Source organism: Lactococcus taiwanensis, assembly GCF_014905395.1.
In the GTDB taxonomy this organism is placed as follows: Bacteria; Bacillota; Bacilli; order Lactobacillales; family Streptococcaceae; genus Lactococcus; species Lactococcus taiwanensis.
In genome coordinates this window covers 173,015-288,357 of sequence record NZ_BNDT01000002.1, presented here as the reverse complement: position 1 = coordinate 288,357, position 115,343 = coordinate 173,015, and the positions used below count along the sequence as shown (strand labels likewise).

General features: G+C 38.8%; 104 protein-coding genes, 3 tRNA genes and 1 riboswitch (2 of these 108 running past the window's edge). Of the genes, 26 read left to right on the top strand and 81 right to left on the bottom strand.

Going from position 1 to position 115,343, the window contains the following annotated elements:
* Positions 1 to 667 carry the 5' end (the start) of a transglycosylase domain-containing protein gene (locus JKP71_RS03680; protein ID WP_200407069.1) on the bottom strand. 1,769 nt of this gene lie to the left of the window's left edge, so the window shows 667 of its 2,436 coding nt (coding positions 1–667); the start codon lies at positions 665 to 667; the stop codon falls past the left edge of the window.
* A 141-nt stretch (positions 668 to 808) separates the two neighbouring features.
* On the opposite strand from JKP71_RS03680, the gene tyrS reads away from it, so the two are divergent.
* The 3 genes from tyrS to JKP71_RS03665 all read left to right on the top strand — a co-directional run bounded on the left by tyrS (position 809) and on the right by JKP71_RS03665 (position 4,834).
* Entirely contained in the window at positions 809 to 2,068 is a 1,260-nt protein-coding gene (gene tyrS, locus JKP71_RS03675; protein WP_200407068.1) for a tyrosine--tRNA ligase, read from the top strand.
* A 146-nt stretch (positions 2,069 to 2,214) separates the two neighbouring features.
* A complete protein-coding gene (locus JKP71_RS03670; protein ID WP_075524805.1) occupies positions 2,215 to 2,682 on the top strand; it encodes a hypothetical protein in 468 nt (155 codons plus the stop codon).
* 100 nt (positions 2,683 to 2,782) lie between these two features.
* Positions 2,783 to 4,834, top strand: coding sequence for a cation:proton antiporter (locus JKP71_RS03665; RefSeq protein WP_075524806.1), 2,052 nt, complete (start codon positions 2,783 to 2,785; stop codon positions 4,832 to 4,834).
* 124 nt (positions 4,835 to 4,958) lie between these two features.
* Here the strand turns inward: JKP71_RS03665 and JKP71_RS03660 are convergent, their stop codons facing one another.
* The 4 genes from JKP71_RS03660 to JKP71_RS03645 form a co-directional block, all read right to left on the bottom strand.
* Positions 4,959 to 5,564 carry an FMN-dependent NADH-azoreductase gene (locus tag JKP71_RS03660; RefSeq protein WP_200407067.1) on the bottom strand — a complete coding sequence of 202 codons (606 nt, stop codon included), beginning with the start codon at positions 5,562 to 5,564 and terminating at the stop codon, positions 4,959 to 4,961.
* Between the two features lie 149 nt (positions 5,565 to 5,713).
* Positions 5,714 to 7,123 (bottom strand): MFS transporter, encoded by a 1,410-nt coding sequence (locus tag JKP71_RS03655; protein WP_200407066.1) that lies wholly within the window; start codon positions 7,121 to 7,123, stop codon positions 5,714 to 5,716.
* A gap of 267 nt (positions 7,124 to 7,390) precedes the next feature.
* A complete protein-coding gene (gene thiI / locus JKP71_RS03650) occupies positions 7,391 to 8,617 on the bottom strand; it encodes a tRNA uracil 4-sulfurtransferase ThiI (protein ID WP_200407065.1) in 1,227 nt (408 codons plus the stop codon).
* Positions 8,618 to 8,738: 121 nt separating this feature from the next.
* Positions 8,739 to 9,710 carry a YeiH family protein gene (locus tag JKP71_RS03645; protein WP_373298599.1) on the bottom strand — a complete coding sequence of 324 codons (972 nt, stop codon included), beginning with the start codon at positions 9,708 to 9,710 and terminating at the stop codon, positions 8,739 to 8,741.
* Positions 9,711 to 10,017: 307 nt separating this feature from the next.
* On the opposite strand from JKP71_RS03645, the gene lysS reads away from it, so the two are divergent.
* Entirely contained in the window at positions 10,018 to 11,502 is a 1,485-nt protein-coding gene (gene lysS, locus JKP71_RS03640) for a lysine--tRNA ligase (RefSeq protein WP_267905514.1), read from the top strand.
* Between the two features lie 38 nt (positions 11,503 to 11,540).
* On the opposite strand, the gene JKP71_RS03635 is transcribed toward lysS, so the two are convergent.
* The 7 genes from JKP71_RS03635 to JKP71_RS03605 all read right to left on the bottom strand — a co-directional run bounded on the left by JKP71_RS03635 (position 11,541) and on the right by JKP71_RS03605 (position 17,986).
* Positions 11,541 to 12,518 (bottom strand): FAD:protein FMN transferase, encoded by a 978-nt coding sequence (locus JKP71_RS03635; protein ID WP_200407063.1) that lies wholly within the window; start codon positions 12,516 to 12,518, stop codon positions 11,541 to 11,543.
* Positions 12,519 to 12,569: 51 nt separating this feature from the next.
* The gene (locus tag JKP71_RS03630; protein WP_075524811.1) at positions 12,570 to 13,361 is read right to left on the bottom strand and encodes an NADPH-dependent FMN reductase; all 792 of its coding nucleotides are present in this window, start codon (positions 13,359 to 13,361) and stop codon (positions 12,570 to 12,572) included.
* A 173-nt stretch (positions 13,362 to 13,534) separates the two neighbouring features.
* Complete coding sequence (locus JKP71_RS03625) at positions 13,535 to 14,968, bottom strand: amino acid permease (RefSeq protein WP_200407062.1); 1,434 nt, start codon at positions 14,966 to 14,968, stop codon at positions 13,535 to 13,537.
* Between the two features lie 80 nt (positions 14,969 to 15,048).
* A complete protein-coding gene (locus tag JKP71_RS03620) occupies positions 15,049 to 15,795 on the bottom strand; it encodes a histidine racemase CntK family protein (protein WP_200407061.1) in 747 nt (248 codons plus the stop codon).
* A gap of 1 nt (position 15,796) precedes the next feature.
* Entirely contained in the window at positions 15,797 to 16,624 is an 828-nt protein-coding gene (locus JKP71_RS03615) for an amino acid ABC transporter substrate-binding protein (RefSeq protein WP_200407122.1), read from the bottom strand.
* 71 nt (positions 16,625 to 16,695) lie between these two features.
* The gene (locus tag JKP71_RS03610; protein WP_200407060.1) at positions 16,696 to 17,340 is read right to left on the bottom strand and encodes an amino acid ABC transporter ATP-binding protein; all 645 of its coding nucleotides are present in this window, start codon (positions 17,338 to 17,340) and stop codon (positions 16,696 to 16,698) included.
* Between the two features lie 7 nt (positions 17,341 to 17,347).
* Entirely contained in the window at positions 17,348 to 17,986 is a 639-nt protein-coding gene (locus JKP71_RS03605; protein WP_200407059.1) for an amino acid ABC transporter permease, read from the bottom strand.
* Between the two features lie 381 nt (positions 17,987 to 18,367).
* Between JKP71_RS03605 and JKP71_RS03600 the strand changes: the two genes are divergently transcribed.
* The gene (locus JKP71_RS03600) at positions 18,368 to 19,180 is read left to right on the top strand and encodes a peptidylprolyl isomerase (protein ID WP_200407058.1); all 813 of its coding nucleotides are present in this window, start codon (positions 18,368 to 18,370) and stop codon (positions 19,178 to 19,180) included.
* Between the two features lie 37 nt (positions 19,181 to 19,217).
* Here JKP71_RS03600 and JKP71_RS03595 read toward each other — a convergent pair whose 3' ends face one another.
* The 3 genes from JKP71_RS03595 to JKP71_RS03585 are packed head-to-tail and all read right to left on the bottom strand — an operon-like array spanning position 19,218 to position 21,561.
* Positions 19,218 to 20,102 (bottom strand): RluA family pseudouridine synthase, encoded by an 885-nt coding sequence (locus JKP71_RS03595; RefSeq protein ID WP_200407057.1) that lies wholly within the window; start codon positions 20,100 to 20,102, stop codon positions 19,218 to 19,220.
* Positions 20,103 to 20,915 (bottom strand): NAD kinase, encoded by an 813-nt coding sequence (locus JKP71_RS03590; RefSeq protein ID WP_075524818.1) that lies wholly within the window; start codon positions 20,913 to 20,915, stop codon positions 20,103 to 20,105. It lies immediately after the preceding gene.
* Entirely contained in the window at positions 20,902 to 21,561 is a 660-nt protein-coding gene (locus tag JKP71_RS03585; RefSeq protein ID WP_075524819.1) for a GTP pyrophosphokinase, read from the bottom strand. The genes JKP71_RS03590 and JKP71_RS03585 overlap by 14 nt, the downstream gene beginning before the upstream one ends.
* A 288-nt stretch (positions 21,562 to 21,849) precedes the next feature.
* Between JKP71_RS03585 and JKP71_RS03580 the strand changes: the two genes are divergently transcribed.
* Positions 21,850 to 22,443 carry a CYTH domain-containing protein gene (locus JKP71_RS03580; RefSeq protein ID WP_075524820.1) on the top strand — a complete coding sequence of 198 codons (594 nt, stop codon included), beginning with the start codon at positions 21,850 to 21,852 and terminating at the stop codon, positions 22,441 to 22,443.
* 61 nt (positions 22,444 to 22,504) lie between these two features.
* On the opposite strand, the gene JKP71_RS03575 is transcribed toward JKP71_RS03580, so the two are convergent.
* The 3 genes from JKP71_RS03575 to JKP71_RS03565 all read right to left on the bottom strand — a co-directional run bounded on the left by JKP71_RS03575 (position 22,505) and on the right by JKP71_RS03565 (position 23,904).
* Positions 22,505 to 23,023, bottom strand: coding sequence for a dithiol-disulfide isomerase (locus JKP71_RS03575; protein WP_200407056.1), 519 nt, complete (start codon positions 23,021 to 23,023; stop codon positions 22,505 to 22,507).
* A 199-nt stretch (positions 23,024 to 23,222) separates the two neighbouring features.
* Positions 23,223 to 23,537: a DUF2129 domain-containing protein gene (locus tag JKP71_RS03570; RefSeq protein WP_196756710.1), complete on the bottom strand. Its 315-nt coding sequence runs from the start codon at positions 23,535 to 23,537 to the stop codon at positions 23,223 to 23,225.
* Positions 23,521 to 23,904, bottom strand: coding sequence for a YlbF/YmcA family competence regulator (locus JKP71_RS03565; protein WP_200407055.1), 384 nt, complete (start codon positions 23,902 to 23,904; stop codon positions 23,521 to 23,523). Before JKP71_RS03565 ends, JKP71_RS03570 begins: the two co-directional genes overlap by 17 nt.
* Before the next feature lie 148 nt (positions 23,905 to 24,052).
* On the opposite strand from JKP71_RS03565, the gene JKP71_RS03560 reads away from it, so the two are divergent.
* On the top strand, positions 24,053 to 25,423 hold the full coding sequence (locus JKP71_RS03560; RefSeq protein ID WP_075524823.1) for an amino acid permease: 1,371 nt from the start codon (positions 24,053 to 24,055) through the stop codon (positions 25,421 to 25,423).
* 82 nt (positions 25,424 to 25,505) lie between these two features.
* The gene (locus JKP71_RS03555) at positions 25,506 to 26,870 is read left to right on the top strand and encodes an amino acid permease (RefSeq protein WP_075524824.1); all 1,365 of its coding nucleotides are present in this window, start codon (positions 25,506 to 25,508) and stop codon (positions 26,868 to 26,870) included.
* Between the two features lie 11 nt (positions 26,871 to 26,881).
* Here the strand turns inward: JKP71_RS03555 and recA are convergent, their stop codons facing one another.
* The 31 genes from recA to JKP71_RS03400 form a co-directional block, all read right to left on the bottom strand.
* Positions 26,882 to 28,045, bottom strand: a complete 1,164-nt coding sequence (gene recA / locus JKP71_RS03550) for a recombinase RecA (protein ID WP_200407054.1) — start codon at positions 28,043 to 28,045, stop codon at positions 26,882 to 26,884.
* 178 nt (positions 28,046 to 28,223) lie between these two features.
* Complete coding sequence (gene mutM / locus JKP71_RS03545) at positions 28,224 to 29,048, bottom strand: DNA-formamidopyrimidine glycosylase (protein WP_200407053.1); 825 nt, start codon at positions 29,046 to 29,048, stop codon at positions 28,224 to 28,226.
* Between the two features lie 211 nt (positions 29,049 to 29,259).
* Complete coding sequence (gene asnB, locus JKP71_RS03540) at positions 29,260 to 30,852, bottom strand: asparagine synthase B (protein ID WP_200407052.1); 1,593 nt, start codon at positions 30,850 to 30,852, stop codon at positions 29,260 to 29,262.
* 95 nt (positions 30,853 to 30,947) lie between these two features.
* The gene (gene era, locus JKP71_RS03535; RefSeq protein WP_003131632.1) at positions 30,948 to 31,859 is read right to left on the bottom strand and encodes a GTPase Era; all 912 of its coding nucleotides are present in this window, start codon (positions 31,857 to 31,859) and stop codon (positions 30,948 to 30,950) included.
* A gap of 137 nt (positions 31,860 to 31,996) precedes the next feature.
* The gene (cshA, locus tag JKP71_RS03530; RefSeq protein WP_075524829.1) at positions 31,997 to 33,640 is read right to left on the bottom strand and encodes a degradosome RNA helicase CshA; all 1,644 of its coding nucleotides are present in this window, start codon (positions 33,638 to 33,640) and stop codon (positions 31,997 to 31,999) included.
* Between the two features lie 253 nt (positions 33,641 to 33,893).
* Positions 33,894 to 35,465, bottom strand: coding sequence for a peptide chain release factor 3 (locus JKP71_RS03525; RefSeq protein WP_200407051.1), 1,572 nt, complete (start codon positions 35,463 to 35,465; stop codon positions 33,894 to 33,896).
* Positions 35,466 to 35,694: 229 nt separating this feature from the next.
* Positions 35,695 to 36,636, bottom strand: a complete 942-nt coding sequence (locus JKP71_RS03520) for an ABC transporter ATP-binding protein (RefSeq protein WP_308430921.1) — start codon at positions 36,634 to 36,636, stop codon at positions 35,695 to 35,697.
* On the bottom strand, positions 36,626 to 37,681 hold the full coding sequence (locus tag JKP71_RS03515; protein WP_075524832.1) for an ABC transporter ATP-binding protein: 1,056 nt from the start codon (positions 37,679 to 37,681) through the stop codon (positions 36,626 to 36,628). Before JKP71_RS03515 ends, JKP71_RS03520 begins: the two co-directional genes overlap by 11 nt.
* Positions 37,682 to 37,683: 2 nt before the next feature.
* Positions 37,684 to 38,715: an ABC transporter permease gene (locus tag JKP71_RS03510; protein ID WP_075524833.1), complete on the bottom strand. Its 1,032-nt coding sequence runs from the start codon at positions 38,713 to 38,715 to the stop codon at positions 37,684 to 37,686.
* Between the two features lie 16 nt (positions 38,716 to 38,731).
* Positions 38,732 to 39,643, bottom strand: a complete 912-nt coding sequence (locus JKP71_RS03505; protein ID WP_075524834.1) for an ABC transporter permease — start codon at positions 39,641 to 39,643, stop codon at positions 38,732 to 38,734.
* A 79-nt stretch (positions 39,644 to 39,722) separates the two neighbouring features.
* Positions 39,723 to 41,360, bottom strand: a complete 1,638-nt coding sequence (locus JKP71_RS03500; protein WP_075524923.1) for a peptide ABC transporter substrate-binding protein — start codon at positions 41,358 to 41,360, stop codon at positions 39,723 to 39,725.
* 322 nt (positions 41,361 to 41,682) lie between these two features.
* Entirely contained in the window at positions 41,683 to 43,338 is a 1,656-nt protein-coding gene (locus tag JKP71_RS03495; protein ID WP_200407049.1) for a peptide ABC transporter substrate-binding protein, read from the bottom strand.
* Positions 43,339 to 43,504: 166 nt separating this feature from the next.
* Entirely contained in the window at positions 43,505 to 44,830 is a 1,326-nt protein-coding gene (locus JKP71_RS03490) for a UDP-N-acetylmuramoyl-tripeptide--D-alanyl-D-alanine ligase (protein ID WP_200407048.1), read from the bottom strand.
* Between the two features lie 110 nt (positions 44,831 to 44,940).
* Positions 44,941 to 45,990 carry a D-alanine--D-alanine ligase gene (locus tag JKP71_RS03485; RefSeq protein ID WP_200407047.1) on the bottom strand — a complete coding sequence of 350 codons (1,050 nt, stop codon included), beginning with the start codon at positions 45,988 to 45,990 and terminating at the stop codon, positions 44,941 to 44,943.
* Positions 45,991 to 46,126: 136 nt separating this feature from the next.
* On the bottom strand, positions 46,127 to 46,723 hold the full coding sequence (recR, locus tag JKP71_RS03480) for a recombination mediator RecR (protein WP_075524838.1): 597 nt from the start codon (positions 46,721 to 46,723) through the stop codon (positions 46,127 to 46,129).
* Between the two features lie 122 nt (positions 46,724 to 46,845).
* A complete protein-coding gene (locus JKP71_RS03475) occupies positions 46,846 to 49,002 on the bottom strand; it encodes a penicillin-binding transpeptidase domain-containing protein (protein ID WP_200407046.1) in 2,157 nt (718 codons plus the stop codon).
* A gap of 205 nt (positions 49,003 to 49,207) precedes the next feature.
* On the bottom strand, positions 49,208 to 49,909 hold the full coding sequence (locus JKP71_RS03470; RefSeq protein ID WP_075524840.1) for a phosphoglycerate mutase: 702 nt from the start codon (positions 49,907 to 49,909) through the stop codon (positions 49,208 to 49,210).
* A 176-nt stretch (positions 49,910 to 50,085) separates the two neighbouring features.
* A complete protein-coding gene (locus JKP71_RS03465; protein ID WP_075524841.1) occupies positions 50,086 to 50,991 on the bottom strand; it encodes a LysR family transcriptional regulator in 906 nt (301 codons plus the stop codon).
* Positions 50,992 to 51,050: 59 nt separating this feature from the next.
* Positions 51,051 to 51,992: an iron-hydroxamate ABC transporter substrate-binding protein gene (locus tag JKP71_RS03460; RefSeq protein ID WP_075524842.1), complete on the bottom strand. Its 942-nt coding sequence runs from the start codon at positions 51,990 to 51,992 to the stop codon at positions 51,051 to 51,053.
* An 82-nt stretch (positions 51,993 to 52,074) separates the two neighbouring features.
* Positions 52,075 to 53,013: a FecCD family ABC transporter permease gene (locus JKP71_RS03455; RefSeq protein ID WP_200407045.1), complete on the bottom strand. Its 939-nt coding sequence runs from the start codon at positions 53,011 to 53,013 to the stop codon at positions 52,075 to 52,077.
* Positions 53,010 to 53,960 carry an iron ABC transporter permease gene (locus tag JKP71_RS03450; RefSeq protein WP_075524844.1) on the bottom strand — a complete coding sequence of 317 codons (951 nt, stop codon included), beginning with the start codon at positions 53,958 to 53,960 and terminating at the stop codon, positions 53,010 to 53,012. Before JKP71_RS03450 ends, JKP71_RS03455 begins: the two co-directional genes overlap by 4 nt.
* Positions 53,953 to 54,732 carry an ABC transporter ATP-binding protein gene (locus JKP71_RS03445; RefSeq protein WP_075524845.1) on the bottom strand — a complete coding sequence of 260 codons (780 nt, stop codon included), beginning with the start codon at positions 54,730 to 54,732 and terminating at the stop codon, positions 53,953 to 53,955. Before JKP71_RS03445 ends, JKP71_RS03450 begins: the two co-directional genes overlap by 8 nt.
* Entirely contained in the window at positions 54,656 to 54,949 is a 294-nt protein-coding gene (locus tag JKP71_RS03440; RefSeq protein ID WP_075524846.1) for a helix-turn-helix transcriptional regulator, read from the bottom strand. Before JKP71_RS03440 ends, JKP71_RS03445 begins: the two co-directional genes overlap by 77 nt.
* Before the next feature lie 167 nt (positions 54,950 to 55,116).
* Entirely contained in the window at positions 55,117 to 55,938 is an 822-nt protein-coding gene (locus tag JKP71_RS03435) for an energy-coupling factor transporter transmembrane component T family protein (RefSeq protein WP_200407044.1), read from the bottom strand.
* Positions 55,931 to 57,628, bottom strand: coding sequence for an ABC transporter ATP-binding protein (locus tag JKP71_RS03430; protein WP_200407043.1), 1,698 nt, complete (start codon positions 57,626 to 57,628; stop codon positions 55,931 to 55,933). The genes JKP71_RS03435 and JKP71_RS03430 overlap by 8 nt, the downstream gene beginning before the upstream one ends.
* 93 nt (positions 57,629 to 57,721) lie before the next feature.
* The gene (locus JKP71_RS03425; RefSeq protein ID WP_015425793.1) at positions 57,722 to 58,270 is read right to left on the bottom strand and encodes an ECF-type riboflavin transporter substrate-binding protein; all 549 of its coding nucleotides are present in this window, start codon (positions 58,268 to 58,270) and stop codon (positions 57,722 to 57,724) included.
* A 46-nt stretch (positions 58,271 to 58,316) separates the two neighbouring features.
* Positions 58,317 to 59,012 carry a methionine ABC transporter permease gene (locus tag JKP71_RS03420; protein WP_075524849.1) on the bottom strand — a complete coding sequence of 232 codons (696 nt, stop codon included), beginning with the start codon at positions 59,010 to 59,012 and terminating at the stop codon, positions 58,317 to 58,319.
* Positions 59,012 to 60,118, bottom strand: a complete 1,107-nt coding sequence (locus JKP71_RS03415; RefSeq protein ID WP_200407042.1) for a methionine ABC transporter ATP-binding protein — start codon at positions 60,116 to 60,118, stop codon at positions 59,012 to 59,014. Before JKP71_RS03415 ends, JKP71_RS03420 begins: the two co-directional genes overlap by 1 nt.
* A 107-nt stretch (positions 60,119 to 60,225) precedes the next feature.
* Positions 60,226 to 61,089, bottom strand: coding sequence for a MetQ/NlpA family ABC transporter substrate-binding protein (locus tag JKP71_RS03410; protein ID WP_200407041.1), 864 nt, complete (start codon positions 61,087 to 61,089; stop codon positions 60,226 to 60,228).
* Positions 61,090 to 61,128: 39 nt separating this feature from the next.
* Positions 61,129 to 61,989 (bottom strand): MetQ/NlpA family ABC transporter substrate-binding protein, encoded by an 861-nt coding sequence (locus JKP71_RS03405; protein WP_200407040.1) that lies wholly within the window; start codon positions 61,987 to 61,989, stop codon positions 61,129 to 61,131.
* Positions 61,990 to 62,119: 130 nt separating this feature from the next.
* Positions 62,120 to 62,980, bottom strand: coding sequence for a MetQ/NlpA family ABC transporter substrate-binding protein (locus JKP71_RS03400; protein ID WP_075524853.1), 861 nt, complete (start codon positions 62,978 to 62,980; stop codon positions 62,120 to 62,122).
* A gap of 548 nt (positions 62,981 to 63,528) precedes the next feature.
* Positions 63,529 to 63,628: riboswitch (TPP riboswitch) on the top strand.
* Between the two features lie 47 nt (positions 63,629 to 63,675).
* Here JKP71_RS03400 and thiT point away from each other — a divergent pair.
* From thiT to JKP71_RS03380, 4 genes are all read left to right on the top strand, one after another.
* Positions 63,676 to 64,218 carry an energy-coupled thiamine transporter ThiT gene (thiT, locus tag JKP71_RS03395; protein WP_075524854.1) on the top strand — a complete coding sequence of 181 codons (543 nt, stop codon included), beginning with the start codon at positions 63,676 to 63,678 and terminating at the stop codon, positions 64,216 to 64,218.
* 100 nt (positions 64,219 to 64,318) lie between these two features.
* Entirely contained in the window at positions 64,319 to 64,795 is a 477-nt protein-coding gene (locus JKP71_RS03390; RefSeq protein ID WP_200407039.1) for an aminoacyl-tRNA deacylase, read from the top strand.
* 101 nt (positions 64,796 to 64,896) lie between these two features.
* On the top strand, positions 64,897 to 65,445 hold the full coding sequence (locus JKP71_RS03385; RefSeq protein ID WP_075524855.1) for a biotin transporter BioY: 549 nt from the start codon (positions 64,897 to 64,899) through the stop codon (positions 65,443 to 65,445).
* Positions 65,446 to 65,468: 23 nt separating this feature from the next.
* Complete coding sequence (locus JKP71_RS03380) at positions 65,469 to 65,825, top strand: DUF3397 domain-containing protein (protein WP_200407038.1); 357 nt, start codon at positions 65,469 to 65,471, stop codon at positions 65,823 to 65,825.
* A 37-nt stretch (positions 65,826 to 65,862) separates the two neighbouring features.
* On the opposite strand, the gene JKP71_RS03375 is transcribed toward JKP71_RS03380, so the two are convergent.
* From JKP71_RS03375 to JKP71_RS03355, 5 genes are all read right to left on the bottom strand, one after another.
* Positions 65,863 to 66,081, bottom strand: coding sequence for a YdbC family protein (locus tag JKP71_RS03375; protein WP_003131683.1), 219 nt, complete (start codon positions 66,079 to 66,081; stop codon positions 65,863 to 65,865).
* Positions 66,082 to 66,126: 45 nt separating this feature from the next.
* Positions 66,127 to 67,392, bottom strand: coding sequence for a UDP-N-acetylglucosamine 1-carboxyvinyltransferase (gene murA / locus JKP71_RS03370; RefSeq protein ID WP_200407037.1), 1,266 nt, complete (start codon positions 67,390 to 67,392; stop codon positions 66,127 to 66,129).
* 174 nt (positions 67,393 to 67,566) lie between these two features.
* On the bottom strand, positions 67,567 to 69,561 hold the full coding sequence (lmrD, locus tag JKP71_RS03365; protein WP_200407036.1) for a multidrug efflux ABC transporter LmrCD subunit D: 1,995 nt from the start codon (positions 69,559 to 69,561) through the stop codon (positions 67,567 to 67,569).
* Between the two features lie 3 nt (positions 69,562 to 69,564).
* Complete coding sequence (locus JKP71_RS03360; RefSeq protein WP_155724348.1) at positions 69,565 to 71,286, bottom strand: ABC transporter ATP-binding protein; 1,722 nt, start codon at positions 71,284 to 71,286, stop codon at positions 69,565 to 69,567.
* 295 nt (positions 71,287 to 71,581) lie between these two features.
* Positions 71,582 to 71,923: a PadR family transcriptional regulator gene (locus JKP71_RS03355; protein ID WP_075524863.1), complete on the bottom strand. Its 342-nt coding sequence runs from the start codon at positions 71,921 to 71,923 to the stop codon at positions 71,582 to 71,584.
* Between the two features lie 156 nt (positions 71,924 to 72,079).
* On the opposite strand from JKP71_RS03355, the gene JKP71_RS03350 reads away from it, so the two are divergent.
* The 3 genes from JKP71_RS03350 to JKP71_RS03340 all read left to right on the top strand — a co-directional run bounded on the left by JKP71_RS03350 (position 72,080) and on the right by JKP71_RS03340 (position 75,462).
* Positions 72,080 to 73,363, top strand: a complete 1,284-nt coding sequence (locus JKP71_RS03350; RefSeq protein WP_200407035.1) for a cation diffusion facilitator family transporter — start codon at positions 72,080 to 72,082, stop codon at positions 73,361 to 73,363.
* Positions 73,356 to 73,817, top strand: a complete 462-nt coding sequence (locus tag JKP71_RS03345; RefSeq protein WP_200407034.1) for a MarR family transcriptional regulator — start codon at positions 73,356 to 73,358, stop codon at positions 73,815 to 73,817. The genes JKP71_RS03350 and JKP71_RS03345 overlap by 8 nt, the downstream gene beginning before the upstream one ends.
* 451 nt (positions 73,818 to 74,268) lie before the next feature.
* A complete protein-coding gene (locus tag JKP71_RS03340; protein ID WP_200407033.1) occupies positions 74,269 to 75,462 on the top strand; it encodes an MFS transporter in 1,194 nt (397 codons plus the stop codon).
* Between the two features lie 38 nt (positions 75,463 to 75,500).
* On the opposite strand, the gene JKP71_RS03335 is transcribed toward JKP71_RS03340, so the two are convergent.
* Together JKP71_RS03335 and JKP71_RS03330 are read right to left on the bottom strand one after the other, a co-directional pair.
* Positions 75,501 to 78,041, bottom strand: a complete 2,541-nt coding sequence (locus JKP71_RS03335) for a M1 family metallopeptidase (protein ID WP_200407032.1) — start codon at positions 78,039 to 78,041, stop codon at positions 75,501 to 75,503.
* 216 nt (positions 78,042 to 78,257) lie between these two features.
* On the bottom strand, positions 78,258 to 78,740 hold the full coding sequence (locus JKP71_RS03330) for a thiol peroxidase (protein ID WP_200407031.1): 483 nt from the start codon (positions 78,738 to 78,740) through the stop codon (positions 78,258 to 78,260).
* A gap of 345 nt (positions 78,741 to 79,085) precedes the next feature.
* Between JKP71_RS03330 and JKP71_RS03325 the strand changes: the two genes are divergently transcribed.
* Both JKP71_RS03325 and JKP71_RS03320 read left to right on the top strand, forming a co-directional pair.
* Complete coding sequence (locus tag JKP71_RS03325) at positions 79,086 to 79,874, top strand: hypothetical protein (protein WP_200407030.1); 789 nt, start codon at positions 79,086 to 79,088, stop codon at positions 79,872 to 79,874.
* 100 nt (positions 79,875 to 79,974) lie between these two features.
* Positions 79,975 to 80,265 (top strand): hypothetical protein, encoded by a 291-nt coding sequence (locus JKP71_RS03320; RefSeq protein WP_234446103.1) that lies wholly within the window; start codon positions 79,975 to 79,977, stop codon positions 80,263 to 80,265.
* 40 nt (positions 80,266 to 80,305) lie between these two features.
* On the opposite strand, the gene JKP71_RS03315 is transcribed toward JKP71_RS03320, so the two are convergent.
* The 5 genes from JKP71_RS03315 to tsaB are packed head-to-tail and all read right to left on the bottom strand — an operon-like array spanning position 80,306 to position 83,236.
* Positions 80,306 to 80,506, bottom strand: coding sequence for a DUF4649 family protein (locus JKP71_RS03315; protein ID WP_003131704.1), 201 nt, complete (start codon positions 80,504 to 80,506; stop codon positions 80,306 to 80,308).
* Positions 80,506 to 81,546, bottom strand: coding sequence for a tRNA (adenosine(37)-N6)-threonylcarbamoyltransferase complex transferase subunit TsaD (gene tsaD / locus JKP71_RS03310; RefSeq protein ID WP_200407029.1), 1,041 nt, complete (start codon positions 81,544 to 81,546; stop codon positions 80,506 to 80,508). Before tsaD ends, JKP71_RS03315 begins: the two co-directional genes overlap by 1 nt.
* 2 nt (positions 81,547 to 81,548) lie before the next feature.
* Entirely contained in the window at positions 81,549 to 81,992 is a 444-nt protein-coding gene (gene rimI, locus JKP71_RS03305) for a ribosomal protein S18-alanine N-acetyltransferase (RefSeq protein WP_075524872.1), read from the bottom strand.
* Positions 81,982 to 82,557, bottom strand: a complete 576-nt coding sequence (rimI, locus tag JKP71_RS03300) for a ribosomal protein S18-alanine N-acetyltransferase (RefSeq protein WP_075524873.1) — start codon at positions 82,555 to 82,557, stop codon at positions 81,982 to 81,984. The genes rimI (JKP71_RS03305) and rimI (JKP71_RS03300) overlap by 11 nt, the downstream gene beginning before the upstream one ends.
* Positions 82,511 to 83,236: a tRNA (adenosine(37)-N6)-threonylcarbamoyltransferase complex dimerization subunit type 1 TsaB gene (gene tsaB, locus JKP71_RS03295; protein WP_200407028.1), complete on the bottom strand. Its 726-nt coding sequence runs from the start codon at positions 83,234 to 83,236 to the stop codon at positions 82,511 to 82,513. The genes rimI (JKP71_RS03300) and tsaB overlap by 47 nt, the downstream gene beginning before the upstream one ends.
* 208 nt (positions 83,237 to 83,444) lie before the next feature.
* On the opposite strand from tsaB, the gene JKP71_RS03290 reads away from it, so the two are divergent.
* From JKP71_RS03290 to JKP71_RS03275, 4 genes are all read left to right on the top strand, one after another.
* Positions 83,445 to 83,675 carry an RNA polymerase epsilon subunit gene (locus JKP71_RS03290; RefSeq protein WP_075524875.1) on the top strand — a complete coding sequence of 77 codons (231 nt, stop codon included), beginning with the start codon at positions 83,445 to 83,447 and terminating at the stop codon, positions 83,673 to 83,675.
* A 207-nt stretch (positions 83,676 to 83,882) separates the two neighbouring features.
* Positions 83,883 to 85,568 carry a ribonuclease J1 gene (rnjA, locus tag JKP71_RS03285; protein WP_075524876.1) on the top strand — a complete coding sequence of 562 codons (1,686 nt, stop codon included), beginning with the start codon at positions 83,883 to 83,885 and terminating at the stop codon, positions 85,566 to 85,568.
* A 341-nt stretch (positions 85,569 to 85,909) separates the two neighbouring features.
* On the top strand, positions 85,910 to 86,995 hold the full coding sequence (locus JKP71_RS03280; protein ID WP_200407027.1) for an NlpC/P60 family protein: 1,086 nt from the start codon (positions 85,910 to 85,912) through the stop codon (positions 86,993 to 86,995).
* Between the two features lie 11 nt (positions 86,996 to 87,006).
* A complete protein-coding gene (locus JKP71_RS03275; RefSeq protein ID WP_200407026.1) occupies positions 87,007 to 87,570 on the top strand; it encodes a hypothetical protein in 564 nt (187 codons plus the stop codon).
* Between the two features lie 39 nt (positions 87,571 to 87,609).
* On the opposite strand, the gene add is transcribed toward JKP71_RS03275, so the two are convergent.
* The 6 genes from add to JKP71_RS03245 all read right to left on the bottom strand — a co-directional run bounded on the left by add (position 87,610) and on the right by JKP71_RS03245 (position 95,383).
* On the bottom strand, positions 87,610 to 88,644 hold the full coding sequence (add, locus tag JKP71_RS03270; RefSeq protein WP_200407025.1) for an adenosine deaminase: 1,035 nt from the start codon (positions 88,642 to 88,644) through the stop codon (positions 87,610 to 87,612).
* 294 nt (positions 88,645 to 88,938) lie between these two features.
* On the bottom strand, positions 88,939 to 89,382 hold the full coding sequence (locus tag JKP71_RS03265) for a SprT family protein (protein WP_200407024.1): 444 nt from the start codon (positions 89,380 to 89,382) through the stop codon (positions 88,939 to 88,941).
* A 43-nt stretch (positions 89,383 to 89,425) separates the two neighbouring features.
* Complete coding sequence (locus tag JKP71_RS03260) at positions 89,426 to 91,564, bottom strand: Tex family protein (RefSeq protein ID WP_200407023.1); 2,139 nt, start codon at positions 91,562 to 91,564, stop codon at positions 89,426 to 89,428.
* Positions 91,565 to 91,636: 72 nt separating this feature from the next.
* On the bottom strand, positions 91,637 to 93,247 hold the full coding sequence (gene treC / locus JKP71_RS03255) for an alpha,alpha-phosphotrehalase (RefSeq protein WP_200407022.1): 1,611 nt from the start codon (positions 93,245 to 93,247) through the stop codon (positions 91,637 to 91,639).
* A 55-nt stretch (positions 93,248 to 93,302) separates the two neighbouring features.
* Entirely contained in the window at positions 93,303 to 94,856 is a 1,554-nt protein-coding gene (locus tag JKP71_RS03250; RefSeq protein WP_075524883.1) for a PTS transporter subunit EIIC, read from the bottom strand.
* Between the two features lie 41 nt (positions 94,857 to 94,897).
* On the bottom strand, positions 94,898 to 95,383 hold the full coding sequence (locus JKP71_RS03245) for a PTS sugar transporter subunit IIA (protein WP_200407021.1): 486 nt from the start codon (positions 95,381 to 95,383) through the stop codon (positions 94,898 to 94,900).
* Between the two features lie 147 nt (positions 95,384 to 95,530).
* On the opposite strand from JKP71_RS03245, the gene treR reads away from it, so the two are divergent.
* Positions 95,531 to 96,247 (top strand): trehalose operon repressor, encoded by a 717-nt coding sequence (gene treR / locus JKP71_RS03240; protein WP_200407020.1) that lies wholly within the window; start codon positions 95,531 to 95,533, stop codon positions 96,245 to 96,247.
* A 50-nt stretch (positions 96,248 to 96,297) separates the two neighbouring features.
* Here treR and rpsD read toward each other — a convergent pair whose 3' ends face one another.
* From rpsD to JKP71_RS03190, 10 genes are all read right to left on the bottom strand, one after another.
* Positions 96,298 to 96,909, bottom strand: coding sequence for a 30S ribosomal protein S4 (gene rpsD, locus JKP71_RS03235; protein WP_075524886.1), 612 nt, complete (start codon positions 96,907 to 96,909; stop codon positions 96,298 to 96,300).
* Between the two features lie 576 nt (positions 96,910 to 97,485).
* A tRNA-Pro gene (locus JKP71_RS03230) sits at positions 97,486 to 97,559 on the bottom strand.
* 58 nt (positions 97,560 to 97,617) lie between these two features.
* A tRNA-Arg gene (locus JKP71_RS03225) sits at positions 97,618 to 97,691 on the bottom strand.
* Between the two features lie 132 nt (positions 97,692 to 97,823).
* Positions 97,824 to 98,915, bottom strand: coding sequence for a polysaccharide deacetylase family protein (locus JKP71_RS03220; RefSeq protein ID WP_200407019.1), 1,092 nt, complete (start codon positions 98,913 to 98,915; stop codon positions 97,824 to 97,826).
* Positions 98,916 to 99,097: 182 nt separating this feature from the next.
* Positions 99,098 to 100,234, bottom strand: a complete 1,137-nt coding sequence (locus tag JKP71_RS03215; protein WP_200407018.1) for an N-acetyldiaminopimelate deacetylase — start codon at positions 100,232 to 100,234, stop codon at positions 99,098 to 99,100.
* A 37-nt stretch (positions 100,235 to 100,271) separates the two neighbouring features.
* On the bottom strand, positions 100,272 to 100,967 hold the full coding sequence (gene dapD, locus JKP71_RS03210) for a 2,3,4,5-tetrahydropyridine-2,6-dicarboxylate N-acetyltransferase (protein ID WP_200407017.1): 696 nt from the start codon (positions 100,965 to 100,967) through the stop codon (positions 100,272 to 100,274).
* A gap of 71 nt (positions 100,968 to 101,038) precedes the next feature.
* The gene (locus tag JKP71_RS03205) at positions 101,039 to 101,311 is read right to left on the bottom strand and encodes a hypothetical protein (RefSeq protein WP_200407016.1); all 273 of its coding nucleotides are present in this window, start codon (positions 101,309 to 101,311) and stop codon (positions 101,039 to 101,041) included.
* 35 nt (positions 101,312 to 101,346) lie between these two features.
* Positions 101,347 to 102,147: an energy-coupling factor transporter transmembrane component T family protein gene (locus JKP71_RS03200; RefSeq protein WP_075524890.1), complete on the bottom strand. Its 801-nt coding sequence runs from the start codon at positions 102,145 to 102,147 to the stop codon at positions 101,347 to 101,349.
* The gene (locus JKP71_RS03195) at positions 102,147 to 103,034 is read right to left on the bottom strand and encodes an energy-coupling factor ABC transporter ATP-binding protein (protein ID WP_200407015.1); all 888 of its coding nucleotides are present in this window, start codon (positions 103,032 to 103,034) and stop codon (positions 102,147 to 102,149) included. Before JKP71_RS03195 ends, JKP71_RS03200 begins: the two co-directional genes overlap by 1 nt.
* Before the next feature lie 80 nt (positions 103,035 to 103,114).
* Entirely contained in the window at positions 103,115 to 103,951 is an 837-nt protein-coding gene (locus JKP71_RS03190) for an energy-coupling factor ABC transporter ATP-binding protein (protein WP_075524892.1), read from the bottom strand.
* A 140-nt stretch (positions 103,952 to 104,091) separates the two neighbouring features.
* Between JKP71_RS03190 and JKP71_RS03185 the strand changes: the two genes are divergently transcribed.
* Positions 104,092 to 104,179: transfer RNA gene (locus tag JKP71_RS03185), tRNA-Ser, on the top strand.
* Between the two features lie 58 nt (positions 104,180 to 104,237).
* On the opposite strand, the gene JKP71_RS03180 is transcribed toward JKP71_RS03185, so the two are convergent.
* The 4 genes from JKP71_RS03180 to JKP71_RS03165 form a co-directional block, all read right to left on the bottom strand.
* The gene (locus JKP71_RS03180) at positions 104,238 to 106,055 is read right to left on the bottom strand and encodes an LTA synthase family protein (protein WP_200407014.1); all 1,818 of its coding nucleotides are present in this window, start codon (positions 106,053 to 106,055) and stop codon (positions 104,238 to 104,240) included.
* A 19-nt stretch (positions 106,056 to 106,074) separates the two neighbouring features.
* On the bottom strand, positions 106,075 to 107,235 hold the full coding sequence (gene wecB, locus JKP71_RS03175) for a non-hydrolyzing UDP-N-acetylglucosamine 2-epimerase (protein WP_308430920.1): 1,161 nt from the start codon (positions 107,233 to 107,235) through the stop codon (positions 106,075 to 106,077).
* 172 nt (positions 107,236 to 107,407) lie between these two features.
* Positions 107,408 to 108,706: a glycosyltransferase family 2 protein gene (locus JKP71_RS03170; RefSeq protein ID WP_200407013.1), complete on the bottom strand. Its 1,299-nt coding sequence runs from the start codon at positions 108,704 to 108,706 to the stop codon at positions 107,408 to 107,410.
* 73 nt (positions 108,707 to 108,779) lie between these two features.
* A complete protein-coding gene (locus JKP71_RS03165; RefSeq protein ID WP_200407012.1) occupies positions 108,780 to 112,673 on the bottom strand; it encodes a hypothetical protein in 3,894 nt (1,297 codons plus the stop codon).
* A gap of 703 nt (positions 112,674 to 113,376) precedes the next feature.
* On the opposite strand from JKP71_RS03165, the gene JKP71_RS03160 reads away from it, so the two are divergent.
* From JKP71_RS03160 to JKP71_RS03150, 3 genes are all read left to right on the top strand, one after another.
* Complete coding sequence (locus JKP71_RS03160) at positions 113,377 to 114,177, top strand: HAD family hydrolase (RefSeq protein WP_200407011.1); 801 nt, start codon at positions 113,377 to 113,379, stop codon at positions 114,175 to 114,177.
* An 8-nt stretch (positions 114,178 to 114,185) separates the two neighbouring features.
* On the top strand, positions 114,186 to 115,109 hold the full coding sequence (locus tag JKP71_RS03155; protein WP_200407010.1) for a LacI family DNA-binding transcriptional regulator: 924 nt from the start codon (positions 114,186 to 114,188) through the stop codon (positions 115,107 to 115,109).
* Positions 115,110 to 115,307: 198 nt separating this feature from the next.
* A protein-coding gene (locus JKP71_RS03150) for an AI-2E family transporter (protein ID WP_075524899.1) crosses the window boundary here: on the top strand, positions 115,308 to 115,343 show its start. Its footprint extends 996 nt past the window's final position; only the first 36 of its 1,032 coding nucleotides appear in the window; it begins with the start codon at positions 115,308 to 115,310; the stop codon falls past the right edge of the window.

Here is a 115,343-nt window from a genome sequence, read left to right as displayed (position 1 = left end):
CCTTGCTCAAATAATTATTTAGATTAAGGGCATAGACAATTTCACTGGCTTTACGTTGGAAAGTCACACTATCTCCCAAAACTTGTTGCTTAATAAGCTGTTGGGTAAGCGTGGAACCACCGGAGCTTGTGCCCCCCCCCACAGAACCAAGTATCCCACGGACAACCGCCTTTGGAACAACCCCTTTGTTTGTCCTAAAACTATCGTCTTCTGTTGCGATTAGAGCGTTTTTGACATTCTCAGAAATCTGGTCGCTTGATACAGTGACACGCACGAGATCGCTTGAAATATCAGAAATAGACTGACCATTACTGTAATTGATAACTGATACACCGTGGATATCATTGATTTTAGCAAGCATCTCTTGTTTGTCTGGTAACTTTGTTTTCTCCACCAAGCGTGCAAAATAGCCAACACCTGCAGATGTAGCAAAAACGCCAATTACCACAAATATAATACCGAAAATGATACTAATTCCGCGTACCACAGTAAAGGTGGTCGACCAGACCGTTTTTTCATCTTGCTTAGGCTGATTTGATTGATTCTTTTTATTTTTAGGTTGAAAATTTTTCTTCGCATTTTTCTTTGTTTTTCGTCTTTTATTTTCCATCTTTTCATTAAGACGACTACGCACTTCTTCTTGCGAATCGATTGGCTCTTTTTTCATGCCCTTATTATATCAAATTTAAAGCGATTTTTCGCCATTTTCGGAAATAATTTTTGGAATTTGATATAATATAAAGCAACGTTGTTGTTTTTACATTTTTGTTGGAGCAGAACGACTCAATCATATAGAAAGGATTTTTTTATGAACATTTTTGACGAACTTAAAGCACGTGGTTTAATTTTCCAAACAACCGACGAAGATGCGCTACGTAAGGCGCTCACGGAGGGAATGGTTTCCTATTATGTAGGCTATGATCCCACAGCTGATTCTCTTCATCTTGGAAATTTAGTACAAATCTTGACAATGCGTCGCTTACAGTTGGCTGGACATAAACCATATGCTCTTGTTGGTGGTGCAACTGGCTTGATTGGTGACCCTTCATTTAAAGATTCTGAGCGCTCGCTTCAAACAAAAGACACAGTCACCGCTTGGTCTGAAAAAATCCGTGCCCAACTTGAACGTTTTCTTGATTTTGACAATGGTGAAAACAAGGCTGAGATGACAAACAACTACAATTGGTTCGAAAATCTGACATTTATCGACTTCTTACGTGATGTTGGCAAACATTTTACTGTCAATTACATGATTTCGAAGGATTCTGTCAAGTCTCGCATGGAAACAGGAATTTCTTATACAGAGTTCGCTTACCAAATTATGCAAGGCTATGATTTTTACGAACTCAATCAACTGCACAATGTGACTTTACAACTTGGGGGTTCTGACCAATGGGGTAACATGACTGCTGGTACTGAACTTTTACGCCGAAAGGCTGATAAACAAGGGCACGTCATCACAATTCCTTTGATTACAGATTCTACTGGGAAGAAATTTGGTAAATCTGAGGGAAATGCTATTTGGCTCGATGCTGACAAAACTTCACCTTATGAAATGTACCAATTTTGGCTGAATGTTGATGATGCTGATGCTGTAAAAATGCTCAAAATTTTCACTTTTCTTTCATTAGAAGAGATTGCTGAAATCGAAAAAGAATTTGATGCAGCTCGTCATGAACGCTTAGCACAAAAAGTGCTGGCGCGCGAAGTAGTGACTTTAGTCCATGGTAAAGAAGCTTATGAGCAAGCTGTGAAAACTACTGAAATTTTGTTTGGTGGTGGTGATTTACGCCAACTGGATGCCAAATCAATCTTGGCTGGGCTTAAAGGTGCACCTCATCATCATGTCGAGGCGGATGAAAACTTGGCCTTGCTGGAACTTTTGATTTCTGCTGGTATTGTTAATTCTAAACGTCAAGCCCGTGAGGATATTACAAATGGTGCGATTTATATCAATGGTGAACGGATTCAAGATTTAGACTACATCTTATCTGATGCTGATAAAATCGAAAACCAACTGACGGTTATCCGTCGTGGTAAAAAGAAAAATTTTGTTCTTTCTTACTAACTGAGCTGACCGGATGGTCAGTTTTTTTAATCCTAAAGATGCTACAAATGGGACTTAATAAGTGCAAAAAAAAGTAAAGCTTCCTCTTTCATTTTTATTTCTTTGTGTTATAATGTCAATACTGATTATGTTTTTAGGTGATGGAAATGATAGATAAAAAATTTGAAGAAAAGTTAAAAAACCTTCGCGAATTATACCTTGATAAACGGCCAGAAAAATCTGCTGAAGAACAAGCCCAAGCACTAGAAGCATACACAAAGCTGACAGACGAAGAAAAGGCTACGAAACTTCGTCATCAACTCGAGATGCTTTCTGAGAAACTTGTTAAACTTGATGAAAAGTTAGGCGAACTTCGCGCAGAAAAAGCCAGCAAGGCTGATATTTCCGAACTTAAATACTATATTGATGCTGTCAAAAATAAAAAGATGATACTCGAGCAAAAACTTGAGCTCATTGAAGGCGGCGAATTTGATGCGGCACGTCGTGAAAAGGTTAAACGTCAACTGACCGACCTTGAATTAAAACGTTGCCGTGCCCTATTGAGCAAAAAAGATTGCTCAAAGATTGATGAAAAAATTGCTCTTAAAAAAGAAGCAATGAAACGTTTAAAATAAATCATTCACACTTTTATACTCCTCAGACTAACTGAGGATTTTAGATGAGCCTAACTTATAAAGCTTTTGTGCTTGATTATTAATTGAATGAAAGGAATCTATGCTCCATACTATTTTCTATGTCATCGTTTTCCTTCTAACCCTTGTTCTTTCCAATGTTCTTAATAAAGTCTTCCCAAAACTTGCCCTCCCCCTCATTCAAGTGGTTTTTGGGTTGATTTTGGGTTTTTTTGGTGCAGATGATATTCTTCATGTTGCTCCTGAATTTTTCCTTGGTTTTATTATTGCTCCCTTGCTTTTTCGTGAAAGCGAAGAGGCCGATGTTAAGCATATTTTAAAACACAGTAAGATTATTCTTGTACTGATATTTCCACTGGTTTTTATCACTACACTGGGGCTTGGATTGTTATCACACTGGGTATACGTTGGAATTCCTCTAGCGGCTTGCTTTGCTTTAGGCGCCAGCTTAGCTCCCACCGATGCTGTGGCTGTCGGTGCGTTGTCCAAAAACTTTAGTTTTCCAAAACGGGTCATGAGTATTCTACAAGGGGAAGGTCTGCTCAATGATGCTTCCGGAATCATCGCCTTTCAGATTGCCCTAGTGGCTTTGGTAACTGGTTATTTCTCTTTGCCTGATGCAACGATGAAGCTAGTTATCGCTGCCATTGGTGGTGCAGCTATTGGTTTTGTCCTCATTTATTTTAAGGGCCTGGTCTTACGGTTACTTGAAGATGTTGATGCACGGGATGTCTCAGGATATTTACTCTTAGAATTAGCCGTGCCTTTATCTGCCTTTTTGATCGCTGAAGAATTAGGTGTTTCTGGTATTATTGCTGCTGTAGTAGCTGGGGTTATGTCCGCCAATGGTTTAAAGAGAACCACTTTATTTGATGCACAAGTTGCCAAGTTAAAGAGTACAATCTGGGATACTCTGACTTTTATTCTGAACTCAATCGTCTTCTTCTTCCTTGGAATTGAACTTTATCAACTGGTGGTTCCACTTTTGGTGAATCCGGTCTACTCATCGACTCACCTTCTCCTCCTCACAGTTATTTTAACCCTTGGACTTTTCGTCTTACGTTTTTTGGTTATCAGTTTTTATTATTGGATCCAATCGCTTCGGCGTAAACAACTTTTTTCTGCTTACTGGAATGATATTTTACTTTTAACATTTGCAGGCTCTAAAGGCACAGTAAGTATTGCGACCATCCTCTTGATTCCACGTGATGTAAGTGATGTGCAACCCGTTCTGGTCTTCTTAGCTGCGGCTGTGACTGGACTAAGCTTTTTAGTCGGGATGTTCATTTTGCCCTTCTTTGCCGTTAAAAAAGTGGTCAAGGTGGATAATCTTGCCAAGATTTCAATCTTGTCAGATGTTGTTGACGAATTGCGTAATGACATGAAAAAAGCTAAAAATAAGCAAGGTTATAATATCGCTATTGATGCCTATCAAGAGCGGATTCAACAACTTATTATTGAACAAGAGTCAACAGATATGGCCGTGGATTACAATGATCTGCAACTGCTTATTATTCGGATTGAATCAGAAGGTTTAGAGGCTGCACTACGCGAAAATAAAATTTCACTGTACACGTATCGAACCTACCAACGTTATATTCGTTCATTAGAAACAAGTATTGTCCATTCTCTTGTTTCGAGTTTCCAATTCGCGTATGTCATTATGATGCGGACTTTCCATCTGCTTATGTCTAAGCTTCTACATGTGGACTTTTATTTCAAAAAAACAAAGGCTGTGATGTTAACGACGCGTGATGAAATTACTGAGCTTTACTTTAATAACACTGAACTTATTTTGCAAGCTTTGGATAATTTAAATGGCGTTTTTGATGAACAACTGCTCAACTTTCTGCAAGCAGAACGTCTGAGAACATCTGAGATTGTTGCAGCTGGTGGACACATTTCTCGTGTCATGAACAAAGCTCAGCCTAACAATCTGACTGAGATGATGCGCGCTTATTACCTCGAGCGCAAAGTAATTTTTGAATACGAGGCGGCAGGTGATATTACGGCACGTGAAGCTAGGGAAATGCGTATCAATGTAAACGTACTGGAAGATTATTCATTGGCTAGCAATCATCATACTTTACTTTTTGAGTTTCTTGAACGTCGTAAAAAAGCAAATAAGAACTGACCGTCTGATCAGTTCTTTTTCTTAACCTTATTTTTATTGGTATGCACATCAAAAGTTGCTGACCAAGCCGTCAGTAACTTTTTTTGGATAAACATAAAAAAGCTCCCCTAAAGAGCTTTTTTTATTAGAAAGTTTGAGCTGCTGCTTCAACTTTAGCGATAAATTCAGCAAGCAAGGCATCTGCTTTATCAGGATCATAAGCATGCCCTTCAACAGCAATTTGCTTGAAATCAGCTCCGATGAAGTTAAAGATCGCAGACATATAAACAGTCGCTGGATCTTGTGCGCTATAAACTCCCCCGTTAGCTTGGAGATGCAATACTTTTTTTCCACCTGCAAGTCCAACAGGACCTTCAGCCGTATACTTAAAGGTTTTACCAGCCACATTCACAGTATCAACCCAAGATTTCAATTCTGCAGGAATCATCAGATTATACATTGGATTGGCGATAACCACTTTATCTGCTGCCAAAAACTGTTCTGTGAGTTCACCGAAACGGGCCAACTTTTCTTGCTGTGAAGCTGTCAATTGAGCACCTTCGCCAGCAAACATCGCACTTACTAGCTCCGTATTGAGTGAGGGGATTGTACCATCAAAAACATCGAGGACTTCGATTTCATCTGTAGGATGAGCAGCTTTGTAAGCAGCAACAAATGCGTCAAGTCCCTTAAGTGACATAGAGTAGTCAGCAGTCAGGGGATGTCCTTTAACAACGAGAAGTTTAGTCATAATTCATTTCCTTTTTTATAATGATATGAGAATCATTATATCAAACTTTTTCGTAAACCTGAACAAAAAAGTACGTGAACATTTACACATGTAAACTCATCAAAAGCTCTGACAGCCTCATCAGTAAAAAACAACCTTTTCAGGTTGTCTTATGCGCTTTTTTTACGACCTAATAAGCGGATCAGCCCTAAAATCCAGGTAATCAGTACTAAAAAAGTAGAGAAATAAAAGGCCACATGAAAACCATGTAAAAATGCAGTGGGTTGGTTAGGAAGATAGGTATTAACCCGATAACCCAGCTTACTTGACATTGCAGTAAATAGGATAAGCGTAGCCAATGACGTTCCCAAAACAAATGCCATATTCCGTGCTAATGAATTAACGGATCCTGCAATCCCAAGATATTGTCGCTCAACACTTTCCATGATTAAAGCATTATTTGGGCTCTGGAAGATTCCCATTGACATTCCTTGAAAAGCAATAATAACTACCACAAACCATGGTGCTGAATGTGGGTTAATTAGTAAGTAACCAAGTTGAGATAAAACAATTCCTGAGATACCTACAAAAGTTACAATTTCCTTATCCATCTTATCAGCAATTGAGCCTGCTAAAGGGCTAGCAATGAGCATTGCAACAGGATAAGCCATCATAAATAGACCAGCCAAACCTGGTGCATAAGCTCTAAAGTCTTGCAGGTAAAACGGCAGTAAAATGCTTGAAAACATTGCTACTGTAAAGTTAAAAAGTGCCATAATGATACTCATGGTGAACAATTTAGATTTAAAAATTCCTAAATCCAATAGAGGTTTTGCTACTTTTTTCTCCGTTGCAATGAAAGCAACCAATAATATCAAACCAACTATCACCGCAATAATGATCATAGGATTTGTCCATCCCAAAGTTTGACCAAAGTTCAAAGCCAAAAAGAGTAACACAATAACCAAGGTCATCAATGTTCCTCCAGTGACATCCATATCTGACCATTTTCCTTCGGGGCTCTCTTTAGGAAGTGCACGACTCCCAAAAATCCAAGCAATGATACCTATCGGCACATTAATCCAAAAAATGTAATTCCAACTTGCTACTTGTAAAATTAATCCCCCAAGAGCAGGACCAGCTATTGATCCTACCGAAACAAACATGGCAGAGATTGCCAAGGCACGCGCCCGGCGCTCAGGTGGGAAAATTTCTGAAATGATACCAAAACCAGTAGCCATGAACATTGCGGCCCCTATAGCCTGAACAATCCTTGCAAAGAGCAGAAAACCAAGGCCACCGCCGAAATTTACCCCAGCAAGAAATGAACCTAAAATAAAAATTCCCCAACCAATGCGAGCAATTTTTGATTTACCAATTAAGTCGCCCAAGCGACCAAAAATCAGCACGATAGCTGAAATCACAATTAAATAAATCGTCACTACCCATGTAATTTGAGCCGTAGAAACATGAAGCTCTCTCGACATTGTTGGCAAAGCAATATTTACAATTGAGCCATCCAATGTCGACATAAACGTAAAAATACCTAGCGCAATTAGCGCTTTAATCCGATCAGACATTTTTTTCCTTTCTATGACACAGTCAAAGTCAAGTATGTTCGTACTTTAGAGCAAAAATAAAATATCTTACTTTCCTGTTTTTCTATACTTAAACCTAACAAATTTTTAGAGATAAGAGGAGCGCTTATGCATGATAAGCGCTCCTTTTAATTAACTTTTCTAGTTAATAAATACCATTAGTTATTATAGTCTTGTTTCTTTTCTTTGTCAAGAGTAAACTACGAACCATAGTCTGTCAAAAAGCTACTTCCAAAGAAGTAGCTTTTTCTATAAGAGATCCGCAAAAGTTGCTTCTTCCACTTTTTCTTCCTGATCCCAATTTTCACCGCTGATTGTCGTGAGCATAATGCCATTAACTGCCCGTTCCACCATCCCCTCAACATCGAGACGTTTCTCATATTGTAAACAATTCTCTAATTTCGGATTTGTTTTGGGTGCAGGAGGAGCAAACACAGTGCAACAATCTTCAAAAGGTAAGATGGATAGATCAAAAGTATCTATTTTTTCAGCAATTTCAATAATTTCTATTTTATCCATTGTCACAACCGGACGAATCACTGGTGTTGTGGTTACTTCATTAATAACAGACATAGAACCCAAAGTTTGACTAGCTACTTGACCTAAAGACTCACCATTAATAATAACTTTTCCACCACGAGCTTCACGGATGCGGTCAACCACGCGCATCATGAAACGCCGAGTTAAGGTCATCAAATAGGCTTGGGGGGCTTTTGCTTTTATTTCTTCTTGAATTTCAGTAAAAGGCACTTCGATAAATGTAATAGAGCCCCCAAAGGCTGTCAATTTTGCAGCAAGATCTTTCGCTTTCTTTAACGCGCCAGGTGACGTATAAGGAGGACTCGCAAAATGAACGGCCTCGATTTCGACCCCTCGTTTCAAGGCTAAATAACCTGCAACAGGTGAATCAATTCCCCCAGAGAGCATTAAATGCCCACGCCCAGCAGTTCCGACGGGCATTCCGCCAGCTCCTTTTAGAGTTTCATAACTTAAATAAGCTGCATCTGGTCGTATTTCGACACGCAAGGTAATATCAGGTTGTTTCATTTGTACCTTCGCATAGTCAAAATTATCAAAAACTACATCCCCTAAAGTCATATTTAATTCCGTAGAATCTAACTCAAATTGGTGATCTGCCCTACGTGCTGCAATTTTGAAGGTCATCCCTTCCCTATAAATTTCCTTAAATAAAGTAATAACTGCCTCTTTAAGTATCGGTACTGATTTTTCAACTTTAATTGAAGGAGAAAAATTTTGGATACCAAACACCTTTGACAGGCGACGAGAGACTTCTTGATAATCTGCGCCATTTAGTAAAATATGTGCTCGATCACGTACCGCTGTAATCTTTAATTCTGTAAGATCAGATAAGACCTCATGAAGATTTTTTGCTAGACGATTAATGAAAAAACCTCGGTTCTTACCTTTCGTAGAAAGTTCGCCGTAGCGAACCATAATTTCATCGTAAACTACCATATTAACCCATTTATTTCTATAAATTTTGCCTGATTCCTTGATTTACACCAGACTTTGCTCAATTATTATAACAAAATTTCTAAAAAAGTTCTGGCTCATTTAAAAAATATATCTTTTTTCTTTATTTAAGAAGTAAACTAATCAAAATAAAGGCCAAAATCACTTGGAATAAGAGGGTAGAAATCCCATAAATGAGTAATTTTTTTCCTGCTTTAACAAATTCTACAAGATTAAGACGCAACCCAATTGCCGCAAGTGCAATAGTTTCGCACCAACCTGAAATGAATTTAGCAGTAGCCGAAAGTTCAGGGGCAAAATGCACAAAAGTATCGAGGGTACAAAGCACGAGAAAACCCATCACATACCAAGGAAGAAAAGATTGCCGTTTCAGCTTAATGTCCGAAGGAGAAGTCTCAATTTTCCGTTCTTTTTGGTGTCTAGTCCCAAAATAAAGGACAACAAAGACAAGGAGAATGATGCGCATGATTTTAAACAGAGTTGCTAGGGTTGTCGTTTCCGAATTGACCATTGTCGCTGAGGCTACTACCTGTCCGACAGACTGCTCTGTTCCACCAATCAGAGCTCCTCTCAATAAATCATTAGAACCAAATAGCCACGTCCCAATAAGAGGAAGAGTGAGCATCAAAATAGTCCCCATCAGATTAACCATTGCAATTGAGGTGCGCTTCTCGCCTGTATCTGCTCCTATAACTGGCTCAACTGCAGCAATCGCTGAAGAACCACAAACTGCATTACCAGAGGCCATAAGTACCGTGATATTATGCGAGAAGCCTAATTTTTTACCTATAAATAAAACAAATATGATTGTGGCAATCATCTGCAAAATAATAAAGCCTACCCCTGACCAACCCAGCTTTCCAATCGTTTGAAAAGTAACCGTAGCTCCTAAAAACATCACTGAGAATTCTAACAACTTTTTCTCTGACCAGGCCGTCCCCAAAAAGAGGATTGGCTGCTTAAAATATACGTTCCCTAAAATAATTCCTAGTAATATTGCAATGGTGGCTGCGCCTAAACCCTGCAAGACAAAACGATTGAGTAAATAGCTTACTATAGCTATTACCAAAGCCATGGAAAAACCAGGTCCAATTTTAGATAAGTCCTGTGTTTTTCTTTTCAATAAATCCATCTCTCTTCTCCTACTCTTTTTAAAAACTACTTTCTCTAGTTTACACACTCAAACTATTTTTGTAAAATAAATTATTCTTATTGCTTTAATTACTTTTTTTAATTATTACTTATGAGAAGACAAATAAATAAATGGATAAATAAAATAACCGAAAAAGCGCGACTTAAAGCGGTTACCATCAAAAAAATAACTGTCAATTTTTTAAAAATATGTTAAAATAGGGAGAATAAAATTTACAAGGAGTACTATTTTGGCTGAAATTGAAGAACTTAATGACCAAATGAAAGTCCGCCGTGAAAAAATGGAAAATCTGCGTGAGGCAGGAATTGACCCATTTGGACATAAATTTACCCGCACACACAACTCTCAACAGTTGCATGAAGCCTATGATGAAAAATCAAAAGAAGAGTTGCATGAACTTGCACTTCAAGGTATCGTCGCTGGACGTTTAATGACAAAGCGTGGTAAAGGAAAAGTCGGCTTTGCACATATTCAAGACCGTGAAGGTCAAATTCAACTCTATGTCCGCAAGGATGAAGTCGGCGAAGAAAATTATCAAATTTTCAAAAAAGCTGACCTTGGAGATTTCCTCGGAGTTGAAGGCGAAATCATGAAAACTGATATGGGTGAATTGTCAATTAAAGCCAAAAAATTGACTTTCCTCTCAAAAGCGCTTCGTCCTTTGCCTGAAAAATTCCATGGTTTGACTGATACTGAAACACGTTATCGTAAACGTTATTTGGATTTGATTTCAAATAAAGAAAGCTTCAATCGTTTTGTGACGCGTTCTAAAATTATCAGTGAAATCCGTCGTTATATGGATGGTCGTGGATATCTTGAAGTTGAAACGCCAGTGCTTAACAACGAAGCCGGTGGTGCTGCTGCTCGTCCATTCTATACTCATCACAATACACTTGATATTGATATGGCGCTTCGCATTGCGACGGAATTACATTTGAAACGTTTGATTGTTGGTGGAATGGAAAAAGTTTATGAACTTGGCCGTGTCTTCCGTAACGAAGGAATGGATATGACTCATAATCCAGAATTCACAACAATGGAATCTTATGAAGCTTATGCTGATTTTGAAGACATCATGGATTTGACAGAAGGAATCTTCCAACACGTTGCTAAAACAGTGGTCGGTCAAGATGTTCTTGAATACGATGGTAAAGAAATCAATGTTGGTGGAAAATTCAAACGTGTTCACATGGTTGATGCCATCAAGGAAGTTGCTGGAGTTGATTTCTGGCCTGAGATGACTTTTAAAGAAGCAACAGCTCTTGCAAAAGAACATGATATTCATGTTGAAAAACATTTCACTTCTGTTGGTCATATCATTAACGAATTCTTTGAAAAATATGTTGAAGAAACTTTGATTCAACCTACTTTCGTTTTTGGTCATCCAAAAGAAATTTCACCACTTGCTAAAATGAACGAGAAAGACCCACGTTTTACTGATCGGTTTGAACTTTTCATCAACGGTAAAGAATACGCCAATGCTTTCAGCGAATTGAATGACCCAATTGACCAATTGGAACGTTTCGAAGCGCAAGCTAAAGCGAAAGAACTTGGTGATGATGAAGCAACAGGTGTCGATTATGATTATATCGAGGCGCTCGAACACGGCATGCCACCAACAGGTGGACTTGGTATCGGTATTGACCGTTTAGTAATGCTCTTTACTGGTACAACTTCAATCCGTGACGTTTTACTTTTCCCAACCATGAAATAAATAAAAGACCTTTACTTTAAAGTAAAGGTTTTTTTCTATCAAATTAAAGTGAACCGCTCATCTAGAATTTTAATCTGATTTCTAGGTATTCCAACAGCAATAATCTTTCTATCACGAGTGACATAAAGAGCACCATAAACCCCACGCCCCTCTAGTAAACATTTTTCTTGGGGTTTATCAGCAAAGAAGAGACGTGTCGTTTCAATCTCACCATCAATTGATTTTTTAGAAAAGACGGTGACGCTCGCAATCCGGTTATCATGGGGATATCCTGTTTCAGGATCAATTATATGGTGATATTTTTTTCCACCTATGTCGAGGTAGCGCTCAGAAATACCTGAAGTCACAACGGAGCCTTCACCCGCAATAATTTGTACAATGGATTGCCTACTGTTATCGAGTGGGTTTCTAATGCCTACTCGCCATTGCCCATCTGAATGGTGCGGGGGATCACCCATCAAGATGAGATTACCTCCCAGATTAATAATGCCTCTCTCGTAACCTTTGGCATGCCATAAATCCTGTATCCGATCAGCGATATAACCCTTAGCAATCCCTCCTAAATCTAATTCCATACCTTTCTGGGGAAGAAAAACAGAAAAAGTTTCATCTTTCAGTAAAATATGATCAGGGTTACTTAACACAAGTTGTTTTTGAATTTCCTTTTCAGCTGGAAGTTTAGCGTCTAAAAAACCAATATGCCAAAGTTTTACTAAAGGCCCAATTGCCGCATTAAAACCAAAATGTTCCTGGCTTTTTTGTATGGCAAGTTTGGTTAACTGATAGACTGGAGCTGAAACTTGAACTGCCTCTAGCCCTGCTGAAAGGTTAATAGCCATAAGTTCAGACGTTTCTCTATTAACTGTTAAAAGTTCCTCATAGTACTGAATTAACGCAAACGCTTCATCTAATAACTCTTTTGACTGAGTGCCAAAAAGGGTCAGTTCTATAACTGTCCCAAGGGCCCGGTATTTTTTTGAAATCTTATGAAGTGCGAACGGCTCTTTTTTTTTCATGATTTTTTCCTATGTGGCCTGTTAATGACTGAATAGCTTTCTCAACTCATACTATTTGGAGTCCTTTAGAGGAGCTAGCCAGTCGTCTGAATCATCAAGCAACTGTTGATAGACGGAGGGTTCACTTTGATCGGGAATTTCATATTCTGAAGCACCCGTATCAGCATCTGATACTGCAGAAAATTCAAATTGAACCTCTTCTTGCCACTGTCCATCCATGTTTGGATCTAAACCATTTGATAATTCTAGCTCGTGTGAGAGCTGATCATCTGATTCTTTTGTTTCCTCACTTTGATGCAACGGTTTTAAAATTCGACAATAAGAGACAAATGCTTTAAAACACTGCTCTAACCACTCTATCGTTTGAGCCTCTCTCAAATCATCTTGCTCATTGAAAGCTGCCTTCGCATGTCCTAACAAGAATTGGTGTGTGGGAAGGACAAAAGCCTCCACTCCTGGAGAACTTAAAACTTGCCGTAAATTTTCTTGAGCAAATACAGTTCCCAAACTTCCGAGAGAAGTTCCAACAATCATCACTGGCTTCTGAGCAAGTACTTTAACTGGCCCCCAGGAAAGCCATTCAATGAGTGATTTAAGGGCAGCAGTGATTGCGTGATCATATTCTGGGGTAGAAAAAATGATACCGTCGGCAGTTTCGATTGCGTCCGCAATTCTTTTTACATCCTTAGGCACTGTCGCTTCATCTTCACAAAAAAGTGGCAAACCTGCTAGTTCCATAACTTCAATGTTTGCTTGATCACTAAAGTGTTTTTTCATATACCACAGCAGTTTTCGGTTATAAGAAAAACTTGCGTTTGTTCCTACAATTGCTATATATTTCATTATCTCTCACTTTTTTGAAAGTATCTGATGTCTGATTGTATTACTTTTCTTTACTTATCAAATGATAAGTAGCTTACCATGACATCAGTCTATTAAAATCCTTTTAACTTCTATTCTATCACATGACCGCATTTTACACGCTAAAAAGCGACGCCTTTTAAGACATCGCTTTTTTATTTTTCACGGCTTAAATCGACTTCTTCAAGTGGAATAATTTTAGTATTATATTTCCACTTATAACCAAAATAGAGCACAATGAAGATGGGAATTGCTGCATACATAGCTAACCCTTCTCCCCAATGGTCACTGAAAAGTAAAGATGGATCAAGGTTAATCGCAATCGCTGCAGTCATTAATAAGGCCACAATAGGCCCAAAAGGAAACCATTTTGCCTTGTAAGGTAGATCATCAAGATTTTTACCTTGAGTAATATATGCTCGACGAAAGCGAATATGGCTTACAGATATCCCAAGCCAAGCCAGAAATCCCGTCAGTGAGGATAAATCAACTAGAAACAGGTAAATTTGTGTCCCAAATATTCCCGTCAAAAAAGCAATAAGACAAATGATTGTAGTCGCCAACAAAGCGTAAAAAGGAATTCCGTTTTTAGCAGTACGTCCGAAAAATCTTGGTGCACCTTTTTCCTGTCCTAGTGAATAAAGAATCCGCGTAGAGGCATACATAACAGAGTTTGCAGAGGAAATAACTGACGTTAAAATGACCGCGTTCATTACTGAAGCTGCGACAGCAAAACCAATATTTTTGAAAACAATTGTGAAGGGACTCATCACAGCAGTAGAATTTGGATTGAGTAGGCGTGGATCATTAGAATTAATGATCGCAGCAATGATTACAATAGAAAAAATGTAAAAGAGCAAAATACGCCAAAAGATTGAATTCATAGCTTTAGGAATAGATTTCCCCGGATTTTCAGACTCACCTGCAGTGACGCCTAATAACTCTGTTCCTTGAAATGAAAAGCCAGCAATTAAAAGTACGCCTACAAATCCCGATATTCCTCCAACAAAACCGTGGTTCCCTGCTGATAGATTAGCCATCACATCCACATTGCCTTGTCCTAACACACCAACGATCGTTAAAATGCCTATGATCAAAAAAAGTACAATAGTAATAACTTTGATTGTAGAAAGCCAATACTCTGTTTCACCAAAAGCACCAACTGCTAATACATTAATTATGAAAATTAAGATTGTAGCTATTCCCGAAAATATCCAAGAAGGGACATGCGGAAACCAGAATTGCGTAATAAGACCAGCTGTTGTTAGGTCTACTGCTATTGTAATGGCGCCATTGATCCAATAATTCCACCCAAGGGCAAAGCCAAAGGCAGGGTCAACGTAACGTCCACCATAGTCTGAAAACGAACCCGATGTTGGCAAGTAAGTTGCCATCTCGCCAAGTGAGGTCATTACGAAATAAACCATAATTCCGATAAAACAGTAGGCCAACACAGAACCCCAAGGTCCTGCTTGAGTAATGGTGGCACCTGAAGTTAAAAATAAACCCGTCCCAATCGTACCACCAAGAGCAATCATTGTTATATGGCGCTGTTTAAGGTTGCGCTTTACCTGATTTTGCTTTTCCAAAATTTTTACCTATTATATTTACTTATTTTAAATGAAAACTACGACCTTTCTATTTTATCACTTTGTGAGCTAAAGTGCTCTTACAAATCTATTTTCGCTGAAAAATACGACAGTTCGCTTATCCTTCCGCTGATAACTGGTCGCTCTCCATCAAGTTCTACTATAAGTTGCTCACCGGAAGGTTGTAAAAGCGGAAGATTCTTGAAATCTGATGATTGGTGCGCTTTGACCAGTGCGACTGCCACAGATCCTGATCCACAAGCCGTTTCATAATAAAGCGTTTGAAGACTTTTAACTGAAACAATAGGCTGAATCCTTATAAAATCAGTAAAAATGACACCTAGGCACTCGGCTTGTTCCTGATAACAATCCATAATTTTTTGTGCCTCTTGTTGAGGCGTCTTTTTCAAACCCACACAAACCAGATGGGTAATTCCTGGCAAGCGTACTTTGTAGATCCCTTGGGCTAGTAGCGTCACATTATCCACTAACTTTGAAAAACGAGGTATTTCTGCCCAAGTTCTATTGTTTTCGATTCCAACACGAATTGTCCAAGATCCATCGTAAACTTTCAGAGAAAGTACTCCTTCTTCTCCATGTAGATATTCGTAAGCTGCGCAACGACTAGCGTTTCCACAGAATTCGCCTCCTGCCATTAGCAATTGTGGGGAGCCAGTTGTTGAAATAAACCCCACTTGTTCAACATCAGGGTGTCGCGTTAAGATGTCGTCATTAATTTCTTTTCGGATCGTATTTTCTTCAACTAAACCCAGAACGAGGGCTGTCTTATTACCCCCAGGATAATAAATTTTATAAGAGTAATCCATTTTATTTACCAGGATAGACATCTCTACCAAACCATTTTTGTGAAATCTTAGCAAATTGTCCATTTTTGACAAGTCGATCAATTCCTTGGTTAATTTTCGTGATCAATTCTTTATCGGTTTTACGCGCACCAACTGCGGTAGGTTCACTAGTATAATTCATCAAGAGCGTATTATAATCACTTCCTAGTTTATTTTGTTTTAAATAATAATCACCATAAACTTGGTCAACAAGTAAGCCATCTATTCGACCGTTTTGAAGATCAAGGAACCCTTGATCAAAATTACTATACTGAGTGATTGTCTTACCAGATACGACATTTTTTAAGACCTCAGGTTGGGCATTGAAATCTGAATAACCTGATGAACCTGATTGCACACCAACTGTCTTACCTTTCATATCAGTAGTTTTGGTAATTTTAGCTTCAGCTTTGGTAATTAGTTCTTGTTGACCCGCCATATATGGTTTAGAAAAGAGAACTTGTTTTTCACGTGCTTTAGTTACTGTATAGCCATTCCAGATAAGATCTATGTCACCCTTTTTAAGTTCGGCTTCTTTCATTGACCAATTAATTGGTTGCCATTTTACTTTAATGTCATATCCTTTAAACACAGCATTTGCTAAATCTATATCAAATCCTTGATTTGTATTATCTTTAGCTTTAAAGCCCATCGGTACAAAAGTATTATCAAAACCAATGGTAATTGTTTTAGTTTTTTCGGCTGTTTTCCATGTATCATTTTTCTTTTGGCTCGCTGTGGAGCTTGAACAAGCAACCAAAAGGAAACCTGCGGCGACCGTCAAACTTGTGAGTGCTAATTTTTTCATCATATTCATTTTATTTTCTCCATTTTTATCTCTTCAACTATTGGTTACTGTTTTATTTTCAACTGACAGAACGGTCAGTCAGCAGAAATTCGCGGATTAACTTGTAAAATCTTATCTGCTACTTTTTCAGCAAAAGAAAGATCATGGGTCACAACAATCTGTGTCGCCCCTCGCTTTTTATTAGCAAGGAGTAGCTCTGCAACTTGATCTCTAAGCGCTGGATCTAGCGCACTCGTTGGTTCATCGTAACAAATAATTTCTGGATCAATCATCATTGCCCGAGCCAACGCAACCCTTTGTTTTTGCCCTCCCGAGAGCGCATAGGGATAAAGTGAGGCTAGTTCCTGTAATTCTAGCCCTTCTAAAATTTGCTTGGCTTTTTCTATCGCTACTTTTTTAGTAGTTTTTTGTGTCTTGATTGGACTAAGAATTAAATTTTCTAATACACTCAAGTGCGGAAATAGTTGAAAATCTTGAAAAACAAAACCAAAACGTACCTGATCAAATAACTGATTTTCAAGTTGGTAAACTTCTTCGTTTAAGCTAATAGCGGCTTGATCAATAGGTTCCAAACCTGCAAGCATTCGTAAAAGTGTTGTTTTTCCTCCGCCAGAAGGACCCACAATTGCAAGAATCTCATTTTTACTCACTAGTAAATTAAACTTTTCAAAAATAATTTTCTCTTGAAACTTCTTACTTAAATTTTTTATTTCTAACATATTTTCCTCACTTATAAAAATTGAATTTTTTTTCAAGTTGTTTGGCTAAAAGAGTCAAAATACCAATAAACACTAAGTAAAACAAGCCAGCCATAAACATTGGTACAAGAGTCACATCGCGATTCATCGCGGTTTGAGCAGCCAACACAATATCAAATAAACCGACAATATAAACCAAAGAGCTATCTTTAACAAGATTAATCACTTCATTCATTGCACTAGGTAAAACAATCTTAGCAACTTGGGGAAGGATAATCAGTCGTGCTGTTTGCCAAGAAGTAAATTTAAGGACTTTTGCTGCTTCATATTGTCCCTGTGGAATAGCAGCTATTCCCCCTCGGAAAATCTCGGCAAAATAAGCAGCATAATTTAGAACGAAGGCGATAAGACAAGCAAACAACCGACTTTGAATATTTAGACCTACAAGAGGTAAACCATAGTAGACCGTGATAATTTGCAAAAGTAGGGGGGTTCCTCGCATGATCCACACATAAAAATTTAACAACCACTTAATTACTGGTAAACGCATAAGGAAAGCGCATAAGCCCCCTAGTGGAATAGCTAGAATGAGTGTAATGATAAAAACTTGAAGGGTAACAATAAATCCCTGAGCGAGTTGTGGGAAAATCTCAAAAAGATAAGACATTTTTTTCCTTTCTAAACCTTTAATTATCAGAATTTTCAGACTGATATAAGTAAACAAATAACCTTTGTCTATATTTATTTTTTTGAAAATAAAATTTACAAAGGCAAGTACGAACAAATAAAAAGACCGGCTGTCTTTTACAACCGGTCTTCTTGAGAATCACCGGCATAGATACTTGAGCGTACTCTAAAGCTGTATCTATACCTACTGTATGACACAACTTTTATCTATGCACATGATGATGGAGTGAAGATAAATTATAGTTATACATTTGTGATTCTCCTTTCTTGATTTTTTTCTATTCTATACCTTTTTCATAAAAATTGCAAGAAGTTTGTGATAGAAATTTATAATTGTCCATTTTTATGTTAAAATATTGCTATGAATAAGAAACAATCACCTCTCCTTTATGTGGGATTAGGGGTCGTTCTCATTGTAGTTGTTGGCTTATTAATTTTTCTAGCCAATCAACCCAAAAATGATGAAACCTCTACTCAGCAAACTACACAGACAAGTACACAATCCAGTGAACCTACCGGAATCGATGGAAAAAAGACCAGTCAGACAAGTCTTGATAAACTCAAGCTTCCCCAATTGACTGATACTGTCGGTAAAGATGAAGCTGAAGTCGAAATTCAAACAAGTGCTGGAAATATCAAGATTAAACTCTTTCCTAAACTTGCCCCACTCGCAGTTGAAAATTTTCTCACTTTAGCTAAAGAAGACTATTATAAAAATAATGAGTTCTTCCGCGTTATTAAAAATTTCATGATTCAGACAGGTGATCCTTCAAATCAAGGAACTGGTAGTAAATCGGTCGTGAATGACAACCAGCCTTTTGCAACAGAAATTTCAAACCAACTTTACAACATCCGTGGCGCTTTATCATTGGCGAACACTGGTCAAGCCAATTCAAGTAGCTCCCAATTCTTCATCGTTCAAAATGCTGAAGATATGAGCAGTCAACTTTCTAATTTTTTACGTCCTTCAAAGATTGAGGATGCTTATAAAAAAGGGGGATACCCTAGCCTTGATGGCAGTTATACCGTGTTTGGACAAGTTATTTCGGGCATGGATGTTGTTGACAAGATCGCTTCTGCTGAAGTTGAAACCAATTCATCTGGAGAAAGTTCTTCCCCAGTAAAACCTGAAAAAATTACAGGAATTAAAGTAATCAAAGATTGGAAATTTTAACATAAAAAGTTACTGACAGCTTCGTCAGTAACTTTTTTCATACGCTCAGTAAATTTTTCATCTCGTCAGGAAGCTCTAATTCAACCTGAATCATTTGCTCAGTAAAGGGATGCAGAAATTGTAAATGATGGCAATGCAGTGCTTGCCGCTTTATCAGCTCATGATTGCCCCCATAAAGATCATCTCCTATTAAGGGGTAACCAAGATGCGAAAAATGTACCCGGATTTGATGCGTGCGCCCTGTATGGAGCGTCACATCAACTAAAGCTAAACCGTTTTTTCTATCAGCAACTTCAAAAGTCGTCAGTGCAGATTTTGCTTGACCATCAAATCGAACTTGCCGCTGAATAATTGAATCATCGCGTCGACCAATCGGCCAATCCATCTTTCCTTTATCAGGCAAACCTTCAGAGGAAACGAGCGCAAAATAACGTTTTTCCAATGTATCTCGGTAACGATGCTGAACCATCAAAGCATGAGCATAACGATGTTTAGCAAAAAACATTAAGCCACTCGTATCACGATCTAACCGCGTAATGATATGGACCGTTTGATTTGGATAATTTTTCTGAGTAATGTATCCTTTTATCGCGTTGGACATGGCCCCTGCCGGGTGAAGAGATCCTGTGATAGAGGGTTTTCCCGCTGGCTTTTCTACAACCAGATAATGTTCATCTTCAAAAAGGATGTTTAAGGGCACCTCCTCAGGGAGTAATTTCTCATTGTTAGGTTCATCTGGTACGGTAAGGGTCACGACATCATCTTTTCTAAGACGATAAATCGCATTTCTTTCTATACCATTTACTGAAATTCTACCTCCATCAAACTTTACCTTCGCGAGCAAGCGTTTGGAAATTCCATGACGTCCGAGCATTGACTTAACCATATTGCCGTCAATATCGTTTGTAAAGGAGAATTCCATTTATTCGACCTCCCCAATAAAAGCCTTACTTACACGTTCCCAAAATGAAGTATGTGCACAGTTGGCAAAAGAAATTGTCGTGCCATCTAAACTGTATTCGATAGATTTAATGTTTTTGTACTCAAAAGTTAATTGATCAAAAGTTAAACTGTAATCATCTTCTGGAGCGGGGCAGACCGTGATAATATCCTTCTCAGCGACAATCATAGGCGAGCCCAGTGTACGGTAAACCACATTGTTAAGACTCGCAATCTCGGCTACTTGCATCGCCTTCACACGAGGGTGAACGACAGCACCACCAATCGACTTATTATAGGCAGTTGATCCCGTGGGAGTCGAAATAGAAAGACCATCTCCCCGAAAACGTTCAAAAAGATAATCAGAAATCCGTACGTCGCCCACCATTGTTTTGCTAGCTCGACGAATAGTTGATTCATTAAGAACATGACGAACAATTTGGTAACCATCTGCAAAATTAACTTGAACTTTTATCAAGGGATAATGGATAGCTTTAGCTGGATTTTCTTCATATAGCGCATCTACTACTTCAAAAAGATCCTCATCAGTAAAATCTGTATAGAACCCCAAATGCCCCGTATGTACACCCAAAAATCTCACACGATTAAGCTGATATTCATACATATGCATGGCACGCAAAAGTGTCCCATCGCCGCCCACAGATATGACAATATCTGGATTAATATCATCGAAAAGGAAGTGCTCGGCTTTTAAAATCTTACTCAATTTTTCCATCGTTTTCTTCGATTTTTCACTCGTATTACCGATGAGCCAGATTTTTTTACCAAAGTTCATCTTCTTCTCCGTTTTCTTTCTTTATATCTTGTTTCTGCTGTGGACGATCAAAGAGCAGTTGGGCTTCTTGAATATCTTCACGTATCTCACCCATTTCTGCATCAAGCTGTGCTGCTTCTCTTGCTGCATTAGTCAGTCGCTCTTTAACATCTTCAGGAATCAAACCACCGTATTTGTAATTTAGAGAGTGCTCAATAGTCGCCCAAAAATTCATTGCTAAGGTACGTATCTGTATCTCAGCATTCACAATCTGGAAGCCATCAATAGTATCAATCGGATACTCGATGATTACATGATAAGAACGGTAACCAGAGGCTTTTTGATTGTTAATGTAATCGCGTTCCTCAATAATTTTGAAGTCTTTACGCTTACGTAAAAGTTCTAGAACATCCCACACATCGTCAACGAATTGAACCATTACTCGTATCCCGGCCAAATCTTCCATCTCATAGAGATTATCCCGTGTATAGCCACGTAACTTCGCTTTTTTTATAATTGAATCACGTCGTTTCACTCGACCAGTTACAAATTCAATTGGAGAATAAAGTCCCTTTTTTAAGTATTGTTTCCGTACTCCTCGTAATTTTATTTTTAATTCACCAACAGTTTGGATATAAGGATCAAGAAATTCTTCCCAGTTAAACATCTATTTCACGCTGCAAAGCTATTACTTTACATTCTCCTTTCTGAGAATCTAGACTCTAAATTCATCAGTACTTCTATAATGCCACTTATAATATTTTAACACAACTTACGATTCTTGACATCTGTTACTATCTCATAGAAAAGCTCATCAGATCTATTCTTTAAGCCGTTATTTTTTATTATCTTTACTTCTATCGTGGGTTTTGCTATACTTTTAATTAATATATTGTTTATCAAATCTGAAAGGAACGATTATTTCGAGCCGAAATGATCCTAATATTATTAAAAAATGAGCACGAATTTGGAGATTGAGTATAAGTCGCTACTATCCCTCGCAGAGTATGACCAGTTAAAAAAACTTTTCACTCATGTCACCCCCGTCAGACAGACAAACCACTACTTAGATTCTAAAGACTTTAAATTACGTAAGAAAAAACTTGCTTTACGGATCCGAACTTTCGACAAATCTGCTGAAATGACCTTAAAAGTGCCTCAAGAAGTTGGGAATATTGAATATAACATTGATCTTACCCTTGAGGAAGCACAACAGCTCCTTGGAGAACGCAACATTGTCTGTGGTCATACTGATTTAAGCGAAATTTGTGAAATTTTAACTGCACGGGATATCAATCTTGATGAAATTACACTTATCGGAAGTCTCACAACCATTCGTTATGAGCAACATTTACCAATAGGTCTTGCCGCTTTAGATAAAAATGACTATTTAGGACATACTGATTATGAGCTAGAATTGGAAGTAGATGATAATAAACAAGGGAAAAAAGATTTCTTCGAATTCTTGGAAAAAAATCGTGTGGAATATCGCTTTTCTAAGTCAAAAGTAGTCCGCTTTTTGGATTGCTTGCGTCACTTAAAAAAATAACCCTCAAAATAAATATCAAATCTTCAAATTGACAACTTCTACACAAAAAAACCGCACTGTATCAGGCGGTTTTTTCAATGTGATGTAAATAATTTTGCAAAACGTTATGTGAACAATTTTCTACCTGTAAGCACTCTTCTTCCGTCATTATCAGAGCCGCTGGTGCGCCTTCAAATTCGTATCTACGAAACTGTTGGAGCATCAAAGACAGATGTTTCTTTGCAAAAGAACGATACTCTAAGAAGTCAGCAGTGGAAACTCCAATTTTACTCAATATTTTCTGACGCAGTTGTCCAGTATAATCTAAAATTGTTGATTCTTCCAATAATTCCTGGAGTAGCAGTAAGTAAAGTCGTCCTTGCTTTCTACCGTAGAGATTAACGGTTAAAAAGTCCAGTGAAATCTTTTCTAGCCGATCATAACAAGCATTCAGTGAGCATACGTCCTTTGGCAAATCTTGAGCATCTCTGAGAGCTTTGGCCGTTGCTAAAGTAACAATAGGATTAAGATACCAATCATTTTGATCGAAAGTCTCCATCCGATCCAATATTGGTGTAAAGTAATAATGAATCTCCAACATATAATTATTTCCTTGACTAAACTAATTTATTTAAGTGCGAATTTACTATAATTCTAAAGAATACATCTCGCGCTCACTTTTACCTATCTTTCAAGATTAAATCTAAGGATACTTCCCATTGAAGTTCTTCCCCTCAAACCATCTTAACAAAAAAAAGACAGTCACTCAAATAATATACAAAATGCCTTTTTATCTATTCTTACAAACTCTCTAATGCTTCTTTAACTTCAAGATTCGTTTGGGCAAATGCCTCCGAAAAATTTTTGTCCAATTCTTTCAAGTGACCCACACGCACACGTTTTACAAATTTTAAAGTCTTAAGTTTTTTTAAAAGATCAGGTAAATCCTCTTTGTCAGTATATAATAGACTATAATTAGATTTTTGGCTCGTATAAACTACATCACCATATTTAGCTAACTGGCGTGTTCCTTTATATGAATAGCAGTAAACATATACTGCTACCCGCTCCGGCACGATTAAGGGACGTGTTGTTTTCTTATCCATGATGTCCATGATGTCGCTCATGCCGTCCTCCTTTCAGTGGTAAATTTTCGTCTACATAAATATTGTCAGAAATACTTTGAGTGATTGCCTTGGTTAAATCTGATAAAATAGCTTGAACGTCGTTTTCAGCAAGGCGTAAAGCATAAACTTTATCGTTAGTATTGATTTCCTTTTGTAAGGCTCTCAATTCTGGGCGAAAAGCGATATATTTCTGATTTTCATTGAGCTGAGTGATTTTTTTTTGTAAGATTTCATCTTCAGTAAACTTAGTTTTAGCATGACGATAAGCCTCAACTTCGGGAAAGCAGCTAAAAGCTTGGACGATATTTTCAACTAAATCATCTATTTCTATGAGATCTTCATCAATGATTAACATACTTTTATTATAACATAAATGTGAAAAGCGAACATTGGCCATACCCAATTACTAACAAATAAAATCAGACTTGAAACAAGAGAACCAATTTTGATATAATATTATTCATATTATTCAAAAATTATCAGAAAAATTAAAAGGAATTATCATGGAAAAAAATAAAGCTCCACAAAGAGGTCTGCAAAATCGTCATATACAACTTATTGCAATTGCGGGAACGATTGGTACTGGATTATTTCTTGGAGCGGGAAAAACCATAAGTATGACCGGTCCTTCCATACTCTTTGCGTATCTGGTTATTGGGGTAGCCATGTTCATCTTCCTGAGAACTATTGGAGAAATGCTCTATCAAGATCCAACACAACATAGCTTTCTCAACTTTGTTACCAAATATTCTGGTCCTCGATTAGGTTACTTTTCCCAATGGTCCTACTGGCTGGTCCTCGTTTTTGTTTGCATCTCCGAACTGACTGCAATTGGCACCTATATTCAGTTTTGGTTACCACACGTTCCTCTCTGGCTCATTGAAATTGTTGCATTACTTCTTTTATTTAGCTTAAATACTCTGAATGCTCGATTTTTCGGTGAAACTGAATTTTGGTTTGCGATTATCAAAGTAGCTGCTATTTTAGGAATGATTTTAACAGCTCTTATCTTACTGCTCAATCATTTTAGTTATACAACTGTCCTACATGGACAGCACTTCAATGGTTCTGTTTCTCTCTCCAATATCACTTATCACTTCCAGTTTTTTCCTAAAGGGGTATGGAATTTTATTGGTGCACTGCAAATGGTTATGTTCGCTTTTACTTCTATGGAATTCATTGGTATGACTGCTGCTGAGACCTCAAACCCACAACAGACTCTTCCTAAAGCGATTAATCAAATTCCTATTAGAATTCTGATTTTTTATGTGGGAGCGCTCCTTTCAATCATGGCAATTTTTGACTGGCATGTTCTTCCCGCTGATCGCTCTCCTTTTGTCATGGTTTTCCAACTTATTGGTATTAAGTGGGCAGCTGCTCTAGTGAATTTTGTTGTCCTTACTTCTGCTGCCTCTGCTCTAAACAGTTCCCTTTTTTCAGCTACTCGTAATATGTATTCCCTCGCACAGCAACATAACAAAGGAAGACTGGGTATTTTCACGACACTCTCCAAAAATGGTATTCCACTCAATTCCCTCTATTTAGTCACTGCTCTCGCTCTTTTTGGACCCGTGCTGACTTTAATCCCTCAAATACAAAATGCCTTTGATTTTGCAGCATCATGTACAACAAACTTATTTTTAGTCGTTTATTTCATACAACTTTATACTTTTTATAAGTATCGTAAATCACAAGATTTTGATCCGCAAGGTTTTCTGACTCCCAAAGCTAAATATTTTGTTCCCTTAGTTTTTCTTATTTTCATGCTCATCTTCATCTCGCTTTTCTTTAGCAAGGATACGCTCTACCCTGCTGTTGGCGCCGTAGTATGGACGATTTTCTTCGGACTCTTCTCCTACTTTAAAAGAATATAAAACTCTTCCAGCTGACTTACAAGATCGTGCATGAAAATCTCCTTAAAGTGGAGTATAATATTTCTTAAGGAGTATCTTATAAATGACTACAAAAGAAAACAAAACACCCACACGTGGGCTTAAAAATCGTCATATACAACTCATTGCAATTGCGGGAACAATAGGAACAGGTCTGTTCCTTGGAGCGGGAAAATCCATCCATCTTACTGGACCTTCTATTATTTTTGTTTATCTAGTCATCGGCGCATTGATGTTTGTGCTTCTACGTGCTATTGGTGAGATGTTATATCAAGACCCGAATCAACATTCTTTTTTAAATTTCGTTTCCCGTTATTTAGGGACCAAACCTGGTTACTTTATCCAATGGTCGTACCTCCTCGTTGTTGTCTTTGTAGCAATGGCTGAACTTACTGCGATCGGTACTTATATGCATTTTTGGCTCCCCGGTATCCCCGTCTGGATTACCGAAGTGGTAGTATTAGCCTTATTGACTGGTTTGAACACCCTCAACTCAAGATTTTTTGGGGAGGCAGAATTTTGGTTTGGGATGATCAAAATCGTAGCGATTATTGGTTTGATATTAACCGCCATCATTTTAATGTTCAGCCATTACCACACTGGAGCAGACACTGTAAGTTTGCGAAATATTTCAGATGGCTTCCAGTTTTTTCCGAATGGTCTATCTAAATTTTTTGAAAGCTTTCAAATGGTCATGTTTGCTTTCGTAGCAATGGAATTTATCGGAATGACTGCTGCAGAAACTGAAAATCCTAGAACTACTTTAAAGAAGGCGATTAATCAAATCCCAATTCGGATTGTTTTATTTTATATAGGGGCTTTGTTAGCAATTATGAGTATCTATCGGTGGCAAGAAATCCCAGCGGACCAGTCACCCTTTGTTATGATTTTCCAATTAATAGGGATTAAATGGGCAGCAGCTCTAATTAATTTTGTGGTGCTCACCTCCGCAGCATCAGCTTTAAATTCAGCTCTCTTTTCTACAACACGAAATTTATATTCTTTATCTAAAATAAATGGAGATAAAATTTTGAAGCCTTTTACTAAGTTTTCAAAATCTGGCATTCCTCTCAATGCACTGCTTTGCACCGCTATATTGATTTTATTAACGCCGTTCATTTCGATGATACCTGCAATCTCTAATGCTTTTGTTTTTATCACAAGTGTAGCCACAAATCTCTTCTTAGTTGTTTATTTAATGACCCTACTTGCTTATTTGAAATATCGGAAATCGAGTGATTTCGATCCAGAAGGATTCGTTCTTCCGGGTGCATCTTTCTTTGTACCTATAGCAATAGGAGGCTTTATTTTAATTTTCATCTCTCTCTTTTTCTTCAAAGATACTGTTGTTCCAGCAATTGGTTCAGTTATTTGGATTGTAATTTTTGGCTTAATAACCTTCTTTAGAAAAACAAAAACAGCTGAATAAACAGCTGTTTTTTAGTCTTCAAGTTCTAGTTCAATTTCTTCTGATTCTGCTGAATCAGTCTTTTTAGCTTTAGAGGTTTTCGTTTTAGCAGTTGTCCCATCGTTCGTCTCCTCTACACCCTCTGTATCGCCTAAGAGACCATGTGTAGAACGAATTTTGTGGTCGATTTCATCAAAAATTTCTTGATGTTCCTTGAGGAATGCTTTAGCTTTTTCAGCTCCTTGACCAATTTTCTCATCGTTGTAAGCAAACCAAGCCCCTGATTTCTTGATAATCCCCTCATCGACAGCAATTTTTAGTAATTCACCTGTTTTTGAGATTCCTTCACCAAACATAATATCAACTAATGCGACTTTGAATGGTGGAGCGACTTTATTTTTTACAACTTTGATTTTTGTTTCTTTACCCACTTGAGTCTTATTATCGCCAGACCCTTCTTCAATCTTTGTTGATCCACGAACATCAAGACGTACAGATGCATAGAATTTCAACGCACGACCACCAGGTGTTGTTTCTGGCGAACCAAACATAACCCCAACTTTTTCACGCAATTGGTTGATGAAAATTGCTGTTGTTTTTGTTTTATTAATATGTCCTGCAAGTTTACGCATGGCTTGTGACATCATACGAGCTTGAAGCCCAACTGAACTGTCACCAATTTCACCGTCAATTTCGGCTTTAGGTACCAAAGCTGCAACTGAGTCAATAACAACCAAGTCAACTGCACCAGATGTAATCAATTTTTCAGCAATCTGAAGCCCTTGTTCACCATAGTCTGGTTGTGAAAGTAAAAGTTCATCGATATTGACACCGAGCGCTTTTGCATATTCTGGGTCAAGCGCATTTTCAGCATCGATAAAGGCTGCAATGCCACCTTCTTTTTGAACCGCTGCAACGGCATGAAGCGCAACTGTTGTTTTACCAGAAGATTCTGGTCCATAGATTTCAACGATACGTCCTTTAGGATAACCACCTGCACCAAGCGCAATATCAAGTGCAAGTGAGCCTGAACTTACTACTGACACTTTTTGGTTGGCTGCTTCGCCAAGACGCATAAGTGAACCTTTCCCAAAGTCTTTTTCAATCAGAGCAAGTGCATCTGCCAAAGCTTTGTCACGCTCAGCGCCATATTTTTTGGTAATATCATCAAAATTTGTTTTTTTCTTTGTTGCCAAATTTTATCTCCGTTATTCTTTATTATGGTTTAATTATAGCATTTTTCGAGACTTTTTATAAGCCCTCTATACTTCATCTATACGTTTTTATCTTACATTTGTCACTTTTAATTTAATTTTTAAAATTCTTGATTCAAGGGTAATTCGCGTTCAAAAGTTAGACGAACTGATCAAGCTGTCAGCCAATTTTTATTTGACAAGTTGGGCAAAAATGGGTACCCCGACCTCCAACTTTAATTTTTTGAATTTTTGTTCCGCACCGAGAACAAGGAGTTTCTGCTTTTCCGTAGACTTGCAATTCATCTTGCATTTTCCCAGTTGTGCCTAGGGCACTATAAGTTCGAATGCTCGATCCACCTAAGCGAACAGCTTTTTGTAATAGCTCTATGATTGCGTCGTGTAACTCATGCACGGCTCTGTCATCAAGTAGATTTGCTCGTGTTTCGGGATGGATTTTAGAATACCAAAGGGCCTCATCAACATAAATATTTCCCAAACCTGTGACAAGGCTTTGTTCCAATAGATAAGGTTTTATCTTTTTCGTCGATTTTCTTAATTTTCCTCTGAATATCTCTTCATCGAATGCTTCATAAGTAGGCTCTGGACCAATTTTCTTTTGAAGAAAGTAGCTGACCAATTGGTCAGTAAGTATAAGCTCCCAAGTTCCAAACTTACGAACGTCAGAGTAGATCAACTGCTTATCATCAAATTTAATTGACAAATGGTCATGTTTTCTCAAGGGCTCATCAAGCACCGCAAGACGATATTTCCCCTCCATTCTCAGATGTGAAATTAAGCGCCAGTGCTCTCCGATTTCAAAGATTAAATACTTGCCACGTCGTGAAATTCCTGTAATTGTTTGCCCTTGCAAGGTTTTTTGAAGTTGTTCAAATCCCGTTAAAACCATCCGGGGATACGTCGCCTCAATCCCTCGAATAGGTAGACCAACTACTTCTTTCTCCAGTCCTCGTCTGACTGTTTCAACTTCTGGTAATTCTGGCATAGTCACCTCCCTCCTCGAAAACTACTGACTAGTCTGTCAGTAAAAAAACGGCAAAACCAGCACCGCTCCTCCTTTAAAACATCTCTTATCCTTCTTTTTCTCTCTATGAATTGAGAACGATAATACCTCAATTTTAAAGGTCCCCTTTTTTAGGGGCCAGTGACTATTTTACCATTTCTTAAACAATTTTTTGTCTTTTGACTTTTGAAAATTACTTTCCAGAATCACCATAATTTGATAAGACGCGAGCTGATGGATCAGTAACTCCTGCCCCAACCCAATCGCGATTTGGCATCCAAAAATCAAGAATCCAATCTTCATATCCTGGATAAAATTCTTCAAAAATCTCACGATACATTAATGATTCTTTGGTAAATGGTGTATGTTTTGGATACTTTTCACTGGCTTTTGCTAAATCTTCATCAGAATATTTTTCGTCAGCAAATTCTTTTAAATAGTCAACCATTGAGTGACCAACAGCGTCAGAAAAAGCAGCTTTTTCTCTGAATAAAATCTCATCTGGCAATAGTTCAGTGCCTTCAAAAGCATGACGCAAAAGATATTTCCCTTTGCCATAAGTATTCAATTTTCTGCTGGGATTAATAGACATGACATAGGCCGCAAAATCCAAATCAGCAAAAGGAACACGCGCTTCAAGAGCATGAGCCGCTAAACAGCGGTCAGCCCGCAGGACGTCATACATATAAAGTTCATGCACTCGTTTTTGGGCTTCTTTTTGAAAGGCACCAGCTGATGGAGCAAAATCAGTATATTTATAACCAAACATTTCATCAGAAACTTCACCAGTCATCAAAACTTTCAGTTCTGTATTCTCATGAATATATTTACAGATTAAATACATGCCAATAGAAGCCCGAATAGTTGTGATATCCCATGTTTCTAAGTGCCAAATCACTTCACGGACTGATGAAAGGACATCTTCTTTTGTCATCAGAATTTCGGTATGGTCAGTTCGTAAGAAATCTGCCACTTCACGAGCATATTTCAAATCAATCGGATCGGTTTCCATTCCAATAGCAAAGGTTTTGATTGGACTTTCTAATTCCTTAGCTGCAATCGCACAAACCAATGATGAATCTAACCCCCCTGACAAGAGATAGCCCATTGGAGCATCTGCATGAAGACGTTTTTTGACTGCACGTTCCAATTTGCGACGAATATGTCCTGAAATTTCAGCCAAAGGTTCTTCAACAATTGTTGAAACCTCAGCAATGTCATTAAAAACATGAAATTCACCATTGGCATAGTAGTAACCTGGAGGAAATGGTGTCACATCATTACATGTTGAAATTAGTGCTTTGGCTTCGGATGAAAACGAAATTTTGCCAGTTACTTTATTATAACCATAAAAAAGTGGACGAATCCCAAATGGGTCACGAGCGGCAAAAATTTCAGCAGTGTTTTCATCAACCAAGACAAAAGCAAATTCAGCATCAAGCATTTTTACCATTATTTCGATTCCAGTAGTTTCAAAAAGTGGTAAAAGAACCTCACAGTCAGAATCACCAGTAAATTTATAACCTTTTGTTTCAAAGAACTTACGGAGACTTAAAAAGTTATAGATTTCACCATTACACATCACTCTTTTGCCATTCAAGCCAAAGGGCTGACGTCCCAAGTCTGATAAATCCATGATTGAAAGCCGGCAAAAACCAAAATCATTTCCCAAAGTATCACGAACATGCTGTTGGTCATCTGGTCCTCGATGCTCAATCAATTCCAAATTCCTTTTAAAGTCTTCCTCTGTTAAATCAGACAACTCCATAAATAAAAATCCGCACATAATATCCCCCAAATAATTATAATTTTCAACATTATATCACAATTGTCTGTAAATTTCATAATAAAACAAAAAATAGCGAAGCTTCGCTATTTTCATTACATATAATCATCACGATTGTAGCCAAAGTCCGCTAAATCCATTTTTCGGTCGCGCCAGTCATTTTTGATTTTAACCCAAGTTTCAAGATAAACTTTATCCCCAAGCATAATTTCAATATCTCGACGCGCCATTTTTCCGATTTTACGAATCATATCGCCGCCTTTACCAAGAATAATCCCTTTTTGGCTCTTGCGTTCAACAATAATTGTTGCCATGATATGAATCTTACCCGTTTCTTCATCACGCGTCATTTGATCAGTAGTGACCGCGATTGAATGTGGAACTTCTTCCCGAGTTAATAATAAGATTTTTTCACGAATCATTTCTGAAACAAGAAAACGCTCAGGATGGTCAGTGATTTGATCTTCTGGGAAATATTGAGGACCCTCGTCCAATTTTTCAGAGAGCGTATCAATTAATCTTTCTGTATTATTCCCTTGTTTAGCTGAGATGGGAACCACTTCAGAAAACTCCATTTGTGAAGTATAATCGGCCACAATTTCAAAAAGACGGTCAGGATGAATTTTATCAATTTTATTGACGACCAAAATGACAGGAACTTCTGCCTTTTTCAAGCGCTCAATAATCATATTTTCACCGGTTGAACGTGGTTCATCAGCCGCAACCATGAACAAAACGACATCACATTCACGTAAAGTCGAATAAGCAGATTGAACCATGAAATCGCCTAAAGCATTGTGTGGTTTGTGAATACCCGGCGTATCAATGAAAACAATTTGTTCATTTTCTGTAGTATAAATGCCTTGAATTTTATTTCTTGTTGTTTGAGGTTTATCTGACATGATGGCAATTTTTTGTCCCATCACGTGGTTCATAAATGTTGATTTTCCAACATTTGGACGACCTAAAATCGCCACAAATCCTGATTTAAATTTGTTATTTGTCATAGCGCTATTATAGCATAAAATCAGTTATTTTAAAGTAACATTCTCAAAGAAGAGCGAGGAAGGTTTACTGATGGACCGGTCAGCAATCTGAAGTTAAAAAATTCACTGACAGCTTGGTCAGTGAATTTTTATTAGTCTTATTTATCGCCACGGCTACGCATTACGAAGCCAGCTGATTTTTCAGTTCCTGTGGTACGCTTACGAGGAGTTTTTTCTCCTTGTTTACGATCGTCAAAACGACGGTCATCACGTTTTCCACGGTAACCTCCACGGTTATCATCACGGTCTTTCCAGTTGCGTTTGCGATCTCCACCGCGTTCGCCATCTTTACCATCACGATTGCCACGGTAGCCGCCACGGTTTCCATCACGGTCGCCATTTCCACGACCTTTATAGCGTCCGCCGCCACCTTTACCTTTTTTCTTGAAGCCTTTTCCTTCACCATTAAATGGCAATGGACGTTCAGCTGTAATCTTAACTTCTTCTTGATTATCAGGGTCTTTTACGCGACCTTGAAGAAGTAAAGCAACCAATTCCTTAGCATCAAATTTTTCAAGTAGGCTCGCTGCTTGTTTGTCAAATTTAGCCAATTTTGCTTTAGCTGAGTCATCAGACAAATCACGAAGCACATCATCCATAGCTACTGAAAGTGAAGCTTCATAAGCTTCTTCTTTTGTAGGTGGTTTCAAGCCTTTCATTGGTTTGTTTGTCAATTTTTCAATGGCACGAAGGTAACCCATTTCGTTGTATGAAACAAATGTTACTGAACGTCCTGATTTACCAGCACGACCGGTACGACCGATACGGTGAACATAGCTTTCTTGGTCTTGAGTAATGTCGTAGTTATAAACGTGAGTAACTCCTGACACGTCGAGTCCACGAGCAGCAACGTCAGTTGCAACCAAAACGTCAATATGTCCTGCTTTGAAATCACGCAATACGGCCAAACGTTTATTTTGGTCTAAATCACCGTGCATTCCTTCAGCACGGTAACCGCGCAATTTAAGCCCACGAATCAATTCGTCAACACGGCGTTTTGTACGACCGAAAACAATTGCAAGTTCTGGACGTTCCACATCAAGCAAACGAGTCAAAACATCAAATTTTTCAAATTCTTTTGTTTTCACATAATATTGATCAATACGGTCAGCCGTCATTTCTTTGGCTGCAATTTTGATGTGTTCAGGATTTTTCATGAATTTCACACCAATTTTTTTGATGTCGGCAGGCATTGTTGCAGAAAAGAGCAATGTTTGACGATTTTCTGGTGTTTTTTCAATGATGAAATGGATGTCTTCCAAAAATCCCATGTTCAACATTTCATCTGCTTCATCAAGAATTAAAGTTTCAAGTTGATCCAATTTAATTGCTTTACGTTTAATCAAGTCAACCAAACGTCCTGGTGTTCCCACAACAATATGTGCACCAGCTTTAAGGCCTTTAATTTGTTTTTCAATACTTGAACCACCAAAGACAGTACGAACTTTAAGTCCTTTTGATTTACCAAAACGGAAAAGTTCTTCTTGTCCTTGAACCGCAAGTTCACGGGTTGGCGCAATAACAAGTGCTTGAATCGCTGGATTAGAAGCATCAATTTTTTCAATTGTTGGAAGACCAAATGCCGCTGTTTTACCAGTTCCTGTTTGCGCTTGACCTAGAACGTCACGCCCTTCAAGTGCAAGTTTTATTGTTTGTTCTTGGATTGGTGTTGGTTGCTCATAACCAATCTCTGTAAGTGTATTTACGATTCCTTCTGACAGGCCGAGTTCACTAAATTTCATTTTTTACCTATATTTCTACTGCGTGTTCCCACGCCAAAATTTTTATTACAGGGTACGAAACCCTTGCTACAGGCGAAATTTATGTGACTCGCCTGACGTAACTTACCTATTATAGCACACTTTTTTCGCTGAAAATGCTTACGCCATTTATTTTTTTAAATTATTTTTCATTAAAAAGTTACTGACAGCTCTGTCAGTAACTTCTTAACATGTATTTTAAAAGTTAAAAGCAGTCTTAAACGCTCTTTAAATCTTACACCGAAAACTGTTCTAGCAATTCCACATCAGGATATTTATCTTGGAACCAGCGCATGGCAAACTCATTTTCAAACAAGAATAAAGGGTGGTCAAAACGATCTCGTGCCAAAATATTACGTGAACTAGACATCTTTTCGTCCAAATCTTCTTCTTTAATCCAACGTACTGTTTTTGACCCCATTGGTGTCATGATAGTTTCAGAATTATATTCGCGTTCCATTCGGTCTTTAAAGACTTCAAATTGAAGTTGCCCAACCGCGCCAAGCATGATATCACCAGTTGTATAAGATTTGTAAAGCTGAATGGCTCCTTCTTGTACCAATTGGTCAATGCCTTTTTGAAAAGATTTTTGTTTCATCACATTTTTGGCTTGAACACGCATGAACAATTCAGGAGTAAATGTTGGCAATGGCTCAAAAGCTTTTTTCAATTTACCTGTGGTTAAGGTATCCCCAACCTGATAAGTTCCAGTATCATAAACCCCAATAATATCACCAGCTACAGCATTCTCAACATTTTCTCGCGATTCAGCCATAAATTGTGTGACATTTGAGAGTTTCACTTTCTTACCCGTCCGAACAAGATTAACATCCATTCCTCGTTCAAATTCACCAGATACAATCCGAACAAATGCAATTCGGTCACGGTGACGTGGGTCCATATTGGCTTGGATTTTGAAAATAAAACCAGAAAAATCAGGATTTAAAGGTTCAATTTCTTCTTCGTCCACCGTTTTGTGTGAATGAGGTTCTGGTGCATATTCTAAAAATGTTTCAAGGAAAGTTTCTACCCCAAAACTCGTTAAAGCCGAACCAAAGAAAACTGGTGTCAATTGCCCTGCAACAACTTCTTCCTCAGAAAATTGATTCCCTGCATCCAAAAGTAATTCAGCATCTTCTAAAGCTTGAGTAAAGAATGGATTTTTTGTCAAAGGATGACTAGCCGGCACTTCCCCATTTTCATCAAATTCAACAAAACGTTTGCCATCCTCAGGTTGATAAACTTCCACACGACCATGCGTAAAATCATAAAGACCTTGAAAATTTTTCCCCATTCCGATTGGCCAATTCATTGGTACACTCGCAATTCCAAGAATTTCTTCCAATTCAGAAAGTAAATCAAGCGGTTCACGTCCATCACGGTCAAGTTTATTAATGAAAGTGAAAACCGGAATCCCTCTGCGTTTTACAACTTGGAAAAGTTTTTTCGTTTGTGCTTCAATCCCTTTAGCACTGTCGATAACCATGACCGCAGCATCAACTGCCATCAATGTTCGGTAAGTATCTTCTGAGAAATCTTCGTGCCCAGGCGTGTCCAAGATATTAACACGTTTGCCCGCATAATCAAATTGCATGACAGAACTTGTTACAGAAATTCCACGTTCTTTTTCAATATCCATCCAGTCTGACTTAGCAAAATTACCCGTTTTACGAGCTTTTACAGTCCCCGCTTCCCGAATGGCTCCCCCAAATTTCAATAATTGTTCTGTAATCGTCGTTTTACCAGCATCCGGGTGACTGATGATGGCAAAAGTCCGGCGTTTTTTTATTTCTTCTTGTAAAGTCATTTATACTCTCTTTTTCTTTAATTATTCATTTATATTTTTAATTTATTTTACATTGGTTAAGCCTCAAAAAAATAGTTCTTTTAATTATATCAAAATTTGTCCTGATTTTATAGTTGATTTTTATAAATCTTACCAACAAACTAAAGCGTTAAAAAATTTATCCGATGGGTAATTAAACAAAAGAAAAAACAATCAGCAAAACTAATTGTTTTATCATTAAATTTTTTATTTATACAGTAGCGTTTTTCTTGTAAATTTCTGCCTCTGCTTCTGTTGAGAAAACAAAATGTCCTGGGGTAATTTCCCGCATTTCACGTTCTTGTCCATCCAATTCAGCCGTTGGGTCATAAACAATTGGAGTACGTTCCCGCTCAGAAATAGGGTCTGGTGACGGAATTGAACTCAACAAACTCTTAGTATAAGGATGAATTGGATGATTGTAAACTTGCTCAGAAGTTCCAACTTCCAAAATTTTACCCCAGTGCATGACTCCAATTCGGTCAGAAATATATTTAACCATCGATAAATCATGAGCAATAAACAAGTAAGTCAAATTTTCTTTTGCTTGAATATCTCTCATCAAATTAACAACCTGAGCTTGAATTGAAACATCAAGCGCAGAAATAGGTTCATCAGCTACGACAAATTTAGGTTTTACGGCAAGTGCACGCGCAATCCCAATCCGTTGACGTTGTCCGCCAGAAAACTCATGAGGATAACGCGTCAAATGGTCATCATTCAACCCAACTAAACGTAAGAGTTCCAATACACGAGCATCACGTTCAGCCTTAGTTTTTACCAAACCATTGGCATCAAGTCCTTCAGCGACGATATCTTTGACGCGCATTCGTCCATTAAGCGAAGCCTGAGGATCTTGGAAAATCATTTGTGCTTCTGAACGGTAATCACGCAAATCTGATCCTTTTAAATTACGAACATCTTTACCTTCAAAGAGAATTTCTCCACCAGTAATGAAATTATCATAAAGTTTAAGAATTGCTCGACCAATTGTTGTCTTACCCGAACCCGATTCACCAACCAATCCAAACGTTTCTCCCTCATAAATATCCAGAGAAACGTTGTTAATGGCCTTGTTTGCACCTTTTTTGCCTTTATTAAAAGTCAAATCAAGGTCCTTCAATTCAATTACTTTTTTACGTTCAGGCATCAATTTCCCCTTTCAATTCTTCCCAGCGTTTCCAGCGTGCTAAGATATTATCAGAAGGCGTCACCTTCGGTGCTCGTGGGTCTAAAAGCCAAGTTTTGGCAAAATGAGTGGGAGAAACTTCAAAATAAGGAGGTTCTTCCTCAAAGTCTACCGCTAAGGCAAATTTATTACGTGCTGCAAAAGCATCGCCTTTGGGCGGGTTTAACAAATCTGGTGGAGTACCTGGAATAGAAACCAAGCGATCTACCGAAGAATCAACCGTCGGCATAGAATCCAGAAGTCCCCAAGTATAAGGATGTTGGGGATTATAGAAAATTTCTTCAACTGTCCCATATTCTACAATTTCTCCTGCGTACATCACGGCTACTTTGTGTGCAAATCCAGCAACTACACCAAGGTCGTGGGTAATGAAGACAATTGATGAATTAATTCTTTCTTGCAATTCGGCCATCATATGCATAATTTGCGCTTGAATGGTTACATCTAAGGCTGTTGTTGGTTCATCTGCAATTAAAACTTCAGGGTCAGCCGCAAGAGCGATTGCAATTACCGCACGCTGGCGCATCCCCCCTGACCATTGGTGAGGGTAATCATTAATATGCTGCTCAGCATCAGGGATACCCACTTGTTGCATCAATTCTAAGGCACGCTTCATTGCTGCAGCTTTGCTCATGCCTTTATTATGTTTTAACATTGGCTCAGCAATTTGTTTGCCAATACGCATGGTAGGGTCCAATGAAGTCATCGGATCCTGAAAAATCATTGAAATTTCATTTCCACGAATTTTTTGCCATTCTTCTTCCTTTAAATCCAGCAAGTTCCGCCCCTTGAAGAGCAACTCTCCCTCTGGAATTTCTGCATTCTTTGCATTTAGGCCCATCAATGTTTTTGTCGTTACTGATTTTCCAGAGCCTGATTCGCCAACAATTGCTAGCGTCTGCCCTTTTTCTAAATCAAAAGAAACATTTCGGATTGCTTTTACATCTCCAGCGTAAGTGTGGAAATTGACATGCAAATTTTTTACTTCTAATACTTTTTCTTCTGTCATTTTTAGTCCTCACTTGCTCTAGGGTCAAAGGCATCACGTAAACCGTCACCAAAGAAAATGAAAGTTAACGATAATACAGACAATACTATGGCTGGGATAATCAGCTGGAAGGGATAAAATTGTAAGCTTGCAATCCCATCATTAATCAATGTACCAAGAGAAGATGTCGGAGGTTTAACCCCTAGATTAATTGCAGATAAAACTGCTTCATACATGATCATACTTGGAATATCAAACATGATTTGAACCACAATGACTCCAGAAACATTTGGCAACAAATGTTTTGTAGCGATTTTCCAAGTAGATTGTCCTAAAGTTTTTGAGGCCAAGACGAAGTCACGCTCCTTATAGGAGAGAACCATGTTCCGTACCTGCCTGGCCATCCCGGTCCATGCAAATAGACCAATCGCAATAATAATTGATGAAATCCCTTGTCCTAAGAGTAGGGCAAGCATTGTTACCACAACTAAGTTAGGTACAGATTGGATGATTTCAATAATCCGTTGCATGACCATATCGACTTTTCCGCCCATCCAGCCGGAAATAATCCCATAGGTCACCCCAATTACTAGGTCAATCAGTGCTGCAGCAAGAGCAATAATCAACGATATGCGCAAACCAACAATTGTCCGTTTAGCTAAGGAACGCCCATATTTGTCAGTCCCAAAGACATAACTCTTACCTTTTTCTACCCCTTGTTCTTGATAAACATCAGAACGGGTGGTTGAACCTGGAGCTTTAAATTCACCATTCCAAAAAGGCAAATCGCCAGAAAGTTTGGGTGGTAGATTTCCATAAACTTGCGATTTATTTGGATCAAAATAGTTCGCTTTGGATTGAGGCACAACCACAGCTGAAATGACCGAAAATACAAGAGTGATAGCAATAATCCACATTGCCACTAAAGCAACTTTATTTTTCTTAAAACGACGCCAAGCATCTTGAAAGAAACTCAAAGCTGGTTTTGCAATTTTTTCTGTTGAATCTGAACCCTTTGAACCAACAAGGGTGAAGTCTTTATTTACATTTTCCATTTTCTTCAAACCCTTTCTAGAGACGTACTCGTGGATCTACAATGGCTGTGAGAATATCCGTAACTAAGATAAACACCATTAAGATAACCGCATAAACAATAGTAGTTGCCATGATGACTGGGAAATCTTTGGCTGGGATTGAATCTACAAACTGAGATCCAATTCCAGGGATTGAAAAGATTTTTTCAATCAAAACTGAACCTGTCAATAGGTTCGCTGCCATAGGGCCAATCAAAGTCAACATAGGGATTAAAGAATTACGTAAAGCGTGTTTGTTAACTACCTCTTTCTCAGATAGTCCTTTGGCACGCGCCAACAAAATGTAATCTGAGGAGAGTGATTCAATCATTTCTGAGCGTACAAAACGCGTTACAACGGCCATTGGGGCAAAGGAAAGTGCCAAAGTAGGCATGATCGTCTGTGAAAAACTTCCCCATCCTGAAATTGGAAATAAATTCATATTAAAGCCAAAGTAAAGCAAAATTAATGTACCAATTACAAAAGAAGGAACAGAGATACCAAGCACAGAAACGAACCCGAAGATACCATCTAAAACGCCATTTTTACGACGGGCAGAAGCTTTCCCCATGAAAGCTCCCAAGATTGTACCAACAATTAAAGCCTGAACACCAAGCTGCATAGAAACAGGGAGGCGTTGAGCAATCATAGTAAGAACTGGTTGATTGGTATACACAAATGAAGTACCAAAATTTCCAGTAAACATATGACCAATATAAATGAAGTATTGTTGCCATAATGGCTTATCTAAGCCATAAGCATGTTTCAAAATTTCTAACTGATCCGGAGTCAGCTTTGGATTGGAGAACGGAGTACCCGGCATGACCTGCATCATAAAGAACGTTAACGTCACAATCAAGAACAATGTGAGAAGCAAGAGTCCCAAACGTTTAAGAATATATTTAACCATAAAAAAATTTCCTAATCTAAGCGAAAAGATAGGGTTGGCAATCTGCCAATCCTAACTTTCTTGCTCTAAATCTTTGCTATTATTTGAGATAAGCTGCTTTGAAATCATAGTTCAAACCAGTTGATCCGTATACGAGTCCTTTAAGATTAGCATCACGCAGAACTGGTGTTGTACGGAAGTAAAGTGGATTGAGATTTGATTCATTGTAGAGCGCTTCTTCAGCCGCTTTGTAGTCTGCATAGTGTTTTGCAGGGTCAAGGGCATCTGTAGTTTCAGCTGCTTTAATGGCATTATCATATGTTACATTATTAATCTTACCATTATTATTTGGCCCATCTTTAACAAACAAATCAAGGAATGTTGAAGGTTCAGCATAGTCGCCACCCCAAAGTGAGATAACCATGTCAAAGTTTCCTGTCGTAGAATCATTCAAACGTTGTTTGAATGGTACTGACTTGATATTGAGTGTCAAACCAGGAAGTTGTTTTTCCCACGCTTGTTTAAGGAAAGTTGCTGAGTCTTTAGATGCTGAAGTATCATCAGTTGTCAATGTCAATGTTACTTTAGTTGCACCGATTTCTTTCAGACCTTTTTCCCATGCTTCTTTAGCTGCTGCTGCATCATATTTATATGGTTGTGCAGCATATTCTGCGAAGTCTTCACCTGTATTTGTTTGAGCCATTCCAGCTGGAGTCAAACCTGTTGCTGGGTTCGAAGCTGGCGTTACAGTATCGACATATTGTTGACGGTCTGTCGCTAAATTGAAGGCTTCACGGATATTTTTATTTGCAAGTGCTTTATTTTTACCCGATTGGTTGTATTGTACGTAAGCTGTCGTCGCTTCTTTCAAAGAAACAACATCTTTGTTATCTTTATTTGCTTTGTAGAGGTCTGGATCACCAATACCCGTTTGAGCAATTTTGCCTTGTTTATATAAATTATAAGAGGTTTTAGGATCTTGAACCACTTGGAAGTCAATCTCTTTTGTCTTCACAGCACTCTTGTCCCAATAATCATCATTTTTCACAATTGAGAAAGTTTGGTTTGAACCGTTCCAACCTTTTGATTTTTCAAACTTGTAAGGTCCTGAGTAAACCATCTTTTCTGAAGATGTCCCATATTGTTTACCATATTTTTCAACAACTTTTTGGTTGAGTGGGTAATAAACAGAATTGGCTGTCAGGTATTCAAAGTAAGGGGTTGGTTGTGCCAATGTAACAACAAGTGTTTTGTCATCAGTTGCTTTAACACCCAAAGTTGATTTATCAGCTTTACCTGTGTTAATCTCATTAGCATTTTTCACTGCTCCAAGAAGATAACCATACTCAGATGCTGTTGCAGGATCAACTGCACGTTGCCATGAGTAAACAAAATCTTTTGCAGTAAGGGCATCCCCATTTGACCATTTCAAACCGTCACGAAGATGGAAAGTATAGGTGAGGCCATCGTCAGATACATCAACTGATTTTGCAAGTTCTGGTTGCGCCTTACCATCTTTATCTGTACGTGTCAAACCGGCATTTGTATTACCGATGATAATATTTGAATATGTATCGGTAGCCAACGATGAATCCAATGTTTGGATTGGTGATGTCAAGTTCCATTGAATATCTTTAGAAGATGATGATGAACTAGCGTTATTACTGCCACAAGCTGCAAGCACTGCGGCAGAGCCGAATGCTACTGTACCTAAGGTAACCTTTTTCCAAGTCTTCATGTCATTTCCCTCTTTCATGAATGATCTCTGACGTTTGTAATTTTTATTATTGTCAGAAAATTTATTATATTGGTATTATACTTAATTCAAACTAAAATGTAAAGTATAATGAATATATATTCCAAAAATTTAACATTTAAATATTTTATAGCGGAAATATTTCACAAGCTTAAATATCAACCGTTTACTTTTTGAAATGTATATTGAATTTCCATCGCTGAACATTATTTTCTGAAAATTCTTTATAAAAGTATTATACTTATTCTTAACTTAATTGTCAATAAAAAAGATAAATTTTCTGAAAACTTATCTTTTTGAGTTTCTATTTGAGATAGGCCGTTTTTAAATCGTAAGATAATCCTGTGGAGTGGAATTCTAAACCTTTAATCTTGGGGTTCAACAGTGCAGGATTAGCCTGAAAATCTACTGGGTTAACATATGAGCCTTGATAAAGTGCCGCTTCTGCTGCTTTATAATGCTCATCAACTTTAGCTGGACTTAAAACATCTGGTGTCGTTGTAGCTGCCTTAAATGCAGCATCATAAGCTTTACTTGAGAATTTACCATCATTGTAAGATTGCCCTGTCGTAAAGAGTTGCAAGAAAGTCGAGGGTTCAGCATAGTCTCCTCCCCAACCCGATAGAACTAAATCAAAGTTACCATTTTGCGCATCATTTAAACGTTGTTTAAAAGGCACTAACTTCAAATTCACTTTTAGTCCTGGTAGGGTTTGCTCGTAGGCAGTTTGCAGATAATTGGCAGTAGCTTGTGAAGGTGCTAAATCCCCAGCCGCTTCAAAGTTCAGTGTGAGCTTGGTTAAACCAACTTCTTTGAGACCTTTTTCCCATAAAGTTTTTGCTTTGGCTGGATCATAGGTATACGCTTGCTTTGCGTAAGTCGCAAAATCTTCACCTGTTGAAGTCTTACTCATTCCTGCCGGTGTAAAGCTTTTGGCAACAGTAGAGCCAGGCAGTGCTGTTTTGATTACCCCTTCGCGATTTGTGGCTAAATTAAGCGCTTCTCGAATATTCTGATTAGCAAGCGCTTTTTGAGCTTCGGGACTTGATGCATTTTTTCCTGATTGATTGTATTCAATATAATCGGTACGAGCTTGTTTGAAGACAGTATAGCCCTTGGTCTTTTCATTCGCATCAATCAAATCCGTGGTAGGAAGGAAAGTGAAGTCCAATTTACCTTGTTTGTAAAGTTGTGCTCCCGTATTTGCATTACTGATAACTTGGAAGTCAATTTGTTTAGACTTTACGGAACCTTTGTCATAATAATTGGGATTGGCATAAATTGAAAAAGTTTTGTTTGTCCCCGTCCATCCTTTGTCGGATTTAAACATATAAGGACCATTGTAAACCGTTTTATCCGAAGAAGTTCCGTATTGTTTGCCATATTTTTCGACAACTTTTTCATCTAAAGGATAATACACTGCTTGTGAGAGCAAGAATTTAAAATATGGGGTGGGTTGGGCTAACGTGACCGTAAGGCTTGTTTCACTATCTGCTTTTACACCAAGTTTATCAACTGCGGCTTTTCCTGCGATAATCTCATTTGCATTTGAAAGAGCACCTAGCAGGTAGGCATATTCTGAACCTGTTTTTGGATTAACAGCACGCTGCCAAGCGTAAACAAAATCTTTAGCAGTTAGCTTATCACCGTTTGACCACTTCAGATGATCACGCAATGTAATCTTATAGGTCAAGCCGTCTTTAGAGACATCAATAGCTTTAGCCAGTGCTAATGCAGCATCTCCTTTAGCATCTACGCGGGTCAAACCTTCTTCTACATTTCCAGCAATGGTGTAAGAATATTGATCTGTCAGGATCGTTGAATCAAGTGAAGCCACATCGGTTGGAATCGAGAATTTAATTGTTTTATCTTGGCTCTCTTTTGAACTTCCGCAAGCCACAAGCACAAGTGTGGTGAGCAAAGCAACCGTGGTTAATCCAATAGTTTGTCTTTTTTTCATATCGTTTCTCCTCAAATTTCTCATAGCAGTTTTCTCATTTTTCTGAAAATTTAACTGTGGGAATATTATACCCTCTTCTTTTTCAATTGTCAATAATTATACTGTATTTTCTGATAATTTAACGTAAAAAAACTACTGACAAGTCGGTCAGTAGTTTTTTATACTTTTAAACAAGTTTATCAACAATCGCTGACAGCTTCATGCTATTAGACCCTTTAAAAAGGACTTGATCCTGAGGTTCAATTTCCTCAAGTAAGGCTTTTTCTAAGTCTGGCAACGTCGAGAAGTAGCTGACAGGTTGGTCAGTAGCACTGTCTGCAAGATTTTTCATCAGCGGACCATATAAATAAACCCGATCCAGTTTTGTAAAATCTAAAGTGTCCAGAAGGCCTTTATGAAGCTCTGGAGCAGTTGGTCCAAGCTCTAACATATCTGCTAAAACTGCAATTTTACGCCCTTTTTCATTTTTAGGAATACTTTGAAAGGTTTCTAGAATAAGTCGCATGGCTGTAGGGTTAGCGTTATAGACGTCACTAAGTAAGTCAGCGCCATTTTTCGCTTTCTTCCATTCGGTACGATTTCTTGTGAGATTAACCTTCTCCAGTGCACTTTTAATCTTTGCCTCACTAATCCCATAATGCTGACCAACGTAAGCAGCTAGCATCGCATTGGTAGCATTGTATTTTCCAGGCACTGGAATAGTGATTTCAGTGTTGAGGAAATTTGTTTCAAAGGTCAGACGATCTTTATGTTCAATTAACTTCGTAAGATAAAGCTCCTCCCCTGAAACACCAAAACGTGTAATTTTTTGGTTTTCCGGGATATAAGCGTTAATGATTGGATCTGCTGGCGCAATTAGTTCACCGTGCAAACCAGCCGTGATTCCCATCTTCCCTTTTGCAATGTTTTCTCTACTTCCCATAAATTCGAGGTGAGCTTCACCAATTAAGGTAATCACTGCAAGTTCTGGTTGGGCAAGTTGAGACAGAAAATCAATGTCACCTGGATGATCCATCCCCATCTCTAAAACAAGCTTTTCAGTTGCTTCAGGCATGTGCAAAATAGTGTAGGGCAAACCTATCTCATTATTGTGATTTCCTTGAGTTTTGTAGGTCTTGAAGTCTTGGGCTAAAACAGAGGCAATCATATCTTTTGTTGTTGTTTTTCCATTTGAACCGGTCACTGCAATGACTGGAACTTTTGTTTTTTCCAGATAATATTTGGCTAATTTTTGAAAAGCTTTCAAATTATCCTCAACCAAAAGATGAGGTTCAGGTACCGTTTTTTCTGAAAAAGTCAGCTGCGCCCCCTTTTCAAAAGCAGTGGAGATAAAATCATGGCCATCTCTGGCACCTTGTAGAGGCAAAAAGAGATCACCCGCCTCAATAAGACGGCTATCAAACTCTATTTTGTGAAGAGGCACATCTGGCAGTTGGGTGTAGTCATTTTGCGCGTTAATTACTTGGGCAATTTCGTGAGTAGTCAGTTTCATAGTGTCTCCATTATAACACGTTTGAGACAAAAAAAGCCCGCCAACACTCGTTGACAAACTTACATCAATCATTACTGACCGCTCGGTCAGCAGCCTTTTAAACCTTTTTATTAAACTAAGTGTTGCTCACGAATCTCAAAGGCTGATTTGGCCAAATCCACTAATTTTTCAATCAGCTCAGAATAAGTCAGCCCCATATTTTCCCAAAGTAACGGATACATTGACCACTGGGTGAATCCAGGGATAGCATTAATTTCATTGAGATAAATATTTTCTTCTTTGGTGACAAAGAAATCACAGCGTGATAAGCCTGTACCATTGACAGCTTTATACGCCTTTACAGCATAAGCTTGCATTTTTTCTGACAGTTCGGCAGAGATTTTTGCTGGGATGTCCATTTGAATTTTATTATCGATATACTTAGAATTATAGTCATAAAACGCAACATCTTTGACTACTTCACCTGGTTGCGTCGCAGAAACTTCTCCACCATTTCCCAATACGGCACACTCGATTTCACGTGCTTCTACACCTTGTTCAATCACTACGCGGTTATCATATTTGTAGGCTTCCATCAAAGCGGGTTGTAAACTTACGAGGTCGTCAACTTTTGAAATGCCGACACTTGACCCCATGTTGGCTGGTTTTACAAAAACAGGAAATTGTAATTTTTTTACTACTTCTTCACAAATCATTGCTTGATTTTCGTCAGCAAAAGCTGCCACATAAGGGACCTGAGGCACACCAACAGCTTCGAACACATGCTTAGCCAAGAGTTTATCCATTGTACTAGCTGCAGATAAAATATTCGGTCCAACATATGCCAAACGCAAAATTTCCAAGAAGCCTTGAATTGAGCCGTCCTCACCCATTGGTCCATGTAAAACAGGAAAGACGATGGCCCCTTTTTCATAGATTGCCGCAGGCGAAATGACTGCTTCATCTTTAAGGCTGTCATTGGTCATTAATTTTTCATCGGCGGCTGGCGTTTCAGTAAATTCTTGCGTTTTAACGAAGTCACCTGCTTGGGTAATAAAGTAAGTCTTAACTACAAAGCGCTCATAATTTACCGCACGCATTACAGATTCGGCAGATAAGACTGACACTTCGCGTTCAGCTGAACGACCACCATACAACAAAATCAACGTTTCTTTTGACATAATTTTTCCTTTTTATATAACTGACAGCTCTGTCAGTAAATCTGAAGCCTTTCTCAAGGGTTGATGAACCATTTGATTGGCCAATCATCACTTTTAAAAGACCCTTACTTATTTTTCCATTTTACCACAGTAAATATTAAATTTCCATTCTATTTTCTACAGCTTTGGATAGAGTGATTTCATCAGCGTATTCGATATCAGAGCCTACCGCTAGACCTCGCGCTAATCGTGTCACTTTTATACCTGCGGGTTTAATCATCCGTGCCAGATACATCGCGGTTGCCTCACCATCTGAGGTGGCATTTGTGGCAATGATAATTTCAGAAACCTCCGAATCCATTAGTCGTGTTATCAAGCTTTTGACATTAATTTCATCTGGTGAGATTCCATTCATTGGACTAATCGTCCCATGTAAAACGTGATACAGGCCACGGTATTCACGGATTTTTTCCATAGCCAAAACATCTTTGGATTCTTCCACAACTAAAATGGTCGTTTTATCCCGCATCGGATCAGTACAGATTGCACAGGGATCTTTTTCAGTCAAATTTCCACATATCGAACAAAAGCGCAGATCACGTTTTGCTGACAGAAGGTTTTTAGCAAATTCATTGACCTCTTGATCTTCCATGCCAATTGTATAAAAAGCCAACCGAGTGGCTGTTTTCTGCCCAATACCTGGTAATTTTGAAAAAGATTCGATCAACTTCGCTATAGGTTCTGGATAATACATGCTTCTCCTTTTATGGATTAAGTTATGAGCTTCACAAACAGGGAACCTCCCCTCGTGATTACTCGCAAAGGAAACGATATCCGAACAATACAAAATTGTTCGGATGATCTTATTATTTACATTTATTTAAAATGGTAGCGATCTTGGTATAACTTCGTGATACCAGCTACGATATTTTGATTTGCTTTAGTTCCGCTAGAAGCGTTGGCTTCAGTATTGTCAGGGATGACCACACTTATTGCAATTTGGGGGTTGCTTGATGGCGCATAAGCCACAGCATTATTTGCTGTTAGGATTGCTGTTGAACCATCAGCTAAGGTCACTTCACGTTCTGATGTACCCGTCTTCCCAGAGACTTCAACATCAACACCGTTATTCATGGAGCGACCTGTGGTGTAACCATCTGTACCATGGACAACTTGATACATCCCTTGGTGAAGAACATCCATATTATCTGGGGTGATATTGACTTTATCCATGATTTTAGGTGTAATATTTTTTACCAATTTACCCATTGTACCGTCAGAATTACTATCATAAACACCTTCCACAATATGAGGAGAAATCCGAGTTCCATTATTCGCTATTGTAGCCACATAAACTGCTAATTGAAGAGGAGTATAGTTATCATACTGACCAAAAGATTCAAACAAGACATTTACCCCAGCAGCTGCATCCGAAGTGGCTGAAGGCAGGTAACCTGTTGATTCTCCTGGAATATCAAGCCCTGTCGCTGCTCCTAGACCATAAGAAGCATAAGCCTTACGCAATTCTTCGTAAGCTTTAACTCGATTACTATCATCTAAAGCTTGACCAGCTTGCGTATAAGGTGCACCCATCATACGCATTGCCAACTGCATCATGTAAGTATTTGATGAGTACTGCAATGCTTGCACAGCTGTCAGTGGCATAGCACCAGCATCTCCCCACCAGTCATTAATCGCTGGTGTCCCTTTAAATTTGATGGATTGAGCGTTAAGTGTGTCGTTTCCTGAAATCACACCCGCGTCCCAAGCTGCAGTCAATGTCCCCATCTTAACAACAGAACCTGGCGTAAAGACACTCTGGAAGGTCCCGTTAGTGTACTCGCTGATTGCACCAGTATCCGGATCTCGGCTGTAGCCAGACAGTGCTAAGATTCCTCCCGTTTTCACATCTAATACAACAGCATAAGCACCTCTATTATAGGCTCCATACCCACCCGCGATGAGTTCATCCAATTGAGATTTTACAAGATTATTAACATCGTTTTGGAAATCCAGATCAACCGTTAACTTGAGGTCGTTGCCCCGTTTTCCTTCTTGAATAGTTTTAGTTCCAGAAACGTCACCGTTCTTATCAAACTGTACTTTACTGATACTGTGTGTCCCTTGAAGTTCACTTTCGTAGCCTTTTTCGATAAAGCCAGTACCTACGCGGTCATTACGTTGGTAGCCTTTTTTGAGATAGGCATCCAATTCTTCGGCTGGCACCCCTGCTTTTTGCGAAGTTATCGTCCCCATGATCGGTGTCAATGAGTTTTCCGCATAGCTACGATCCCACGATGTTCCAATGGTAATGCCAGGGAGATCACTCTCATGCTCAGCAATCGTCGCCTGTTGTTCCGCAGTAATACTTCCTGTTGCAATCATCGTGGTATTAAAGGTCGTTGTACTATTCATTTCCTTAAACAACTTAGCTGCAAAGGTTTGTTCTTCTGTGAAGTTTAAATCACTTTCTTTGACTTTACTTAACTCAACATTATAAATATCTGTCCCAGATAGATCATTACCTTGATCATCAGTCTTTTCTTTTTTAGTCAGACTCTCTGAAATTTTTTCAAGATTTTTAGCATCCGCTAAGTAATAGTCTTTTTTATCTCTTGTTGTCAAAGTACCGACATCAATTGTGTTTGGTAAAATTGTAGCAAGCTTGTCTGCAACTTGACGCATTTCACTCGCAGTGGCATTTTGGCTACGGGTAAATTCTACAGCCTGAACAGGCGTCGTCGTTGCTAGTGGTTTACCATTCGCATCATAAATATTTCCGCGAGGTGCTCCTTGAACAATCTGGACATTTCCACCTGAACTCACAGATTTCTCTGCATAGTAATCTGCATTTAAGACTTGCATATGAAAAAGTTTCCCAATCAAAACCATGAACAAGACAAAAATGACGAAAAATAGGATATTTACTCGTGCTGGAATAGATTTTGCAGGATGTCTCATGACTTTTTTTTCTTTAGGTGTGGCCTTTTTACTTGGTGTTTTCTTCTCAGTGTTTCTTTTTATATTTGCCATTTCAACTCCATGGATGATTTTTTGCGAGTAATTCACCCACAAATTTTATACTTAAACATTTTACCACATTTATGAAAACTTTTCCTTATAATTTCTGATTACTTCCAGTTTAATCAAGTCTTGATGTTTTCGCAAGCAAAATGACTAACAAGAAGGGAATTAAAATAAAAAAACCTGCTTTTTGAGCAGGTTTAATACTTATTTATTAAGCTTGTTTTGGTGCCAAGTAGTATTCGTCAGTAACATTCAAATTATCATCAAATTCAAACACAAGTGGTGGGAAGTTAGGGATTTCAACATCCATAATTTCGTCATCAGACAATTTTTTGATTTGTTTAACAAGGGCACGGATTGAATTACCATGCGCACCAACGAAGACGTTTTTGCCTTCTTTCAATGCTGGAGCGATTTGGTCTTCCCAGAAAGGAAGAGCGCGTTCCAAGGTAACTTTAAGGTTTTCAGCATCAGGAATCAATGAATCTTCAAGTCCAGCATAACGACGATCGCCATGTGCTGAATATTGGTCGTCATGATCCATTGCAGGTGGCAATACATCATATGAACGACGCCAGATATGAACTTGTTCATCGCCATGTTTCGCTGCAGCATCCGCTTTATTCAAACCTGTCAAACCACCGTAGTGACGTTCGTTCAAGCGCCATGATTTAACAACTGGTACCCAAAGTTGGTCTGAGTATTCAAGCGCAAGGTTTGTTGTTTTGATCGCACGTTTCAAAACAGATGTGTAAGCAATATCAAATTCGATGCCTGCTTCTTTAATCAATTTACCAGCTTCAATCGCTTGTTTTGTTCCGTTTTCTGAAAGATCTACGTCAGCCCAACCTGTGAAAAGGTTAGCAAGATTCCATTCAGATTCACCATGACGTGCAAATACTAATTTTGGCATTATATGTATCTCCGTTTGTTTTATTTACTTGAACGAAAACAAGTTCGTTCATTTACAAAGTTAATTTTACTATAAAATTTGCTTTTTTTCTAGCTCTAATTTTATGTAAGCCTTTTTATTACTAGGTTTTTGTTTAAAAAATTTACTGACGAAGCTGTCAGTAAATTTTTTCCTATTTAAAACTTATAATTTTCAAAATAGACTTCAAGACTGCGCTTATAAGAAACAGCAGCGTTTGATAAAAGATGACCCCGATGTTTCACAAGAATTAGGCTATTGCCGTTATCTCCTGCCATTGGCACCACGGTAACATTGTGTACACTGGCTTTATCAATAAATCCCAAACCTGTCGCATAGGCATCTGTCCGTTCCAAAATCCCATTTAGACTCGCGCGGTCCGTCACATTGTAAATTAAAGTATTTTCAAAGGTCTCGACCAAGTCTTCCGAATAATACAAGAATTGTTCATTTTCTTGAGTAAAACGCACACGGTCTAGTGGTTTTAAATCTTGGGCTGAAATAGCTGTCCGATTGGCCAAAGGGTGATCCTTGCGGATATAAATATGCGTTTGGGAGAGAAAAATCTCCTCATAGTCAAGCTCAAGCTTATTTAACATCCGTAAAATCCCCGAGCGATTTTGTTTATTAAGGTAAACCACGCCCAACTCACTATGGCCTTGGGCAACTTCTTGTAAAATATTGTATGTGGTAGATTCAAAAATACGAAAGTTTTTAATTTCAGGATTTTTCTTTGCGAATTCTACCGCTACAGGTGCCAAAAAATCATAGTGCTGACTAGCTACAGAGAACGTTTTGTCAGATTCTTTAGGTTTGGAATACTTTGATTCAAATGATTCAAAGTTTCGCAAAACGGTTTGTGCTTGTTCATAAAACCGTTCTCCCTCGATGGTCAAGGTTGCACCAGTATTAGTCCGTTCGAAAATTTGAAAGCCTAATTCTTGTTCCAAATCCTTTACAGCAATTGACATAGAAGGCTGACTGACAAAAAGTTGTTCAGAAGCTTCACGAAAAGTCCCACTGTTAGCAATCGCCACGACGTAACGAAGTTGTTTAATATTCATATCATAAATCCTTAGTTTTTTACAAAAAAGTGTATAGGATGATTATACACTTTTTCAACTTATTTTGTAGCTTTGATGATAGCGTCTGTATAGAGTGCCATTTCCTTTTTAGCCGCTGTTGGTCCTCCAAAGAAGTAGACTTTATCATAGTCCATTGTAACGACATGTCCCTCTTTTACGGCTTTTAGGTTTTTCCAAGCAGGATTATTTTCAAGCGCCGTATATTGAGCTTTATCTTTATCTGCAAAATCCACAAAAAGGTAGTCCGCATCAAAGGCTGCTAAACTTTCTGCATTGACTTCAGCATAGCCAACCCCTTTTGAGAGTTCTGCCATTTTAGTAGATTGTTTGAAACCGAGACCTGTTGTCAGCGCCTGTCCACCCCGAGCAAAATTATCGCCAAAGGCATAAATTTTATCGCCTTGTAGCTCCAGAAGCGAAATGGTGTTTTTCGAAGGCACAATAGCCTGCTTGGCCAATTTTTCTTTCTGCGTCTTGGCTTCTTTCTTGAAATCAGCTAAAAAGCTAGCTTTTTCGTCTTCACGATTTAACAATTTAGCAAAATAATCAAGGGAGGCATTCATACCAGAAAGTTTTTGATAATTGACAAGGACAGTAGGAGCAATCTTTTCATAATCAGCGACTTGATCTTTATCTACGGTAATGATAAGGTCAGGATCTTGCGCAATTAATTTCTCCAAATTAAACTTTGGAGCACCGAGATCCACCATATTTTTCTTCTGGCTCGAAGAGAGAAAGGTATTCGGGTAAGCCCATGAGTCGGTTCCGACAACATTTGCTCCCAAAGAAGCTACTTCATCAGGATAATTTTGCACTGCAATTCGCTTAGGATGAGCAGGAACCTTAACATCTCCATTTAACGCATGGAAGGTGACGGTTTTCTCTGATGAAGCTGATTTTTCTGATGAAGAATTTGTGGAACAAGCAGCTAAGGTAACTAGAGCTCCAGCAGCGATAAGTGTTGTAAGTATTTTCTTCAAGAGTTTCTCCTCTATATATAATGAGCTTGATGAAAGCAAGCTTTTTATTTTTATAAACAATTTGTCTTAACAAATTGATTTCTTAAACTTTTTGGATGAGATAAATATAGTACGGGGCACCTATAAAGGCAACAACAAATCCTAAAGGAAGGCTTGAAGGCGCAATGATCATCTGTGAGACCACATCGGCAAAACAAAGAATAATCATACCTGATAAAGCGGTAGCCACCAATCTACGTCGCGGCCGAAAACCTACAATCTCGCGTGCAATATGAGGTGCAATTAGACCTACAAAAGCAAGACCACCCACTAAAAGTACCCCTACAGAAGCAAAAAGGAGGGCCAGAAAATAAAGCTGAATCTTTGTCTTCTTTACTTCTATTCCCAAAACAACTGCCATTTCTTCGCCAAGCGCAAGAATTTCCATTTTTTTGAAATAAAAGGGGAGTACTGACAGGCCTATCAGCAATAAAATGAAGCAAATCAGCAAATAAGTACTGCCTGTTTGCCATATATCACCCGATAACCATACCGCCACCTTTTGAAAATCAAAGGCATTGACTGATAATTGTCCTAGGGTTATCAATGCTTGGAAAAAAGCCGTAATGGCAATCCCCGTCAATAAAACTCGCACAGAGCTGACATTTTTACGAAGCGCAAAAAAGTAGATTAAGGCAAAAGCAAGGAGGGCGCCAAGGAGGGCAAATATCGGATAAGAAAAATTCCATGTCCCAGTGAGTTTAAAATGATCCGCAATGAGCAAAAATGCCACACTACCTGCTGAAGCACCGGAAGTAATCCCAATTGTTCCGCTATCCGCTAACGGATTTTCCGTGATGGATTGAATGATAAAACCCGCGATAGATAAGGCAATCCCAGCTGATAGCACTGTCAGTAAACGTGGTAAGCGAAAATTTGGAATTAAAAGCGCTAAAATTTGACCATTTGTTGAAAACTGGGTGAGATTGATGACTATAAGTAGCACCAACACACCAAACAGGGCTAAAAATCGTTTTTTCATTTGGCCTCCTTCGTGATGATCCACAAAAAGAAAGGGGCACCCAGGAGCATCGTCAGGCTTCCTGCAGGAAATTCGTAAGGTTTAAACAAATTTCGTGCTGCAAGGTCCGCCATTACAAGGAGTAAACATCCTGCCAAAACAGATAAAACAATGGTTTGCCAAAAGTTATTTCGTACAAAGCGCTTAGCAATATGCGGAGCGATTAGCCCGACAAAACTGATGACACCTACCGCTGCCACAGTCACGCCTGATGCAAGAGCGACCAAAAGCATAATAATCAAACGGACACGATTGACGGAAACACCAAGTGAAGTCGCCATTTCATCTCCAAATGTGAGCAATTTGATTTGATTTGAAAATAGAAAAAGTAACAGCAAAAAAATCACACTGACAACCGCCATCAGTTCTACCTTCATTTGTGTCACTCCTGAAAACGAGCCCACAATCCACAAAAAATAAGACTGGGTATGATGTGTGGCAAACGTTAGTGAACTAGCTAAACTAGTAGCAAAAAGACCTACTGAGGTTCCGACTAAGACAACTTTGAGTGGCTGAAAGTGCGTCCGTGCAGTTAAGAGCATAACGATGCATAGCGCTAAAAAAGCACCTAGAGCGGAGACAAGAGTGGAAACACTATCATTTGTTGATAAGCCAAAGGTTAACAAGACCGATAGCGCAAGACTTGAGCCACCCGAAATCCCTAGTGTCGCCATCTCAGCAATAGGATTACGTGTCATAATCTGAACGAGAAAACCACTGATAGCCAGCAAAAACCCTGTCAAATACAGGCTAAGTAACCTAGGGACACGTAGCTGTAAAACCATTTCATTGGCTGACAGCTCGGTCAGTGGAACGTTTTTATTTCCTAGCATCAAATAGAGGACTGATAAAAAAAGTAAAGAAAAAACTAGGGCTAAAAAGATGAGCATAAATCGTTTTCTAGGCATCTCTCACCCCAGTAATCATCAAACTTTTTGTAAACGTATCACATCCTAAAGTCACATCCAAGCCAAAGCATTCCTTGAGGGTCTGTTCTGTAAAGAGTGCCTCAACGGTCCCTTGAGCGACAACGCGCCCCGCTTTAAGAAGAATTAAGTTGTCCGCAAACCGCGCAGCATGATTCAGATCATGTATCACATACACCACAGTCTTATGATGCTTGGTTGCCAGCTCTTTGAGTAGACATAAAATATCAAGTTGGTGAACTAGATCCAGATAAGTCGTTGGCTCATCCAACAAAATAATCTCACTATCTTGTGCTAAAATCATCGTGATAAACACGCGCTGACGCTGACCACCTGATAGAGTTGCTACTTTTTGATCTCGTACTTCCCAGATATTCGTTTCACGCATCAAAAGTTCAACAAAAGCTTCATCTTCTTTTGATAAGTGCTGTTGCATTAACTTTTGATGGGGAAAGCGTCCTAAGCTTACAAGCTCTTGGACGGTAATATCTGCTGGGGCTGTTACGGACTGTGGTAGGAGGGCTAAAACACGCGCAATCTCGCGATGCGAGAGTTTTGTCAGAGGTTGATCGTTAAAAACCACCTCACCTTCTCCTTTAATCAGTCGCCCCAACACCTTTAATAGTGTAGACTTCCCTGAGCCATTGATGCCCAGTATAGCTGTCGTTTTACCTTTTTCAATCGACAGCGTTACGTTTTTCAATACCTGCTCTTTTCCATAGCACACATTGATATTTTTCGCACCAAAATACATCGTTTTCTTTCCTCTTCACAACGGTTGGTTTATAGCTAAAGAGCTGATCCACCGTAGTCCCCAAAGTATGCGCTAGCTTAAAAGCTAGGGTTAATTCGGGGTCGTATTTATCATTTTCAATCGCATTAATCGTCTGCCGCGAGACGTGAGCGATATGAGCGACATCCTCTTGTGAAAGATGAAGTTGACGGCGTAATTCGCGGATTTTATTTTCCATGTTATCCCTTCTCATCTAAGTTTTTTGTTTTCAGTCGTTATAAAGCAGTTTCAAATTTCATTTACTTTTGCAAATAATTGGCTTGTCAAAAGTTTTTTACAAGACTATTATGCCATTTTCCACTCATTTTTGCAAGGTAATCAAAAAAAGCAGAAAACCTGCTTTTCTTAATGAAATGGATTATAAAAGCGTCCCTGATTGACAAAGAAGAGAAGAATAACCATCGCCACTCCTAAAAGCGCAAGCAAGATAACCAAGTAATCTCTAACATTCAAAGGTTGATAAGAATACCAACTTCTTTTCTTCTTTTTACCAAACCGTCTCAACTCCATAGCTGTAGAAATAGTATCAATTTGTTCTAAGCTGGAAAAAATTAAAGGGAGTAACAATTGAACATTTAATTTTATTCGCGAAAAAAGTCCTACTTTTTTTGATAAATCCATTCCTCTGGCCTGTCCAGCATTACGGATGGCTAAAAATTTTTCTTGCATATCAGGAATATAGCGCAGCGCTAAGGAAACCGAATAGGAGGAACGATAAGGCAGACCAATTTTATTTAAACTACTGGCAAATTGGCTCGGATTAGTAGTTAAGATAAAGAGTAAAGCGAGCGGAATGGTTGAAAAATACTTCAAGACGAGATTAAAAAGGTAAAAAAGTTCTTCTAAAGTAAGAGGTCCCCAAAGGATTGTTTTTGAATCATAAAGTCGCGCGCCATATCCAGGGTCAAAAATAAATACAAAAAGTAGATTTAAAAGCGCAAAAATTGCTGCAAATTGGGCAACCCTTTTTACTGATGAAAAAGGAATTTTAGAAAAATAAAATAAAACTACCGAAAATAAAGCAACGAAAGCCAAATATCTCGTATCATAAGTCACCATACTGCTGATAGAAATTAATAGAAAGAAAAGGAGTTTTGCTGTTGCATTCAGTTGGTAAATAAAAGAATTTCCAGCTTGATAGCCTAGAACACTAAGTTGATTATTCATGCTTTAATCGCTCCTGATTCTCAAAATTGATGAACGCTTTTGTCAGTAAGACAGGATTGGTATCCGTTTGTCTGGCAAGTTGATAAAGACTGGGTTGACTTAAATTGCCCATTTTTACAAAAGCTTCATTTTCTAAAATTTGATAAGGACTGCTGTCAGCGATAATTTCCCCGTCAGCAAAAACAAGGGTACGGTCACTATATTCTGTAATTAAATACATATCGTGTGTAATCATAATCATTGTTAAATGAAGACGGCGGTTAAGTTCGTCAAGAAAATCCATGATTTCCCGATAAGATTGTAAATCCTGAGCAGCTGTTGGCTCGTCAAGGACTAAAATTTCAGGTTCTAGTATTAAAATACTAGCAATCGTTACTCTTTTTTTCTGACCATAACTCAAGGAAGAAATGGGCCAATTTCTAAAAGGATAAAGCCCACAAACTTTCAAGATTTCTTCAACTTTATCTTGAATCACTTTTTCATCAACATCACGAAGTCGTAAACCAGCTGCCACCTCATCACTGACAATATTTTGCGAAATCATCAGATTTGGATTTTGCATAATATAGCCAATTTTTTTCGCACGTTCAGAAATAGAATCAGCCATAATCGATTGCCCTCGGTATAAAATTTCGCCACTCGCTTCAACAAAATGACAGAGTGCATTGGCAAAGGTTGACTTACCAACTCCATTTTTCCCGACAATTGAAATTTTTTCTCCTTCTTGAACTTCTAAATTAATACCTTTTAGAACTTCATGTTGAGCAAAATTTACTGATAAATTTTTTACTGACAGAATATTATTTTTGCTGACAGCCTTGTCAGTCAATTTATAAGTATCTAAAAAATCGGTCAGTAAATTTTTTGCTGACAGGCCTTCCAAACTTTTTAGGTCAGAAAAATCGGTCAGTAATTTTGTAGCATTTGCAGCTTTTAATGCTGAGAGATAGAGGGGCTCGCGTAATGAATTTTCATTAAAAATTTCTGTTTTTAATAATTCAGCAGGACTTCCAATTGCAACAATTTCGCCGTCGTTGACCACGACAATTTTATCAATGCCAAGCGGTAAAACTTCTTCGATTCGGTGTTCGATGATAAGCGTCGTGACTTCATTATTTTCATGAATATCCTTAATCAAAGCCATTGTTTCTAAGCAAGTTTGCGGATCCAAATTGGCTAAAGGTTCATCAAAAAGCAAAATTGGCGATTCATCAATCAAAACACCAGCTAAAGAAACCCGCTGCTTTTGTCCGCCCGACAAATCTTGGGGGCGATGATTCAAGAGTTTCTTTGTTTCTGTTTTGTCTGACCAATAGGCCACTTTACTGACCAGTTCGTCATGAATCAGACCATCATTTTCCAAAGCAAAAGCAATATCCTCAGCAACGCTCAAACCAATAAACTGGCCATCAGTATCTTGTAAAATCGTCGACACCTTTTCAGATAATTCAGCAATTGAAGTTCCAAAAGGCAAACCAGCAATGGAGAGTTCCCCACTTGCTTCTCCTTTATGTAAATGAGGCAAAATCCCATTAAGACAAGATCCAATCGTTGATTTACCTGAACCAGAAGGCCCGACAATCAGTACTTTTTCCCCAGGAAATATCTCCAAATTAATCTTTTTTAAAGTTGGATTTTTTTGTAAATCATATTTAAATGTAAAATCTTTGAAGGAAATTAAGGGTTCCATTTTTATCCTTTTCTTTACCCATGCACCTCGCACTCATACAAGCGCAAAAGCAGCAAATATTTGCTGCTTTTATTTTAGCATAGGCGGTGCTTTTTATTCTTTATCGAGTGAGCCAGATTTGGTTCTGGTAGCAGCATAGAGTTTGAGTAGTAAAGTCCCTGCTACGGCAATAGTCAATGCATTTACTAAACCAGCAACAATTCCTTGTGTGAAGACCTTATTTGCCGGTTCACTATAAACTAAAACATCCCCAATTGGCGCAATAATTCCCCAAACTACAACATTGGCTAAAAATTGAACAAGATTAAAACGAATGATTTCTTTATTTCCAAAAATTCCTTGAGTCAAAGTTTCTCTTTTGACTCCAAAAGCTAGAAATAAGCCCATCAAACCTGAGCCTAAAACCCAAGTCCACCAAGGCGCACCATAGAGAAATGAATCTTTAAGGGCATGACCAATAAATCCGATCAAGAAACCAGCTAAAGGGCCAAATAAGGCTGAAAATAGGGCAAGGACCGCATATTGCAATTGAATACTTGTATTGGGAATAGGTGTAGGAATATTAATCAGCCAACCAATAATCACAAACAAAGCAGCCCCAATCCCAGTGGCAACAACAATTTTTACAGAGTTATTTTTCATTGTTTCTCCTTTTACTCTTCATTTAAGAGTGAAATATATCTTCACTTTAGCGGTGTGAAGCCTTCTTCGCCAGCAAATCACCAATCAACTGAACGATCAATACAAACACTAAGATTAAAATTGTGGCTACCCATGTCACATCATTGGCAAAACGATTATACCCGTAGGCAATAGCTGTATTACCAAGACCCCCAGCACCGATTGCCCCAGCCATCGCGGTCAATCCTATCAAAGAGATTAGTGTAACAGTTGAAACACGAATCAAACTAGCCAACTCTTCACGAAGGTAAACCGTAAAGACAATATCAAGAAAATCAGCACCAACAGTTTGAGCTGCTTCAACTTTTCCATGATCTACTGACTCTAGTGAGGCTTGAACTTGACGGGCATAAAAGGGGGCAACACCCAGTGCCAAGGGGACTAAAGCCGCCGTAGCTCCAATTTGTGTGCCAATTAATAGTTTTGTGAGGGGGGCAATTGCCGCAAGTAAGATAATGAAAGGAAAGGCGCGTCCAATTGACACAATCTTATCCAAAATCCAAAATATGGGACGATTAGGCGTTATTCCATCTTCAGCAGTGACCACTACGCCAATCCCAAAAATCAATCCTAACAAACCACCAATAATTGCCGAGATAAATGTCATATAGAGCGTTTGAACAATCGCTGTCCACCAGCCCGTTTCGCCCGTCCATCCAAGATAAACGACATTAGGAAATGTATGTGCAAACCATGCTGCCATTATTGTACCGCCTTTCCGATAGGTCCTAAAACTGTAAATTTCAATTGACGTTCAGCCAAATAGGCTTTGGCTTCATTGCGCTGTGTCACGGTCCCTTTGATTGTTAAAACTAATGAACCAAAAGGTTGGCCTTGTAATAACTCAACATTCCCATAAAAAATATTTGTCGTGACATCAAATTTTTTGGTGATGTCAGAAATCACAGGGTCGGCTAGTTCTGAACCCGAATAGTCCAAATGAATGAGTTCTTCATCCTCAGCAAGTTGCGCCAACAACTCTGTTTTCGATAGCCCGGCGATGAAGCGATTGACCGAACTTGTCGTTTCTATAAATTGTTTTGTCAAGGCTTCTTGAGGTTGAGCAAAAATATCAATTAGTGAATTTTGTTCAATGATTACCCCATTTTGCATCACTGCAACTTTGTTTGCAATCTCTTTGACCACCTGCATTTCATGGGTGATTAGAATAATCGTAATACCTAATTTTTCATGCAAAGATTTGAGTAAATCGAGAATTTGATTTGTTGTTTTGGGGTCAAGCGCTGAGGTCCCTTCATCTGAAATCAAAATTTCAGGATCATTAGCAAGCGCACGCGCAATAGCCACACGTTGTTTTTGACCACCTGAAAGTTGAGCAGGATATTTGTCCGAGAGCTCTGCTAAATCAACAAGTTCTAGCAAATGAGCTACTTTTTCCTTCTTTTCTACTTTGGTCAGATAACGTTTTTTCCCATTTTTATCTTCGATTTGCGTATGTTGGAGCGCGAAGCCAACATTATCAAAGACTGTTTTTTCACTCAATAGATTAAAATGTTGGAAAATCATCCCAATTTTTTGCCGAAATTCGCGGAGGCGCTGCCCTGTAAATTTAACGGGATGTTCACTATCAAAAATAGTTTCTCCATTCACGACAATTTGTCCAGTGGTCGGCTTTTGCAAGAGGTTGATGGTACGAACCAAGGTCGATTTACCCGCACCAGAATAACCAATCACACCATAAATATCTCCTTTTTCCACATGCAAAGTGGCATCTTTAACCGCTGTAATCAACCGGCCTTTCTGATGAAATTGCACAGAAAGCTTGTTAAGTTCAATTATTGCTGTCATTTCTTCATTCCTTTATTTTTTATTCTCTGGCCCTACTGACAAAAGCATCAGTAATGCTGTGTCAGTACTGACAGAAAATCTCGTTGTTTTAACGAGAATTTTCCTAACTACAAGTTCAAATTCCAAGCAGGGACTTCACCGCCATCGGGATATTCTTTTTTAATCAACTTGGCGATATTTTCTTGTTGATAAGCTTTAACAACTGCCTTGTAAACTTTATTATTTTTATCCGCCTTATTAGCTGCAATAAAGTTAATCCACTGAGCAGAGTCCGCATTGAGAGGTTCAGTAAAAATAGAATATTTCTCAGAAATCTTTGCGGAAATAGCAAAATTATAGTTGATGACCGAAGCCGCTACCGAATCTAATGCTCTCGCTGTTTGCGCAGCATCAATCTCTTTGATGATAAGATGTTTTGGATTAGATTGAATGGATTTGACAGTGGCTAAGGCTCCCTTTGAGGTATCTAAGCCGATAAGCCCCGCATTTTTCAAGACATAGAGCGCACGACTTTCATTTGTCACATCGTTTGGAATAGCGATTGTACTTTGATCAGGAAGCTCAGCTACATTTTTATACTTTGTCGAATACAAATGAATCGGCGTTACAATTGTATCACCAATTGATACGATATTTCCATTGTTAGCCTGATTCCAGGATTTTAAATAAGCATAATGTTGAAAAGCGTTCAGATCTACTTCATGACTCGCCAACGCTTTATTGGGTTGGTCACCATCCGTAAAATTAACAAACTTTAGTGTAATGCCTTCCTGTTCTTTGGCATTTTTTTGCACTTGTTTCCAAATAATATCTTCTTGCTTGCCGCCTGGCATCAAGCCAATTTTTACAACTTTATCCGTAGCTTGGTTTGTCCTTGTTCTTTGCCTCAAAGCGAAAAAGCTGACCAGCAGGATGAGTACAACTACAATGGCAAAGCTAAGAACTAGTTTACGATTTCTTGGACTGTTCATTTTTCCCCTTCATCAATTACTGACCGCTCCGTCAGCTCTTTAGAGTTTCAAATTCCAGGCAGGCAATTCTCCGCCATCTGGATATTGTTCTTTGATTGCTTTTTCTGTCGCCTTTGAAGCATAAGCTTTGGCAACTTCTTTGTAAACTTTATTATTTTTTTCTTTGCTAGTCGCCGCAATAAAATTGATGTATTGGGCTGAGGTTTTATTAAGAGGCTCCATGTAAACTGACTCAGACTTCGGAAGACTCGCCGCTGAAGCATAGTTATAATTTACTACGGACAGAGCTACAGAATCTAAAGCACGTGGTGTCTGGCTCGCATCTACTTCTTTAAGTTTCAAGTTGTGCTCATTTTCTGTAATGTCGGGCAAACTGACTAATTTGCTAGAGTCTGTGGTGTTCAACTTAATCAACCCCGCACTTTGTAATACAAAGAGCGCTCGACTTTCATTAGAAGGATCATTAGGAATGGCTACTGTCGCTCCATTTTCAACCTCAGCAAGTTTTTTGACCTGCTTAGAGTAAATGTGCATCGGAGTAATGTAGGTATTTCCAACAGCAACAATGTCACTTTTATGTGCTTTATTCCATGTTTTCACATAGTTGTAAGATTGGAAAGCATTAACATCTATATCGCCAGAGAGCAGCGCTTCATTGGGTTGATTGTAGTCTGTAAAATATACAAATTTAAGGGTCAAGCCGTAAGTATCCTGTGCTGTTTTAGCAACGGATTTCCAGACCGCTTGATCTTGTTTATCCCCACTCATAATGCCTACTTTAACCGTTTGACCGGAAGCAGCAGATTTTTTTGCGGGATGCCAAAGTGTCACACCAGCCACGGCCACAATAATCACTAAGGCAACCAGACCGATAATAAGATTACGTTTTTTTGGATTCATATTTTTCTCCTGATATGGATTTTTTTGAACTGACAGCTCTGTCAGTAACTTTCTTAGCGTCCGTCAGCCTTTCATTAGGAGCAAGAGCCCCTTTTTCAAAGGGACTCTTGTCAGTGAGGAGCGCTTGTGTTTAGTCGAGATCGAGACCCCAAGCTGCAATTTTACTTTTATCTGGGTAAGCTTTTTCAATCGCTTTTTTAGTTGCTTCAGTTTGATAAGCTTTCACTACATCCTTGTAAAGTTTGTTATCCACATCTTTTTTATTTGCCACAATGATATTAATCCATTGCTTACTATCTTTATTCACAGGCTCAGTGAAAATGGCTTGTTTTGACGTCAATTTCGCTGTCGTAGCAAAATCATCATTAATGACTGCTGCTGCTACTGAATCAAGTGCACGTGGTGTTTGTGCAGCATCCAATTCTTTAATCACAAGATTTTTAGGATTAGAATTAATGTCTTTTACAGTTGCTAAACTGTCTCCTGAAACATCAAGCCCAATCAATCCTGCATTTTTTAAAACATACAGCGCACGACTTTCATTAGAAGCATCATTGGGTACCGCAATGGTGTCGCCATCCTTAATCTCATTTAAAGAAGTTATTTTTTTAGAATAAATGCGAATTGGAGAGATAACGGTATTTCCGATGGCTTGTAAATTCCCTTTATTTGCTTTATTCCAAGCATTCAAGAAAGCGTAATGTTGGAAAGCATTTAAGTCTACATCTCCATTTTTTAGAGCAGTGTTAGGCTGTGTGTAGTCAGTGAAATGCGTAAATTTGAGAGTAATATTGTACTTATCTTTCGCCGTTTTAGCCACCGTATTCCAGATGGTATCATCTTCTTTAGTCCCTGTCATAATCCCGATATTGACCGTTTTATCAGCTGCGGCTGTTTGTCCTGATTTGTGTGTCAGTCCAAAGAATGCAGCAACAGCAACGATAACAACGACAACGACAGCGATTAAAATATTTCGATTTCTTGGATTCATTTGGTTCTCCCTTATTCTTCTTTTCCCTTTTATTTGATAACAATAATAACTCATCCAGCCTAAGCGTGCACACTCAGGCTGGACTCGACAACTCAGTAAAACAAAAATAGCCCGTTCTTTAATAAGAAACGAGCTAAATCGTGGTACCATTCTTGATTCAAGCGCTTTGGCAAAGTCTGCTTCTTGACAATTGTTCAAAAAGAAGCGCCTCAACCAAAGGCTACTTTCAAGTTCAATAACGTGAACCACTCCGTTGAAAGCTCAGTATAACCTTACTTTCACTGCGTCTATCAAGCCATTTTCCTGGTTTCCGTTAGGCTTGCTCTCACCTCCACAAGCTCTCTGTGCTAACTTCCACCATTACTTACTTGACCGCGTTTTGCTGTCTGAATTTGTCTATGAAGTAATTTTAACAAAAAGTTGACCGCATTCGAATTACCATTTTTTTATGTCTCCTTAAATATTTTTTAAGGTTCAATTTTTTCTTACAAATTAATTGACTGCTTTTCCTAAGTATTTATGCTAAACTAGTAATTGTAAAAAATAAATATTTGCACAATGGGTCTACTGACAGAGCTGTCAGTAGCGAGAAATACCATCTGACCTGATCTGGGTAATGCCAGCGTAGGAATGTGTTAAGACAAACGTCTAATTTCTAACCCTCCTTTTGTGCGCATCAAAAAGGAGCTTTTTTTATGTCTAATTCTAAGTTCAATGTCCGTTTATTAACGGAAATTGCCTTCATGGCGGCACTCGCCTTCATCATCAGCCTTATTCCAAATACCGTTTACGGCTGGATCATTATCGAGATTGCCTGTATCCCTATACTCATCTTGAGCTTACGTCGTGGTTTTCTCGCTGGGGTTATCGGCGGGCTAGTCTGGGGGATTTTAGCAATGATTACCGGTCATGCTTACATCCTCACTCTCAGTCAAGCTGGTCTAGAATACCTTGTAGCGCCTCTTTCCCTAGGCTTAGCTGGACTTTTTCGGCCAAAAGCGCAATCCCTTCAGCTTTTTCCTCTTCTTAGTGGGGTATTTATAGCCGTTCTTGCCAAATACTTCTTTCATTTTCTTGCTGGAATTATCTTTTGGAGTCAATACGCGTGGAAAGGTTGGGGTGCTGTCGCCTATTCGCTTGCAGTTAATGGAATCAGTGGCATTTTGACAGCAGTAGCAGCCTGCATTATTCTCACTCTTTTCGTCAAAAAATTTCCTCAATTATTGTCCATCAGATAATTACTGACAGACGGGTCAGCAACCTTTCACTTACTTTTTTTCCTTATCAGCTGCCACACTAAAAATTGTTGTTTTTTTAGACATGCGCTATAATACAGTTATGGCAAAAAAGCAAAAATTAAAAAAAACTTTAGTTGAACAAATACTGGATAAAGCAAAAATCGAACACACAGGACTAGCGATTAATGCTTTAGAGTCAAAAACTCTACCAGAGGGTGTGACACGGAGCGACATTTACAAAACATTAGCGCTCATAGGAGACAAGACAGGCCCAATCATCGGGGTTTTACCCTTAACTGAACATCTTTCTGAAAAAAAATTAGCCAAAATTTCTGGAAATAAAAAAGTAAGCATGATTCCCCAAAAAGATTTACAAAAAACAACGGGTTACATTCATGGTGCCAACAATCCCGTTGGAATTTGGCAAAATAAAAAATTCCCCATCTATCTTGACACGATCGCCTTGGAGCAGGACTATATTATCTGTTCTGCTGGAGAACTTGGACGTAGCATCAAGATAGCGCCTCAAGTCCTCGCAGATTTTGTCCATGCCCAGTTTGCTGAACTCCGTGAATAATTCTAATAAAAAAGCCCTAGGCTTTTTTTACGCCTTTCAATTTGCAAAATACTCACTTTTTTAGTATATTTTATTTTATCTATAAAACAAAGGATACTGAAATGAAAAATTCTAATCTCTCATCACTCACAATGATCGCAATTGGGGCTGCTATCATTGCTGCACTCTCTCCTCTCTCCATTCCTATCGGAATCGTGCCCGTCACTCTTCAAACCCTTGCAATTGGACTAGTGGCTACTGTTCTTAAAGCTCGCGAAACTTTCCTCGCCGTTTTACTTTATCTTATTATGGGTTGCATTGGTATTCCTGTTTTTACCGGAGGAAGCTCTGGTATTGGTGTACTCTTTGGCCCTACGGGAGGTTTCTTGGTTGCCTTCCTCTTAGTTGGCACCCTTATTTCTTGGGCGCTTCACAAAGTGAACTATCGACCTTTACTCTCGTTTACGATAAATATTCTCGGCCATAGCCTTATGCTGATCCTTGGAGCAATTTGGTTAAAGGTAGCTGCGCAACTCTCTTGGCCTGTCGCTTTTCAAACTGGTTTCATCGCCTTTTTACCTGTAGAAATCCTCAAAGCCATTCTAGTGACGAGCTTTGGTTTAGCCCTTGTTAACGCCCTCTCTCACACAAACAAATACTTTACAAACTAAGGCAAAACCGTTACAATTAAGCTATGTTTATAAAAGTCCTGATTGCGCTTTACCCTCTTCTTGTTTTCATCGCTTTAGTCTTTATTTTTAAATTTTTTAGACTTCGTCATCTGACCAATCGCAAACTAAAAATCCCCGATGTCTTCACCCTTTTTTTGATTTTTGGTATGCAAATTTTTTCCAAAAATATCACAAGTATTAGCATCCTTCCCTATTACCTCCTCATTATATCTGGCTTAGCTTTAGTCCTTCTACTACTTGATTTATTCTATTATAAACGTTTCAGTTATCGGCGCTTTTTAAAACTCTGGTGGCGCTTAACTTTCTTTATCACTTTGATTATTTATCTTCTATTAATTGTGATAACATTTACCCATTGAGGATAAAAAAAGCCCTGAAATCTCAGGGTTTTTTTCTTTATTTATTTCCTAATTCTTTTAAGAGAACGCCAAATTCTTCTTCAGATAAAGTAATTCCTTTACCCATTTTCTCATGATCAGGTGACCAAGTTCGAATATCGTATTTTGGTTCGGCATCATTCCAAGAAACTCGATTTAATTCTTTACGCCAACCTTTTGCATTTTCAGAAAGAACAATCAGTTCTTCAATGATTTCAAATTTTAACTTATCAGCCATCTACTTTCCTCTCTCTTTAAGTTATACGATTTTTATTCGCTTTTGTCACGCTTCAATCAATTGAATATCTACCCCAACAGCAGTCAATTTTTCGATGATATGATCATAACCCCGCAAGATAAATTCAATGTTAGAAATTTGTGTCGTTCCTTTAGCAATTGCGCCTGCTGTAACCAAAGCAGCCCCGGCACGTAAATCAGTTGCTTTAACGCACGCACCAGTTAACTCATTAGGTGCTTCATAGAGAATTCGATCATCTAGCACGGAAATATCTGCACCCATTCGTGCAAGTTCAGGGACATGATTTACTCGTTTTTCATATATTGTATCAACAATCCAGCCCCGGCCTTTTGTTTGCAATAAAAGAGGGGTGATTGGTTGTTGCAAGTCAGTTGCAAAACCAGGATATGGAACCGACGTGATATTTACAGCTTTTAAGTTTTCAGATTTGTGCACTTCAATACTATCTTGACGAATAGTCAAGCGAACACCCATTTCTTCAAGTTTTGCAATAAAAGATTCCAAATGTTCGTAAATCACATTTTCAATAACTACACCATCACCTATTGCAGCAGCTAAAGCCAAATAAGTCCCCGCTTCAATCCGATCTGGAATGACTGTATGCCGAGCACCGTGCATTTCCTCTGTCCCTGTAATTCGGATAATATCTGTACCCGCTCCACGGACCTGAGCACCCATATTATTGAGCAAAGTCGCAACATCAATAATTTCAGGTTCGCGAGCAGCATTCTCAATGATAGTCACTCCTTTAGCACGACTCGCAGCAAGCATGGTATTAATTGTCGCCCCTACTGAAACGACATCCATGTAGATTGTCGTCCCAATCAGTGAGTCTCCGACTACTTCCAAATGCTCTGCTTCTTCTTCTTGAATCTTCCTAGCCCCCAAAGCTTTAAAGGCTTTATCATGTAAGTCTGTAGGACGTGGTCCTAAGTCACAGCCGCCTGGAAGACCAACTGTTGCTTGTCCAAAGCGTCCTAAAAGAGCCCCATTGAAATAATAAGAAGCACGTAAAGAGTTAATTTTCCCGTAAGGAAGTGGACGAGATACCACGCTACGTGTGTCAATCACAAGTCGTCCTTCTTCAAAATTACGTTCAATTTTTGCTCCCATGATTTCCATAATTTCAACTAAACTTGCAACATCAGAAATATCTGGTACACCCTCTAGTGTCACAATATCATTAGCTAAGATGGTCGCAGGAATTAATGCAACCACTGAATTTTTCGCGCCGGAGATTGGGATAGTCCCCGAAATCCGCTTGCCACCATTTATGACTATTTTTTTCATCGTATATTAAATCGCTTTTCATCTTTTCTTAATCTTAAAAAAGTTACATTTTAAGAACCGACATCTATTTTAACATTTTATATGTGTTTTTCCTAGACTTTTTTACCCAAAGAAAACCCACAACCAAAAATTTTAGTTGTGGGTTATTAAATCTTTATTAATAGATGATCCTATTTATTCAAAAACAAATTGATTATGATAAAGCTCAGAGTAGAAGCCACCTTGTGCGACAAGTTCATGGTGATTTCCTTCTTCAATCACTTCACCATCTTTAAGGACAACAATCTTATCGGCATTAAGAATTGTTTTCAAGCGGTGAGCAATAACAAATGAAGTCCGGCCTGCGATAGCAGCTTCCATCGCCCACTGAATTTGTTGCTCAGTAACCGTATCGACATTTGAAGTTGCTTCATCCAAAATCAAAAGTTCTGGATTTGTCAAAATCGTCCGTGCGATAGAAATTTGTTGTTTTTGACCAACTGAGAAGACTGATTCATCATCTGAGACATGCGTATTATAGCCGTCTGGCAAGCTTTCGATGAATTCATGAATGTGTGTGGTCTTCGCTACTGTTTCAATCTCTTCTTGGGTAGCATCTGGCTTACCAAACTTGATATTATCCGCAATCGTTCCATCAAAGAGAACAGATTCTTGCAAAACAATCCCGACGTTTGAGCGAAGGCTATCCAAATCGAACGCGCGAATATCAGTTCCATCAAACTTGATTGCTCCGCCATTAACATCATAGAAGCGGTTCATTAAGTTCATCACGGTTGTCTTACCTGATCCGGTTGGACCTACAAGTGCCACCATTTGTCCTTGTTTAACATCAATATTAACATTGCGCAAGACAGGTTTGCCTGGTAAATATTCAAAGTCTAGATTTTCAATTTGAACCCCTTCTTTAATGGCTTCAAATTTCACACCATTTTCAGGGCGAACTTCTTCGGGCTCATCAAACATGACATTCAAGCGAGTAGCCCCTGTGATGGCCAACTGAAGTTGACCAAAGTTTGAAGAAACTTGCATGATTGGGTTATAGTAACTTTGAACATATTGAACAAAGGCAACCAAAAGTCCTAAACCTGTTGCAATAGACATTTTGTCATCATTAAGGACATAAGCTGTACCACCAAAAATAACAATCGCGATTGACAAAAGTTGGAAACCATTCATCAATGGGAAAATCATACCAGACCATGCTTGGGCAGCAAAGGTACGTTTTTTAACATTTTCGTTATGACTCAAGAAGCCGTTGATAGAATCTTCTTGCAATCCTTCGACGATAATCGCTTTTTGCCCAGATATTTTTTCATCCATATAGGCATTAAGTTGTGAAACTTCTTCTTGTTGTTTGTCTGTTGCTTTTTTCGATTGACGAATGATAATAACAGCAGATAAAATGGCAACTGGAGAAGCGGCAACTGTCAACCAAGCGAATGTCACATCTTTATTGAAGATCTGGATAATGACACCCACAAAGACCGCAGCATTTGAAATAACTGAAACGAGTGCTTGGTTTAAAGTATTTTGAATGTTATCCAAGTCAGATGTGAAACGAGCAAGGATATCACCATCTTGATGACGGTCAAAATATGAAATTGTCAAACGTTCAAGTTTACCAAACAAACCTTTACGCATGCGATTTGTTGAATGAGCAACGATACGGCTAAAGAGCAAGGTATAAATCAACATTGATACACCTGTTGCTACATACACTGCAAGCAATTGCCACATTCCTTTCATGAATGTAGAAGTGCTGGCTGCATGTGAAGTTGCCACTGTTTTAAGTGTTTCTAAAGTTGTTCCTTTAGGAAGGTTCGCTGTAATTTGATTTTGTGCTGCTTGTGGCAAAGATTTCACAACTTCAGGAACATTGTGCCAATCTACTGTTTGGTGCATTTGTTGGCTTAATTGTTGAGCAATTTGTTGTAGTGCATCTTGGGATTGACCAGCATGCTGATGTGTGAAGAAATCAGTCACATATTTAGTCAAATTAGTGATGGCATCTCCCAAAAGGGAAGGGGCTACAACTTGTAACCAAGTTGCCAAAATGATAAAAATCATAATGACAAGGAATTGGAGTTTGTATTTTCTGAGATAGAGGTAGAAAAAGCGAATGGCACGTGTGGTGTCAGACATTTTCTTTGTGGTTTTAGTATTCTCCATGTCTTAGTCCTCCTGTGCTTTCTGTGTGGCGTAGATTTCTTGGTAGACCGTGTTATTTTCAACCAATTCTTGGTGAGTTCCTTGCCCTACCAATTTTCCTTGGTCAAGCACGAGGATGTTATCCGCATGGACAACTGATGAAATCTTTTGAGCAATAATAATTGTTGTTGTATCTTTAAGTTCTTTATCCAAAGCCTCTTGAACTAATTTTTCAGATTTAGCATCCAAAGCTGATGTTGAGTCATCTAAAATTAAGACATTTGGATTTTTAACAACTCCACGTGTGATTGAAAGTCTTTGCTTTTGACCACCTGAGAAGTTATTTCCGCGTTCTTCAACTTCAGAATCATATTGACCTTCTTTAGTTGTAATAAATTCTGCGGCTTGGGCAATGCGTGCAGCGCGATTCATTTCTTCATCAGTAGCATCCGCTTTCCCTTGTTTGATATTTCCAGCAATTGTTCCTGAGAAAAGGATGGCTTTTTGAAGAACGATAGAAATATTTTTCTTCAATGTGCCACGACTAACTGTTTTAAGATCTTTTCCACCAACTGAAACAGTACCTTCTGTGGGGTCAAAGAGTCTTGGAATCAATTGTGCCAATGTAGATTTACCAGCACCAGTCGCTCCAACAATACCAACCATTTGACCTGGTTCAATTTCAAAGCTAATGTCTTTCAAAGTAGCTTCTTCATCATGTGGGTAAGCAAATGATACATGTTCAAACTTGACAGAGCCTGTGAGTACTTCATCTTTGGCGTTTTCGTCAAATTTCATAGCAGGGTCAGTATTTAATACTTCATTAATACGTCCAATAGAGACCATACCACGTGAAGCAAACATTGAAATCATACCACCCATGATAATAGCAAACATGATCATTCCCATGTAAGTCATGAATGTCGCAATCCCACCAATACTATCTTGCGCAACTGTTGGAGAATCAGTTACATAGGTAGAAACGAAATAGATGGCTAACCAAATAGCACCTTGTGCGATAACGGTAAAAAGAGGAATCATCGCTGAGAAAAGTTTCCCAACTGCCCAGTTATGACCATAAAGCTCATCTGAGGTCTTATCAAAATCTTCCATTTGATTTTTCTCTTGCACGAAAGATTTAACCACACGAGCACCGCGCAAGTTTTGTTTAGCGATGGCATTGATACGGTCCATCAACTTTTGGAAAGCCATAAAGTGAGGACCCATGCGGCCCATCAAAACGGCTGTAACCAAAACAATCAATACAATTAAAAGAACAGTAATCCACCATAATTTCGGCATCGTCGTAATAGAAAGTACCACTGCCCCAATAAGTAAAACAGGGATACGCATCAAGATTTGGAAAACCATCATCATCAAGTTTTGAACTTGTGTCACGTCGTTGGTCATCCGAACAACAAGATTCCCGGCATTGAATTGTTCGATATTTTCGTATGAAAAAGTATTAATTTTTTTGTAGGTCGCTTCCCGAACATCGGCACCGATTTCTTGAGCGATACGTGCGGCACTCAAAGTACTTGCAATCGCAAAAATAATTCCGATCCCAGCGACGATAAGAAGTTCAATGCCGTACCCTTGGACTTTATCTGCCATTTGGTGGCGTGTCGAAGTGGTAGAGGACATTACGGTCATGATATGTTTCATGATTTGGGGCTGATACAGCTGTACTCCAGCATAAATGAAGGTTGAAAGAATTGAAAAAAGTGCAACCCACTTATGCTTCATGATTGATTTGAAGATCATAAAATTCCTTTCTTTTGGAAATGCAACAATACATTTACTTGAAATGATTTAAATTTCAGGTCCTGAAGTAGACCGTGGAAATTTTTAAAGCAAATCATTATAACATTATTTTTTTTAGTAAACAAGCGCTAGATGTTAACCCTGTTAATTAATATGATTAGTTTTTCAAAACTCAAACTAACAAAGGTTAGTTTAGCGCTTTTTGAACCGATTGTCAACGATTATTAGCGTTATTTTTATCCGATTTAATGCCTAGGCGTGGGCAATCCTTTATTCTTTATTTGAGCTTATTAGATTTCTCAATGTTTTCAATAATTTGATCTACTCTTGCCCAAGATTCGAAAGCACGTTGCATATTTTCATGACCTATTTCCGTCAAGCGGTAATACTTTCTCCGACCGCCTTGACTTTCATCTCCCCAATAGGAACTGATAATCCCCTCTTTTTCAAGACGTTTAAAAATCGTATACAAAGTAGCTTCATTAAGTTCTAACTCACCGTTTGAAGCTTCGCGCACTTGTTTAATAATGCCATATACATAATTATCACCTTGCTTTAAAACATTTAACAAAATAACATTGGTTTGAGCCCGTAACATTTCTTTCGGTATTTCTGCCATCCGCTCTCCTTTCTTCTTTTTTCACAGTTTACATTTTACTTCATATTACTGTGTAAGTCAAGGTACTGGTTTTATTTATGTATATTCTTTTTTTTTATAATTTTTTAGCTTTTAAAAATGTTATAATATAGGGATGAAAAATTCTGGAGGAATACGATGACTGCTTCAAGTACACAGAACCTAAAACTCGCTGAGAAGGGAGTTTGGGTCTCTATTATTGCTTATATTATCCTCTCTGTTGGGCAGATTGCCTTTGCAACGATTGTTCATTCAAGTGCTTTACAAGCCAACGGTTTCAATAATTTGACCGATATTCTCGGCAATATCGCTATTCTGATTGGTTTACGTATCGCTCGTATTCCAGCAGATAGTGATCATGTATATGGCCACTGGAAAATTGAATCTATCGCTAGCTTAATCTCTAGTTTTATCATGTTCTTTGTGGGCTTTGAAGTGTTACGCGAGACGGTAATGACTATTCTCTCTGGTGAAAATCACCCCATTGATCCGCTTGGCGCGATTGTGGGACTTATTTCAGCAGTGATTATGCTTGCGGTTTACCTCTACAATCGTGAGCTTGCTAAAAAAACAAATTCACAAGCTCTTTCTGCGGCAAGCAAGGATAATCTATCGGATGCAGTCACTTCGATTGGAACGGCGATTGCAATCGTGGCAAGCAGCATCGGCTGGGAATGGTTGGATACACTGATGGCCGTTATCATTTGCGGTTTTATTCTCAAGACTGCCTATGACATTTTTCATGAGTCTGTGTTTAGTTTGTCTGATGGCTTTGACGAAACCCTCGTAGAAGAATATAAAGAAGCCATTAATCTCGTCCCGAAAGTCAAGGGCGTAAAAATGGTCCGCGGACGTACTTATGGCAGCAATGTTTTTCTTGATGTTGTGGTTGAAATGTCGCCAGACTTGAGCGTATATGAAAGCCATGAAGCCACCGAATTCATTGAAAATATGTTAATTGATGGTTTTGGGGTCTATGATGTTGATGTCCACGTCGAACCAGCTGCCTTACCCGAAGAAGAGCATTACGCCAGTCGTGCCTTAGAATTACTGGCAAAAGAAGAACAGCTGCTTAATCATCGCAATCTTGACCGATTAACGGACAAGAATTTTCAAGAAATACTAGCTGATGGTCAATACTTGGAAGCTTTGGAAAAGTTAAGCGGTCTGGACTTATCCGCTGAGCAAGTGCTTCAATCCGAAAAAAATCCGCAGGACTTACTGACAGAGCGGTCAGTAACCCCATTATCCATCAGTAATTATAAAAGTTATCAAGTCAGTAAAAAAACCTTCATATTAACTTACGATTATTGGCAAAATGAGCAAGACTTTGTGGTCACAAGTATTTGGCGTCGTAATGACTATTGGCGTTGTCTCTATCGTCAGACTACAAAAAAAGTTACGGAGGGAGCCGATGACTAACCAAGAACGCATCATGAGTAGCTTAACCAACCTCTTCAATAAAATCGAAGCCCATTATCGTCCGCAAATGGAGGCTGAATTTACTGACATTTCTCTTTCAGAAATTGAAGCAATAGAATATATTGCTAATAATGCGCAGCCGAATGTGACCCGCCTTGCCGACCATCTTTATATGACACGGGGCGCAGCCAGCAAAATTACCAAAAAATTATTGGATAAAGGCTACATCGCGCGTTACCAACTTCCAGATAATAAAAAAGAAATTTATTTTCAACTGACGTCAAAAGGTAAAAGCATTAACGCTCGTCACGAGGCACTCCACCAAAAATTTGCAGAAAATGATCAAGTGATCTTTGACGAACTTACTGACGAAGCGGTCAGTAACATTTTAGAATTTCTCAATAAATATAATAAGCATCTTGATTCTTCTATCCGAAAAAACATCGAAAAATAAGCCGGTCAGTAAATTAATTTTTACTGACTGCTTTTTTTATTTATTTTTTGTTGACAAAGAAACAATATTGCGATATACTATTTTTGTTTCCGAGGAAACTGTGTACAAAAGTGAAATCACAAAGTCTATAGATTTCACTTTAGCAGACGCAAGTCTGCGCAAAAAACTTCCTAAGAAATCATTATCAATTATTGTAATTGAGTTCAGAGCGCTAGAAGTTTATGAAAAAGACAAAATTTTGAACCTGCCTGCTAGGAAGAACCAAAGATTTTTCAATTTTTCAAAACTTCTGTTCGAGCGCTCTTCTCATCTTACTTTAATTTCATTCGCCCTCCTTGAAGTGAATGAAATTAGACAAAATTGGGAACCTACCCGTTGGGCAGAACCACCAATTTTTCTAAATTTCATCAGTTCAACACAGTCGGGGTCATATCTTATGGAGGTTTTACCTATGAAAATTAATAAACACGCCCTCACCTTTGGGCTTATCACCACTTTCCTGACAGGTCTTGGTTTTACAATCATCTCACCAGTCGTTCCTTTTATGGTCGCACCTTTTGCTAATGCTCATGACCAAGCACTCATCGTCACGAGTTTAATGGCGATCTATGCCCTCTGTACTTTCTTCGCCGCTCCTGCTCTCGGTTCTTTATCAGACCGCTTTGGTCGTAAACCTATCTTACTCTTTTCCTTAGCTGGCTCTGCTCTAGGTTATCTTATCTTTGGCTTAGCGGGTAGTCTCTGGATGCTTTTTCTCGGACGAATCATTGATGGTTTAACTGGTGGAAATATCGTGACTCTCTTTGCTTACTTCGCTGATATTACTGATGAAGAAAATCGAACGAAAGTTTTTGGTTGGACAGCCGCCGCCGTTGGTGTTGGAACAATTTCTGGCCCAACAGTTGGAGGACTTCTGGCTCATTTTGGCAATTCAGTGCCCTTTTACTTCGGTGCTCTCATCTCAATCGCCAATCTTCTTTACGGTGCATTTGTAATGAATGAGAGCTTGCCTGAAACTCATCGGACACGTAATTTTTCCCTTAAACAACTCAATCCTTTCACTCAACTTTTTCAGCTCTTACGCATGAAAAATCTCAACCGTCTGCTCTTTGCCGGACTCTTACTTTGGCTACCAAATGGTGCACTCCAAGCAATTATTAGTCAATTTTCATTAGATTCTTTTGCTTGGACGCCTGTATTAATTGGCCTAGCCATCTCCATTATGGGTTTAATGGATATCTTGACTCAAATCTTTATCATGCCAAGACTTCTAAAATTAGCTAATGAAGATAAACTCATCCGTTTGGCACTAGTCTGCGAAATCATTGGTTACTTCCTTTTCGCACTTTCTGCTTTTTCTAAAATGTGGCCCTTCTTCATTCTAGCAATGTTTATCTTTGCTTTTGGAGATAGTATTTTTGGAACTGCCTTTAATGGTAAACTTTCAAAATCAGCGACTTCTTCCGAACAAGGTAAACTTCAAGGTGGAAGTCAAGCCCTTCAAGCACTTACTCGCGTGATAGGCCCTTTAATTGGTGGACAAATCTATATTAGCCTTGGTCATTTCGCTCCAGCACTCATGGGATTTATCTTTCTAATGATCGCTCTACTTGTGCTGTCAAAACCAAAGTCAGATTCAAAATGAATAAAAAAATCACCTTTAAAAGGTGATTTTTTTATTTATTATAATTCTTCAGCAATTTTTGCAATAGCTTGTTCGACATCAGCCTTTTGGCAATCAATCAAAGCAACACGTGCTGTGATTTGCTTGATTGCCATTTCGATTGAACGTTTCAAGCCTTGATTTTCTAATTTAGGCTCAAAGAAGGCTTTATATTCTGCTAATTTATCAGCAGTTTTAAAAGTATTTCCTGGATAGATAACAAATTTATCATAACTCATATCTCCACCCAATTTTTCTTCAAGGAAGGCCCAGTTTGCTTTTTCCCAAGCCCAAGCAGCATCTTGTGAGAAATCATTGCGCAAAAGGTAGAACCAAGAGAAAGCAATATCTTGTGGCTTCACAATATCCGCATTTTTGAAACTTTCAAGCAATTCAGCAATGACTTTTTCATCTTTGATTAATGCGACAGCCCCTTCAAGCTCACGCTTAAATTCTTGCAAGCTCGTTTTAACATAAGTTTCACGATAAGTTTTAACCAATTCAGCAGAATTTGTCGTCTTAATTTCATTATTTAAAACAATTGGACGAATGTCAGCCGGAATTCCTGCTAGATTTTCTTTATGTGCTGCAAAGATTTGACTGGCTTTTGCTTTGGCATCTGCATTCTCAGCATACAAAGTTTTACTCAAAACAATTCCACGAAGACTCTCATCACCAGCAGATTCACCAGCAACTTTATCCCAGCCTAAGCGAGCATAGTTTTTAGCGAAAAGTTTTCCTACCAAGCTTTGGAAAGCTTTTTCAGTTTCTGAATCTTCATCAACAAAAAGTTCCAATTCGCTAATGAGTTGACTCAAACCAGTATTAACAAGGTAAGACTCTTCGTTAGTAAATGCTGGCAAGATATTTACGACATCCGCATAGGAAATGACACCTGCTTTAGCCAATAATTTACGATCTTGCAAGAGTTGGAATTTAGTGACATTCTCCAAAGTCTCAACTTCTGAGAGGAGGTCTGTCAACAATTGTCCTTTGTAATCAATAATGTAATGAGCCATATTTGCATCATTCAAAAAGAGGGCTTTACCATTATTTTTTGCTTTCAAAGCAGCAAAACCAGGAATTTCAACTTTTTCAGAAGAAAGTAAGTCTGGCAATCCTGACCAATTTGTATTCAAAGGAACATTCCACAAACGTCCTTTATCAGCACCCTCACCAACGAAGAATTGTTTTTGACTCAAAACTAAAGTATCATCAATGACTTCGGCAGTAACGACAGGGTAGCCTGGTTGGTTAACCCATGAATGCATGAAAGCTGCCACATCTTTTCCAGAGACTTCAGCCAAGGCATCCCAAAGATTATCTCCGACTGTATTGCCGTATTGGTGGCGTTTGAAGTAAAGCGCTAAGCCAGCAGCAAAATCTTCATCCCCAAGCCATTTACGAAGCATCACCATCAAACGTGAACCTTTGGCATAAACGATTGCTGGGTCAAAGAGTGTTCCAATTTCATCTGGGTGAGTCACTTCAACGTGGACAGATTGGACGCCATCAGTTGCATCACGATTCAGTGCCATATTGGCTTCTGAGATTGAGAAGGATTCCCAAACATTCCAACTTGGTTCCAAAGCATCTATACAGACATATTCCATGTTGTTAGCAAATGATTCATTGAGCCACAAATCATCCCACCATTGCATCGTGACTAAGTCGCCGAACCATTGGTGTGCCAATTCGTGTGCAATAACGGTTGCTACATATTGTTTGCTTTGTACAGTAGCATTTTCAGGGTCAACAAGCATGCAGACTTCACGATAAGTGATACATCCCCAGTTTTCCATTGCTCCTGCCGAAAAGTCAGGTAAGGCAATGTGCCAACTGTGTGGGAGTGGATATGGCGTTTTATAGTAGTCTTCATAAAATTCGATAGAACGAATGGCAATATCAAGCGGGAAATCAAGCGCAGCTTCACTATGAGCTTTCGTTGCAAAAGCACCTACTTCAACACCAGATTTTGTTTTTCCTTTTTTAAATTGAAGTTCACCGAATACAAAAGCCAAAAGGTAAGAACTCATTTTGACAGTACGTTCAAAAACGTGAATTCCATTAATATTCAAGAGTTCTGGCATGTTTGAAACAATGATGTCGCCTTCTTCTTCATCAAATTTTACTGACAAATCAAAGGTTGCTTTTGCTTCTGGTTCATCAATAGAAGGAAAGGCTTGACGAGCAAAGTGGCTTTCAAATTGTGTACCAATGAGCATTTTCTTTTCGCCATTGACTTCATAATATGAAGGGTAAATTCCCATCATATTGTCCGTCAATTCAGCTTCATATTCAAATGAAACCGTCACGCGCCCTGTTTTACCAATTTTAACAACGATTTCTTCATCTTCTTCATTTTCAATGAAGTTTGTATCGACACTAAAAGCACGAACTTTATTAAAGTGTAACCCTTTGGCATGAAAGGCAATAACACTATCTTTTGCTTCCCCAGTAATTGCCACTTGACCCTTTATTTTCTTGGTTTTACGGTCAATATCGAGGAAAATTTTATAATTTTCTGGTACAAAAGCTTCTATTAAACGTTTTACAGCCATATCTTCTCCTATACCACTGTCCTTTTCAAAATTGCAAAAATGATGTCAGGCAAGGCCAATCATGATTTTTTACTTTTTATCCTGAACAGTGGTCCTAATTTTTCATTATTAATATAATTATAGCAAATTGATTAGAAAATTTCGAGTACTAGCAAATATTATAGATTTTTTATGAAAGCACAAAAAGAACTGTCTTCTGACAGCTCTGTCATTAACTTATTGGGCCGCATCGAGCGCAGCTTGATAATTAGGCTCCTCTGAGGTTTCTTTCAAGATTTCATGATAAACAATCTCACCCGCTTTAATCACAAAGACAGCTCGAGCTAAGCGTCCTTTGAGTGGACCTGTTTCCATCAGTAGACCGTAAGCTCGGCCGAACGTCCCATCATCGGATAAAATCGTCATATCTACACCTTCAGCAGCACACCATTGACGTTGCTCTTGCGCACTATTATTTGAAATACTCAAAAAATCAAATTCTGGGTGGTGGGCTGCTTCTTGATTAAAATGTTTTGTTTGTAAGGAACATACTCTTGTGTTAATGTTAGGGAAAACACTTATCAGGACTGTTTTTTTCAGCTCAGACAGGCGAATTTCATTTCCTTTGAGGTCAAGAAGTGTAAAATCAGGAGCAGCTCCGCTCGTCACTGGCTTTAACTCTGCTGCCTTTTCACCATGTACAAAAATTTCGAAATCCATTCTTTAGCTCCTTAGTTATTGAGATAATTTAATTTTAACACAGTCACAGACAGCTGGCCTTACTTCATGCTTTATTTTCTTGAAAACCATAAGAAGCACGAGAAGAGAGTGCGGGAATTTTACCTGATTTAACAAAACGATATTCTATATTTTTAATTTTAATTGTATTTTTCATCGAACGTACCTCGTTTCTTTTTTCTAAAAAAAGTATAGCAAGGAAAGCTTTACAAAAACTTAGCAGATACTCAACTTAAGCTTAACAAGTACCTCCTAGAATGTTCATCAGCCATCCACTGACGGAGCAGTCAGTACATTTACTTTGGCTTATTTTGCTATAATGAACCTATGAAAAATTTTACGTTTACTGTGACTTTGATGGAGCACAGCATAGAAATTGAACTGCCAAGCGGCGCTACTCTAAGTCTTCTTGATCAAAAACACACGCGCTTTGATTTAGAGGATAATGAGCTGTTTTTACTCGTTAAAATGGGGCAGATCAGAGTCATTGCAGCTGACTTGACCCTTCTTCCTAAATTAGAATTTGACCGAGTTGTCAGATGGAATACTACGGCCTATGATTTACCCCTTGCCGCGCTCACGCAGCATTTGGTTAATCTTGCTGAAGAGGCTGGGCTTAGCTTACGCGCTAAACCAGAACCAGTCAAAATTCCTAAAAATCTCGTGAGCAGCTGTAACAAAGCCACTGATGAGCTTTTAGAAGTCTTAAATACATTTGGGATTAAGCTGGAAAAGAAAAAATTCAGCTCAGCAAAAGCACAACACCGTTGGAATAAGTCCTTAGCTAATATAGAATTTTTCGTCAAGCGCACCGATAGCCAAGCAACGGTTGTTTGGCAAAAATCTAATCAGCTTGTGATCAAAGCTGGGGCAAAACTGGCCCCCACCGGCGGACTTAAAGCAGATGGAACACCAGGGCTTGCCTATCGTTTCACCCAAACCTTGCGCGAAGAACAACAAGCAAGCTGGGACCCCAACCTTTTTATCACTACAGAAGATATCATCCTGCGCTCAGTCAATGAAGTCGGGCATTTTCTTTACTTTGCTGGAACGAATAGCTGGTTACAATTGGTCGATAAAGAAGGACGGACAATTCATGAATTATCTGTAGTTTAGTAATTCTTACTAAAAGATGACAATAGGACTCCCAATCTGTGAAGTTCCCCTTGCTAATCTTTTTTTGTCGAGTTATAATATAGTAAAAGGAGGCGGTTACATGACTACTGCTTATCTGCTACTTGGCAATGACAAATCGCTAGAAACACCCGCGGGATTACCAATTGGAAAAATGTTTGCTTACAAAGAAATGGAAAAACTTTGGTTAAAAAAAGCTCAAGAGATAGTTGGTAATGACATTCAACTTCAAAAAATATATTTGTCCGAATTACTGACGAAAAAAAATGAAATAATTGATTATATCTTTTGTTATCCAGAGCTCAGACTTCATCTGAAACAGCTTAAAGAAAGTTTTCCACAGACAAAAATATTAATGATTAATCAACTCTAAATAAAAAAGTTACTGACAGAACTGTCAGTAACTTTTTTATTTATTTCATTAGTTCATAGTAAAGTTGACCCATATTTCCTTTAAAATCAAGGACTTCATCAGCAATTTTTACTTCAACAACTTCAATTTCATCAGCAATGGCATTATAATCGCTTTGTTGAAGGGCTAGGAAATCGTTGACTCCGTCAAATTCTTCAGTAAAGGTCATGCCATTTTGAAGTTTTCCAATTAATTTCATCATTAAACTTCTCCTTCTTCTATGTCTTCAAAAACGAGACTCGGTTTTGCATTTAAATCTAATCCTGCTTGAACATTTTCCAAACCTTTTTTCCACTCAATATATGCTGCTGCTGCAATCATTCCAGCGTTGTCACCACAAAGTCTTAAAGGAGGAATAATTAACTTTTCGTCAGTAATTTCTGCTGACAAACGTTCGCGTAAGCCCTGATTTGCTGATACTCCACCGCCAATTATGAGCGTTTTTACTGGATATTTTTCCATGGCTAATTTGGTTTTGGCCATCAAGACATCAACGACCGCAGCTTGAAAGGAAGCCGCTAAATTTTCTAAATCATTGGCTACAACATCATTACCTTTTTGATTTTCGTTATGAACGAGATTGATAAAGGCTGATTTTAAGCCAGAAAAGCTAAATTCTACTTCGTGGGTGTTCATCATTGCGCGTGGGAAATTGTAAGTATCAGCTCCTTTATGTGCTAATTCATCAATGACTTTTCCACTCGGATAAGTCAAGCCCATCACTCGACCCACTTTGTCATAAGCTTCTCCGGCAGCATCGTCACGCGTTTCACCAACTTTTTTATAGCTTCCTTCTTTTTCTACGTAAACAAGTTCAGAATGTCCCCCTGAAACCAAAAGGGCCATAGCTGGATATTCAATGGTATCCACTAAACTTGCAGCCATCAAATGACCGGCCATGTGATTGACTGGAATCAAAGGCAGATGATTTGCCCATGCAAACGTTTTCGCGGCCATAATTCCAACTAACAAGGCGCCGTTTAAGCCTGGACCTTCGGTCACCGCAACGGCCGTCAGTTGGTCAGCCGAAATTTCCGATTCTTCAAGAGCTGCTTCAATACATACTGTAATTTGTTCGACGTGATGACGGCTGGCAATTTCTGGCACAACTCCACCAAAACGTTTATGACTATTGATTTGACTGGCAATGATATTACATAATAATTCATTTCCATTCTTTAAAATTGCCACTGAAGTCTCATCACATGAAGTTTCAAAGGCTAATATATAATTATCTTTCATTTTTAAAATTGCTCTTTTCTCATTAACAAAGCATCTTCAAGAGGTTTGTCATAATAATTTTTTCTTGTATGATAAATCTTAAAACCAAATTTTTCATAACAGTGGCGAGCTGCATGGTTAGAGGCTCTCACTTCTAAAAATAACTGCCCTGGAAATGCTGACAGCTCTGTCAGTAACTTTGTGGCAATGCCTTGACCTTGAAATTCTGGATGCACGGCCAGATTGGTAATTTCTAACTCATCCATCAAACGACTAAAGGCCAGCATCCCAATAAGCCGTCCGCGCTCGAAGGCTAATAAATAATGGGAAGTTGTGGCCTCTAAATCGGTCATAAGGTATTTCTCTGACCAGGGTGACTGCACATATGTCGCTTCAAGAAGCTCAAAAAGTAGGACTGACAGCTCTGTCAGTGAATACTTTGAGCATTCTACCGATTTAATTTCCATTTTTTAGCTTTTTGACCATCCAGATGGCATCACTTCCATCTTCATAATAGGCAGGAAGTAACTTATCTGTCGAAAATCCTTGACGACGATAGAGACCTTGTGCTTTTGTGTTATCTCGCCGCACTTCTAGTGTCATCTCATTTTTGCCTAGAGCTTGCATCAGTTGGACCAGTTGACCAATCAAATTTGAAGCAATTTGTTGTCCTTGAAAGGCTTTAAATACCGCCAAATTAGTAATATGCGCATCTTGTCCGTGATGATTAATACGTGTCCCGATAAAACCTACCACACTTCCCGCAATCTCAGCCACGATAAAGAATGCTTCTTCATTTTTGACAATTTCATGCTCAAAATGTGAAAAAGTCCAAGGAATGTCCCCATTATAAACATCTCGCTCTATCGCAAGTAAAGCCACGATGTCTGAGCGTTCTGCCAAACGATAATGAACACCATTCTTATCCAATTCCAACTCCACATCGGTCATTTCTAAATAGCGACGTGGGTTAAATTTTTTTCCACTAAACCCTCTGAACGTAGTCGTCAGCAGCGTTTTCATCTTTTTCATGCGTTTCCAACCATTTCTCTTCTGCCTCAACTTTTTTGAGGTAATTCGGTACAAAACTGTGTACGTTCTCGGCTTCTAACCTTTCGCCAATGCGGGCGATTTGGTAAGCTGATGGTAACTTGGTCAGGCTATCAGTCACAATTTGTGACTGATCAAAGCCTGCTCGTTCAATATCTTTAATAAAATTCTCAGTTTCACCCGTAAAAATGACGCGACTAAAATCATTGACCTTCGCTGCTAAGTCTACCAAAAACTCACTAAAGACACAATGTTGATCTGCCACTATTTGCTCACCGTTTTTGTAGACGGCTGCATAGGCATTCCCTCTGCGGGCATCCAAAAGGGGTACCACAAACGCCTGATGATCTTGCCTCCGTTTAGCAATCGCCAATAAGCTTGATACTCCTACCAACTCTTTGTCTAAACTAAAAGCCAAGGTTTTCCCTACGGTTGCCGCAAGTCGCAAACCTGTGTAAGAACCTGGACCTTTTGCTACGACAATACGATCTAAAGCGGTCGGTTCAATACCAGCTTGAGCGAGTAAAAAATCAATAGAAGTCATTAAAGTCGTGCTATGATTTTTCTTTGAATTTAATGTGAGCTCACCGAGGACATTTCCATCAGCTACTAAAGCGACTGACAATGCTTTTGATGAACTGTCCAATGCTAATATATTCATACTTTACCTATTTATTTTCTCTAGAGTCTTTCCTTTTATTTTACCACGCTTGAGCAGCAACTTCCACCCACACGTCACATGTAAGCGTTACCCACCAAAAATAAAGACACAACTTCCTATTTTCAGCCATTTATGCTAAAATAATACTAATTGCAAAGCAAACACGAACTACTATGAAAGGAACGAGCCTTGGCTCGTCAATACAGAAATGATTTTTAAAGTTTTCTATCAAAAAGATAAAAGCCGTTCACCACGCCGTGAAACAACTGAGACACTCTACCTTGACCTTGATGTCGCTACTAAGGAAGAAGGAATCATCGCTGCGCGCGAACTCCTTGCAACCAAAACCCCTTATCACGTGGAATTTATCGATTCCCTCTCGGATGAAGCCGTCGAATATGAAAAAGAAACTGGCGTATTTGAAATTACAAGCTTCTAATACTGATTTAATCACAAAGAGAAGCACTTTAGATTTTTGTCAGAACTGATAAAGGTCTAAAGTGATTTTGTTGTACCCTAATATAACTGACAGAGCTGTCAGTGACTTTAACTTAATAAAAAAATTATAAATACTAAAATATATGTTGAAGAAGCCTGAAAAACTCTGAACTTTCAGTTTTTCTTCATCGCTTAGAACAGGAGAAACATGCCTAAACAACTTAAAATAAAGGCCGATGAAGTTGCCGTGTACGCTATTGGCGGGCTCGGTGAGATCGGTAAAAACACCTATGGTGTAGAATACAAAGATGAAATTGTCATCATCGATGCCGGAATCAAATTCCCAGAAGATGACTTACTTGGTGTCGATTATGTTATACCGGATTACTCTTATATCGTTGAAAACATTGACCGCATCAAGGGACTTTTCATCACGCACGGACACGAAGACCACATCGGTGGGATTCCTTTCCTTTTAAAACAAGCCAATATTCCTATCTATGCGGGTCCACTTTCCTTAGCATTGATTCGCGGAAAACTCGAAGAACATGGGCTTTTACGAGATGCTAAACTTTTTGAAATTCATCCCGACAGCGAAATTAAATTTAACCATTTAAGCCTCAGTTTCTTTAGCACAACACACTCGATTCCAGAACCTATCGCTGTCGTTGTCGACACCCCACAGGGGAAAATTGTGGCAACAGGTGACTTTAAATTTGACTTCACACCAGTTGGGGTTCCAGCAGACTTGCACCGCATGGCACAACTTGGCTCAGAAGGGGTTCTGCTATTGCTGTCTGACTCTACTAACGCTGAAATCCCTACTTTTTCACATTCTGAAAAAGTCGTCGGCGCAAGCATCATGAAAATCTTTGAACGCATTGAAGGTCGAATTATTTTCGCTTCTTTCGCCTCAAATATTTTCCGTTTGCAACAAGCCGTTGATGGTGCCGTAAAAACAGGACGTAAAATCGTCGTGTTCGGTCGCTCAATGGAAAAAGCCATTGTTAATGGTTTAGAGCTCGGTTATATCAAAGCGCCTAAAGGAACCTTCATTGAACCAAATGAAGTTAATCAATACGCTTCACATGAACTTTTGATTATGTGTACCGGTTCCCAAGGTGAGCCAATGGCTGCACTCTCAAGAATTGCCAATGGAATGCACCGTCACATTACCTTACAAATGGGCGATACGGTTGTCTTCTCATCCAATGCCATTCCTGGAAATACCCACGGGGTTAATCAATTAATTAACAAAATTTCTGAAGCTGGCGTTGAAGTCATCTATGGTAAGATGAACAATATCCACACCTCTGGTCATGGTGGACAACAAGAACAAAAACTTATGCTCCGCTTGATTAAACCAAAATACTTTATGCCTGTCCATGGTGAATACCGGATGCTCAAAATTCACGCTGGACTTGCTCAAGATACTGGTGTTCCTAAAGAAAATTGTTTCATTCAAGAAAATGGTGACGTCCTTGCTTTGACCGCCGACAGTGCTAGATATGCTGATCATTTCCCAGCGGCTGATACTTACGTTGACGGTTCAGGAATTGGTGACGTCGGTAACGCGGTCTTGCACGATCGTCATGAACTTTCCGAAGATGGTATCGTTCTGGCCGTAGCCACAGTCGATTTTGAAAATAAAACTGTTCTTGCTGGTCCTGATATGCTTTCACGTGGATTCATCTACATGCGTGAGTCTGGTGATTTAATACGCTCTGGCCAACGTGTCCTCTTCAATGCGATTCGTGAAGCCATGTTAGAGGAAAATGCCAACGAAGCCTCCGTAGCTCGTGCCATGCGCGAAGCCTTGTCACCATTCCTTTACAAACAAACAGAACGCTCACCATTGGTTGTCCCAATGATTATGACACCTGATAAGAAGTAATAAAAGCGTATACTAGCTATCATATACGAAAGCGATGCAATGACGACCAGTCAAAAAGCCCCTTTGCTCAAAAAACTACAGAATATGCCGTTGGAATCCCAGAACTGCCAGAAGCCACAATCTAGGTTTTTCTAACATCGCTGTCGGCGGAAAGCTGCTGTTCGAAAACCTACCAACGCTGAAAAAGAACTAATAGTCGAAACTCCTAGCCAAAGCTAGGAGTTTTTTATACCACCATTTTGAGTATTTTTGCATTTTTCTGATTATTTTATTAATTTTACGCTATAATTGAAACAAATAGCAAACAGTAAAACTAAAATATTTAATGCGGAGGAACCATTATGAAGAAAAAATTCAAATTTATCGTCGGAAGCCTCTCACTTTTAAGCATCACACTAATCTCCTCTCCTAAACATTTCATCTTAAAAAAACCTTTTTCACCACCACCTGTCTCTGCTACAACAGATGACGAGAAAGAGTTCTCTGTAACTGAAGAAGATACTCGTGGTTTTGTAACCCCAAATTTAGAGTCCGAACCTCTGAGTAATGCAAATATTATCTACGGTTCAACAAAAGGCTCTGAACCTTCAACTAATGCTACTGACACCAAAGCTTCAGCTAAACAAACGGCGCTCGTCACATTAGCATACGCACAACTAGGAAAGCCCTATTATTATGGGGCAACCGGAAGCGATAGATTTGATTGTTCTAGTTTAGTTCAATATGTCTATAAAACTGCAATTAACATGAGCTTACCTCGAACAACAACAGAACAAGAAAAACAAGGAACGGAAGTATCATTAGGTAGTTTAAAAGTTGGAGATTTATTGTTTTGGGGCACAAAGGGCAATAGCCAACACGTTGGTATCTATATCGGTAACGGACAATATATCCACGCCTCATCTGGTTATGGAAAAGTAGTTATTGGCTCAAGAACAACGTACAAACCGCAATTTGCTCGTCGCGTACTCAGTGCTGCGGATCTCAAGGACGAGGAACCACCTTCAACTGTAGGTCAAGCTAGTAACGAAAGGTACATCTTTAGACTGTATAATCCAAACTCTGGACTTCATCACTATACTTCCTCAGTATATGAAGCGACTCAACTAAAAATTGCTGGATGGACCTATGAGCGAGTTGGTTGGGTTGCTCCAACAACAGGAACAGCTGTCTATCGCCTCTACAATCCAAACAATGGTTTACACCACTATACCACAAGTACCTATGAACGAGATAGCTTAGTCAAAGCTGGCTGGAAAAACGAAGGAACAGCATGGATGTCTGGCGGAAGCGTAGCAGACTATCGACTTTACAATCCAAACTCTGGCGAACATCACTACACAACGAGTGCTGCCGAAAAAAACAACTTGGTAAAAGTAGGATGGAACTATGAAAATATTGGCTGGTATGCGGTTAGAACTTTTTAGGAGGTTTAACAATGAAAAAATCAGTTATACTAGTTTTTCTAGTTATCTTTTGTGTGACACTTTCATTTAATATCCAGACAACAGTAGCCCAAACTAGTCCCTCAACAACAAGAGTACCAATTTTGCGTCTCTACAATCCAAATTCAGGCGAACATCTCTTCACAATGCGCGGAGCTGAAGTCGAAGTATTATGTCATATTGGTTGGAGGTACGAGGGTTCTGCTTGGGAAGTACCAAAACCTCCAAGCGCTGATTGGTATCCAAATCCCGAAAAATATCGTACTGTTTACCGTATCTACAACTCTATCGCTGGCGAGCATTTCTACACCTCCTCCCTCTATGAAAAAAATTCTGTGTTAAAACATTCTGGTTGGCTTGATGATGGAGATTTCTTTTGGTTCCCAACCGTTACTAAAGGCGGATCACCCGTTTATCGGCTCTACAATCCCAATGCGACAGTGGGTAGCCATCATTACACCATGAGCGCTTTTGAGCGTGATAGCTTAGTTAAGCTGGGCTGGCGCTACGAAGGTGTCGCGTGGAAAGCCTATCCTTACCCTCTTCTACAAGACTAAAAAACACCAGCTTTGAGCTGGTGTTTTCAATTTCATCAATTATTCAGAAAGCGCTTGGTAAGCTTTGGAAAACTGTTCGTGCAGGTTTTCTTTTTCTGCTTGTCCAATGAAGGCCCCATCAATCGCATAATGATTGATTTTTTCAAAATCAGCAAGTCCAAAATCAGGGTACCATTTAGAAATCTTTTCATATTCCTTTTGCAATGTTGTGGCTGAAACCGTCCGATTGTCGGTGTTGAGCGTGACATGTAGCCCTTTATCATAAAAATCTTTAAAAGGATATGCAGCAACACTTTCTACTGCCTTGGTTTGAAAATTGCTGGTCGGAGCCATTTCTAGCACAATACGGCGTTCAACCATCATGGTTTGTTGATTCTGCGGTAGATTCTTCGTCATGATGCCATGACCAATCCGTGTGGCTCCCATTTCCACAGCATCCAGTACATTTTGCTCACAATGTGGGCATTCACCTGCATGCAAAGTGACATGAACTCCTCTCATGGTGATTTCACCAAGTAGAGTAGCAAACTTTTCTTGTGGGTAATTAAGCTCATCACCAGCCATATCAAAACCAACTAAATGTTCATCAGTAATTTCATCAAATAAGAGGGGAAGTTTGGAAAGTTTCTCAATAGGTTCTTGTTTAAGCCCGCAGACCAGTGCATTTGCCCTAATATCAAAATCGTTTTCTGCCCGTGCCAAACCCGCAATCACGGCTTCGACAGCTTCTTCTAGCGTCAGGTTCTCTTGGAGGTGTTGACTTGGCGCAAAACGTATTTCGATATACTTTACATTATCTTTAGCTGCCTGTTGAACGACATCGTAAGCTGCTAGCTCTAGGTTCTTATAGGTTTGTAAAAGTGGCAGGACAAAGTCAAAGCGAGCGAGATATTCTAATAAATTTCGAGTATTTTCTGGTGCCTGTGCTTTTTTCAAAATCTCCTCATCAGTCAGTTCTAGGTTTATCCCAGCATTTTTCGCCAAGTCCTTAATACAAGCAAGACTTAATGAGCCGTCTAAATGGCAATGAAGTTCAACCTTTGGCATTTGAGCAATAATTTTTGAATTGAGCACGATTTTCCCCTTTTCTATGTTTTCCCAGTATTTCTTCACATTATAAAAGATTTCGAGCCAGAGACTCGAATTTCCTTCGAAATGTATTTTTACTATTCTACGACTTTTTTATCTAAAATGCAACGATTCTGCGATATTTTTTTATTCCCTTGTGGATAACAAAATCTTTTGCTGAGTTGAGCCTTTTTTTCTCAATTATCCCCAAAATAGTGTGCTTTATACACAGGTTTTGGGGAAAAGTAGGGGTAAATGTGGATAAGCTACGTCTAAATCGTAATAAAAAAGACTATTTTTTTATGAAATAGTCTTTTTCAAGCACAAAATTCCTCGGCATTTTCCACAGCGATATTTTTTAATATCAATTTTCCTTTGACGCTGATAGAGTTGCTGACAACTCTGACAGCTATAAATATAACGGGTTGACCTCTTAGCAACAGAGGGAGCATAACGCAAACCGCCTACTTGTGCCAAAAGTTTCTTAAAATCGGCATCCCGGTGTTGATAACCTTTTTTTGCTCGATAAAGATGATAGTGGGTAAGCTCATGCAAAATTACTCCATCGAATTCGGTTAGTGCTGCCATTTTTGGATTAAAATCAAGGTGTAAATCTTTTGGGAAAAAACGTCCTCCTGTCGTTCGTAGACGTTGATTCCAAAATGCTTCATGGATGAAAGGCTGCTTAAAATAAAGAAGCGAAAGTTGCCGTACTTTTTCTGTTAATTCCTGATTGCTAAGCATTTCTCTCCTTTTCCATGACCGGCTGATGCTCTGGTCAAAATTTTTATGCTTCCTTTTCCCGAGGATTAACTAAAGTCAAATTAATTTTACCACGTTGTAAATCAAGCGATTTGACCCAAACCGTTACGATTTGCCCAACTGCTACTACATCACTCGGATTTTTTACGAATTGTTTGCTTAAATCAGAAACATGAGCTAAACCATCGTTTTTGATACCGATATCAATAAAAGCACCAAAATCAACCACATTACGGACCACACCTTCTAGTTGCTGACCAATGCGTAAGTCACCTGCAGACAAGACATCTTGACGCAAAATCGGTGCATCAAAACTATCCCGCAAATCGCGACCAGGCTTTTGTAAATCACTGATGATATCTTGGAGCGTTTCCTTTCCGACACCAAGTTTGGGGGCCATTTCCGACACATTGACAGCTGACAGCGCCGTCAGTAAATCTTCATCTGTTTTATCAGCTCCGATCTCGACTAAAAGCTGCTTGGCAACAGCGTAAGATTCTGGGTGAACCCCAGTGTTGTCAAGGAAATTTTTACCTTCTGGAATTCTTAAGAAACCTGCCGCTTGTTCAAATGCCTTAGCTCCCAAACGTGGGACTTTTTTTAGTTCCGCTCTTGTTTTGAGTGCGCCATTTTCTTCACGATATTTGACTACATTCTGTGCCAAAGTCTTATTAAGGCCGGCTACATGTGAAAGCAAACTAGGACTGGCTGTATTGACATTGACACCAACTTGGTTAACGACGGTTTCCACGACAAAATCGAGATTTTCTGTTAATTTTTTCTCAGAAACATCATGTTGATATTGACCAACACCAATAGCTTTTGGTTCGATTTTTACAAGTTCAGCCAGTGGATCTTGCAAGCGGCGCGCAATCGAAATTGCTGAACGTTTTTCAACGGTCAATTCTGGAAATTCTTCACGTGCCAACTCACTCGCTGAATAAACAGAGGCTCCAGATTCACTGACAATCACATAATAAACATCAGAAAAATTATTTTCCTTAAGTACTTCTGCAACAAAACTTTCAGATTCACGACTGGCCGTTCCATTCCCAATCGCAATCATATTTACACTATATTCTCGAATGAATTTTGCTAAATCTTTTTTCGCTTGAGCAATTTGACCAGCATTGGCCGGTTTCACAGGATAGATGACCGTTGTCATCAATAATTTACCGGTTTCATCAACAATAGCAAGTTTCGCTCCAGTACGGTAAGCAGGGTCAAATCCCATGACTACACGGCCTTTAAGCGGAGCCACCAACAACAGATTTTTCAAATTTTCGCCAAAAACTTCGATGGCCGCAAGCTCCGCCTTTTCAGACAATTCGTTACGTACCGTCCGCTCCATGGCAGGAATCAGTTTTTTCTTGACTGCTTCTTTTATAGCTTGTTGCATCGCTTGGTTGTTTTGAGCGGCAAAACGAGCCGCAAAATAACGCAAGATTTTGTCTTCATTATGTTCAAATTTTACCGTAAGAATTCCTAGCTTTTCCCCCCGATTAAGCGCAAGCACCCGATAGTTAGGAAGTTCTGAAACTTTTTCAGAAAAATCATAGTACATTTGGAAAACTTGTTTCTCATCCACCGCCTCTTTTTTCAGGTGACTCGTCAGTAAACTATTTTGTTTAATCTCACCTGTCAACCAACTGCGTAAACGTGCATCCTCAGAGATTGCTTCCGCTAAAATATCAATAGCCCCTTCAATAGCTTTGTCCACGCTGACCACTTGGTCAGTAACAAATGCTTCTGCCTCTTTTTCAAGATGGGCTGTATTTTTAACGATCAATTGAGCCAAGGGGAAAAGACCATTTTCCTTGGCAATTGTAGCTTTTGTACGCCGTTTTTCCTTATAAGGTAAGTACAAATCTTCCACCTCTGCTAACTTTTCAGCAGCTAAGATTTGACTTTTGAGCGCCTCTGTCAATTTACCAGAAGCCTCGATTTTAGATAGGACCGCCGTTTTACGTTCTGACAGCTTGGTCAGCTGGCTATTTTCATCGATGATGCGTTTGATTTCCACCTCATCCAGCGATCCCGTTGCTTCCTTACGGTAGCGTGCAATGAAAGGGACAGTGTTTCCCTCTGCAGTTAATTCTAATACTTTTTCAACTTGCGAATGTTTGATTTTCAACATTTCAGCAATTTTTTTAACATTATCCATCTCTCTATTTTAACATTTTTATAAGCAGAACCTCCTGTAAAAATCAAAAAAGGCTCCTTTGAGCCTTCCTTTTTATCGTAAAATCGCAACCGTTTGATAAGCTTGCAATTTTGTCCCATCAAAGCCCTTATAATTACTAATAAGAACCTTCCCATTCGCATAATCAGAGGGTAGCTCCAAGCTTACAGCCTTGTCAGTAAAATTATTCAAGACCAAAAGACGCTGCTCGCCATAAGATCTTTCAAAGGCATAAATTTCAGGAGAATCTATTAAGGCTGCATGATAAGTTCCCTCAGAAATAATTTTCTCTGTTTTTCTTAAGCGGATTAACTTCTTATAAAAGTTAAAAATTTCTCCATTTTTTTCTGCTTTAACATTGATAGCTCGATGTGAGCCAAGCTTCAACCAAGGGACTCCACTCGTAAAACCAGCCTGTGCTGAATCATCCCACTGCATAGGCGTACGCGAATTATCTCGCGCCTTAGCTTTTACAATATCAAACGCTTCCGCTTTTGTTTTGCCACTTTGTAAGAGGCGGTCATACGCATTTGTTGCCTCCACATCCACATAATCTTCAATAGAAGCGAAATCTGGATCCACCATCCCAATTTCTTCTCCCATGTAGATAAAAGGCGTACCACGACTCAAGTGAATACTTGCTGCCAACATCGTCGCCCCTTTAACTCTGTAATTTTCCACATCGACAAAGCGATTAAGCGCTCTTGGTTGATCATGATTGTTCCAGAAAAGAGCATTCCAGCCGTCAGCTTCTGACATCTTCTCTCCCCATTCATGAAAAAGATTTTTCAATTTTTCAAAATCAAAAGGTACTTTTGTCCACTTTTGTCCCTCTTCATAATCCACCTTCAAATGATGAAAATTAAAGACCATCGAAAGTTCATGCCGTTCTGGTTGGGTATAAAGCACGCTATTTTCAATCGTAGTAGAGCTCATCTCTCCTACTGTAACCGAGTTTTCCCCATCTTTTCCAAAACTTGCTGCATTTAACATTTGCAAATAATCGTGAACAATTGGCTTATCTGTGTACTCAGGTTTTCCTTCATTTTGTGAATTATTTTTTAACTCTTCATCTTTTCCGATGACATTAATGACATCAAAACGGAATCCAGAAATGCCTTTATTTCGCCAGAAATTCACAACATCAATTAATTCGCGCTGCACATTTTCATTTCGCCAATTAAGGTCAGCTTGACTCACATCATAAAGATGAAGATAATATTTGCCCGTATTGCCAAAAGGTGCCCACGCATTTCCACCAAACTTAGATTGCCAATCCGTTGGCTCATCCCGAATAATGAAATAGTCTTGATAGTACTTATCACCAGCAAGAGCTTTTTGAAACCACTCATGCTCGATAGACACATGGTTTAAAACCATGTCTAACATAAATTCAATACCATGACTTTTCCCTTTGGACACCATCTCATCAAAATCTGCCCACGTGCCAAATCGGGGATCTATCCCTTTATAATCCGAAATATCATACCCACTGTCCTTTTGAGGACTTGGATAAAATGGATTGAGCCAAACCATATCGACACCAAGGTCTGCCAAATAGGGCAATTTTTGACTCACTCCTCGCAAATCACCAATCCCAGTCCCTGTTGTATCCAAAAACGATTTTGGATAGATTTGATAAATTACTTTATTGTGAAAAGACATTACGTTTCCCTTCATTTCAAATTCAAATTAGTAACCGTAGTCTGACTAACTCTCTTTATTTATTAACCGCATCTTTAAAAGCATTTTTCTTTTCAACCCCAGTGCCCATCACATCAGTATCCTTGTAGCCAAAGAACCAGACAAGGAGGAAAGTTGCCACCATACAGACAACCGTTGCAATCCAAAAGAGCATCAAATTACCAGCCGGCGCTTGATGCGTCAGCGGATTAGAGATAAAATTTGGAAAGCCAATCAAAGAGCCTGAAAAACCAAACATTTTTAGATTGCCAAATCCAGCGACCCCAGCCCCAATTGCCGCTCCAATCGAGCTCATAATGAAAACTCGAATATATTTTAAATTAATTCCGTACATAGCAGGCTCAGTAACACCACAGAAAGCTGAGATTGCTGCTGGTGCAGCTAATCCTTTAAGATCTGCTTTTTTAGTTTTGAAAAAGACAGTCAATGCCCCTACACCTTGAGCAAGCATCGTGAAAGAAACAATCATATTCAACGAACTCGCTCCAGTAGCTGCCAATTCTTGGGAAATAAGGGGAACAACTAACCAATGCAAACCAAAAATTACCAAGCATTGATAGAGGCCGCCCACGATGATACTAGCAATTCCTAGATTAAGCGACAAGATGTGATCAATCACAAAGGATAGGCCAGAAGAAATCGTTGAAATGACAGGACCTACCAAAAGTAAAACGATTGAAGCCGTGATAAAGAAAGTAATCATTGGCTGAAATATTGGTCGTAGAGCTAGAGGGAGAGCCTGTTTCAACCAAGCATTCAAAGGCTTAGCAATCGCTACGGCCACAATGATTGGGAAAATCGTATAGGCATAGTTCGGTAAAGCAACGGGGATTCCAAAATAAGAAGTATTGAAAGTTACACCCAGGAAATGTGCAACAGCTTCTGGTGCAGGAACGACCTTATCACCCGAAATTGTAGGATTGACGAGATTCATCAATCCTGGATTAATCATAAAGCCACCAACAGCCGCCCCTATAAACTGAAGAGAGCCATCTTTTGGAGCTAACTGTTTTGCTGCAGAAAACCCTACAAGAACTGGAAGAAAATAAAAGGGAGTCATTGCAAGCGTGGAAACAATGATATATGTTGAACTTGCTGGGTCAATGACCTCAATCAAGCGATTTCCCTTAACAAAAATCGCAAGAAGCCCATTGATCATCCCACCTGCTGCTAAGAGACCAATGATTGGAATCATCGAGCCAGTAATCGTTCCTATGACAACTTGAAAGGCTCGTATAATTGGATTTTTTGATCCCTTCTTTTCAGCAGTCATTTCTGAAGTTTCCGTAGCTGTGGCCACACTATTCCCCAATTGCGCCACTACTTCATCGTAAACATCTTCGATAGCCTGTCCAATTACCACTTGATATTGATCAAGATTAGCATTATAAAGTGCCGTTACGGCTGGAACACCTGGAGCTTTTAACTTCTGTAATTCTGCTTGGTTTGCTTTATCCTTATCCTTCAAGGTAAAACGCAGGCGTGTGATGCAGTGGATAACCTTTGTGATATTTTCTGGCCCCCCTACATTTTTAATAATGTCTGACGCCAACTGTGTATATTTTGACATAATTTTCTCCTGAAGCTAGTTTTACCTAGCGCTCTCTCATTTTATTTTGATAAAGCTTGACCCACACGTTCGCCAAGTGCTACGTCTCCATAGTTGATCTCAATTTTTTCGAGTCTATCTGCCGTATTTGTGATTAAAACCATTGTCGTTTTTTCAAGACCCGCAACTTCAACTTGATGCCAATCCACTTTCCCCAAGCGGTCTCCTCCTTTAACAGTTGTGCCCACTTTAACATCAAGTTCAAAAGGGACTCCATTAAGACTGACTGTATCAATCCCTAAATGAAGTAATATTTCAAGACCATCTTCTCGCGTGATTCCAATCGCATGACCTTGTACCATGGAAATTCTTCCCGTGGCTGGACTTACCACTTGGTCAGAGGACGGTTCTACTGCAAAGCCATCCCCCATAATTTTTCCTGAAAAAACAGGATCACTGACCTCCTCAAGTGGGATTAACTGCCCAGAAACTGGTGCATAGAGAGCTTCATCTGCTAGTGTCACTTTATTTTTTTTAAATCCGAACATAAGGACTCCTTATATTTATTTTATCTACAACTTGTTCGTACAAGTTCATTATAGCTTATAAAACCGTTTTCTGCAAGCGTTTTTTTATTTCAATAATATTACGTTTTTTCCAACGTTCAAACCTTCGACTTTTGATATAATGGGATTATGAATAAATACGAGATGATCGCTCAAGATTTAGAAAAAATGATTATGGATGGGGTTTACCAAGAGGATGAACTTTTACCTAGTGAGAACGAATTGGTTACACGCTATAAGGTCAGTCGTTCAACTGTGAGACAAGCTCTAAAAACACTTGAGGAAAATGGTTGGATACAGCGCAAACATGGCTTAGGAAGTATCGTTATTGCCAGAGACCGTCTTAATTTTCCTATTACGGGCTTAACCAGTTACAAAGAACTGCAACATTACCTTGGATTTGATAGTTTGACTGAGGTTGTCACCTTTGAAAAACGCATCGTTGATTCCTCCTTAGCCGAGCTTACGCACTTTCCTCAAGGTGTACCTGTTCTTCATATTTTACGGCGTCGCAAAATAGATGGTGAGTTTATAGTGCTTGACCGTGACTACCTCCTCTACGAGTATGCCGAAGGCTTATCAAAAAGCCAAGCTGCAGATTCTATCTATGACTATTTAGAAAACGAGCGTCACCTTGAAATTGCTTACGCTCAAAAGGAAATTACGATTGATTTCATTAACGAACATGATCGTCAATGGCTTGAGCTTGCAACGGGAGACCGACACATCGTTTCTGTCAAAAGTCATGTTTTCTTATCGGATAATACCCTTTTCCAGTACACAGAGAGTCGACATCAAGTTGATAAATTTAGTTTTACCGAACTAGCACGACGTCAAAAAAGATAAACAAAAAAACTTCTCGAACGAGAAGTTTTTTAATGAAATAAATTCTGGTATTACAACATTTTGTTGTAGAATTCAACGATCAATGCTTCATTGATTTCTGGGTTGATTTCATCACGTTCTGGAAGACGAACAAGCGTTCCTTCAAGTTTGTCAGCATCGAATGATACGAAGTTAGCGCGACCTTTAGTAGCTTCAACAGCTTCAAGGATTGCAGGAACTTTCATAGATTTTTCGCGAACTGAGATGACTTGACCAGGTTGTACGCGGTATGAAGGGATATCAACGCGTTTTCCGTCAACGAGAATGTGTCCGTGGTTTACGAATTGACGTGCTTGACGACGAGTCGTTGCAAGACCAAGACGGTAAACAACGTTATCAAGACGTTGTTCCAAAAGCGTCATGAAGTTGAAACCAACAGTTCCTTCTTTGATTTTAGTTGCAGCAACATACAAGTTACGGAATTGACGTTCAGAAACACCATAAGAAAAACGAAGTTTTTGTTTTTCAGCAAGTTGCAAACCGTATTCTGAAAGTTTTGAACGGTTGTTTGGACCGTGTTGTCCAGGTACGTAGTTACGACGAGCGATTTCTTTACCAGAACCAGTAAGTGAGATACCGTAACGGCGTGATTGTTTCCATGATGGACCAGTATAACGTGACATATTTTATGTCCTCCAAATATTTTATTTGAAGAATATCGACAGCCTCGAATTCGTTCATTTTACTTTCGCTTATAGCTTCAGTTACTTTAGGAAATTCCAGATGGAACTTAGCAAAATGTTGACGAGCTTTCTAGCTGACTGCTATATTCAACTTTATAATTATATCAAAAATCCTTTATTTGTCAACAACTTAGAGCTCTTTACTGGGATTAAGTAAATTGACTTTCAAAAAACTCACCTCTAAGAGATGAGTTGCGCAGATTATCCAATAGGATCTACTAAGTTCAGTCTAAAAAATTATTTTTCTTCTTTTTTAGCTTCTTTAGTTTCTGGTTTTGCTACAGTTCTTACGCCTACAGCGTTAAAATGTTTTTTACCGTTACGTTTACCAAATTTATGTGATTTATATGCCATGTGGGCTCCTTTCTCCACGTGTGTTCCTTTAAAGTTTCTCTACACACTCTATTCATTTGAATTTTATCATATCTCAGTACCACTTTCAAGAATTAGAGAGGAGGACAAGGATTCCCTATTAAAAAACACCTCCACAAAAGAGGTGTTAGGGTTAGTCGGTAATCGGGAAGACAGGATTCGAACCTGCGACACCTTGGTCCCAAACCAAGTACTCTACCAAGCTGAGCTACTTCCCGTAGCAAATATTTAATAAGCTATTCCAACAAAAAAATGACTTACGCCATATTCTGTTTATGCAAGCGGTAGGATTCGAACCTACAACCGCCTGATTCGTAGTCAGGTACTCTATCCAGTTGAGCCACGCCTGCGTTTCTCTCAAACGACTATATTAGTATATCAAGTTTATTAAATCTTGTCAAGAATAAACTCATTTCCCTTTTTCTTTTTCGAAAATAAGACTCATCACAAAAAGGATGGCTCTTTCACATCCTTTTTTAATTCTATCTTCCAAAATATACTTGGTGAGCTTTTGCTCCACCGTCTTGTACGTCCAATAACGTACTAACTGTAACAAAAGTATAGCCTTGAGCTTTCAACTTTTGAATAATTTGTGGCACCGCCTCTACTGACCACTGGTGGATATCATGCATCAAAATAATCGCACCATCATGTGCATAGGTTAGAGCGTTTGCTACCACAGGCTCACTGGTACGATAACGCCAATCGTTCGTGTCCACTGTCCAATTCACAGCGCTTAAATTCGTTTGCGCTAGTACTGTATCATTGTAACTGCCATAAGGCGGTCTAAATAAGGAGACTTGTTTCCCTGTGAGTTTGTTAATTAAATGATTGGCACTCTCGATTTCTTGCTTTTCATCCTGTGGTGATAAGGTTACTAAATTTTTATGATCCCACGTGTGAGAGGCTACTTCATTTCCCAAATCATTTTCCTCTTTGATTAACTTCGGATAACACTGGGCTTGGCTTCCCAAAGCAAAAAATGTTGCTGGAACAGCTTCTTGACGTAAAGTTTTCAAAAGTTGCGGTGTCGTAAGAGGGCTTGGGCCGTCATCAAAGGTCAACGCAATCAATTTTTTATCTTTTAATTTTTTTTGAAGAGCAAGTCGTTTTTGGGCAATCTTGATTTGATGACTTAAAGCCAATCGTTCATCTCGTTCTTCAGGCTTATCTAAAAATTTAAGTTGGCGCTCAGCTTGCTTTATTCCCTCTTCTGTCACAGTTTGTTGTTCTTGATTGATCAGCGCTTTGGCTTTGTCAATATCTGCAATGCAAGTTACTAGCTGAGCCATCCCGCGATTAAGCGCATGTCTTTCCTTGGGTTGTAACTTGTTAATCAGTTTTTTGGCAGATTGAATATCATCTTTTTTGTGTGAATGATAGGCAAGATTTTTAGCTTGCTCAGCTGTTTGTACTTGTCTTTGATACGTAAGGCGTTCACGTTCTTTTATTTTTTGAGTATGAACATAATGCCCAACACTCATGGCAAGTGCTAAAATAATTACAAGTCCTACAGGAATCCCCCATATTAAATGTTGAGTGTGTTTTAATCTTCTGCTAAGTTTCCTAGCCATCTCCTTTTCTTTTCCTACTCCTCCTAAACATTTAAAAAGTGTAAAAGTCTCACTAATGGAGACTGTTTTCACTCTTTTTCTTCCTCTATCATAACATTTTACATCATTAAATCAACTTACATTTTCGTAATTTTTCTAGTAATCTAACCCGTTAAAAAAAGAGCGCACGTACGTTCTCTTTCTTACTTTTTAATATTGCCAACCTTTTGTTCTAAAAATTTCCCTATTTCCTTAACGGCAAATGGAATTGCTGCTTCGTTGGGCATCATCTTTTGTGAGTGTAAGGCTGCTGGACTATCAATTCCCAACCAAAACATTACACCAGGGATCTTATTGAGGAGGTAGCCAAAATCTTCCCCCGTCATCGCAGGAGCAATGTCAATGAGGTTGACTTCAGGTTGTTCCTCAAAAAATCGCATGGCTTGTTGAGCCAATTTGGGATTATTTTGAACAGGAAGATAGCCTCCTTGTTTCAAGTGAAGATCTAGTTTTAAATTAAAAGATTTAGCAATTCCTTCGGCTAATTCACGGAGACGACGTTGTGTAATTTGATTAACTTCTTGGGTCAAACTTCGAATTGTACCGTGCAAAAAGGCACTTTCGGCAATGACATTATTCGTGGTGCCTGCCTCCAATTTTCCAAAGGTTACAACAGCTGAGGCGAGCGGATCAATATTACGACTCACAATCGTCTGGACTTGCGTAATAAAGTAACTTGCAGCAACGAGCGCATCGTTTGCTTCATGTGGAAAAGCTGCATGTCCTCCTGTCCCCCAAAAAGTGAGTTCGACCTCACAAGTTCCCGCAAAAAGGGTTTGGGCGTTCGTTGCAATGTCTCCAACATTTAAATCCGGGCGTACGTGGATGCCATAAAACTCATCGGGTGTCCATTCCCCAAAGGCTTGAGCATCATACAGGAGCTTTCCACCTGCCTCATTTTCCTCAGCAGGTTGAAAAAGAAAGAGGAGGTTTTCTTTGGGTTGCTTACTACTCAATTGTTCTAACAGCCCCAATGCGACTGTCATATGGATGTCGTGCCCACAGGCATGCATACAGCCATTTTTACTAGCAAAAGAAAGCCCCGTGTGCTCTTCAATAGGAAGCCCATCTATATCAGTACGCCAGCCCACCGTTTTTGTCGGTGCGCTTCCTTTCAGGAATACGAGAATTCCCGTCTGCCAAGTTTTCACATGAAAAAAGGACTTATTTTGACTGAGCTCCTTAATTATTTCAAGCAAATACTTTTGTGTCTCAAACTCTTGAAGTCCAATTTCAGGAATTTGATGGAGGTGACGACGAATTGAAATGAGATCAAGCATGGCTTCTCCTTTTACTAGCTGATAATTCTTTTTGATATTACAAATTTCTTAGCGCATCTTCCAGTGCTGTCTTTTGCTGTGTTTTTGCATCAATTTTTTTAATAATTCGAGCAGGTACACCTGCTACGACAACATTTTCTGGAACATCTTCAGTCACAATTGCGCCAGCTGCAACTACTGCACCTTTACCGACTTGTACACCCTCAATGACGACCGCATTTGCTCCAACAAGCACATTGTCTCCAATTCGAACGGGTTGAGCACTGGCCGGTTCAATAACACCAGCAAGCACTGCACCTGCACCAATATGAGCATTGTTTCCGACAATCGCACGTCCACCCAAAACTGCTCCCATATCAATCATCGTCCCTGTCCCAATTTCAGCCCCAATGTTAATAATCGCTCCCATCATAATAACCGCATTATCCCCAATACTTACTTGGTCTCGAATAATAGCTCCTGGCTCAATACGGGCATTAATAGCTCGCGTATCCAGTAGTGGAACAGCAGAATTACGTCCGTCAAATTCCACGACATAGTCTTTATGCTCTGACAGTCCTGTCAGTAATGGCTTAATGTTTTGCCAGTCTCCGAAAAGGACATTACCCAATTGCAAAACTTCTGAGGGAAGCTCACTCAAGGGCTGGGCGAGTGTGACCTTTACTTTGGTTTGTTTCGGAGCAGAGCCGATAAATTGAATAATTTCTTGAGCTGTTAATTTTTGTGCATCCATTTTGAATTTTCTCCTTTTTCTGATAATTATACCTAAAAATTTTACTGACCGCTCGGTCAGTAAATTTTCACTTATTTTTGTTCCTGTTCGATCAAGATAAACAAATTGCCCTCTGGCCCCACAAAGCTAAAAAGCTGGCGATGATCTGCCGTGGCCGTAATAGGACTCAAAGCAAGCCCAAGATCTACAACTTTATCATAGATTTCCTTTAGGTGCTTTACTTCTACTGCCAAATTCTGTGGAACAGATTCAGGCGCCTCATTGAGGGCAATTTCATCTTCAAGTCCTAACGTCTTCCAAAAAATTTCGGCATTAACTAGGCTATTGACATTTAATGTAATCATTTTCTCTCCTTCAGGCTTTTAGCCCATTTCTGTTCTTATGAAAACTTCGTCCACAAAATGAGTAAGGCTGCCACCACGATAATACTTAAAACTAATAAATTATCTCGATTTCGCCATTTAAGTTGACGATACTTAGTCCGACCATCGCCTCCTTGGTAACCCCGACTCTCCATGGCGATTGCCAAATCATCAGCTCGTCGAAAAGAGCTGACAAAAAGAGGAATCAAAATGGGAATCACAGATTTTACTTTTTGCAAGAGATTTCCTTCTCCAAAGTCCATCCCTCGGGCTTTTTGTGCATTCATGATCATGGTTGTATCATCCATCAATGTCGGTATAAAGCGCAGGGAAATGGACAACATCAGGCCCAGCTCATGGACAGGTACCTTTATTTTTTTGAGTGGCGCTAGTCCGGTTTCAATCCCATCTGCTAAAGTCAAAGGTGGTGTTGTCAGCGTTAAAATCGTGGACATAAAAATGATTAACACAAACCGGAAGAAAATATAAACGGCATTTATCAAAGACTCCGTTGAAATTTTAATGAACCAAAAACTAAAAATCACGTGGGGGCCAGAAGTAAACAGCATTTGAAAAATGACGGTAAACAAAATCAAGCCTAGCATTGGACGAAGTCCTTTTAGAAAATAACGAATCGAAATTTTCGAAAGTAAGACCCCAGATAACGTATAGAGCAATAAGAGGAGATAGCCTAGCCAATCATGCGCTAGAAAAATCACGACTACAAAAGCAATCATTACCAAAAGCTTTGAACGTGGATCCATGCGATGAATGAGCGAATTTCCTGGGATGTAGCGTCCCATAAGCATATTTTGCATCAGTTTGTCCCTCCTGCATCAGCTGATGGAGCGGTCAGTTGATTTTTTAGCTCCGTCAGTGCGCTGACCAACTCAGCACGCGTAATCGGTAAACGCTCAAATTTTAAATGACTTCTTTTTTGCAAATCATTGGCAAATTCTGTAGCTTTTGGAACCCCCAGCTCATGTGCTTTGAGAAATTCTACTTGTTGGAAAACCTCAGAGGGGGCTCCACAGCTAATGATTCGTCCTTTTTCAAGAAGATAAACCGCATCAGCATAGTCCGCCACATCGTCCATCAAATGGGTCACTAAAACAACGGTCTGACCTGCTTTATGAATACTTTCAAAAAGCTGCATCATCTCTATACGCGCCTTAGGATCAAGCCCCGCTGTCGGTTCATCAAGCACCAGAACCTCTGGTTCCATCGCAAGAATCCCAGCAATTGCGACACGTCGCATTTGTCCACCCGAAAGTTCAAAAGGAGATTTTTCCCAAAATTTTTCAGGGAGACCTACCATAGCCAACTTTTGAGCAGCAATTTTTTCAGCTTCTTCTTTAGATATTCCAAAGTTTTGGGGACCAAAAGCGACATCTTTTAGCACCGTTTCTTCAAAAAGCTGACTTTCTGGAAATTGAAAAACGACGCCCACTTTTTTTCGTACAGGCTTAATTTCTTTTGTTTTACTGCCATTTTTAATGGTGATATCACCCACCACCACAACACCATCTGTCGGCTGTAAAAGTCCATTGAGATGTTGCAAAAGGGTAGATTTTCCCGAACCCGTATGTCCAATAATCGCAGTATAGCTTCCTGTCTTGACTTCCAAATCAATGTCAAACAAAGCCCGGCTCGCAAAGGGTGTATTTGGTTGATAAGTGTAATTTACTTTTTCAAATGTAATCATGTTTCTAATTTCTTCTCAAATCCAATGAATTTTTTGATGCTGTTTGACCATATGTTCCTTTACTGACAGCTCCATCAGTATTATTTATTCAAGTTTTTAGCTAGGAAATCGACTAATTCATCTTCTGTCAGGTAACGCTCCGGTAAGACAAATCCTGACGCACGCAAATCATTCATCAAATTTGATGTGAAAGGCATGTCTAGTCCCATTTCAACCATATTTTCCCGAGTAGCAAAAAGGTCACTTGGAGCAGCTTCCTTAATAATCTCACCAGCACGCATGACCAGTATCCGATCAGACCCTGCCGCTTCATCCAAATCATGAGTGATTGATAAGACGGTCAAGTGATATCTATCTTTGATTTCATGAATCACGCGCATAATTTCCGCACGTCCCGTTGGATCTAACATTGAGGTCGATTCATCTAGGATAATGATTTCAGGACGTAAAGCAATGATTCCCGCCACAGCTACACGTTGCTTTTGTCCACCAGAAAGCCGTGCTGGTTCTCGCGTTTTAAAATCAAGCATATTGACTGCTGCAAGTGCCTCATCCACCCGTTGAATCATCTCTTCACGTGGAATTCCCTGATTCTCCATCCCAAAAGCGACATCATCTTCCACAGTAGCACCAACAAATTGGTTATCTGGATTTTGAAAAACCATTCCAATTTTTTGGCGTAGTTGCCAGACGTTATCAGCAGTCAGCACTTCACCGTCAATTTTCACTGTCCCTTCAAATTCCTCGAAAAGCCCATCAATCAGACGGGCAGTTGTTGATTTTCCTGATCCGTTTTGACCAATAATCGAAACCCATTCACCACGCGCCACAGAAAATGAAACACCATTAAGCTGATTAACTTCACTTTCTTTTTCATATTTAAAAACTAAATTTTCCACTTCGAGAATTTTATTCATAGCCCCTATTATATCAAATTTTAACCACTTTTCATCGCTTTGTTTGATATTTCTAGGTAAATTTAATGAAAAATTAATAAAATTCCTTTATTCTTTTATTTTCCCAAATAACCAAAAATTTGATATAATAGAACAAGCTTGGAGAGGTGTCCGAGAGGCCGAAGGAGCACGCCTGGAAAGTGTGTATACGTCAAAAGCGTATCGGGGGTTCGAATCCCCTCCTCTCCTTTATCTAAACTCAAAAGACCTTCTGTTGTTTGGCAACAGAAGGTCTTTTTTAATTATTCTATTTTTTAAACAAGACTTTACTATATTGGTTCCCTACGAGCATATCGTACTGAATAAGCTCATAGTCCTTAACCATCTCCTGTTGTTGTTTGGTTAATTTTTTCGTATCAGCATAATTTTTAATATCCACGCTATTTTCCACCTTTTTAACAAATTGATAAAAGATAGGGAGCTCAGAATTTCCTTCTTCCATAGCCAAAACGGATAAGCCTTCTGGTGTAACTGAATCTGTTACATTCTCACTTTTACGATTATGATTCTTCCAAACAAAATAAGGGGTAGAATGGTCATTGATTAACTTATTATTTGCATCTTTGATTGGATATTTTTCATAAACTGAACCATTTAAGGCAGGGTAATGATCCCCATACATGATAACCGTTACGTTTCTATCCATTTTCTCTAAGTTTTCAATCAACATCCCCAACGCTTCATCTGTTTTCTTCACTCCTCTCGCATAAAGGGCCAATTGCTTTTGCTCATCATTCAAATGATCACCTTCAATAAGGATATCCTTACTTGCTAAACTCCCCTTTGCTTCCACAGTGTACGGATAATGGTTTTGCATGCTTAACCCATGCACTAGTAAATTCGTTTGTGAAGTCCCTTCAATCTCATCAAGAATTTGACTGAATAATGTATAATCACTCAAATAACCTTCTGTATAATAAACATTTTTATTACTGTTTTCTGATTTTATAATATCTTCCCGTCCTATAAACTTAGAAAAACCAAGATTAGGAAGAACAGTAGAGCGGTGGTATCCCGACTTCAAATGGGTATGAACAGCTATACTCTCTTCTTTGTATTGGGCAATACTCTGAGTACGGCTTGGGTTTTGTGATAAATAATCAAAGGCATTAATTTGCTGATTAAAAAAAGTATAGCTAAAACCAGTTAGTACACTGAACTCTACGTTCGTAGTCCCTCCTCCAAACATCGTGGACTGCATGTGCCCGCCCGACTCAGTTTGAAGTTTTCTAAAATTAGGCATTGGGTCTTCTTTCCACTTCACTCCTGAGAAACTCTCTGGATCAGCCAAAGACTCACTCAATATCGTAATCACAGTCTCATTATCATTATCGCTCGTTTTCTTAACCGCAAATTCCTTTTGATATTTCTGGATAATTTCTTCCATTTTGGTCTTAGAGTACTGTCCCGAGATACCAGATGAAGACATAGCATCCACTTTCTTACTACTGATAAAATATACCAAGCTTCCTTGCTCATTAAAGGTTGTTGAATGAACCTTATTAATGAATACTTTACCAACCAATAAAAGAATGATAGAAAAACCGATAACACCTAACAAAGTCCGTCGAAGCCGGACTTGAAAATTCAATACAAAAGCACTTCTTTTATACAAAAGATATAATATTCCAGCTAACACGATAACAACCATGATAACGTAAGGATAGTCCTGCTTCAGATACATATTCCAAACAACATCCCAGAATAAACCACTATGAAAGTCCATCCACATAACAGGAACCCCTGTGGTATTCATCTTTATCGATGACCCTATATACGTTAACGCATTAACCAGTGTAAAAATAAGCATCCCAAATTGATACTCAAATATTCCAATCAATGCAAAAGATAGACTGGTCAAAAGTAAAATCGTTACCAAAATGAATATTACGCTACTCAGTCTAAAAGTATGCTCAAAAGCAAATTGCACGTAACAGATTGAAAAAACAAATATCATACTTCCTTCGTTTATATAACGAAGGCGAGGCAAATGGTACTTCTTATAAAATCCTAACAAATAGAAAATCTCTAACACCATCGCCAAGATAACTAAAACTAAAAACAAAATTCTTTCCTTCTCTTTTCTACTCAGTTGTTCTGAACAAATTATCAGTTGCTCTCAACTTACCATCAGCAAATTGTTGAATTAAAATCTTCATAATTCTTTCTGAGGATTTCCCATCTCCATACGGGTTGCTAGCTTGTGACATCGATTTGTAAGCCTCCTCATTATCAAGAAGTTTCTTCATAGCCTTCTCTATAACTTCTTTTTTTGTTCCTACAAGCTTTAATGTCCCTGCTGTCACTCCTTCAGGACGTTCTGTCTCATTACGCAAGACTAGAACCGGGACTCCCAGAGAAGGCGCTTCCTCTTGAATCCCTCCCGAATCAGTTAAAATCAAGTAACTTTTTGAGGCGATATTGTGAAAATCAGCCACCTCCAGCGGAGTAATCAAATGGACATTAGTTACTTGTGCAAACTTCTCCATAGCCGCACGTTGTATGAGTGGATTCAGGTGTACTGGAAAAATAATTTCAACTTCATCTTTATATTCTATAGCAATATTTCTAACCGCTTCAAAAACCTCCAACATTGGTTGTCCCTGATTTTCTCTTCGGTGCATTGTTAAAAGGATCATTTTTTTATGCTTTGGATTTACTTCATCAAGTATAGGATGGTGATAATCTGCTTTTAAAGTATATTGCAAAGCGTCAATTACAGTATTACCCGTGATAAAAATTTTATTTTCTTTATGATTTTCTAATAAAAGATTTTTTTTCCCGCTCATTGTTGGAACAAAATATAAATCAGAAAGCACATCTGTCAATTGACGATTCATCTCTTCAGGAAAAGGACTATACTTATTCCAAGTTCGTAGTCCTGCTTCCACATGCCCAATAGTAATTTGTTGATAAAAGGCAGCGAGACTTACTGCTGCGGTCGTCGTAGTATCTCCATGGACAAGTATCACATCTGGACGCTCACTAATTAGAACCTCCTCCATTTCCTCTAAAATTCGTGAGGTAATTTGTGTCAGTGTCTGTTGCTTACGCATAATATTTAAATCATAGTCGGGTTTCACTTTAAAGTAATCCAGCACTTGATCTAACATTTCTCTATGTTGTGCAGTTACTACCGTAATAGGATGAAAAGCCTCACTCTCATCCATTTTTTTTACAATTGGTAGCATTTTAATCGCTTCAGGTCGCGTACCAAAAGCAATCATAACCTTGATTTTATCCAAAATTTTATCACACTCTATTCTCTAAATTTTTTAATAATACTATCCGACACTCTCTAGTTTTCTTTTTGTTTAAACACTCAAAAAGAAAAGAACTAAAATCACGATGATAACAGCAGTAAATACTAAGTTTAAATTATTTTGTTGTTTTTTTTGTGTCTCCATTTTTCTCTCCTTATTCTTCGTAAGATGCATTATGCACCGTTTTTATCCATTTATTTTGTGGTTTGAACCATGTGAAAAACCCAACTATTTGAGCTACCATATAGGTTAAAGAATTCCATATAAATGCCACGATCAAACGCAAAAAAAGTAAGATTTTTGCTAAAAAATTTGTTTGCTTATGAAAGTAAGGTCTGGCCTCTTGTACAAAGTATACTGTAGGAATAATTAAAAAATTAAGAAATTCTACCGCCACCCAGAATCTTAATAACGAAAAGAGATCTGGTAAATAGGCCCCTAATCGCGCATCTATGCACATAAATAATAATATAAATAAGAACGCAATTGGCCGAACCATCGAGTAGGAATAAAATAGTGTTTCTATTTTATTCAAAAAATCACTTAATGTCTCTGATTTAAAAAGAGTTTTTACTTGCTTAACCGTTGTAGTAAAGGCCACTAACCAATGCCCCTGAGCCCACCGTTTTCTCTGGTTATGACTTGCCACCAATGAATTAGGTTTTTCATCATGCACTATTGCAAAGTGATTCCATCCACTGTGTTTTCCAGCCATAGATAATTCTACTTGCAGTTCAAAATCTTCTGTGTAACTTCGAGGGTTCCACCCGTACTCCGCCAGATAGCCTGTATCAAGAATGAAACCCGTTCCTCCAATAGCGGCATTCCAGCCTAAACGATAGTTAGCATATTGCAAAGCACGGTTCGTAATAAAGTAAACAGCAGCATAACCTGAAGCGGTCATAGAAGAAACAACATTTTTCATACCCAGATACCCTTGTACAGCTGTAAACTCCGGATGAGCAATCACCTGTGAGTTCATTTCTCTTAAATAATTGGTGTCTACAATGTTGTCCGCATCAATGAGAGCCACAAAATCATACTGTTCCCAGTGCTTCGTTTCCACATACTTGGCAATTGCGTGAGGTTTTCCTCTTGGCTCTTCTGGTTTAGAGATATTTTCTAGTAAAATGACCTCACTATACCCCTTCACTATATTCACTGTCTCATCAGTGCAGTTATCTGCGATAACAACAATATCAAACAATATGTTGTCATAGTTTTGATGAAGTAAGCTTTCAAGGGTTTCTGCGATAACATTTTCTTCATTGTGTGCGGGCACAACAAACACAAACTTTTTTTCATCAGGTTTCAAATCATAATCCCTTTTTGGTCTTCTGAGACCAAACAAGGAAAGGCAAGTAAAATAAATTAAATTCAAAAAAACAATTGCAACTAAAATGAGACTCACCCATTTTAGTGGTAAAAATACATATTCTGGTAATGTAAACATTACTACTCCTTAAATTTCACAAAAAATGGTGTATCATGTGTGATATGATACACCTACTGCACTCAAGAAGTGCTTAATTAAGTACTTCAGTGAATGTTGTTCCTTGAGCATCTGTGATGACTAGCTCATAAGTATAGTTTGCTTGGTTAGTGTAAGCTGCTGGTACAATCGCTTGGAAAGATTTTGTTGGATCAACGTCTACTGGAATCCCCCATGAACTAGAGAAAGTGTAGATATTATTACGAGTCGCAACAACTTCTCCAGAGGCATCTTTAATAACAAGCTTTTTCGTTGCTCCACTAAAATCTGCTGTTGTATTAACATAGCCTTCGAAGACTAATTCATTGGAGTTGTTCCAATATTTATTAAATACTTGAACTGATGCTTCAGCATCTCTTGTTATTACAATCCCTGGCTTATTATCAATAACTTGTGGTTTAACCGTATTTTGTTTAATCACAACTTGTTCCATATCAGCATAGTTGTCGTGCATAGGACCCATATACGATACGACTTGTTCTAGGTTTAAATCAATCGTATCTTTTTCCACGCCATCAATTGCTACAGACAATTGAATTGTATAATCTCCTTCTGACAAACCTCCTAAGACTTCGTTACTAATAATGATTTGGTAACCATTATAACGTGACGAATCATACCAATTAGTGTTCGCAGCCTTAATGCCTTCTGTAACTACTTCACCAGTTGTATGGTTTACCAGTTTGGCCGTTTTAGTAATACGGGAAGCTGTGGATAAATCCCAGCCTTCATTGTCCACTTGTCCTTCATATACTAAGCCATAGTACTGCCAGTAGCCATTCTTAAAGCTTGACGTAGTAGTATAAACTTTTTCCTTCACTTGAACTTTGGTTTCTGTACTTAGCTTGTCTTCCTTACCTTCTTGATGTCCAATGATTTGAACAGCGACAATTTGTCCTTCTTGTAAGTCTACTGAATCAGGTAAGGTAATATTGTAGCTTCCTTGATCTGCTTCAATATCCTCACGAGTCACCTCACTGCCGTTCACTGTGACTAAGATTTGATAAGTACGACCATTCGTATTATCTTGAGCAGGTATTTCACCCGTTAACCCATCAGCATGAGCATACACATCATCCAAAGTCGCAGGTGCTACTGTCCAATCTGCATAGTTTGATCCATCGCTGACAATGACTTCATCTGAGGAAGCCGACTTATCTGCTTTTCCTTCCTGATGACCAGTGACGACCGCCTTGACTTTATCGCCTTCTTTCAATGTTATTTCTTTCGTTGTAAAGTTTCCATCGTCTGATACAGAGGCTTCCCCCAAGGTTTCGTTATTAACAAAGATATCTACTGTATATGTACGCCCAAAATCTTTATTTTGATCACCAATATTACCACTAATGGCTACTGTCCCATCTGAAAGATCAGATACCTTCGGTTTGGCTACTGTCCAACCCTCATAGTTTGATGCATCGCTGACAATGACTTCATCTGAGGTAGCCGTCTTATCTGCTTTTCCTTCCTGATGACCAGTAACAACTGCTTTAACTTTGTCACCTTCAGACAAGATAATTTTATCAGCTGCAAAGGTACCATCTTCAGCAACTTGTGCCTGACCTTTAGAAACTCCATTAACAAAAATTTCTACTGTGTAAGAACGGTCAAACTCTTCATTTTGATTACCTATATGCCCTGATATTTTAGTATCTGTATCTTTCAACTCATCGACTACTGGTTTTTCAATTTTCCAGCCTGAGTAATCGGTTGCATCTGTGACTGTGACTGTAGTAGTTTGACTTGATTTATCTTCACGCTTTTCTTGAGAGCCAATAACTGTTGCCGAAATTTTTTCGCCCTCTTGTAATACGACATCTTCTAGCTTAAATGTACCATCTTCTGCTGGGGTTACATAGATTGGATCTTCATCATCCGTCCAGATAGCTACTTTATAAGTTCTACCAGCTTCTGTATTTTGTTCTCCAATATTCCCAGTTATTGTGGTATCCGTATCCAGCATTGAATCTAAAGTTGGTTGATTGACCTCCCACGCTTCATAACCAGTATTATCGCTCACCTTCAATGTTGCTTGGCTTGTCTTATCAGGATAAGTTGCTGTAACTTTACCACTATCATCAGTAGCATCAGGTTGATGTCCTGTTACAACTGCCTTTATTTCATCACCGTAAGCCAAAGCACGTTGTTCTTCCTCATCCAAGTCTGTTAAAGCATAGCTGAATGGATAAGATTTTAAGGCAACATCTATGTTTTCTTCATCAATTATAAGCTCGTCGCCAAGATACACTTTCAAATCATATGTTCTACCAGCGGCACGGTTTTGAATTGGAACTTGACCCGTAATGACTGTCCCACCTTCATATAGCGGCCCGTTAATGATTGGATCTTGAACTTCCCAATCATCATATCCTTCATCGTCCTGCGTAATGACTTCAGCCGTAATTTCAGAACTTTCTTTATCTGTTTCACCTGGTTGGGAACCAACAATTTTAGCTTTTACTATGTCTCCTTTCTCTAAGCCGCTTAAATATGGGACATTCGTATCTGTTTCATCTTTGACAGCTTTATTATAAACCTCTTCCCCGTTAACCGTAACGATTAACTTATACGTGCGGTTGAGCTGTTGATTTTGAACTGGAGCATGGAATGGGATAATCAAGTCACCATCATACAAAATAGGCACTGATGGATCTTCAACTTTCCAGTCCTCCCATGCTACAATATTTGTAGCGTCACTTGCATGCGCAACAGTAGAATATTTAATTGGTTTTTCACCGTTGAGATTATCGTATTTTTCTTTCCCTCTGACACGAGCAGTTACAACATCCCCTTTATTCAGATAGCTTCCAAAATCAAAGTCCCAATCACCTTTTTTGATTGTTTCTCCCCGAGAATTTGTTCCCCCATCTTCGGTAGCCATTTGAATATATTTAAACGGAGTACCATTAACAGAGAGCTCAATATCATAGTCTGTTTCATGTTCATTGACTTCATCCTGGAGACCATTCCCGTAGTAATAAGAGTTTTTTTCTGTTAAATAATAGAGTGTGGTAGGTTCAACGGGATTTTCAATCCAAGAATTTTCGATTCCATCACTCGCGATACTTCCGACAATTTTGTTTGTTAATCCTAAGGAAGCCGAGTTTGCATCTGTCTTGGTTTGTACACTGTAGTTATCTTTTCGTTCGATAAGCTTACCAGTATCCTTAGACCATTGACCCAAGTCAATATACATATCAACTTCAATGTCTATACCTGATAATAATTGAAGCGTATATTGAGATGTCTTATAATAGATGCTACCTGTTTTGCTATCGTAATTCATTGTGTCAGGATTACCTAGCCAGCTGCTATTACCCCAAAGCTTCGAAGCGATATCATAGCTGGTAGTCCCCCCTAAAGCAGAATCTTTTGAACGATACACAGTCCCACGGATATATTTTTGGTAATTATTTGTACTGAAAAATTCACCTGCAATATCGGGATCAATAGTAATTTCTTGGCGATAAGCCTGTAAAGCAGCTGTACCGTTTCCGTGAGCTTTAGTGTGAATATGAAGAACATCTTCATCTGCTTCTAATTCACTATAACTATCTTTGAACGTAGTCAAACCTATTGCGGGAGTAATACCAGAATAGCCGTCCTCGCTAGTGTCATTAGAAGTTTCATTACTTAACATTGACACAGACGTATTACTCGTCGGTATAATCGCAGTTTTAAAAGTTGGAGCATTCCATACAGGGGCAGTAACAGCCGCCCCATTGGCAGTTGAATTAGCTGCATCCAAACTGAGCGTCTTGAGACTAACATTATTACCTTTTGCGACAGCTTTTTTCTTTAACGCTTGGGAAGAACTCGCAGTAGTATCCTCATCACTTGACACAAATGTAGCTCCATATACCAGAGATCCGAGTAAACCTGGTATTATCAATGCTCCGGCGATATGCTGTTTATTAATTTTTCTCAATTTATATGTCTCCTATTTTATAAAATGTTTTGTTACGTGGCGAATTGTGGCTATTAAAAAAGTAATTTTCCGTTATATATGAACTCGTCGTGTAATCTCCTTTTTTAGTTTTTAAGCATATGCGTTGGGACCCATTAATAGGTTCAGTTAATTAATAACTTGCTGTTGAGTTTAAGCGAGAGGTAGAGGTTAAGTGACGCAAAAGCTTTTACAGTGCTTTATTTTATAGTAGCACTCTCGTCTTTTCAACCAAGTTGTTTAGTCTGAAAATTCTGCCGATTATTTCTAGTAAGCGCTTCCCAACTCGCTCATGTGTTACACATCGAATTATCTGAACATTTAATACAAAGATAAAACTTGTAATATCTACTTTGCTCCTCTGAACTATTTGAATAAATGAGAAACCGTAACATATAAACTTCCAATTCGAAAAACTACACCGTGTCTATTATTTCAATTTCGTAACTAACTCAGTACAAGATTTAATCTTGATTTAGAGATAAATTCTGAGCTTTCTCATCATATTAAAACTTCTTTTTAGTTTCTTCACTGTAACTTTTTTCAAAGCTAAACTATTGGACCAAAAGAAGAGAATTATTTTCTCCCTGACTCTCTAATTAACAACATAAAACTTTTCTCTTGACATGGAACGCGTTCCACACCTTACAATGGATTTAACAACAAAAGTAAGGAGATTTTAACTATGGAAATCAAACACATTTTTACCGACATGGATGGTACTTTGCTGAATGCTCGTGGCGCGTTGGCCGAAACTGATCGCTGGGCGATTTATTATAGCAACCTCCCCATTACCCTTGTTTCATCCCGAAGCCCGATTGAGATGCAGCCTGTGATTGAACAACTCCAGCTCTCTGCACCACAGGTTGCATTTAACGGAAATCTCACATTTATCAAAAATCGTTTTGGGATAGAAATTTTAGATAAACATATCCTCTCACCGACTTTAGTGACACAACTTTTAGACTTTATTGAAAAAGAATACCCTCAAATAAGCTTGAGCTGGTATAGCATGACTCACTGGTATATCAAAAAACAAGATAAGGCCGTATTTTATAAGAAAGCTTTGACAGGGATGGAACCAAAGCTCAAGCATTTTGAGGGGCAATCTGAAATATATAAGATTATGATGATGTCCTTTAATCCTGCAGATTTAGAAAAGCTGCAGGAAGCACTTGACCAGTTAAATTTAGAGAATGTCACCATTCGTAGAGCCGATGCATATACTCTCGAAATCACGTCAAATGTAGGATCTAAGGTGGCTGCCGCACAACAAATCCTGCTAAACGAAAAGCTTACTTTTGAAGAAAGTGCGGCTATCGGCGATAGCATCAATGACCTTTCTCTTTTGCAAGCGGTGGGATTCGGAATTGCCGTAGAAAATGCTAGCCCTTCCATCAAAGCGCATGTTAAAATGGTAGTAGCAAAAAATACAGAACATGGTGTCGCTGAGGCACTCTCTGCCATCCATGATTTTAATGAATAGGTGACTTCATGACTTCACTCTCTGATCTCTCTCAACTTACAGGTTACTCTAAAGCAACAGTATCACGAGCCATCTCAGGTAATGGGTACGTTTCAAAAGAAGCTCGCGCGCTTATCTTAAAAGTCGCTCAAGATTTAGACTATGCAACAAATGCCATCGCACAAGATTTAGCTAGCGGTCGTTCCAGAAATATTGGTGTTGTCCTTCCTTATGTCAAAGCTCCTTTTTTTAGACAGGTGCTTGAAGGGATTTTGGAAAAGAACTTTGAAACAGGCTATAAAATCGTCATCCTCCCCTCAAACTATAATCCAAAATTAGAAATTCATTATCTGGAACAATTTAGAAAAAAAGCTTTCGAAGCCTTGATTTTTACTTCGCTTCAAGTCTCTGAAGCGACAATTTTGGACTACCAAAAGTATGGACCTATCATTCTATGTCACAAACCACAAAGCGAGCTTATTCCTGCAAGTTATGTCGAGCGCAAACCTGGATATCACAAGGTTTTTCAGTGGCTCAAGGAGCAACAATGCTCAAAAGTTGGTTTTCTGTTATCAAGGGATGTTAGCCCTACAACTTCAGTTACCCTACAAGCCTACGAAGAAGTTTATGGGATGAAAATCAAAGCTCAACAAGTAAAAACAGGTTCAGTCGTTCCAGATGATGGCTATCAACTTGCACCTCAATTAACAGAGTTTGATAGTATTTTTGCCAATTCTGATGATATAGCTGCAAATGTATGGCGCTGGTTTGATGAGCAAAAATTACCCAAACCTCTTATCGTTGGACAAGATTGCCTCCTTTCGGGCCATTTGCTAAACCTACCTACCGTGGATAATCATTATCTTGATGTTGGTCGTTCCGCTTTTGAACTGGCTATTTCCAAAGAAATAAAGCAACTTGCAACTCGTTCAGAGTTTATCAGAAAACGCTAGAAATATAGCCGAAGTTCTTTTAAACTTCGGTTTTTTTCTCCTTTTTAAAATAAATCCAGCAACTTATGATAAAGGGCTAATGTTTTGTTATAATGAAATATAATCAATAGATAACAGATGAATTAACGCGGAAATGAAACAACATCATTCGTTTTAAATTATTTGTTTTCTTTATAATTTAGCTCTAGATTGGAAATCATGAAATTCTATCAAAAATTTATTGAAAATGAAAAA

Coding starts and splice junctions, on each gene's coding strand:
- tyrS (WP_200407068.1), top strand. CDS start 809: ATGAACATTTTTGACGAACTTAAAGCACGTGGTTTAATTTTCCAAACA.
- JKP71_RS03670 (WP_075524805.1), top strand. CDS start 2,215: ATGATAGATAAAAAATTTGAAGAAAAGTTAAAAAACCTTCGCGAATTA.
- JKP71_RS03665 (WP_075524806.1), top strand. CDS start 2,783: ATGCTCCATACTATTTTCTATGTCATCGTTTTCCTTCTAACCCTTGTT.
- JKP71_RS03660 (WP_200407067.1), bottom strand. CDS start 5,564: ATGACTAAACTTCTCGTTGTTAAAGGACATCCCCTGACTGCTGACTAC.
- JKP71_RS03655 (WP_200407066.1), bottom strand. CDS start 7,123: ATGTCTGATCGGATTAAAGCGCTAATTGCGCTAGGTATTTTTACGTTT.
- thiI (WP_200407065.1), bottom strand. CDS start 8,617: ATGGTAGTTTACGATGAAATTATGGTTCGCTACGGCGAACTTTCTACG.
- JKP71_RS03645 (WP_373298599.1), bottom strand. CDS start 9,710: ATGGCTTTGGTAATAGCTATAGTAAGCTATTTACTCAATCGTTTTGTC.
- JKP71_RS03635 (WP_200407063.1), bottom strand. CDS start 12,518: ATGAAAAAAAAAGAGCCGTTCGCACTTCATAAGATTTCAAAAAAATAC.
- JKP71_RS03630 (WP_075524811.1), bottom strand. CDS start 13,361: ATGAAATATATAGCAATTGTAGGAACAAACGCAAGTTTTTCTTATAAC.
- JKP71_RS03620 (WP_200407061.1), bottom strand. CDS start 15,795: ATGGATTACTCTTATAAAATTTATTATCCTGGGGGTAATAAGACAGCC.
- JKP71_RS03615 (WP_200407122.1), bottom strand. CDS start 16,624: ATGATGAAAAAATTAGCACTCACAAGTTTGACGGTCGCCGCAGGTTTC.
- JKP71_RS03610 (WP_200407060.1), bottom strand. CDS start 17,340: ATGTTAGAAATAAAAAATTTAAGTAAGAAGTTTCAAGAGAAAATTATT.
- JKP71_RS03605 (WP_200407059.1), bottom strand. CDS start 17,986: ATGTCTTATCTTTTTGAGATTTTCCCACAACTCGCTCAGGGATTTATT.
- JKP71_RS03600 (WP_200407058.1), top strand. CDS start 18,368: ATGAATAAGAAACAATCACCTCTCCTTTATGTGGGATTAGGGGTCGTT.
- JKP71_RS03595 (WP_200407057.1), bottom strand. CDS start 20,102: ATGGAATTCTCCTTTACAAACGATATTGACGGCAATATGGTTAAGTCA.
- JKP71_RS03590 (WP_075524818.1), bottom strand. CDS start 20,915: ATGAACTTTGGTAAAAAAATCTGGCTCATCGGTAATACGAGTGAAAAA.
- JKP71_RS03585 (WP_075524819.1), bottom strand. CDS start 21,561: ATGTTTAACTGGGAAGAATTTCTTGATCCTTATATCCAAACTGTTGGT.
- JKP71_RS03580 (WP_075524820.1), top strand. CDS start 21,850: ATGAGCACGAATTTGGAGATTGAGTATAAGTCGCTACTATCCCTCGCA.
- JKP71_RS03575 (WP_200407056.1), bottom strand. CDS start 23,023: ATGTTGGAGATTCATTATTACTTTACACCAATATTGGATCGGATGGAG.
- JKP71_RS03570 (WP_196756710.1), bottom strand. CDS start 23,537: ATGGACATCATGGATAAGAAAACAACACGTCCCTTAATCGTGCCGGAG.
- JKP71_RS03565 (WP_200407055.1), bottom strand. CDS start 23,904: ATGTTAATCATTGATGAAGATCTCATAGAAATAGATGATTTAGTTGAA.
- JKP71_RS03560 (WP_075524823.1), top strand. CDS start 24,053: ATGGAAAAAAATAAAGCTCCACAAAGAGGTCTGCAAAATCGTCATATA.
- JKP71_RS03555 (WP_075524824.1), top strand. CDS start 25,506: ATGACTACAAAAGAAAACAAAACACCCACACGTGGGCTTAAAAATCGT.
- mutM (WP_200407053.1), bottom strand. CDS start 29,048: ATGCCAGAATTACCAGAAGTTGAAACAGTCAGACGAGGACTGGAGAAA.
- asnB (WP_200407052.1), bottom strand. CDS start 30,852: ATGTGCGGATTTTTATTTATGGAGTTGTCTGATTTAACAGAGGAAGAC.
- era (WP_003131632.1), bottom strand. CDS start 31,859: ATGACAAATAACAAATTTAAATCAGGATTTGTGGCGATTTTAGGTCGT.
- cshA (WP_075524829.1), bottom strand. CDS start 33,640: ATGAAATTTAGTGAACTCGGCCTGTCAGAAGGAATCGTAAATACACTT.
- JKP71_RS03525 (WP_200407051.1), bottom strand. CDS start 35,465: ATGACTTTACAAGAAGAAATAAAAAAACGCCGGACTTTTGCCATCATC.
- JKP71_RS03515 (WP_075524832.1), bottom strand. CDS start 37,681: ATGACAGAAGAAAAAGTATTAGAAGTAAAAAATTTGCATGTCAATTTC.
- JKP71_RS03510 (WP_075524833.1), bottom strand. CDS start 38,715: ATGGAAAATGTAAATAAAGACTTCACCCTTGTTGGTTCAAAGGGTTCA.
- JKP71_RS03505 (WP_075524834.1), bottom strand. CDS start 39,643: ATGGTTAAATATATTCTTAAACGTTTGGGACTCTTGCTTCTCACATTG.
- JKP71_RS03500 (WP_075524923.1), bottom strand. CDS start 41,360: ATGAAGACTTGGAAAAAGGTTACCTTAGGTACAGTAGCATTCGGCTCT.
- JKP71_RS03495 (WP_200407049.1), bottom strand. CDS start 43,338: ATGAAAAAAAGACAAACTATTGGATTAACCACGGTTGCTTTGCTCACC.
- JKP71_RS03490 (WP_200407048.1), bottom strand. CDS start 44,830: ATGAAACTGACTACTCACGAAATTGCCCAAGTAATTAACGCGCAAAAT.
- JKP71_RS03485 (WP_200407047.1), bottom strand. CDS start 45,990: ATGTCAAAAGAAACGTTGATTTTGTTGTATGGTGGTCGTTCAGCTGAA.
- recR (WP_075524838.1), bottom strand. CDS start 46,723: ATGTATTATCCAGAACCTATAGCGAAGTTGATCGAATCTTTTTCAAAA.
- JKP71_RS03475 (WP_200407046.1), bottom strand. CDS start 49,002: ATGGCAAATATAAAAAGAAACACTGAGAAGAAAACACCAAGTAAAAAG.
- JKP71_RS03470 (WP_075524840.1), bottom strand. CDS start 49,909: ATGCCAAAATTAGTATTTGCACGTCATGGTGAATCTGAATGGAATCTT.
- JKP71_RS03465 (WP_075524841.1), bottom strand. CDS start 50,991: ATGAATATTAAACAACTTCGTTACGTCGTGGCGATTGCTAACAGTGGG.
- JKP71_RS03455 (WP_200407045.1), bottom strand. CDS start 53,013: ATGAAAAAACGATTTTTAGCCCTGTTTGGTGTGTTGGTGCTACTTATA.
- JKP71_RS03450 (WP_075524844.1), bottom strand. CDS start 53,960: ATGCCTAGAAAACGATTTATGCTCATCTTTTTAGCCCTAGTTTTTTCT.
- JKP71_RS03445 (WP_075524845.1), bottom strand. CDS start 54,732: ATGTATTTTGGTGCGAAAAATATCAATGTGTGCTATGGAAAAGAGCAG.
- JKP71_RS03440 (WP_075524846.1), bottom strand. CDS start 54,949: ATGGAAAATAAAATCCGCGAATTACGCCGTCAACTTCATCTTTCACAA.
- JKP71_RS03435 (WP_200407044.1), bottom strand. CDS start 55,938: ATGAATAATCAACTTAGTGTTCTAGGCTATCAAGCTGGAAATTCTTTT.
- JKP71_RS03430 (WP_200407043.1), bottom strand. CDS start 57,628: ATGGAACCCTTAATTTCCTTCAAAGATTTTACATTTAAATATGATTTA.
- JKP71_RS03425 (WP_015425793.1), bottom strand. CDS start 58,270: ATGAAAAATAACTCTGTAAAAATTGTTGTTGCCACTGGGATTGGGGCT.
- JKP71_RS03420 (WP_075524849.1), bottom strand. CDS start 59,012: ATGGCAGCATGGTTTGCACATACATTTCCTAATGTCGTTTATCTTGGA.
- JKP71_RS03415 (WP_200407042.1), bottom strand. CDS start 60,118: ATGACAGCAATAATTGAACTTAACAAGCTTTCTGTGCAATTTCATCAG.
- JKP71_RS03410 (WP_200407041.1), bottom strand. CDS start 61,089: ATGAACAGTCCAAGAAATCGTAAACTAGTTCTTAGCTTTGCCATTGTA.
- JKP71_RS03405 (WP_200407040.1), bottom strand. CDS start 61,989: ATGAATCCAAAAAAACGTAATCTTATTATCGGTCTGGTTGCCTTAGTG.
- JKP71_RS03400 (WP_075524853.1), bottom strand. CDS start 62,980: ATGAATCCAAGAAATCGAAATATTTTAATCGCTGTCGTTGTCGTTGTT.
- thiT (WP_075524854.1), top strand. CDS start 63,676: ATGTCTAATTCTAAGTTCAATGTCCGTTTATTAACGGAAATTGCCTTC.
- JKP71_RS03390 (WP_200407039.1), top strand. CDS start 64,319: ATGGCAAAAAAGCAAAAATTAAAAAAAACTTTAGTTGAACAAATACTG.
- JKP71_RS03385 (WP_075524855.1), top strand. CDS start 64,897: ATGAAAAATTCTAATCTCTCATCACTCACAATGATCGCAATTGGGGCT.
- JKP71_RS03380 (WP_200407038.1), top strand. CDS start 65,469: ATGTTTATAAAAGTCCTGATTGCGCTTTACCCTCTTCTTGTTTTCATC.
- JKP71_RS03375 (WP_003131683.1), bottom strand. CDS start 66,081: ATGGCTGATAAGTTAAAATTTGAAATCATTGAAGAACTGATTGTTCTT.
- murA (WP_200407037.1), bottom strand. CDS start 67,392: ATGAAAAAAATAGTCATAAATGGTGGCAAGCGGATTTCGGGGACTATC.
- lmrD (WP_200407036.1), bottom strand. CDS start 69,561: ATGGAGAATACTAAAACCACAAAGAAAATGTCTGACACCACACGTGCC.
- JKP71_RS03360 (WP_155724348.1), bottom strand. CDS start 71,286: ATGAAGCATAAGTGGGTTGCACTTTTTTCAATTCTTTCAACCTTCATT.
- JKP71_RS03355 (WP_075524863.1), bottom strand. CDS start 71,923: ATGGCAGAAATACCGAAAGAAATGTTACGGGCTCAAACCAATGTTATT.
- JKP71_RS03350 (WP_200407035.1), top strand. CDS start 72,080: ATGACTGCTTCAAGTACACAGAACCTAAAACTCGCTGAGAAGGGAGTT.
- JKP71_RS03345 (WP_200407034.1), top strand. CDS start 73,356: ATGACTAACCAAGAACGCATCATGAGTAGCTTAACCAACCTCTTCAAT.
- JKP71_RS03340 (WP_200407033.1), top strand. CDS start 74,269: ATGAAAATTAATAAACACGCCCTCACCTTTGGGCTTATCACCACTTTC.
- JKP71_RS03335 (WP_200407032.1), bottom strand. CDS start 78,041: ATGGCTGTAAAACGTTTAATAGAAGCTTTTGTACCAGAAAATTATAAA.
- JKP71_RS03330 (WP_200407031.1), bottom strand. CDS start 78,740: ATGGATTTCGAAATTTTTGTACATGGTGAAAAGGCAGCAGAGTTAAAG.
- JKP71_RS03325 (WP_200407030.1), top strand. CDS start 79,086: ATGAAAAATTTTACGTTTACTGTGACTTTGATGGAGCACAGCATAGAA.
- JKP71_RS03320 (WP_234446103.1), top strand. CDS start 79,975: ATGACTACTGCTTATCTGCTACTTGGCAATGACAAATCGCTAGAAACA.
- JKP71_RS03315 (WP_003131704.1), bottom strand. CDS start 80,506: ATGATGAAATTAATTGGAAAACTTCAAAATGGCATGACCTTTACTGAA.
- tsaD (WP_200407029.1), bottom strand. CDS start 81,546: ATGAAAGATAATTATATATTAGCCTTTGAAACTTCATGTGATGAGACT.
- rimI (WP_075524872.1), bottom strand. CDS start 81,992: ATGGAAATTAAATCGGTAGAATGCTCAAAGTATTCACTGACAGAGCTG.
- rimI (WP_075524873.1), bottom strand. CDS start 82,557: ATGAAAAAGATGAAAACGCTGCTGACGACTACGTTCAGAGGGTTTAGT.
- tsaB (WP_200407028.1), bottom strand. CDS start 83,236: ATGAATATATTAGCATTGGACAGTTCATCAAAAGCATTGTCAGTCGCT.
- JKP71_RS03290 (WP_075524875.1), top strand. CDS start 83,445: ATGATTTTTAAAGTTTTCTATCAAAAAGATAAAAGCCGTTCACCACGC.
- rnjA (WP_075524876.1), top strand. CDS start 83,883: ATGCCTAAACAACTTAAAATAAAGGCCGATGAAGTTGCCGTGTACGCT.
- JKP71_RS03280 (WP_200407027.1), top strand. CDS start 85,910: ATGAAGAAAAAATTCAAATTTATCGTCGGAAGCCTCTCACTTTTAAGC.
- JKP71_RS03275 (WP_200407026.1), top strand. CDS start 87,007: ATGAAAAAATCAGTTATACTAGTTTTTCTAGTTATCTTTTGTGTGACA.
- JKP71_RS03265 (WP_200407024.1), bottom strand. CDS start 89,382: ATGCTTAGCAATCAGGAATTAACAGAAAAAGTACGGCAACTTTCGCTT.
- JKP71_RS03260 (WP_200407023.1), bottom strand. CDS start 91,564: ATGGATAATGTTAAAAAAATTGCTGAAATGTTGAAAATCAAACATTCG.
- treC (WP_200407022.1), bottom strand. CDS start 93,247: ATGTCTTTTCACAATAAAGTAATTTATCAAATCTATCCAAAATCGTTT.
- JKP71_RS03250 (WP_075524883.1), bottom strand. CDS start 94,856: ATGTCAAAATATACACAGTTGGCGTCAGACATTATTAAAAATGTAGGG.
- JKP71_RS03245 (WP_200407021.1), bottom strand. CDS start 95,383: ATGTTCGGATTTAAAAAAAATAAAGTGACACTAGCAGATGAAGCTCTC.
- treR (WP_200407020.1), top strand. CDS start 95,531: ATGAATAAATACGAGATGATCGCTCAAGATTTAGAAAAAATGATTATG.
- rpsD (WP_075524886.1), bottom strand. CDS start 96,909: ATGTCACGTTATACTGGTCCATCATGGAAACAATCACGCCGTTACGGT.
- JKP71_RS03220 (WP_200407019.1), bottom strand. CDS start 98,915: ATGGCTAGGAAACTTAGCAGAAGATTAAAACACACTCAACATTTAATA.
- JKP71_RS03215 (WP_200407018.1), bottom strand. CDS start 100,234: ATGCTTGATCTCATTTCAATTCGTCGTCACCTCCATCAAATTCCTGAA.
- dapD (WP_200407017.1), bottom strand. CDS start 100,967: ATGGATGCACAAAAATTAACAGCTCAAGAAATTATTCAATTTATCGGC.
- JKP71_RS03205 (WP_200407016.1), bottom strand. CDS start 101,311: ATGATTACATTAAATGTCAATAGCCTAGTTAATGCCGAAATTTTTTGG.
- JKP71_RS03200 (WP_075524890.1), bottom strand. CDS start 102,147: ATGCAAAATATGCTTATGGGACGCTACATCCCAGGAAATTCGCTCATT.
- JKP71_RS03195 (WP_200407015.1), bottom strand. CDS start 103,034: ATGATTACATTTGAAAAAGTAAATTACACTTATCAACCAAATACACCC.
- JKP71_RS03190 (WP_075524892.1), bottom strand. CDS start 103,951: ATGAATAAAATTCTCGAAGTGGAAAATTTAGTTTTTAAATATGAAAAA.
- JKP71_RS03170 (WP_200407013.1), bottom strand. CDS start 108,706: ATGTTTACATTACCAGAATATGTATTTTTACCACTAAAATGGGTGAGT.
- JKP71_RS03160 (WP_200407011.1), top strand. CDS start 113,377: ATGGAAATCAAACACATTTTTACCGACATGGATGGTACTTTGCTGAAT.
- JKP71_RS03155 (WP_200407010.1), top strand. CDS start 114,186: ATGACTTCACTCTCTGATCTCTCTCAACTTACAGGTTACTCTAAAGCA.